Source organism: Stenotrophomonas sp. Steno-Z1 (genome assembly GCF_056393175.1).
Genome location: NZ_JBWJPB010000005.1, coordinates 113,405 through 227,420 on the forward strand (window position 1 = coordinate 113,405; position 114,016 = coordinate 227,420).

Annotated in this window: 100 protein-coding genes, 2 tRNA genes and 2 pseudogenes (2 of these 104 cut by a window edge); 55 read left to right on the forward strand and 49 right to left on the reverse strand. The window is 69.3% G+C overall.

The genetic code is table 11. From position 1 onward, the window contains the following. The 10 genes from AC06FD_RS14420 to AC06FD_RS14465 form a co-directional block, all read left to right on the forward strand. Positions 1-2,287, forward strand: partial view of an MMPL family transporter gene (locus AC06FD_RS14420; RefSeq protein ID WP_478078180.1) — the 3' portion only. It extends 83 nt beyond the left edge of the window; only the last 2,287 of its 2,370 coding nucleotides appear in the window; its start codon lies beyond the left edge, outside the window; its stop codon occupies positions 2,285-2,287. Between the two features lie 51 nt (positions 2,288-2,338). Further along, entirely contained in the window at positions 2,339-3,580 is a 1,242-nt protein-coding gene (locus AC06FD_RS14425; protein WP_259209508.1) for an NAD(P)/FAD-dependent oxidoreductase, read from the forward strand. Next, positions 3,568-4,119: a DUF3261 domain-containing protein gene (locus AC06FD_RS14430; RefSeq protein ID WP_259209510.1), complete on the forward strand. Its 552-nt coding sequence runs from the start codon at positions 3,568-3,570 to the stop codon at positions 4,117-4,119. The genes AC06FD_RS14425 and AC06FD_RS14430 overlap by 13 nt, the downstream gene beginning before the upstream one ends. Continuing rightward, positions 4,116-5,309: a beta-ketoacyl-[acyl-carrier-protein] synthase family protein gene (locus tag AC06FD_RS14435; protein ID WP_259209512.1), complete on the forward strand. Its 1,194-nt coding sequence runs from the start codon at positions 4,116-4,118 to the stop codon at positions 5,307-5,309. The genes AC06FD_RS14430 and AC06FD_RS14435 overlap by 4 nt, the downstream gene beginning before the upstream one ends. Positions 5,310-5,311: 2 nt before the next feature. After that, positions 5,312-5,767 (forward strand): hotdog family protein, encoded by a 456-nt coding sequence (locus tag AC06FD_RS14440; RefSeq protein WP_259209514.1) that lies wholly within the window; start codon positions 5,312-5,314, stop codon positions 5,765-5,767. Continuing rightward, positions 5,764-6,495, forward strand: coding sequence for a 3-oxoacyl-ACP reductase FabG (gene fabG / locus AC06FD_RS14445; RefSeq protein WP_259209515.1), 732 nt, complete (start codon positions 5,764-5,766; stop codon positions 6,493-6,495). Before AC06FD_RS14440 ends, fabG begins: the two co-directional genes overlap by 4 nt. After that, entirely contained in the window at positions 6,495-7,736 is a 1,242-nt protein-coding gene (locus AC06FD_RS14450) for a beta-ketoacyl-ACP synthase (protein ID WP_259209517.1), read from the forward strand. Before fabG ends, AC06FD_RS14450 begins: the two co-directional genes overlap by 1 nt. A gap of 70 nt (positions 7,737-7,806) precedes the next feature. Continuing rightward, positions 7,807-8,244, forward strand: a complete 438-nt coding sequence (locus AC06FD_RS14455; protein ID WP_259209519.1) for an excinuclease ATPase subunit — start codon at positions 7,807-7,809, stop codon at positions 8,242-8,244. Between the two features lie 338 nt (positions 8,245-8,582). After that, positions 8,583-8,852 (forward strand): YcgL domain-containing protein, encoded by a 270-nt coding sequence (locus AC06FD_RS14460; RefSeq protein WP_478078248.1) that lies wholly within the window; start codon positions 8,583-8,585, stop codon positions 8,850-8,852. Continuing rightward, on the forward strand, positions 8,845-12,183 hold the full coding sequence (locus tag AC06FD_RS14465; protein ID WP_259209521.1) for an ankyrin repeat domain-containing protein: 3,339 nt from the start codon (positions 8,845-8,847) through the stop codon (positions 12,181-12,183). Before AC06FD_RS14460 ends, AC06FD_RS14465 begins: the two co-directional genes overlap by 8 nt. 129 nt (positions 12,184-12,312) lie before the next feature. On the opposite strand, the gene AC06FD_RS14470 is transcribed toward AC06FD_RS14465, so the two are convergent. Next, positions 12,313-14,118, reverse strand: a complete 1,806-nt coding sequence (locus AC06FD_RS14470) for a monovalent cation:proton antiporter-2 (CPA2) family protein (protein ID WP_259209525.1) — start codon at positions 14,116-14,118, stop codon at positions 12,313-12,315. 289 nt (positions 14,119-14,407) lie between these two features. Between AC06FD_RS14470 and mgtE the strand changes: the two genes are divergently transcribed. Then, entirely contained in the window at positions 14,408-15,778 is a 1,371-nt protein-coding gene (mgtE, locus tag AC06FD_RS14475; RefSeq protein ID WP_259209527.1) for a magnesium transporter, read from the forward strand. A 380-nt stretch (positions 15,779-16,158) separates the two neighbouring features. Next, positions 16,159-18,876 carry a bifunctional acetate--CoA ligase family protein/GNAT family N-acetyltransferase gene (locus AC06FD_RS14480; protein WP_478078181.1) on the forward strand — a complete coding sequence of 906 codons (2,718 nt, stop codon included), beginning with the start codon at positions 16,159-16,161 and terminating at the stop codon, positions 18,874-18,876. Positions 18,877-18,907: 31 nt separating this feature from the next. On the opposite strand, the gene AC06FD_RS14485 is transcribed toward AC06FD_RS14480, so the two are convergent. The 3 genes from AC06FD_RS14485 to AC06FD_RS14495 all read right to left on the reverse strand — a co-directional run bounded on the left by AC06FD_RS14485 (position 18,908) and on the right by AC06FD_RS14495 (position 20,274). Continuing rightward, positions 18,908-19,267, reverse strand: a complete 360-nt coding sequence (locus AC06FD_RS14485; RefSeq protein WP_478078182.1) for a hypothetical protein — start codon at positions 19,265-19,267, stop codon at positions 18,908-18,910. 92 nt (positions 19,268-19,359) lie between these two features. Further along, on the reverse strand, positions 19,360-19,776 hold the full coding sequence (locus AC06FD_RS14490; protein WP_478078183.1) for a hypothetical protein: 417 nt from the start codon (positions 19,774-19,776) through the stop codon (positions 19,360-19,362). A 327-nt stretch (positions 19,777-20,103) separates the two neighbouring features. Continuing rightward, positions 20,104-20,274, reverse strand: a complete 171-nt coding sequence (locus AC06FD_RS14495; protein ID WP_478078184.1) for a hypothetical protein — start codon at positions 20,272-20,274, stop codon at positions 20,104-20,106. 355 nt (positions 20,275-20,629) lie between these two features. Between AC06FD_RS14495 and AC06FD_RS14500 the strand changes: the two genes are divergently transcribed. Then, complete coding sequence (locus tag AC06FD_RS14500) at positions 20,630-21,328, forward strand: alpha/beta fold hydrolase (RefSeq protein WP_478078185.1); 699 nt, start codon at positions 20,630-20,632, stop codon at positions 21,326-21,328. A 291-nt stretch (positions 21,329-21,619) separates the two neighbouring features. Here the strand turns inward: AC06FD_RS14500 and dkgB are convergent, their stop codons facing one another. Continuing rightward, positions 21,620-22,423, reverse strand: a complete 804-nt coding sequence (gene dkgB / locus AC06FD_RS14505; protein ID WP_478078186.1) for a 2,5-didehydrogluconate reductase DkgB — start codon at positions 22,421-22,423, stop codon at positions 21,620-21,622. Between the two features lie 179 nt (positions 22,424-22,602). Then, positions 22,603-23,817: an MFS transporter gene (locus tag AC06FD_RS14510; RefSeq protein WP_478078187.1), complete on the reverse strand. Its 1,215-nt coding sequence runs from the start codon at positions 23,815-23,817 to the stop codon at positions 22,603-22,605. 128 nt (positions 23,818-23,945) lie between these two features. On the opposite strand from AC06FD_RS14510, the gene AC06FD_RS14515 reads away from it, so the two are divergent. The 3 genes from AC06FD_RS14515 (at position 23,946) to AC06FD_RS14525 (ending at position 26,291) form a co-directional block, all read left to right on the forward strand. Beyond that, positions 23,946-24,848: a LysR substrate-binding domain-containing protein gene (locus tag AC06FD_RS14515; protein WP_259209540.1), complete on the forward strand. Its 903-nt coding sequence runs from the start codon at positions 23,946-23,948 to the stop codon at positions 24,846-24,848. 95 nt (positions 24,849-24,943) lie between these two features. Beyond that, positions 24,944-25,396 carry an Rrf2 family transcriptional regulator gene (locus AC06FD_RS14520; RefSeq protein ID WP_259209542.1) on the forward strand — a complete coding sequence of 151 codons (453 nt, stop codon included), beginning with the start codon at positions 24,944-24,946 and terminating at the stop codon, positions 25,394-25,396. Continuing rightward, positions 25,386-26,291, forward strand: a complete 906-nt coding sequence (locus AC06FD_RS14525) for an NAD(P)/FAD-dependent oxidoreductase (RefSeq protein WP_394163176.1) — start codon at positions 25,386-25,388, stop codon at positions 26,289-26,291. Before AC06FD_RS14520 ends, AC06FD_RS14525 begins: the two co-directional genes overlap by 11 nt. A gap of 51 nt (positions 26,292-26,342) precedes the next feature. Here the strand turns inward: AC06FD_RS14525 and AC06FD_RS14530 are convergent, their stop codons facing one another. The 4 genes from AC06FD_RS14530 to AC06FD_RS14545 all read right to left on the reverse strand — a co-directional run bounded on the left by AC06FD_RS14530 (position 26,343) and on the right by AC06FD_RS14545 (position 30,797). Next, entirely contained in the window at positions 26,343-27,563 is a 1,221-nt protein-coding gene (locus tag AC06FD_RS14530; RefSeq protein WP_478078188.1) for an RtcB family protein, read from the reverse strand. A 54-nt stretch (positions 27,564-27,617) separates the two neighbouring features. Continuing rightward, complete coding sequence (locus AC06FD_RS14535; RefSeq protein ID WP_478078189.1) at positions 27,618-28,742, reverse strand: slipin family protein; 1,125 nt, start codon at positions 28,740-28,742, stop codon at positions 27,618-27,620. Between the two features lie 316 nt (positions 28,743-29,058). Next, positions 29,059-29,133 (reverse strand) — tRNA-Arg (locus tag AC06FD_RS14540). A gap of 704 nt (positions 29,134-29,837) precedes the next feature. Then, on the reverse strand, positions 29,838-30,797 hold the full coding sequence (locus AC06FD_RS14545; RefSeq protein ID WP_478078190.1) for an aldo/keto reductase: 960 nt from the start codon (positions 30,795-30,797) through the stop codon (positions 29,838-29,840). Positions 30,798-30,971: 174 nt separating this feature from the next. Between AC06FD_RS14545 and AC06FD_RS14550 the strand changes: the two genes are divergently transcribed. Further along, on the forward strand, positions 30,972-31,832 hold the full coding sequence (locus tag AC06FD_RS14550) for a class I SAM-dependent methyltransferase (protein WP_478078191.1): 861 nt from the start codon (positions 30,972-30,974) through the stop codon (positions 31,830-31,832). Positions 31,833-31,881: 49 nt separating this feature from the next. Further along, on the forward strand, positions 31,882-32,421 hold the full coding sequence (locus AC06FD_RS14555) for a pseudouridine synthase (RefSeq protein WP_259209563.1): 540 nt from the start codon (positions 31,882-31,884) through the stop codon (positions 32,419-32,421). A gap of 66 nt (positions 32,422-32,487) precedes the next feature. Here the strand turns inward: AC06FD_RS14555 and AC06FD_RS14560 are convergent, their stop codons facing one another. Beyond that, on the reverse strand, positions 32,488-32,877 hold the full coding sequence (locus AC06FD_RS14560; RefSeq protein WP_259209551.1) for a hypothetical protein: 390 nt from the start codon (positions 32,875-32,877) through the stop codon (positions 32,488-32,490). Positions 32,878-33,038: 161 nt separating this feature from the next. After that, positions 33,039-35,543, reverse strand: a complete 2,505-nt coding sequence (hrpB, locus tag AC06FD_RS14565; RefSeq protein ID WP_478078192.1) for an ATP-dependent helicase HrpB — start codon at positions 35,541-35,543, stop codon at positions 33,039-33,041. A 102-nt stretch (positions 35,544-35,645) separates the two neighbouring features. Here hrpB and AC06FD_RS14570 point away from each other — a divergent pair, with 102 nt between their 5' ends. Further along, complete coding sequence (locus AC06FD_RS14570) at positions 35,646-36,461, forward strand: TatD family hydrolase (RefSeq protein ID WP_478048242.1); 816 nt, start codon at positions 35,646-35,648, stop codon at positions 36,459-36,461. A 496-nt stretch (positions 36,462-36,957) separates the two neighbouring features. Here AC06FD_RS14570 and AC06FD_RS14575 read toward each other — a convergent pair whose 3' ends face one another. The 4 genes from AC06FD_RS14575 to AC06FD_RS14590 form a co-directional block, all read right to left on the reverse strand. Continuing rightward, positions 36,958-37,860, reverse strand: coding sequence for an NAD-dependent epimerase/dehydratase family protein (locus AC06FD_RS14575; RefSeq protein ID WP_478078193.1), 903 nt, complete (start codon positions 37,858-37,860; stop codon positions 36,958-36,960). Positions 37,861-37,862: 2 nt separating this feature from the next. Further along, the gene (gene panE / locus AC06FD_RS14580; RefSeq protein ID WP_478078194.1) at positions 37,863-38,801 is read right to left on the reverse strand and encodes a 2-dehydropantoate 2-reductase; all 939 of its coding nucleotides are present in this window, start codon (positions 38,799-38,801) and stop codon (positions 37,863-37,865) included. A 186-nt stretch (positions 38,802-38,987) separates the two neighbouring features. After that, positions 38,988-39,788, reverse strand: a complete 801-nt coding sequence (locus tag AC06FD_RS14585; protein WP_259208631.1) for an ABC transporter permease — start codon at positions 39,786-39,788, stop codon at positions 38,988-38,990. After that, entirely contained in the window at positions 39,785-40,744 is a 960-nt protein-coding gene (locus tag AC06FD_RS14590) for an ABC transporter ATP-binding protein (protein WP_478078195.1), read from the reverse strand. Before AC06FD_RS14590 ends, AC06FD_RS14585 begins: the two co-directional genes overlap by 4 nt. Positions 40,745-40,848: 104 nt before the next feature. Here AC06FD_RS14590 and AC06FD_RS14595 point away from each other — a divergent pair, with 104 nt between their 5' ends. Beyond that, on the forward strand, positions 40,849-41,610 hold the full coding sequence (locus AC06FD_RS14595) for a ferredoxin--NADP reductase (RefSeq protein WP_478078196.1): 762 nt from the start codon (positions 40,849-40,851) through the stop codon (positions 41,608-41,610). A 1,398-nt stretch (positions 41,611-43,008) separates the two neighbouring features. Here AC06FD_RS14595 and AC06FD_RS14600 read toward each other — a convergent pair. Both AC06FD_RS14600 and AC06FD_RS14605 read right to left on the reverse strand, forming a co-directional pair. Next, the gene (locus AC06FD_RS14600) at positions 43,009-43,317 is read right to left on the reverse strand and encodes a hypothetical protein (protein ID WP_478078197.1); all 309 of its coding nucleotides are present in this window, start codon (positions 43,315-43,317) and stop codon (positions 43,009-43,011) included. Between the two features lie 573 nt (positions 43,318-43,890). Next, a complete protein-coding gene (locus tag AC06FD_RS14605) occupies positions 43,891-44,520 on the reverse strand; it encodes a hypothetical protein (protein WP_478078198.1) in 630 nt (209 codons plus the stop codon). A 121-nt stretch (positions 44,521-44,641) separates the two neighbouring features. On the opposite strand from AC06FD_RS14605, the gene AC06FD_RS14610 reads away from it, so the two are divergent. From AC06FD_RS14610 to AC06FD_RS14625, 4 genes are all read left to right on the forward strand, one after another. Next, entirely contained in the window at positions 44,642-45,811 is a 1,170-nt protein-coding gene (locus AC06FD_RS14610) for a GGDEF domain-containing protein (protein WP_478078199.1), read from the forward strand. A 102-nt stretch (positions 45,812-45,913) separates the two neighbouring features. Beyond that, positions 45,914-47,425, forward strand: coding sequence for an alpha/beta hydrolase (locus tag AC06FD_RS14615; protein ID WP_478078200.1), 1,512 nt, complete (start codon positions 45,914-45,916; stop codon positions 47,423-47,425). Next, positions 47,422-48,168: an ABC transporter ATP-binding protein gene (locus AC06FD_RS14620; protein ID WP_259208642.1), complete on the forward strand. Its 747-nt coding sequence runs from the start codon at positions 47,422-47,424 to the stop codon at positions 48,166-48,168. The genes AC06FD_RS14615 and AC06FD_RS14620 overlap by 4 nt, the downstream gene beginning before the upstream one ends. Next, complete coding sequence (locus AC06FD_RS14625) at positions 48,165-49,349, forward strand: ABC transporter permease (protein WP_259208645.1); 1,185 nt, start codon at positions 48,165-48,167, stop codon at positions 49,347-49,349. The genes AC06FD_RS14620 and AC06FD_RS14625 overlap by 4 nt, the downstream gene beginning before the upstream one ends. 115 nt (positions 49,350-49,464) lie before the next feature. On the opposite strand, the gene AC06FD_RS14630 is transcribed toward AC06FD_RS14625, so the two are convergent. Continuing rightward, on the reverse strand, positions 49,465-50,268 hold the full coding sequence (locus AC06FD_RS14630; RefSeq protein WP_478078201.1) for an AraC family transcriptional regulator: 804 nt from the start codon (positions 50,266-50,268) through the stop codon (positions 49,465-49,467). A gap of 79 nt (positions 50,269-50,347) precedes the next feature. Between AC06FD_RS14630 and AC06FD_RS14635 the strand changes: the two genes are divergently transcribed. After that, positions 50,348-50,602, forward strand: coding sequence for a hypothetical protein (locus AC06FD_RS14635; protein WP_478078202.1), 255 nt, complete (start codon positions 50,348-50,350; stop codon positions 50,600-50,602). A 54-nt stretch (positions 50,603-50,656) separates the two neighbouring features. Here the strand turns inward: AC06FD_RS14635 and AC06FD_RS14640 are convergent, their stop codons facing one another. Together AC06FD_RS14640 and AC06FD_RS14645 are read right to left on the reverse strand one after the other, a co-directional pair. After that, positions 50,657-51,673, reverse strand: a complete 1,017-nt coding sequence (locus tag AC06FD_RS14640) for an energy transducer TonB (RefSeq protein WP_259208650.1) — start codon at positions 51,671-51,673, stop codon at positions 50,657-50,659. Between the two features lie 187 nt (positions 51,674-51,860). Then, positions 51,861-52,496, reverse strand: coding sequence for a TIGR00645 family protein (locus tag AC06FD_RS14645; protein WP_259208653.1), 636 nt, complete (start codon positions 52,494-52,496; stop codon positions 51,861-51,863). A 108-nt stretch (positions 52,497-52,604) separates the two neighbouring features. On the opposite strand from AC06FD_RS14645, the gene AC06FD_RS14650 reads away from it, so the two are divergent. The 5 genes from AC06FD_RS14650 to AC06FD_RS14670 all read left to right on the forward strand — a co-directional run bounded on the left by AC06FD_RS14650 (position 52,605) and on the right by AC06FD_RS14670 (position 59,135). Further along, the gene (locus AC06FD_RS14650) at positions 52,605-53,294 is read left to right on the forward strand and encodes a glutathione S-transferase N-terminal domain-containing protein (protein ID WP_478078203.1); all 690 of its coding nucleotides are present in this window, start codon (positions 52,605-52,607) and stop codon (positions 53,292-53,294) included. A gap of 157 nt (positions 53,295-53,451) precedes the next feature. Next, positions 53,452-55,680 carry a S9 family peptidase gene (locus AC06FD_RS14655; protein ID WP_478078204.1) on the forward strand — a complete coding sequence of 743 codons (2,229 nt, stop codon included), beginning with the start codon at positions 53,452-53,454 and terminating at the stop codon, positions 55,678-55,680. A gap of 45 nt (positions 55,681-55,725) precedes the next feature. After that, on the forward strand, positions 55,726-56,241 hold the full coding sequence (locus AC06FD_RS14660) for a cytochrome c oxidase assembly factor Coa1 family protein (protein ID WP_478078205.1): 516 nt from the start codon (positions 55,726-55,728) through the stop codon (positions 56,239-56,241). Positions 56,242-56,323: 82 nt separating this feature from the next. Then, positions 56,324-58,138 (forward strand): DUF885 domain-containing protein, encoded by a 1,815-nt coding sequence (locus AC06FD_RS14665; RefSeq protein WP_259208660.1) that lies wholly within the window; start codon positions 56,324-56,326, stop codon positions 58,136-58,138. A gap of 328 nt (positions 58,139-58,466) precedes the next feature. Further along, positions 58,467-59,135, forward strand: a complete 669-nt coding sequence (locus AC06FD_RS14670; protein ID WP_478078206.1) for a hypothetical protein — start codon at positions 58,467-58,469, stop codon at positions 59,133-59,135. Between the two features lie 78 nt (positions 59,136-59,213). Here AC06FD_RS14670 and AC06FD_RS14675 read toward each other — a convergent pair whose 3' ends face one another. After that, positions 59,214-59,672 carry a hypothetical protein gene (locus tag AC06FD_RS14675; RefSeq protein ID WP_259208661.1) on the reverse strand — a complete coding sequence of 153 codons (459 nt, stop codon included), beginning with the start codon at positions 59,670-59,672 and terminating at the stop codon, positions 59,214-59,216. Positions 59,673-59,884: 212 nt separating this feature from the next. Between AC06FD_RS14675 and AC06FD_RS14680 the strand changes: the two genes are divergently transcribed. The 4 genes from AC06FD_RS14680 to AC06FD_RS14695 all read left to right on the forward strand — a co-directional run bounded on the left by AC06FD_RS14680 (position 59,885) and on the right by AC06FD_RS14695 (position 62,544). Next, positions 59,885-60,133 (forward strand): hypothetical protein, encoded by a 249-nt coding sequence (locus tag AC06FD_RS14680; RefSeq protein WP_259208663.1) that lies wholly within the window; start codon positions 59,885-59,887, stop codon positions 60,131-60,133. Between the two features lie 138 nt (positions 60,134-60,271). Then, entirely contained in the window at positions 60,272-61,189 is a 918-nt protein-coding gene (locus AC06FD_RS14685; RefSeq protein WP_259208665.1) for a bestrophin family protein, read from the forward strand. 40 nt (positions 61,190-61,229) lie between these two features. Next, positions 61,230-62,219, forward strand: coding sequence for a porphobilinogen synthase (hemB, locus tag AC06FD_RS14690; RefSeq protein WP_394163217.1), 990 nt, complete (start codon positions 61,230-61,232; stop codon positions 62,217-62,219). 34 nt (positions 62,220-62,253) lie between these two features. After that, complete coding sequence (locus tag AC06FD_RS14695; protein WP_259208670.1) at positions 62,254-62,544, forward strand: SHOCT domain-containing protein; 291 nt, start codon at positions 62,254-62,256, stop codon at positions 62,542-62,544. A 41-nt stretch (positions 62,545-62,585) separates the two neighbouring features. Here the strand turns inward: AC06FD_RS14695 and AC06FD_RS14700 are convergent, their stop codons facing one another. After that, positions 62,586-63,464, reverse strand: a complete 879-nt coding sequence (locus AC06FD_RS14700) for a TolB family protein (RefSeq protein ID WP_478078207.1) — start codon at positions 63,462-63,464, stop codon at positions 62,586-62,588. Positions 63,465-63,518: 54 nt separating this feature from the next. Between AC06FD_RS14700 and aroE the strand changes: the two genes are divergently transcribed. Together aroE and AC06FD_RS14710 are read left to right on the forward strand one after the other, a co-directional pair. After that, positions 63,519-64,364, forward strand: a complete 846-nt coding sequence (gene aroE, locus AC06FD_RS14705; protein WP_259208676.1) for a shikimate dehydrogenase — start codon at positions 63,519-63,521, stop codon at positions 64,362-64,364. Between the two features lie 5 nt (positions 64,365-64,369). Continuing rightward, complete coding sequence (locus tag AC06FD_RS14710) at positions 64,370-64,723, forward strand: hypothetical protein (RefSeq protein WP_259208678.1); 354 nt, start codon at positions 64,370-64,372, stop codon at positions 64,721-64,723. A 24-nt stretch (positions 64,724-64,747) separates the two neighbouring features. On the opposite strand, the gene AC06FD_RS14715 is transcribed toward AC06FD_RS14710, so the two are convergent. Next, a complete protein-coding gene (locus tag AC06FD_RS14715) occupies positions 64,748-65,173 on the reverse strand; it encodes a hypothetical protein (protein WP_478078208.1) in 426 nt (141 codons plus the stop codon). 274 nt (positions 65,174-65,447) lie between these two features. On the opposite strand from AC06FD_RS14715, the gene dinG reads away from it, so the two are divergent. Continuing rightward, the gene (gene dinG / locus AC06FD_RS14720) at positions 65,448-67,508 is read left to right on the forward strand and encodes an ATP-dependent DNA helicase DinG (RefSeq protein WP_478078249.1); all 2,061 of its coding nucleotides are present in this window, start codon (positions 65,448-65,450) and stop codon (positions 67,506-67,508) included. Here the strand turns inward: dinG and AC06FD_RS14725 are convergent. Both AC06FD_RS14725 and ilvD read right to left on the reverse strand, forming a co-directional pair. After that, on the reverse strand, positions 67,489-67,659 hold the full coding sequence (locus tag AC06FD_RS14725; RefSeq protein WP_478078209.1) for a hypothetical protein: 171 nt from the start codon (positions 67,657-67,659) through the stop codon (positions 67,489-67,491). The two genes, dinG and AC06FD_RS14725, sit on opposite strands and share 20 nt — an antisense overlap. Before the next feature lie 72 nt (positions 67,660-67,731). Next, positions 67,732-69,570: a dihydroxy-acid dehydratase gene (gene ilvD / locus AC06FD_RS14730; protein WP_259208682.1), complete on the reverse strand. Its 1,839-nt coding sequence runs from the start codon at positions 69,568-69,570 to the stop codon at positions 67,732-67,734. Between the two features lie 204 nt (positions 69,571-69,774). Here ilvD and AC06FD_RS14735 point away from each other — a divergent pair, with 204 nt between their 5' ends. From AC06FD_RS14735 to AC06FD_RS14745, 3 genes are all read left to right on the forward strand, one after another. Beyond that, positions 69,775-70,338: a DUF1190 domain-containing protein gene (locus AC06FD_RS14735; RefSeq protein WP_394163228.1), complete on the forward strand. Its 564-nt coding sequence runs from the start codon at positions 69,775-69,777 to the stop codon at positions 70,336-70,338. A 3-nt stretch (positions 70,339-70,341) separates the two neighbouring features. After that, the gene (locus AC06FD_RS14740) at positions 70,342-71,520 is read left to right on the forward strand and encodes a glutathionylspermidine synthase family protein (protein WP_394163230.1); all 1,179 of its coding nucleotides are present in this window, start codon (positions 70,342-70,344) and stop codon (positions 71,518-71,520) included. A 334-nt stretch (positions 71,521-71,854) separates the two neighbouring features. After that, positions 71,855-72,244: a hypothetical protein gene (locus AC06FD_RS14745; protein ID WP_478078210.1), complete on the forward strand. Its 390-nt coding sequence runs from the start codon at positions 71,855-71,857 to the stop codon at positions 72,242-72,244. Here AC06FD_RS14745 and AC06FD_RS14750 read toward each other — a convergent pair. The 10 genes from AC06FD_RS14750 to AC06FD_RS14795 form a co-directional block, all read right to left on the reverse strand. After that, a complete protein-coding gene (locus AC06FD_RS14750) occupies positions 72,222-73,520 on the reverse strand; it encodes a DUF58 domain-containing protein (protein ID WP_394163234.1) in 1,299 nt (432 codons plus the stop codon). The genes AC06FD_RS14745 and AC06FD_RS14750 overlap by 23 nt on opposite strands. Positions 73,521-73,557: 37 nt before the next feature. Beyond that, entirely contained in the window at positions 73,558-74,580 is a 1,023-nt protein-coding gene (locus AC06FD_RS14755) for an AAA family ATPase (RefSeq protein ID WP_259208691.1), read from the reverse strand. After that, positions 74,577-75,785 carry a DUF4350 domain-containing protein gene (locus AC06FD_RS14760; RefSeq protein WP_478078211.1) on the reverse strand — a complete coding sequence of 403 codons (1,209 nt, stop codon included), beginning with the start codon at positions 75,783-75,785 and terminating at the stop codon, positions 74,577-74,579. Before AC06FD_RS14760 ends, AC06FD_RS14755 begins: the two co-directional genes overlap by 4 nt. Then, positions 75,782-77,467, reverse strand: a complete 1,686-nt coding sequence (locus tag AC06FD_RS14765; protein WP_478078212.1) for a DUF4129 domain-containing protein — start codon at positions 77,465-77,467, stop codon at positions 75,782-75,784. The genes AC06FD_RS14760 and AC06FD_RS14765 overlap by 4 nt, the downstream gene beginning before the upstream one ends. After that, positions 77,457-78,449, reverse strand: coding sequence for a stage II sporulation protein M (locus AC06FD_RS14770; protein WP_394163238.1), 993 nt, complete (start codon positions 78,447-78,449; stop codon positions 77,457-77,459). The genes AC06FD_RS14765 and AC06FD_RS14770 overlap by 11 nt, the downstream gene beginning before the upstream one ends. Beyond that, positions 78,446-79,132, reverse strand: coding sequence for an RDD family protein (locus AC06FD_RS14775; RefSeq protein WP_259208698.1), 687 nt, complete (start codon positions 79,130-79,132; stop codon positions 78,446-78,448). Before AC06FD_RS14775 ends, AC06FD_RS14770 begins: the two co-directional genes overlap by 4 nt. Positions 79,133-79,304: 172 nt before the next feature. Continuing rightward, positions 79,305-79,835, reverse strand: coding sequence for a gamma carbonic anhydrase family protein (locus AC06FD_RS14780; protein WP_259208700.1), 531 nt, complete (start codon positions 79,833-79,835; stop codon positions 79,305-79,307). Positions 79,836-80,049: 214 nt separating this feature from the next. Then, on the reverse strand, positions 80,050-80,868 hold the full coding sequence (locus AC06FD_RS14785) for a nucleotidyltransferase domain-containing protein (RefSeq protein ID WP_478078213.1): 819 nt from the start codon (positions 80,866-80,868) through the stop codon (positions 80,050-80,052). A gap of 87 nt (positions 80,869-80,955) precedes the next feature. Further along, positions 80,956-82,845, reverse strand: a complete 1,890-nt coding sequence (mnmG, locus tag AC06FD_RS14790) for a tRNA uridine-5-carboxymethylaminomethyl(34) synthesis enzyme MnmG (RefSeq protein ID WP_394163244.1) — start codon at positions 82,843-82,845, stop codon at positions 80,956-80,958. Between the two features lie 481 nt (positions 82,846-83,326). Further along, positions 83,327-83,842 (reverse strand): hypothetical protein, encoded by a 516-nt coding sequence (locus AC06FD_RS14795; RefSeq protein WP_478078214.1) that lies wholly within the window; start codon positions 83,840-83,842, stop codon positions 83,327-83,329. A 146-nt stretch (positions 83,843-83,988) separates the two neighbouring features. Here AC06FD_RS14795 and AC06FD_RS14800 point away from each other — a divergent pair, with 146 nt between their 5' ends. Both AC06FD_RS14800 and AC06FD_RS14805 read left to right on the forward strand, forming a co-directional pair. After that, the gene (locus tag AC06FD_RS14800; RefSeq protein ID WP_394163248.1) at positions 83,989-84,948 is read left to right on the forward strand and encodes a pyridoxal-phosphate dependent enzyme; all 960 of its coding nucleotides are present in this window, start codon (positions 83,989-83,991) and stop codon (positions 84,946-84,948) included. Continuing rightward, a complete protein-coding gene (locus AC06FD_RS14805) occupies positions 84,933-85,544 on the forward strand; it encodes a YdcF family protein (RefSeq protein ID WP_394163250.1) in 612 nt (203 codons plus the stop codon). The genes AC06FD_RS14800 and AC06FD_RS14805 overlap by 16 nt, the downstream gene beginning before the upstream one ends. Before the next feature lie 535 nt (positions 85,545-86,079). Here the strand turns inward: AC06FD_RS14805 and bioC are convergent. The 5 genes from bioC to bioB form a co-directional block, all read right to left on the reverse strand. Beyond that, entirely contained in the window at positions 86,080-86,964 is an 885-nt protein-coding gene (bioC, locus tag AC06FD_RS14810) for a malonyl-ACP O-methyltransferase BioC (protein WP_259208711.1), read from the reverse strand. A 34-nt stretch (positions 86,965-86,998) separates the two neighbouring features. Next, a complete protein-coding gene (locus AC06FD_RS14815; protein WP_259208713.1) occupies positions 86,999-87,781 on the reverse strand; it encodes an SDR family oxidoreductase in 783 nt (260 codons plus the stop codon). A gap of 57 nt (positions 87,782-87,838) precedes the next feature. Then, positions 87,839-88,600, reverse strand: coding sequence for a pimeloyl-ACP methyl ester esterase BioH (bioH, locus tag AC06FD_RS14820; RefSeq protein WP_478078250.1), 762 nt, complete (start codon positions 88,598-88,600; stop codon positions 87,839-87,841). Between the two features lie 16 nt (positions 88,601-88,616). Continuing rightward, positions 88,617-89,828 carry an 8-amino-7-oxononanoate synthase gene (gene bioF, locus AC06FD_RS14825; RefSeq protein ID WP_259208715.1) on the reverse strand — a complete coding sequence of 404 codons (1,212 nt, stop codon included), beginning with the start codon at positions 89,826-89,828 and terminating at the stop codon, positions 88,617-88,619. 85 nt (positions 89,829-89,913) lie between these two features. Next, entirely contained in the window at positions 89,914-90,948 is a 1,035-nt protein-coding gene (gene bioB, locus AC06FD_RS14830; RefSeq protein WP_478078215.1) for a biotin synthase BioB, read from the reverse strand. A 179-nt stretch (positions 90,949-91,127) separates the two neighbouring features. On the opposite strand from bioB, the gene AC06FD_RS14835 reads away from it, so the two are divergent. The 6 genes from AC06FD_RS14835 (at position 91,128) to AC06FD_RS14860 (ending at position 95,177) form a co-directional block, all read left to right on the forward strand. Next, positions 91,128-91,670 (forward strand): CbrC family protein, encoded by a 543-nt coding sequence (locus tag AC06FD_RS14835; protein ID WP_478078216.1) that lies wholly within the window; start codon positions 91,128-91,130, stop codon positions 91,668-91,670. A gap of 112 nt (positions 91,671-91,782) precedes the next feature. Next, on the forward strand, positions 91,783-92,481 hold the full coding sequence (locus tag AC06FD_RS14840) for a ComF family protein (protein WP_478078217.1): 699 nt from the start codon (positions 91,783-91,785) through the stop codon (positions 92,479-92,481). Positions 92,482-92,526: 45 nt separating this feature from the next. Further along, positions 92,527-93,543: an SMI1/KNR4 family protein gene (locus tag AC06FD_RS14845; protein WP_478078218.1), complete on the forward strand. Its 1,017-nt coding sequence runs from the start codon at positions 92,527-92,529 to the stop codon at positions 93,541-93,543. 98 nt (positions 93,544-93,641) lie between these two features. Beyond that, entirely contained in the window at positions 93,642-93,797 is a 156-nt protein-coding gene (locus tag AC06FD_RS14850; RefSeq protein WP_478078219.1) for a hypothetical protein, read from the forward strand. A gap of 96 nt (positions 93,798-93,893) precedes the next feature. Then, positions 93,894-94,334, forward strand: coding sequence for a SecDF P1 head subdomain-containing protein (locus tag AC06FD_RS14855; RefSeq protein WP_259208726.1), 441 nt, complete (start codon positions 93,894-93,896; stop codon positions 94,332-94,334). Between the two features lie 48 nt (positions 94,335-94,382). After that, entirely contained in the window at positions 94,383-95,177 is a 795-nt protein-coding gene (locus AC06FD_RS14860) for a hypothetical protein (protein ID WP_478078220.1), read from the forward strand. An 18-nt stretch (positions 95,178-95,195) separates the two neighbouring features. Here AC06FD_RS14860 and AC06FD_RS14865 read toward each other — a convergent pair whose 3' ends face one another. Genes AC06FD_RS14865 through AC06FD_RS14890 form a run of 6 tightly spaced genes read right to left on the reverse strand, consistent with a single transcriptional unit; the run spans position 95,196 to position 102,429 of the window. Beyond that, positions 95,196-97,001 carry a sugar porter family MFS transporter gene (locus AC06FD_RS14865; protein WP_259208728.1) on the reverse strand — a complete coding sequence of 602 codons (1,806 nt, stop codon included), beginning with the start codon at positions 96,999-97,001 and terminating at the stop codon, positions 95,196-95,198. A gap of 53 nt (positions 97,002-97,054) precedes the next feature. After that, positions 97,055-98,170, reverse strand: a complete 1,116-nt coding sequence (locus AC06FD_RS14870; RefSeq protein ID WP_478078221.1) for an N-acetylglucosamine-6-phosphate deacetylase — start codon at positions 98,168-98,170, stop codon at positions 97,055-97,057. Further along, positions 98,167-98,943, reverse strand: coding sequence for a DeoR family transcriptional regulator (locus tag AC06FD_RS14875; protein ID WP_259208732.1), 777 nt, complete (start codon positions 98,941-98,943; stop codon positions 98,167-98,169). Before AC06FD_RS14875 ends, AC06FD_RS14870 begins: the two co-directional genes overlap by 4 nt. 33 nt (positions 98,944-98,976) lie before the next feature. Continuing rightward, entirely contained in the window at positions 98,977-100,305 is a 1,329-nt protein-coding gene (locus AC06FD_RS14880; RefSeq protein WP_478078222.1) for a D-tagatose-bisphosphate aldolase, class II, non-catalytic subunit, read from the reverse strand. Positions 100,306-100,331: 26 nt separating this feature from the next. Further along, a complete protein-coding gene (locus tag AC06FD_RS14885) occupies positions 100,332-101,258 on the reverse strand; it encodes an ROK family protein (RefSeq protein WP_478078223.1) in 927 nt (308 codons plus the stop codon). Between the two features lie 13 nt (positions 101,259-101,271). Then, entirely contained in the window at positions 101,272-102,429 is a 1,158-nt protein-coding gene (locus AC06FD_RS14890) for an SIS domain-containing protein (RefSeq protein WP_478078224.1), read from the reverse strand. Between the two features lie 323 nt (positions 102,430-102,752). Here AC06FD_RS14890 and AC06FD_RS14895 point away from each other — a divergent pair, with 323 nt between their 5' ends. The 5 genes and pseudogenes from AC06FD_RS14895 to AC06FD_RS14915 all read left to right on the forward strand — a co-directional run. Further along, positions 102,753-106,112, forward strand: coding sequence for a TIM-barrel domain-containing protein (locus AC06FD_RS14895; RefSeq protein ID WP_478078225.1), 3,360 nt, complete (start codon positions 102,753-102,755; stop codon positions 106,110-106,112). Positions 106,113-106,245: 133 nt separating this feature from the next. Next, positions 106,246-109,218 (forward strand): TonB-dependent receptor domain-containing protein, encoded by a 2,973-nt coding sequence (locus AC06FD_RS14900; protein WP_449335740.1) that lies wholly within the window; start codon positions 106,246-106,248, stop codon positions 109,216-109,218. A gap of 53 nt (positions 109,219-109,271) precedes the next feature. Further along, positions 109,272-110,627, forward strand: coding sequence for a Gfo/Idh/MocA family protein (locus tag AC06FD_RS14905; protein WP_478078227.1), 1,356 nt, complete (start codon positions 109,272-109,274; stop codon positions 110,625-110,627). A 230-nt stretch (positions 110,628-110,857) separates the two neighbouring features. Beyond that, positions 110,858-111,004: pseudogene (locus tag AC06FD_RS14910) on the forward strand (gfo/Idh/MocA family oxidoreductase); the annotation flags it as partial. A 573-nt stretch (positions 111,005-111,577) separates the two neighbouring features. Continuing rightward, positions 111,578-111,724: pseudogene (locus AC06FD_RS14915) on the forward strand (gfo/Idh/MocA family oxidoreductase); the annotation flags it as partial. 226 nt (positions 111,725-111,950) lie between these two features. Here AC06FD_RS14915 and AC06FD_RS14920 read toward each other — a convergent pair. Then, positions 111,951-112,397: a hypothetical protein gene (locus AC06FD_RS14920; RefSeq protein WP_259208757.1), complete on the reverse strand. Its 447-nt coding sequence runs from the start codon at positions 112,395-112,397 to the stop codon at positions 111,951-111,953. Between the two features lie 70 nt (positions 112,398-112,467). Here AC06FD_RS14920 and AC06FD_RS14925 point away from each other — a divergent pair, with 70 nt between their 5' ends. Further along, complete coding sequence (locus AC06FD_RS14925) at positions 112,468-113,010, forward strand: hypothetical protein (protein WP_449336198.1); 543 nt, start codon at positions 112,468-112,470, stop codon at positions 113,008-113,010. A 378-nt stretch (positions 113,011-113,388) separates the two neighbouring features. Here the strand turns inward: AC06FD_RS14925 and AC06FD_RS14930 are convergent. After that, positions 113,389-113,465: transfer RNA gene (locus AC06FD_RS14930), tRNA-Arg, on the reverse strand. Positions 113,466-113,620: 155 nt separating this feature from the next. Here AC06FD_RS14930 and ubiA point away from each other — a divergent pair. Continuing rightward, positions 113,621-114,016: the beginning of a 4-hydroxybenzoate octaprenyltransferase gene (gene ubiA / locus AC06FD_RS14935; protein WP_259208760.1), read on the forward strand. Its footprint extends 498 nt past the window's final position; 396 of the gene's 894 nt are visible here — the first part of the coding sequence; the start codon lies at positions 113,621-113,623; its stop codon lies off the right edge, out of view.

The following is a 114,016-nucleotide window of genomic DNA, read 5'->3' on the forward strand; positions in this document are numbered from 1 at the left end:
CCTCTGGCTGCTGGTGCTGATCGGCCTGGGCGCGCAGCAATGGCACCTGTGGAAAAGCCAGTCGCGGATCGACACCGACATCCTGGCGCTGTTGCCGCAGGATGCGCACGACCGCCTGCTGTCCGATGTCACCCGGCGCATCGCCGATGCCAATGCGCGCCAGATCGTGGTGCTGCTGGGCAGTGCCGACGCGGCGCGGACCAAGGCGGCCGAGCAGGCCTTCCGCCGCGCGCTGCGTGACAGCGCCGAAGGCAAGGCGTTGCTGGTGGACAGTGGTTCGATCGAAGGCTGGTTCGAGCAGGCGCGCGCGTTCTATGCACCGTACCGCGACCGCCTGCTGACCAGCGACCAGCGCCAGCGCCTGCAGGCCGAGCCGGTCGATGGCCTGGCCGCGTCGGCACTGGCCGCGCTGTATGGCCCGATGGGCGCGCCGCGGCTGACCGAATGGCGGCAGGACCCGCTGTCGCTGTGGCCGCAGTGGTGGCAGGAGCGCGCGCTGGGGTCCGGGCTGCGCGTGGGCGATGACGGCCTGCTCGAGGCCGAGGGCAAGCATTGGTCGATCGTGCAGTACGACACGGTCGGCTCGGCGTTCCAGCTCGACGGCGAGCGCCATATCGATCTGCTGCTCGATGCGGCCACCGCCGCCGCGGCCAAACAGGCGCCGGGGCTGGAGGTGCTGCGCGCCGGCGTGCCGCTGCATGCCGAAGCCGCGGCGGTGCAGGCCAATCGCGAGATCAACACGATCGGCTGGGGCTCGCTGGCCGCGGTGTTGCTGCTGGTCTGGCTGGCGTTCCGTTCGTTGCGCCCGATCCTGCTGGTGGCGGCCTCGCTGCTGATCGGCTGCGGCGTGGCGCTGGCGGTGACGGTGCTGGTGTTCGGCAAGGTGCATGTGCTCACGCTGGTGTTCGGTGCCTCGTTGGTCGGCGTGGCCGAGGACTACGGCATCCACTGGTTCGCTTCGCGCCAGGCCGAGCCGGCCGACCGCCGCTGGCGCTTGCTGCGGCACCTGCTGCCCGGCCTGTGGCTGGCCCTGCTGACCAGCGCACTGGCCTACCTGGCGCTGGGCCTGGCACCGTTCCCCGGCCTGCGCCAGATGGCGCTGTTCTCGGTGGTCGGGCTGGCCGCCGCGTTCCTGACGGTGATCTTCTGGTTCCCGTGGCTGGACGGCGGCGAGATCCGCAGCACGCGGTTCGCGCGCTGGCTGGGGGGCACCCTGGAGCGCTGGCCCCGCCTGCAGGGCCGCCGTACCGTCCTGTTCCTGGGCGTGGCGGCGGTGTTCTCGGCAGTCGGCATCGCCCGCCTCGGCAGCAACGACGACCTGCGCAGCCTGCAGTCCTCGCCCAAGACCCTGATCGACCAGCAGATCCGCATCAGCCAGATGCTGGGCATGCCCAGCCCGGCGCAGTTCTACCTGGTGCAGGGCGATGACGCCGAGCAGGTACTGCAGCGCGAAGAGGCGCTGATCGAGCGCCTGCGCGTGCTGTCCGCCAAAAAGCAGATCGGCGGCTATCGCGCGATCAGCGACTGGTTGCCCTCCCGCCAGCGCCAGCACGCCGATGCCGCGCTCACCGCCCGGGTCGAACCGCAGGTGCTCGGCAAGGTGGGCGAGGCGGTCGGCGAACCGCTGGCACGCCCGGACTACGCGGCCAGCGACCTGGACGCCGATGCGTTCCTGGCCTCGCCGGCGGCGATGCCGTTCCGGCACCTGTGGCTGGGCAAGGTGGGCGGCGGCCTGGCGTCGGTGGTGATGGTCGATGACCTGTCGCGTGCCGATGCCCTGACCCTGCTTGAAGCGCAGGCCCAGGGCATCCCGGGCGTGCGCTGGGTCGATCGCACCGCCGACTTCTCCAAGCTGCTCAAGCATTACCGCAAGCTGATGAGCGGGCTGCTGCTGGTTGGCATCGTGCTGGTGTTCGCGGTGCTGTACTGGCGCTACCGCGCGCAGGCCTGGCGCGTGTTCGCCCCGACCCTGGTGGCCGGCGCCCTCACCCTGGCCCTGCTCGGCCTGTTCGGCCAGCCGCTGCAGTTGTTCAACGTGCTGGCGCTGATGCTGCTGCTGGGCATGGGCATCGACTACGGCATCTTCCTGATCGAGCACCGCGGCGATGCCAGCGCATGGCTGGCGGTGTGCGTGGGCGCGGCCAGTACCTGGCTGTCGTTTGGGCTGCTCGGCCTGTCGGCCACGCCGGCGCTGCGCGCCTTCGGCCTGACCCTGTTGTTCGGCATCGGCCTGGTCTGGATCATCTCGCCGTTGTTCCGCCCACCGCCGCACGACGCACCGCACTGAGCGACGCGTCCGCCTTTTCCTCTCCCACGTTTTCTGATCAAGGATGTATCGATGAACCCGCAAGTCGAACGCACGGAAATCCTGGTGATCGGCGCCGGCCCCGCCGGCTCGGTCGCCGCGGCGATGCTGCGCAAGCAAGGCCGCCAGGTGCTGATGCTGGAGCGCCAGCAGTTCCCGCGGTTCTCCATTGGTGAGAGCCTGCTGCCGCAGAGCATGGAGTACATCGAAGCGGCCGGGCTGCTGCAGGACGTGGTCCAGGCCGGGTTCCAGTACAAGAACGGCGCGGCCTTCGTGCGTGGCGAGGCCAGCACCGAGTTCGACTTCCGCGACAAGTTCTCGCCGGGCTGGGGCACCACCTACCAGGTGCAGCGCGCCGACTTCGACGACGTGCTGGCGCGCGGTGCAGAGCGCATGGGCACCACCCTGCGCTTCGGCGACGAAGTGCTGTCGGTGCAGCCGGGCCGCCCCGCACGGGTGCAGGTGCGCCGCCCCGATGGCAGCGAGTACACCATCGAGGCCGGCTTCATCCTGGATGCCAGCGGCTTTGCACGCCTGCTGCCGCGACTGTTGGACCTGGAATCGCCGTCCAACTTCCCGGTGCGTGGGGCGATCTTCTGCCACGTGCGCGACCACATCCCGGCCGGCGCCGGTTTCGACCGCAACAAGATCCTGATCACCACCCATCCCGAACACGTGGACGTGTGGTACTGGACGATCCCGTTCTCCAACGGCTGCTGCTCGCTGGGCGTGGTCGCCGAGCCGAGTTTCTTCGAGAAATACCCGGGCAGCGACCTGGAGAAGCTGCAGGCCATCGTCGGCGAAGATCCCAACCTGACCCGCCTGCTCAAGAACGCCGAGTGGGCCGTGCTGCCGGTGCGCACCATCACCGGCTACTCGGCCAACGTCAGCTCGCTGTGGGGCGAGGGCTACGCGCTGCTCGGCAACGCCGGCGAGTTCCTCGACCCGGTGTTCTCCTCCGGCGTCACCATCGCCTTCAAGTCGGCGCAGCTGGCCAGCGAGTGCCTGGCGCGCGAACACGCCGGCGAAACCGTGGATTGGGAGCAGGACTTCTCCATTCCGCTGCGCGCCGGGGTGAAGACCTTCCGCCGCTTCGTCGAGGCCTGGTATGCCGGTGGCTTCCAGAAAATCATCTACCACCCCGCCCAGCAGCCCGACGTGCGCCGCATGATCTCCTCGATCCTGGCCGGCTATGCGTGGGACACCAATAATCCGTACGTGGCCGATGCGACCGGTCGCCGCCTGCGGGTGCTGGAGGAACTGTGCACCGTCTGATCGTCTCCCTGCTGCTGTGCCTGCTGCTGGCCGCCTGTGCCAGCACGCGCATGCCCGCGCCCCTGGTGCAGCTGCCGACCCTGCGGTTGCCGCCGTCGGCGCTGCCGCAGCCGTTGCAGCTGCAGCAGCGCCTGCAGTTCCGCTTCGGCAGCCACGAGCGCGAGCTGGATGCATTGCTCGAAGCCGATGGCAGCGAGGTGCGGCTGGCGGTGCAGGCCATGGGCCAGACCGGCGTGCGCATGGTCTGGGACGGCGCCACCCTGCAGCAGACGCGCGCGCCCTGGCTGCCGCCGCAGGTGCGCGGTGAGCGCGTGCTGGATGACCTGCAGTTCGCGCTGTGGCCCGTGGCGGCGATCCGTGCCGCGCTGCCCGCCGGGTGGACCCTGGTCGAGACGGGCGGGCAGCGCCGCCTCGAGCAGGACGGCAAGGCCTGGCTCCTGCTGGAGCCGCTGCCCGATGGCCGGGTGCGCCTGCGCAACTTGGCCGAGGGCTATGAACTGGTGATCGAATCGTTGGACATGGAACAGGCACCGCCGTGAGCAGTAGCAGCAGCGCGATCTATCTGAATGACCTGGGCGTGGTCTGCGCGCTCGGCGGTGACCGCGTGCAGGTGCGCGACGGCCTGTTCGCCGGGCAGCCCGGCGGCCTGCGCGACAACGACCAGCTGATCGCTGGCCGCCGCCTGGCGCTGGGCGAGGTGGGCACCCCGCTGCCGGACCTGTCCGCGTTGCCGGTGGCCTTGCGTGGGCGCAACAACGCGCTGCTGGAGGCGGCACTGGTGCAGATCCGCCCGGCGGTGGATGCGGCGATCGCGCGGCACGGCGCCGACCGCGTCGCGGTGATCATCGGGACCAGCACGTCGGGCATCGGCGAATCGGAGAACGCGCTGCGCCAGCATCGCGACACGGGCCAGTGGCCGGTCGATTTCGATTACGCGCAGCAGGAAATGGGCACCTCCGCGCGCTTCGTGCGCGAGCGTATCGGCAGCAACGGCCCGGCGTGGACGATCTCCACCGCCTGTTCCTCCAGCGCCAAGGCGTTGATGACGGCCGCCCGCCTGCTGCGCGCCGGCCTGGTCGATGCCGTCGTGGCTGGCGGCGCCGATTCGCTGTGCCGCTTCACCGTGGCCGGGTTCAGCGCGTTGGAGTCGGTTTCGGCGGCGCGCTGCAATCCATTCTCGGCCAACCGCAACGGCATCAACATCGGCGAAGGTGCCGCGCTGTTCCTGATGACCACCACGCCCGGCCCGGTGCGGCTGTCCGGATGGGGCGAGTCGTCCGACGCCCACCATATGTCCGCGCCGGACCCGCAGGCGCGCGGTGCGATCGACGCCATGCAGCAGGCGCTGGACCGCGCCGGGCTGGCGGCCGCGCAGGTGGATTACGTGAACCTGCACGGCACCGCCACCGGCCACAACGACGCCATGGAAAGCCAGGCGGTTGCGGCGGTGCTGGGCACCGCGGTGCCGGCCAGCTCGACCAAGCCACTGACCGGGCACACGCTGGGCGCGTCGGGGGCGATCGAGGCCGCGCTGTGCTGGATGGTGCTGGCCGACAACCCCGACCAGCAGCTGCCCACGCACTGGTGGGACGGGCAGGGCGATGCCGCATTGCCGGCATTGGCCCTGGTCGCGCCGGGCACGCGCGCGGCGCACCCGCCGCAGCACGTCCTCAGCCATTCGTTCGCCTTCGGCGGCAGCAATGCCGTGCTGGCCCTGTCCCGGGAGTGAGCATGCAGCTGCCGCATGACATCGATGACGTGCTGCCGCATCGCGACAGCATGCGCCTGATCGACCGGCTGCTGGACTGGCAGCCCGAATCGATCGTGGTCGAAGTGGACGTGCCCGCGCAGGGGCTGTTCACCACGCCCGAGGGCGTCCCGGCCTGGGTCGGGGTGGAATACATGGCCCAGGCGATCGCCGCCTGGGCGGGGTGCAAGGCGCGCCAGGCCGGGCGGGAGCCGTCCATCGGCTTCCTGCTGGGCACCCGCCGCTACACCGCGCACCAGCCGTACTTCGCCGCCGGTACCTGCCTGCGGGTAGAGGCACAGTGCGAGCTGATGGGCGAAAATGGCCTGGGCATGTTCGCCTGCCGGATCCTGGCAGGCGCTACCGAATTGGCGGTCGCCAACGTTTCCGTGTTCGAACCACGCGATGCGATGGCCTATCTGGAGAGTGGAGAGGCATGACAGGGAATCTGACGGTGCTGGTGACCGGCGCCAGCCGCGGCATCGGCCGCGCCATCGCGCTGCGGATCGCGCGTGATGGCTTCGACGTGGTGGTGCATTGCCGCAGCCGCATCGAGGAGGCACAGGAGGTGGTCGCCCAGATCCAGGCGCTGGGGCGGCAGGCCCGCGTGCTGATGTTCGACGTGGCCGATCGCGAGGCCGCGCGCGCCGCGCTGGAGGCCGACGTGGAGGCGCACGGCGCCTATTACGGGGTGGTCTGCAATGCCGGCATCGCCCGCGACGGCGCCTTCCCGGCGATGCCCGCCGAAGACTGGGACGCGGTGGTGCATACCAACCTGGACAGCTTCTACAACGTGCTGCACCCGCTGGTGATGCCGATGGTGCGGCGGCGCAAGCCCGGCCGCATCGTCACCCTGTCCTCGGTGTCGGGGCTGGTCGGCAACCGCGGCCAGACCAACTACAGCGCGGCCAAGGCCGGCATCATCGGCGCCACCAAGGCGCTGGCGCTGGAACTGGCCAGCCGCGCGATCACCGTCAACTGCGTGGCCCCGGGCCTGATCGAGACCGAGATGGTCAACCAGGAGGTGCTCGACCACGCGCTCAAACTGATTCCCGCCGGTCGCATGGGCCAGCCGGACGAGGTCGCCCACGCGGTGTCCTTCCTGCTGTCCGAGTCGGCCGGCTACATCACCCGCCAGGTGATCTCGGTCAACGGAGGCATGGTCTGATGAGCAGAACCGAACGTCGCGTCGTGGTCACCGGCGCGGCCGCGCTGAGCCCGCTGGGCCATGACTGGCCGAGCATCCGCGAACGCCTGCACGCGCGCGTCAACGCGGTGCGTTACATCCCCGAGTGGGAAGTCTTCGACGGCCTCAACACGCGCCTGGCCGCGCCGGTGCAGGACTACGCGCTGCCGCCGCACTACAACCGCAAGACCACCCGCAGCATGGGCAAGGTGGCGGTGATGTCGGTGCGCGCCACCGAGCTGGCGCTGGAGGCGGCCGGCCTGCTCGGCCATCCGGTGCTGCGCAGCGGCATGGCCGGGGTTGCCTACGGGTCGTCGTCGGGCAGCCACGAGGCCACCGCCGAGTTCGGTCGCATGCTCCACGAGCACACCACCGAAGGCATCAGCGCCACCACCTACCTGAAAATGATGAGCCACACCTCGCCGGTCAACATCGGGGTGTTCTTCGGCCTGTCCGGGCGCGTTTACACCACCTCCAGCGCCTGCACCTCCGGCAGCCAGGGCGTGGGCGCCGGCTACGAGGCGATCCGCAGCGGCAAGCAACAGGTGATGGTCACCGGCGGCGCCGAGCAGCTCGATGCCACGGCCGCGGCGGTGTTCGACACGTTGTTTGCCACCAGCGTGCGCAACGATGCGCCGCAGACCACGCCCAGCCCGTTCGATGCCAACCGCGATGGACTGGTCCTGGGCGAGGGCGCCGGCACGCTGATCCTGGAGGAACTGGAACATGCGCAGGCGCGCGGGGCCACGATCCTGGCCGAGGTGGTCGGCTACGGCACCAACAGCGACGGCCAGCATGTCACCCAGCCCACCGCCGACACCATGGCCCAGGCCATGCGCCTGGCGCTGGAAGATGCCGGCCTGGAACCGTCCCGGATCGGCTACGTCAACGCCCACGGCACCGCCACCGAGCATGGGGACATCGCCGAGACCCAGGCCACCGCGCAGGTGTTCGGGCCGGGCATGCCGATCAGTTCGTTGAAGAGCTACGTCGGCCACATGCTCGGCGCGTGCGGCGCGTTCGAGGCCTGGCTCACCATCGAAATGATGCGCGAAGGCTGGTTCGCACCGACCCTGAACCTGCACACGGTCGACCCCCGCTGCGGGGCGCTGGATTTCATCCAGGGCGAGGGCCGCGCGCTGCAGACCGACTACGTCATGAGCAACAACTTCGCCTTTGGCGGGATCAACACCTCGTTGATCTTCCGTCGCTGGCAAGACTGATGTACCCGGCCCCCGCGCGGGCCGGTTTCCAACGCAGCACCCAGCACCCCACCAACAAGGAGAAAGTTGAATGCGTCGTTTTGCCCTGATTGCCGCCACCGCGCTGCTCGCCGTCGCCAGCACCGCCCAGGCCCGTGACACCCGCGTGGAACAGTCGCTGCGTGAGCTGGTCAGCTCCCAGGCCGCCCGTGATGCCGGTATCGACGGCAGCGTGCGTTTCTACCTGGCCGGCGAAAAGGTCAACGTCCAGCAGCGCCTCGGCGAGGACGTGACCAACAAGAAGACCAACGCCGCCAACAAGAGCGACGAGGAGGCCTGCCGCTGGGTGGCGCTGTCGGCGCTGCGCGCGCTGCAGGACGGCGCCAAGTCGCGCAACGCCAATGCGGTGGTGGATATCGTCAGCTACTACAAGAAGAACGAGTTCAAGAGCGCGACCAATTACGAGTGCTACGCCGGCACGATCATGGCCGGCGTCGCCCTGAAGGGCACCTACGCCAAGGTCAAGTAAGCCCGGTCGGCCACCGCTCTTCGCGAGCGGTGGCCATCGAGCACCGGTTGCCCTGCGGGTGTCGCTGGCAGGGCAGGCGTGGGTGGGTTGACGGGGCACGCTGTGAATCCCGCTCGCGGCCCGGCCCAGCCCGCCGAAAGACAAATACCGTTGCGGCCCTGGCGCCGGACGATCGTGGCCAGAGCAGCCCGCGCCACCTGAACGCCATCGCGACATTGATGAACCTGAATCTGCCGCGCGCTAGTAAACCGGCCTCTGGACGCGATCGCGGCTTTCCCCCCCGCGTGGTTTCCGACACAATCATCGCCATCACTTCCCAGGGCCACGCCCCGCGGGCAATGCAAGCCTACGTCTACAAAAGCCAACGCAAGCAGGACACCTACGTCTACCTCGCCGTCCGCGATGACTTCAACGCTGTTCCAGAAGCGTTGCAGGCCACGCTGGCGCCGTTCGCATTCGTGCTGGAAGTTGCCCTGACCCCCGACCGTTGCCTGGCCCTGGCCGACGTCGCGCAAGTGCGCGCCAACCTGGCCGAGCGCGGATTCCACCTGCAGATGCCCCCGCCGCCGGTCGCCCCGGTCCGGGTCCCGCGTCGCCGCGATGACTGACACCCTGCGCAGCCGCGCCCTGGCCAGCGCGTTCGCCGCCGGCGTCCTGCTGGCCCTGGCGGCCGCGCTCGGTGGCGTGCCTGCCGCACTCGGCGTCGCGCTGGCGCAACCGGCCTTCGCCCTGGGCATCTCGTGGTGGCGTCGCACCCGCCCGGTGCAGCCGCCGGCCAAGGTGCTGCGCCAGGACCTGCCCGCGCTGCTGATCCCCTGGTTGGCCGGCCCCGTCTTGCTCGCCGCGCTGGTGGCCTGGCCGCTAAGCGCCCTGCACGACAGCGGCAGCCTGGCCGCCGTGCTCGGGCTCAGCGTGGCGGTCAGCGCCGCCCTGCTCGGGGTCTGGCGCACCTGGCCGTTGTGGAATGAAGTCGAACGCACCGCCGGCAGCCTCAACAGCCATTGGCAGGCCCTGTCCGGGCGCGATCTCAGCGCCTGGCGCGGCCTGGCCGTGGCCGCGCTGGTGGTGCTGGTGTGCGCGCTGGTAGTGCTGCCGGCCTGGCCCGGCCTGGTGTCCGACGCGCTGCGCTGGCCGCTCACCGCCGCCGTCGTGGTGCTTTCGCCGCTGGCCCATCTGGCGCTGCAGAAGATCGCGCCGGCCGCCAGCCTGGCCGCCCGCGCCGCGGTCGACATGGACGACGACCGCCTTGATGCGTTCGCCGGCCACGCCGCCGAACCGCAGCCGCTGGAACCGCTCGGCCAGCACGAACACCTGCCGGCCCTGTATGACGCCGCGCGCAGCGGTCGCGTCGACCGTGCCCTGCAACTGCTTGCCGCCGGTGCCGATCCGCAGGGGTTGCCCGACCCGGCCTGGCGCGATCAGCGCAACCTGCCGGTGCTGGCCGCGGTGCTGCCGGACCTGCGCCTGCTGCGCGAGTTGATCGCGCGCGGCGTCAACATCAATGCCCCGCACCGTGGCATGACCCCCTTGCTGGCCGCCACCCGCGACAGTTGGCACGGCCGCCCCGAAGCGGTGATGACCCTGCTGGCCAACGGCGCCGATTCGCGCGCGGTCGACAGCGAGGGCAACACGCCCCTGCACCACGCCGCGCGCAGTTCGGACCCGGGCGTGGCCGCGCTGCTGCGCGACGCCGCCGCTGAAGTGGACGCGCTCAACAACGACGGCTGGTCACCGCTGGCGGTGGCCTGCCAGGTCGGCAACTGGCGGCTGGCGCGGTTCCTGCTCGAGCGCGGCGCCAAGACCGAGCCGGCCGATGGCACCCCCGTGCTGCTGGCGGCTGCCGGCACCGAAGAGGATGATCCGGCCGGCGTGCAGTTGCTGCTCAAGCACAAGGCCCGCGCCGACGCGCGCGACCGCCAGCGCCGCAGCGCCCTGCATGAAGCCGCCCTGGCCGGCCATGTCGACATCATCGACGTGCTGCTGGGGGCCGGTGCCAACCTCGAGTCGCGCGATGCGCTGTCGCGTACGCCGTGGCTGGAGGCTGCCCGCGGCGGTCGCGCCGCGGTGATCGAACACCTGCTGCCGCACCATCCCGACCTCAACGCGGTCGACGTGGAAGGGCGCAACGCGGTCCTGCTGGCGTGCATGGCCGATAACGTCTCCCCGTTGCTGGTGCGCCGCCTGCTGGAACTGGGCATCGCCGCCGACGCCGTCGACCCGCAGGGCCGCCGCGCCGTGGACATCGCCGCCAGCGCCGGTCGCTGGGCCATCGTCTCGCTGCTGGACCGCAGCTACCCCCTGCCGGCCTCGGTCACCGACGGGCTTGCCGCGGTCGATGCCGACGCCGACCCGGCCACCCCCTCGCTGCCCGACCGCCCGCCATTGGACCTGCTGCGCGAAGCCTTGGGCTTCGGCAACTTCGACGGCATGGCCGCACTGGCGCGGCTGTGCGATCCGCAGGAACTGGGCGCCCTGTTGCACGACGCCGAACTGGCGCTGGACCCGCAGGCAGTCGATTGGCTGCTTGCCAACGGTGCCGCCCCGGAAGTACTCGATGCCTGCGGGGACACACCGATGTTCGCGCTGCTGGCACGCGGCATCGATGCCGTGCCTGCGCTGCAGGTCCTGTTGCGTCGTGGCCTGTCCCCGGCCGGCCGCGGCGGCCTTGCCCGCCTGCTCAGCGCCTGCGCGCAGCACGACCACGCCTCGCGCGGGCTGGAACAGCTCGCCCTGGAACTGCTGGAACGTGGCGCCGACCCCTTCGCGCCGTCGCCGGCCGGTGATCCACCGTTGTCGCTGGCGGTGCGGCTGGGCTGGCTGCGCCTGCAGCAGGCATTGCTGCTGCTCGGGGTGGACCGCGAAGCGCGCGACAGCCATGGGATGACCGCGCTGCACCTGGCCACCGCACTGGCCCGCGAAGGCTCGCTGAAGCTGCTGGTGCAGCAGGGCGCCTCGCCGGAAGCGCGCGCCGCCGACGGCCAGACCCCGCTGGGCGTGGCGCTGTCGATCGGTCGTCGCGACCTGGCCGACTGGCTGGACTGGCGGGTGTGGCCGTTGCCGCGCCGCGCCCTGCGCGACGGCGACCTGCCGGCGGCGGCGATGTCCGGCGATGCCGACGCGGTCCGTCGCCTGATCGACCTGGGCTTTGCCGTGGACGTGGTCGACGCGCAGGGCTGCACCGCGCTGCTGCGCGCCGCCGGCGGTGGCCACCTGGCCGTGGTCGACCTGCTGCTGGCGCGTGGCGCCAACCCGCAGCACGCCGCGGCCAGTGGCGCCACGCCGCTGTCGGCGGCGGTCAGCATGCGCCAGATCGACATCGTCTCGGCCCTGCTCGATGCCGGTGCCGAACTCGAATACCGCCTGCCTGGCGGCGTGACCGTGCTGATGCTGGCCTCGGCGCTGGGCCTGCCCGATATCGTCGCGCGGCTGCTCACCGCGGGTGCCAACGTGCATGCCGGCGACGCGCAGCAGCTGGGCCCGCTGCACTGCGCCGCGCTCTACGGCTTCAGCGCCCGCGATCGCTCGCGCCTGTTGGCCCTGCTCGACACCCTGTTGCTGGCCGGCGCCGAACCGGACCAGGCTGCCGCCGGCTCGGTGACGCCGCTGCTGCTGCTGCTGGGCGCCCGCGCCGAACCGGGCACCGCCTGCGACGAGCAGGTGGTGCTGGCCGCCGTCGAGCGCCTGCTGGACGAGGATGTCTCGCTGGAGGTGCGCGATCCGCGCGGTTTCGGCCCGCTCCACCTCGCCGCCCTTCACGGCCTGCCGCTGCTGGTGCAGCGCCTGCTGCGCGCCGGCGCCGACCCGGACGTACGCGACGCGCTCAACCGCAGCCCGCGCGAAATCGCGGTGATGCGTGGCTTCATCGACGTCGCCGGTGAGTTCGAACCGCGCGTGCCGGGCGTGTCCTCGATGGCCCGCTTCCTGCGCGACAACGGCTGATCCCATCCCACCCCGACGTAGCGCCGACCGTTGGTCGGCGGCCGCCCGCCCCGGGCCATTCCCGGCGGCGGCGAGGGTCCCGCCCCGGCCTCTGGCGGCGCGCGGTTGCCGGCGAAAGGAGGTGGGAGGTCAGCCGCCCCGGTCGGATGCGTCTGGCTTCCCATCCCGCTCCGCATCCGCCTCGAACAGATGCATCAGGTCCGCCCTGGCATCGCGCGAGGTCTGGATCACCGCCGCCTCGTCGTCATACACCAGGTACTGGTCGCGCAGCAGCTTCTCGTCGTGCTCGCGGAAGCGCTGCACGTGGCTGCGCGCGGTGTCGGCGGGAATGCCGAGCGCGATCAGCATGCGTTCGCTCAGCTCCAGGCTGGTGCCGAACACCTCGCGGAACGGTTCGGCGGACATGTCCATCAGGCGCCAGGCGTGCTGGCGGTTGCGCGCGCGCACCAGCACCACCGCATCCGGGTACATGCGCCGGATCAACCGGGTGGCGCGCATGTTGGCGTCCGGGTCGTCCAGGGTCACCACGTACACGCGGATCTGTTCGCCGCCGGCCGCACGCAGCATCTCCGGCCGGGTCGGGTCGCCGTAGTAGAGCTTGTTGCCGAAGCGGCGCAGGTCCGAGACCGTGTCCGGGTTGGACTCCAGCGCCACGAACGGAATCTTCTGCGCGGTCAGCAGCCGTGCCACCACCTGCCCGAAGCGGCCCATGCCGGCGATCATCACCTGCGGCTGGATGCCGCCGGTGTCGACCGTGTCGGCCGGCTGGGCACTGGCCTTGGGTGCATCCTCGCGGCCCAGCAGCCGTAGCAGGGCGATCATCAGCAGCGGCGTGATCGCCATCGACAGGCCCACGATCGCCACCAGCCGGTCATGGTTGGCACTGCCCAGCAACTGGGCGCGCTGCGCCTCGTTGAACACCACGAAGGCGAATTCGCCGCCCAGCCACAGCACGCTGCCCAGCATCACCGCATGCCGGGTGCGCAGCTTGGCCAGCTTGCCGATCCCGAACAGCAGCCCGAACTTGACCACCAGCAGGATGGTCACCCCCGCGGCGATCATCGCCGGCTCGGCGATGATCCGGTCCAGGTCGATGCCCATGCCCACCGCGATGAAGAACAGGCCCAGCAGCAGCCCCTTGAACGGTTCGATCTGCGATTCCAGCTCGTGCCGGAACTCCGAATCGGAGAGCAGCACGCCGGCCAGGAACGCCCCCAGGCTGGGGCTCAGCCCGGCCTCCTGCATGAACCACGCCGTGCCCAGCACCACCAGCAACGCCATCGCGGTGAACACTTCGGGGCTGCGGGTACGCGCGATGATATTGAACAAACGGCGCAGCACCGGCCGCCCGCACAGGATCACCACGGCCAGCGCGCCCAACGCCACGGCCACATCGCTCCATTGCAGGGTGTCGTTCCTGGCCCCGCCCAGCAGTGGAATCGCGGCCAGCAACGGAATGGCGATCAGGTCCTGGAACAGCAGGATGGCAAAGCCCAGGCGCCCGTAGTCGCTGTTGATCGCCTTGTGCTCGGACAGCAGCTGCAGCCCCACCGCGGTGGACGACAGCGCCAGGGCCAGGCCCACGATCAACGCGCTCTTCCACTGGAAGTGGTCCAGCAGCAACAGGCTGCCCAGCACGATCGCGCTCAGCGCCACCTGCAGCGCGCCCGCCCCGAACACCGAGCGCCGCATCACCTTCAGGCGTGCCGGCGACAGTTCCAGCCCGATCACGAACAACAGCATCACCACGCCGATCTCGGCCGCGCCGAGGATGCGGTCGGCGTCCTGCACGAAGCCCAGCCCATCCGGCCCCAACACCACCCCGGCGGCCAGGTAGCCCAGCACCGCGCCGAAGCCCAGCTTCTTGAACACCGGCACGGCGATCACCGCGGCCAGCAGCAGGACCAGGGCCAGTTCGAGGGCGCCGCTATGCATGGAAGGCCCAGCTCATGGAAATGTCCGCCCATTATGCGGCGCACGCGTTCTGCCAACGTCAATCGCAGCCCAACGCGGCAACCGCGCCCGGGTTGACCGGTCCCGCGCCCGGGTCCAGACTGCCCGCCGCTGCCGGCGTGTCCGGCAGTACACCCCTTGCGGAGTCCCCAAACCCATGTCCAGCGACAGTAGAAGTCGACCTTGCTCGACGCCAGTGATGGCCACCGCCTGACGAGGGACGGTTCGCCACCGCTGGCGTCGCGCACGGCGATCCCCACAGGCGAATCCGATGAACCAGAAAGACCTGCTGCGCCCGGTGGCCGATGCCGCCGCGTTGAGCGCACCGCTTGACCACTACAACACCGCCGACGCGGTGGAATTCCTCAATACCCTGGAGCTGTCGCACGCCGCCGACACCTTGGCCGCGCTGCCGTTGCCGCGCGCGGTCAAGATGCTCGAACAGCCCGAGCTCAACCGCAGCGGCGAGCTGGTCGGCCTGCTGCCGGTGGCCCGCGCCGCCGCCCTGCTCGGGCTGATGGCCGACGACCGTGCCACCGACATCGTCCATGAACTGGACGAAGAGGAACGCGCGCGGTTGATCCCGCTGCTCAGCCCGGAGGCGCGGCAGTCGATCCAGCAGCTGCTCAGCTACCCCGCGCATACCGCCGGCGCGCTGATGACCACCGAGTTCGTCAGCGTCCCCGCCGACTGGACCGTGGGCCGCACCCTGCAGCACATCCGCGAGGTCGAACGCACCCGCGAAACCGTCTACGCCATCTACGTGCTCGACCCGCACACCCGCACCCTGGTGCAGGTGGTGACCATGCGCCGGTTGATCACCGGCCTGCCCGACGAGCCCATCCTCGAGGTGGCCCAGGTCAACCCGCCGGTCACCGTGGATGCCCAGCTCGACCAGGAAGAGGTGGCCCAGCTGATCCGTCGCCACGACCTGCTCGCCATCCCGGTGGTGGACGCCCAGCAGCACGTGCTGGGCATCGTCACCGTCGACGACATCCTCGATGCGCTCATCGAGGAATCGACCGAAGACGCGCACAAGTTCGGCGGCATGGAAGCGCTGGACAAGCCGTACATGCAGATCGGCTTCTTCGGCATGATCCGCAAGCGCGCCGGCTGGCTCAGCGTGCTGTTCCTGGGCGAGATGCTCACGGCCAGCGCCATGCAGCACTACGAGGACGAACTGTCGCGCGCCGTCGTGCTCACCCTGTTCATTCCGCTGATCATGAGCTCGGGCGGCAACTCCGGCTCGCAGGCCACCTCGCTGCTGATCCGCAGCCTGGCGCTGCGCGAACTGCGCCTGCGCGACTGGTGGAAAGTCGCCCTGCGCGAAGTCCCCACCGGCCTCACCCTCGGCGCCATCCTCGGCGTGCTGGCGATGATCCGCATCGTCTCCTGGCAGCTGCTGGGCCTGCACGACTACGGCGAGCACTGGCAGCTGCTGGCGCTCACCATCGGCGCGGCGCTGGTCGGCATCGTCACCTTCGGCTCGCTGTCCGGCTCGATGCTGCCCTTCATCCTCAAGCGCCTCGGTTTCGACCCGGCCAGCGCCTCGGCGCCGTTCGTGGCCACCCTGGTGGACGTCACCGGACTGGTCATTTATTTCAGCATCGCCGCGATGATTCTCAGCGGCACGTTGTTGTAGTCGAGCGCGGTGGGCCACCGCCACGCATGGCGTGGCTCTACCGGGATGCGCCGCTGTCCTGGCGCGCGGCGGCATTCCCGCCGGGCATGGATGCCCCACGGTAGTGCCGCGCCATGCTCGGCAGCGTGACGCGGGACCCGCCAAACCACACGAGCGCGCGGCCATGTGCCGGACACAACGGCGCCCGGTTCGTACGGCGGCGCAGGTTCAAACCGTATCCGGGCCTGGCAGGGCGGCCCTGTCCCACACGGGGAAAGGACCTACCGGTGGATGCGTCGTTGATCTGCCTTGAATCTCGATCCTGCACCTGCGCCAGATCATCCCACCCACCCCTCCACGCGTGTACCGTGTCATCCCATGACCCGGCGACTGTGCGGCCCATGAGCACCTACCATCTGCAATCCGTCTTCCGTCCGCAATCGGTCGCCGTCATCGGCGGCAGCCCGCGCGAACGCTCCGCCGGCCGTGCCGTCATGCGCAACCTGCGCAGCACCGGCTTTCCCGGCAAGGTGGCCTGGATCAATCCCCGCTACAGCGACATCGACGGCATCCGCACGGTCAAACGCCTGAAAGACCTGGACTGGGTGCCCGAGCTGGTCATCATCACCGCGCCGGCCAGCATCGTCCCCCAGGTCGTGGCCACCGCCGCCGAACGCGGCGTGGCCGCCGCCATCATCCTCACCGCCAACCTCGGCCAGGGCCCCGGCTCGCTTGCCGAACAGGTGGAAACCGCCGCCCGCGCCAAGGGCCTGCGCATCCTCGGCCCGCACTGCCTGGGCGTCATTGCCCCGCACGCACGCTTGAATGCCAGCATCGCCGCGCACTTCCCGCAGGCCGGTGACCTGGCGCTGATCTCCGAATCCAGCGCCATCGCCGCCGCCCTGGTCGAATGGGGCGTCGCGCGCTCGGTCGGCTTCTCCGCGGTCGTCTCGCTCGGCGACACCCTGGACGTGGACTTCGGCGACCTGCTCGACTACTTCGCCACCGATTACCGCACCCGCGCGATCCTGCTCTACGTCGAGCACATCGGCGATGCGCGCAAGTTCATGTCCGCCGCACGTGCCGCCGCGCGCGCCAAGCCGGTGGTGGTGGTCAAGTCCGGTCGCCACATCCGCATCAACCCGGACGCCGATACCCACGTGCAGGCGCTGGCCAGCGCCGATGCCGTGTACGGCGCCGCCTTCAACCGCGCCGGCCTGCTGCGCGTGGGCGCACTGGACGAACTGTTCACCGCCGCCGAAACGCTCGGCCGCCTCGGTACCTTCCCCGGCCGCCGGCTGGCCATCCTCAGCAACGGCGGCGGGGTAGGGCGCCTGGCCGTGGACCAGCTGCTGGCCCTGCGCGGCAGCCTGGCCGAATTGTCGCCGGCCACCGTGGCGCAGCTGGACAGCGTGCTGCCGCAGGGCTGGTCGCGCAGCAACCCGGTCGACATCGTCGTCGACGCCGATGGCGAGCGCTATGCCGCGGCCATCGACGCGCTGATGTCCGACAGCGAAAACGATGCCGTGCTGGTGGTCAACGTGCCCACCGCGTTCACCTCATCGGCCGACGCCGCCCAGGCACTCACCCGCACCCTGGGCCTGCGCCCGCGCCACCACCGCGACAAACCCGTGTTCGCGGTCTGGCTCGGCAACGATGACCGGGCCACCGCCACGCTCAACGCCGCGCGCGTGCCCACCTATCCCACCGAAGCCGAGGCGGTACGCGGCTTCCAGCATCTGGTGCGCTACCGCGATGCGCAGGCCGCGCTGATGGAAACCCCGCCCAGCCTGCCCGAAGATTTCGTTGTCGACACCACGACGGCGCGCGCGCTGGTCGAGGCGGCGCTGGCGGCCGGGCAGCAGTGGCTCGACCCCATCGCCACCCACCAGCTGCTCACCGCCTATGGCATTCCGTCGGCGCCGGTGATGCAGGCCCGCGACGCGCGCGAGGCCATGGAGCTGGCCCAGCCGCTGCTGGAGCAGGGCGCCACCGTGGCGGTGAAGGTGTTTTCCGCCGACATCCCGCACAAGTCCGACGTGGACGGCGTGCGCCTCAACCTCGGCTCGCTGCAGGCGGTGCATGCGGCGGCCACCTCGATCATCGCGCGCGCGCACGAGAAGCGCCCCGATGCCCGCATCGACGGCGTGCTGGTGCAGCCCACCATCGTGCGCCCCAAGGCGCGCGAACTGATCGCCGGCATCGCCGACGACCCCACCTTCGGACCGGTGATCGTGTTCGGCCGTGGCGGCACCGCCGTCGAGGTGATCGACGACAAGGCGCTCGCACTGCCCCCGCTGGACCTGCGCCTGTCGCACGAGCTGATCGGCCGCACCCGCGTCTCGCGCATCCTCAAGGCCTACCGCGACGTGCCGGCGGCCGACGAGCGTGCCGTGGCGCTGATCCTGGTCAAGCTGGCGCAGCTGGCCGCCGACATTCCCGAGATCCGCAGCCTGGACATCAACCCGCTGCTCGCCGACCGTGAAGGAGTGATCGCGCTCGACGCACGCGTGGCCATCGCGCCCTCGCGCAAACTGCACAAGGGCCGCGGCCATCCGCGCTTTGCCGTGTTCCCGTATCCCAAGGAATGGGAGCGCACCATCACCCTGTCCGACGGTGCGCCGGCCTTCGTGCGCCCGGTACGGCCGGAAGACGACGCGCTGTTCCGCGCGTTCTTCGCCCGCGTCACCGACGACGACCTGCGCCTGCGCTTCTTCCAGTCGGTGAAGCATTTCAGCCACGAGTTCATCGCGCGACTGACCCAGCTCGACTACGCCCGTTCGATTGCGCTGGTGGCCATCGACCCGCGCAGCGGCGACATGCTCGGCGCGGTGCGCCTGCATGCCGATGCCGACTACGACCGCGGCGAGTACGGCATCCTGATCCGCTCGGACCTGAAAGGCCACGGCATCGGCTGGCGACTGATGGCGATCATGATCGAGTACGCCAAGTGGCTGGGCCTGAACATCGTCGAAGGCCAGGTGCTGCGCGAGAACAGCACGATGCTGGCGATGTGCCAGAGCCTGGGCTTCAAGACCAGGCTGGACCAGGACGACTCCACGGTGATGGTGGTGACCCTGCCGGTGCAGGAGGTAGAGGTGCCCGAGGCGCCGGTGTGACCTGCGCCTGGTTCACGCCACCCGGCGGCGTTTACTGAAACTGGAGCTCCTCGGTCACCTTGCTGCAGGATGGATCCAGCTCCACATGGAACGACTTTCGTTCGCCCAGGTACAGCGGATCTGCAAGTTCATCCACATGCAACACGGCAAATCCGCGGCCAGCGGCCACAGAGTGGGATACAGCGACGAAGTACGTCCTGGCCTTCCAGGACCTGGTGCGCAAGACGTAGGCGTCCACGACGCGCACGCAGTCGGGTTGCTCCTTCGCAGCCAGGATATGGGCTCTTGTCAGCGCGGGCAGGGCGGCCAGCCGTTCCTCATCGGACGGGCCGCATGCAGAGAGTGCGCAGGCCAGGCAAAGGCAGCATGCCATCATGGACGTTCTGGACATTCGTCAGCTCCGGTCAGGTACTGCCTCATTTGTTCGTGGGGTCGCAGCCGGCCCGCCTCTCCACGGAGCGGACACGGCGACGGCACACCGTGTCAGTCCGCGTACCAGAACCGCTGGAAGTCATCGGTCCTGCGGTCATAGACCAGCAGTGATCCCGCACTGGCCATCCGGAAGTACTCCACCGACGCGTTTGGCGTGCAGACGGTGCTGTCGGTGACAGCGTCATGTGTATTGCCGGTGTACGCGTGGCAGCCGGGCGCACGCCTGTCCACGCCCATCGCGGACGCATCGCCCTCCTCGGCGGCGGCAATGTAGCACCGTGCTGCCGTCGCGCCTGGCCGGGTGCCCAGGCAGATCCTGACCGCCGTGCGTCGCCTGTCCCGGCTCTCCACCAGGTAGGCCTCGTCCATCACCCCGTCCCCATTGGCATCCAGCCACGTTGCCGCGTATCGCGCATGGTCGGCAGGCCGCCAGCCATGCGCCTTCAAGGCGGCATCGGCGACGCGCACCCAGTCGTCCTCGGCAGCCGCCGCTACGCCGGGCCAGAGCAGGCAAAGCCACAGCAAGCGTGCCGGTGGACATGCCGGTGGAACCTCGCAACTGCAGACGCTCGATCCTGTGCATCGTGCTGCTCCCTGTCTGAAAGGTCATCCCGCCCCGGTCCTTGCCGGACCCTTCTGCCGAAGGGGTATCGGCGTGCATGCCACGTTGGCCATGGGGTGCCATGGCCGATTTACTGCTCACCCTCGACCAACTGCGCCAACAAAATGAAAGCACGACCTTGAATCAACGCATGCCGATATACAGCCATCGGACCGCAATGCGCCTCGCTTTCATCACCGCCGGGCCAAGCGCAGTGCCTGAAATAAGCCGTCCTTGGACGCTGTCAGGACGCGATAGGCCACCTCGAACTCACTCAGCATGACGCGCTGCCGGGCCTGGTTCCATGCCTCTGGGTTCCCGGCCTTGAGGACGCGCTTTAACGCGCTGAGCTCCATGAAGTACATGGGGTAGGACACCAACATCGGAGGCAAGAACACAAGGAGTAGCCATTCCCCAGCTCTTTTCTCCCAACCCGGGCCAAGCGGCGGTTTGAATATCGCGTGTGCGCCAATGCCGCCACGCATCACGGGTTCATCCCTTCCGCGCCATGCTCGTTCATCCGGGTGGAAAGTCCAAGCGAACGCGCGATCCAGCTCAGGAGAGCGAAGGGGCAGGGCACAGCGAACCTTTGACGTGAATACCTTCCTCGGTTCGGGCGCCTGTTTCAAGACGTGAACACCCTCGAAGGACGATTGCCGTAGAACGGATAGGCCCATCCCAGGCATGGCCTCCCTGCACAGCGGGCGAGACAATAAGCGCATGACCGACCGCCTTCCCCTGTTGCTGCTCCCCGGCCTGCTCAACGACGCTGACCTCTGGCGCGCGCAGATCGCCGACCTGTCCGACATCGCCGACTGCACCGTGGGCGACCAGACCCGGGGCGAGACGATGCAGGCCGTGGTCGACGACGTGCTGGCGCAGGCGCCGCCGCGTTTCGCGTTGGCAGGCTTTTCGCTCGGCGGCTTCGTGGCCCAGCAGATCCTGCGCACGGCGCCGGAACGGGTGCTGCGGCTGGCGTTGATCGACACCTCGATCCATGCGGACTCCCCCGAGCGTGCCGCCCAGCGTCAGTCGCAACTGGCCAGCGTGCGCCTGCCCGGCAGGTTCCATGGGTTTGGCGACACACTGATGCGCAGCTACATCGATGCGTCGCGGCTGGATGATGACGTGCTGGTGCAGCGCGTGCGCGACATGACCGCGCGGCTGGGTGCCGAGGTATTCCTGCGCCAGAGCGCGCTGGAACGTGGCGATGGCCACGACGTCCTGGCCGGCTACCGTGATCCGCTGTTGATCGTGTGTGGCGCCAACGACCGCATCACCCCGCTGGCGATCAGCGAAGAAATGCATGCGCTCGTGCCGGGGTCAACGCTGGTGGTGCTGCCCGATTGCGGCCATTTGGCGCCGATGGAGAAACCGGAAGGCGTCAGCGCCGCGATGCGCGCGTGGTTGCAGGCCTGATCGGGCAGGACCGTCGCGCGCGCTACTCCCGGTAGGGTCGGGTCCCGATCCGCCGCCGATCCACGCGCACGTGCGGCGATGGCATGACCCCGAATCGAGCCAGACGCGTCGGCCAACGTCATGCGTCCGCCGCGCCGATCCACGCGGTCGGCGGTCGATCGGGATCCGCCCCTACCGCGCGTTGGATCTGCAGGGTGCGACCAGCGCCGGAAACGCGACGCTACCGCCGGGGCACCCGGAAGGCCGTCCGCAGGCGCGGACGGCCGACGCGAATGCCAGCCGTGCCCTGCCTCAATCCCAGTCGGGCGCAATCGCCGCCGGGTTGGCCAGCCGCTGCCCACGGTCCAGCGTGGCGATCTGCGCCATGTCCTCCTCGCTCAAGCGCAGGTCGGCGGCGAGCAGGTTGCTGGCCAGGTTCTCGCGCTTGGTGGAGGAGGGGATGACCGCATAGCCCTGCTGCAGCGCCCAGGCCAGTGCGACCTGGGCCGGGGTGGCCTGGTGGCGGTCGGCGATGGCCTGGATCACCGGGTCCTTGAGCACCTCGCCGTAGGCCAGGCTCATGTAGGCGGTGACGTGGATGCCCTGGTCCTTCAGGAACGCGATCAACGCGCGGTTCTGCAGGTACGGGTGCACCTCGATCTGGTTGGTGGCGATGGTATCGGCACCGAGGATGTCGATGGCCTGGCGGGTCTGGGCGATGGTGAAGTTGGAGATGCCGATCTGCCGGGTCAGGCCCTGCGACTTCGCTTCCGCCAACGCGCCCAGGTACTCGGCCATCGGCACGGCGTCCTTGGGCGAGGGCCAGTGGATCAGGGTCAGCTCGACGTGGTCGGTGCGCAGCTTGCGCAGGCTCTCGCGCAGGCTGTCCAGCAGCGCGTCGTGGCTGAAGTTGGCGATCCACACCTTGGTGGTCACGAACAGATCGTCGCGGGCCACGCCGGCGTCTGCGATGGCCTGGCCAACCTCGGCCTCGTTGTCGTAGATCTGCGCGGTGTCGATGGCGCGGTAGCCCACGTCCAATGCGTTGCGGACCGAGTCGATGACGGTCTGGCCCTTCAGGCGGAACGTGCCGAGGCCGAATGCGGGAATGCTCATGGAAACTCCTTCATGGGGGTGAGATGCAGGCTACGCCGCGCACCGTAAAGCGACGTAGAGCCGACCGTTGGTCGGCTGCCGTTGGCTGGGCCGACAGCTGGTCGGCTGCCGTTGAATTGGGCCGACCGTAGGTCGGCTGCTGTTGCGTAACGCGAACCATCGGTCCGCCACGCCGTCCATCAATGCGCACCCACGGCGATGCCTTCGGCCCGGTCGGCCACGCCATCGCGGCGATCCAGGCGGCCACTCAGCACGGTCAGGCCGAAGGCGCCCATCACCACCAGCGCGCCCAGCCACGGGGTGTGCATCAGGCCGAGGTGGTCCACCACCAGCCCGCCCAGCGAGGCACCGAAGGCGATGCCCACGTTGAACGCGGCGATGTTCAGCCCCGAGGCGACATCGGCGGCCTGCGGAGCAAAACGCCGCGCCTGCTTGACCACGTACACCTGCAGCCCCGGCACGTTGCCGAAGGCCACCGCACCCAGCGCGAGCACGGTCAGCAGCACCAGCCAGGTGTTGTAGGCGGTGAAGGTGAGCACGAACAGCACGGCGGCCAGCAGGGCGAAGATCAGCTTCAGCGCCGGAATCGGGCCGCGGCGATCGGCCAGGCGGCCGCCCCACAGGTTGCCGATCGCCACGGACACGCCGTAGACCAGCAGCACGCCGCTGACCGCATTGGCCGAGAAGCCGCTGACGTCCTGCAGGATCGAGGCCAGGTAGGTGAAGGACAGGAAGGTGCCGCCGTAGCCCAGTGCGGTGATCGCATACACCAGCAGCAGGCGCGGCTGGGCCAGCACAGACAGCTGCTGGCCGAACGTCGCCGGCGCGCTGCGCTGCAGGTTGCGCGGCACGAACAGCAGGCTGCCGATCAGCGCGATCACCCCCAGCGCGGCCACGGCCAGGAAGGTCGCGCGCCAGCCCAGGTGCTGGCCGATGAAGGTGCCCAGTGGCACGCCGGTGACCAGCGCCACGGTGAGGCCGGTGAACATGATCGCGATCGCACTGGCAGCCTTCTCCTTGGGCACCACCGACGTGGCGATGATCGAGCCGATCGAGAAGAACACGCCGTGCGCCAGGCCGGTGAGCACGCGCGCCACGATCAGCGAGCCGTAGCCCGGTGCCATCCAGGCAATCACGTTGCCCAGGGTGAACAGCACCATCAGCGCCACCAGCAGGGTCTTGCGCGGCACGCGGCCGGTGAGGGCGGTCAGCACCGGCGCGCCGACCGCCACGCCCAGGGCGTACAGCGAGACCAGCAGGCCGGCCGAGGGCAGGGACACGCCGAGGTCGGCGGCGATGGTCGGGATCAGGCCGACGATGACGAATTCGGTGGTGCCGATGGCGTACGCACCGAGGGTGAGCGCCAGCAGGGCCAAAGGGATGCCACGGGACATGGTGGGTTACCGGTGGGAGGTGAGGCTGCGCAGTCTGCGCGCCGCACTCTTGCCGAAAAAGCGGCCTTCACGCCAATCACTCTTGCGCCGTGGTCAATAATGGGCGTCCCATCCCGGTGCCATCCGCCATGAAAACCACCCTCGACGAGATGCAGGCCTTCATCGCGGTGATCGACAGCGGCTCGATCACCGCCGCCGCCGAAACCCTGGGCCAGACCACCTCCGGGGTGAGCCGGGCGCTGGGGCGGCTGGAGGAAAAGCTCGGCACCACCCTGCTGACCCGCACCACGCGGCGGCTGCAACTGACCGAAGAAGGCGATGCGTTCCTGGGCCAGGCCCGGGCGATCGTGGCCTCGGTGGAGGCCGCCGAGGAACAGATCGCCGCCCGCCGCGACCGCCCGGCCGGGCGGCTGCGCGTGGATGCGGCGATGCCGTTCGTGCTGCACGTGATCGCCCCGCTGGTGGCGGGCTATCGCGCGCGCTACCCGGACGTGGCGCTGGAACTCAACAGCAGCGAGCGCTACATCGACCTGCTGGAGCGGCGCACCGACGTGGCGATCCGGATCGGGCCACTGGCCGATTCCACCCTGCATGCCCGGCCGCTGGCACACAGCCGCCTGCGGGTGATGGCCAGCCCGGCGTACCTGCAGCAGCACGGCACCCCGGCCAGCGTCGCCGACCTGCGCGGCCACACCCTGCTGGGCTTCAACGAACCGGACTCGCTCAACCACTGGCCGCTGCCGGGCGATACCGATGCGCTGCTGCACGTGCGCCCGGCGCTGGCCGTGTCCAGCGGCGAAACCCTGCGTGCGCTGGCCCTGGCCGGCGTGGGCATCGTCTGCCTGTCCGATTTCATGACCCACCGCGACCGCGAGGCCGGTCACCTGGTGCAGCTGCTGCCCGCGCTCACCGTGGACGTGCGCCAGCCCATCCATGCCGTGTACTACCGCAACACCGCCGTATCGGCGCGGATCAGCTCGTTCCTGGACCACCTGGCGGCCGCGATGGTGGGCCCGCCCTACATCCGCTGAGACGGGGCAGGGCCGACCCACGGCCGGCCGCCTCCTCGGGCCACCGCCGCGCTGCCCGACTGGACACCGGGTTAATTTGTAACTACCGTTGTTACATGAAATCCAGCAACCAGTTTTCCGACGCCCTGCACATCGCCGCCCATCTGGTCGGGCAGGACGGCCCTCGCACCTCCGAGCAGCTGGCCGCCTGCCTGCCGACCCACCCGGTGGTGATCCGGCGCCTGCTGGCCGCGCTGCACAAGGGCGGGGTGGTGCGCAACGCGCGCGGCCACGGTGGCGGCAGCCAGCTCGCGCGCGACCCGGCCACGATCACCCTGCACGACGTGTACGTGGCGATCGGCGCGCCCCCGCTGCTGCACACCGGCGCGCGCGACACCGGGCGCGGCTGCCCGGTGCAGCAGGTGGTCAACGATGCATTGGACGACAGCTACCGCCAGGCCCAGGCCCTGCTCGAACAGCGCCTGCGTGGCACCACCCTGGCCAGCCTCGGCGAGGCGTTCGCCCGCCACCTGGCCCACCATGCAGCAGGAGTTCCCCATGACGTTTGATGCCGTGATCGTCGGCGGCAGTTTTGCCGGCCTGTCCGCCGCGTTGATGCTGGCGCGCGCGCGCCGCGAGGTCCTGGTGATCGACAGTGGCCTGCCACGCAACCGCTTCTCCGCGCATTCGCACGGGGTGCTGGGCATGGATGGCATCGCCGGCGGCGACCTGCTCCGCCAGGCCAAGGCACAACTGCTGGCCTACCCGACCGTGCGCTGGGTCAGCGACACCGCCATCGACGCGCAGCCCACCGTCGACGGTTTCGCGCTCACCACCGCCGCCGGCGACACCTGGGCCGCGCGCAAGCTGCTGCTGGCCACCGGCATCCGCGATGAACTGCCCGACCTGCCCGGCGTGGCCGAGCGCTGGGGCCACAGCGTGCTGCACTGTCCGTACTGCCATGGCTACGAAGTGGGCGGCGGCGCGATCGGCCTGCTGGGCGGGCATGCGATGTCGGTGAAGATGGCGGGGCTGCTGGCCGACTGGGGCCAGGTCACCCTGTTCGCCCACGGCATGCAGATCGAGGACGACGAGCGCGCCATGCTGGACCGGCGCGGCGTTCGAATCGAAACCGGGCAGGTGGTCGGCCTGGAGGGCGAGGCGCCGCAGTTGAGCGGTGCGCTGCTTGCCGATGGTCGCCGCATCGACCTGCGCGCGCTGTTCGTTGCCGCCCGCCAGCACATGGGCTCGGCGCTGGTGGAACAACTGGGCTGCGCGCTGGAGGAGAGCCCGATCGGCGTACTGGTGCGGGTGGACGCGCAGAAGCAGACCTCGGTGCCGGGCGTGTATGCCGCTGGCGATGCCAGCGTGGTCGGCAACATCACCCTGGCCAATGCCGAGGGCGTGCGTGCCGGGATCAGCCTGCACCACGCACTGGTGGCCGAGGACAGCGCGGCGGCCTGAACGAAAACGGCCACCCGAAGGTGGCCGCAGGATCGTGTGTCCGTGGCCTGCTCAGCCCTTGATGCACACCACCTGGCGCAGGGTGTGCACCACCTCCACCAGGTCGCTCTGCGCGGCCATCACCGCATCGATCGACTTGTAGGCCGCCGGTGATTCATCGATCACCGCCGCATCCTTGCGGCATTCCACGTGCGCGGTCGCCTCGCGGTGCTGCGCCAAGGTGATCTGCTGGCGCGCGGCGCTGCGGCTCATCACCCGCCCGGCGCCATGGCTGCAGCTGTGGAAGCTCTCGGCATTGCCCTTGCCACGCACGATGTAGCTGCGCGTACCCATGCTGCCGGGGATGATGCCCAGCTCGCCGGCGCGTGCGCTGACCGCACCCTTGCGGGTCACCAGCAGCGCCTCGCCCCCGTGCGTTTCGGCCTGCACGTAGTTGTGGTGGCAGTTCACCGCCAGCTTCTCCAGCTGGAACTTCGGCAGCCGCACGCGCATCTCGGCCAGCACCCGCGCCATCATCGCCTCGCGGTTTTCGCGGGCATAGTCCTGCGCCCACGACACGGCCTGTACGTAGTCGTCGAACAACGGCTCGCCCTGCATGAAGAAGGCCAGGTCCTTGTCCGGCAGGTGGAAACCAAGCACGCGCCGGGCCAGCTGCTCGCGCGCCTGCTCGATGAAGTAGGTGCCGATCAGGTTGCCGGTACCGCGCGAGCCGCTGTGCAGCATCACCCACACCGCCCCGGTTTCATCCAGGCAGATCTCGATGAAGTGGTTGCCGCCGCCAAGCGTGCCGATCTGGCACGCCAGCTTGTCGGTGCGCACGCGCCGGTGGCGCTGCTTGATGGCGTCCAGCCGCTCGACCAGCCCGGAGCGCACGATCCGGCTGTGGATGCTGTCCGGCAGCTGCCGGTGCTCGCCGCCGCGGCCGTTGCCCACCGGCACGCTGCGCTCGATGTCGCTGCGCAGTCGGGCCAGGTTGTCGGGCAGGTCCTCGGCGCGCAGCGTGGTGCGGACCGCCGCCATGCCGCAGCCGATATCCACGCCGACCGCGGCCGGGATGATCGCGCCGCGCGTGGGGATCACCGACCCAACGGTGGCGCCCTTGCCCACGTGCACGTCCGGCATCACCGCCACCCAGGGGCCGACGAACGGCACCGCGGCGATGTTGGCCAGCTGCTCGCGGGCCAGGCTGTCGACCGGCACGCCGCGCACCCAGGCCTTGATCGGGGTAGCGCCTTCGGCGTGAAGAAATTCAACGTGTGTTTGCGTATTCATCGGGTCATTCCCTTGAGCGCCGGCAGATGGATTCCCTTCCCCCTGCCGGGCATGTCATGGCTTCATCGTCACCAGCTGCTTCAGCACGCCATCCAGGCCGCCGAACACGGTGAGCTTGTCGATCTTCTCGGTGACCTTTTCCAGTGCCTCCAGCTCCTTGAGCCGCATCAGCACCGGGTTGTCCTCGATCAGCTTCGCGGTGTTGAGCAGCGAGCGCGTGGCATTGGCCTCCTCGCGACGCCGCACCACGTTGGCCTGCGCCTGCTTCTCGGCCTGTACGACGGCATTGAAGATCTCGCGCATTTCACCGGGCAGGATCACGTCCTTGACGCCAACGCCGAGCACCTCGGTGCCCAGGCCGGCCACGCGCGCGCGGACACTGCCCAGGATCTCGGCATCCAGCGCGGCCTTGTCGCCGAGCAGCTCATCCAGCGAGCGCGCCGACACCGCCTGGCGCAGCGCGAACTGCAGCTCGCGGTAGACCTGCTCGCCCACCTTGGCCACGCCGGTACGCGCCGCCACCGGATCGACCACGCGGGTGCTGGCCGACAGGTTCACCCGCAGCGATACCTTGTCGCGGGTCAACAGCTCCTGGCCGCCCACCTCCACGCTGTGCAGGCGCAGGTCCACCACGTCCACCACCACGTTGTTCTGCAGGTTCCAGAACGACGCCGGGCCGGGGCCGAGCGTGCATGCCAACTGGCCATCGATGAACACCAGTGCCGCGTGCTGCTCCGGCACATGGGTGGTCACCGTGTAGCGCGACAGCAGACCGATCTGGCGCAGGCGCAGCACCACCTCGGCCGGCACCTGCGGCACCGCCTCCAGGGGCAGCGTCTCTACCCGCACCGGCACCAGCCCACGCCAGTACAACTGGCGCGCGGCCGGGGCCAGCACATCGCACAGGCGGTCCTGGTAGTACACCAGGCCGATCTGGCGTGGCCCGATATCGGCCAGCAGGAAGGCCTGCTGCAACGACGCATCGTGGCGCGCCATCAGCAACCCGGCATCGGCGCCGTCGTAGCGCGGCGTGCGGATGTCGTGCAGCACGATCGTGCGCTCGCCGCGTGGATCGAACCAGCGGTGGGTGCCGGGGCCGAGCACGGCCTCGAATTGACGATTTCGATACACCAGGCCGCGCTCGCCGTCGCCGATCACGACCTTCCTGGTCCAGAACATGTGCATTCTCCTGTGGGCTCTGGTGGTGGCATCCGGTAGATCGATCGCGCGCCAGCCGGATACCGACCTGACGCGCGGGGTGCTCCGGTGGGGGCGGAAGAAGGTGGGAGCCCCGCGACGCCATCGCAGCGACGCCGTGGCGCTGTCGGCGTCGTACCCGCGAACGCTGCCACCTCGGCAGGCGTGGCAGGGTTGGAGCCGGTGCGCGTCCAGGGCCAGGGCCCGGCGGCGGTAGCGTTGCCCGGCACGCGCTCGCGATGGATTGCGATGCGGCGGCAGGGCGGGGGATCCCGGGTGGGCTTTCGCCCGGGTACAGCGGCGTGGAGCGGGAATCGAACCCGCGACGACAGGACGTGCCTGCCGCGCTACCAGAGCTGCGCAGTGACATGCCGGAATCGAACCGACCTCCACGGCTCGCGCCGTTGCCTGCACCAGCAGGCGGATGTCGCGTCGGATCCGAGCATCCCGGCATACGCCACGACAACGTCGCGCGCACCAGGCAGGCGGAAAAGCCTGCGCCGTTGAGATAATCGAATTGACGACGCATCAATATCGGGTGACCGATATCAATATGTCATGCACATAATCCCCCGTCGCCCGTGCCCCACACCAGGGCACAGCGCTTGCGCGCCTCGAAACGACACGTCCTTGTGGTCAGGCAGTCCTTGCCCGGGTGTGGACGATGGGGAGATACGGCATGGTGATCCTGGGGTGAGGCGACGCCAACGCAAACGAAAACGCCCCCGGATGCAGCATCCGAGGGCGTTGGCGTGCCTCGGAGATCGGTGACCGATCTCCGTGCAGGAAAGATCAGTCGGTGGTCAGTGCATCTGCTTTCCCCGCGCTGTCGCACGGACGCAGCGCGCTGTGCGCAGCGTGCAGTCGGTTGGCGATGGCGGAGAAACAACGGTGCATGACGGGCTCGGTTGGGTGGATGGGTGCCGCACACTGCGGCGATGGGCGCGAACATTACCGGGGTTTGTTTCAGTCCGCAAGCAGAAAATGAAACTTTTTTATTATCTCGTCGTTTCGCCCGCATCGAAAACGATGCAGCCGCCCTGCGGCGGCTGCGTGTCATCGGCGATGGACGGCGACTCAGTCCTGCTCGGCGCTCGCTGCATCCAGTTGCGCCACGTCCTCGTCCGACAGCCGCACCTGCGCGGCGGCCAGCACGTCCTTCAGCTGCTCGACGCTCGTGGCACTCACGATCGGCGCGGTGATGCCGGGGCGTGCGATCAACCAGGCCAACGCGACCTGGGATGCGCTCGCGCCGTGTTTGCCGGCGATGTCATCCAGTGCAGTGAGGATGCGCAGGCCACGCGGGTTGAGGTACTTGTCCACCACGCTGCGCCCGCGTGCGCTGCTCTTGGCCGCATCCTCGGCATGCCGGTACTTGCCGCTGAGGAAGCCGCTGGCCAGCGAGTAATAGCTGATCACGCCCAGGCCCTGCTCGCGGACCAGCGGCTCCAGGCCGGCCTCGTAGCCGCTGCGGTCGTACAGGTTGTACTCCGGCTGCAGCGTCTCGTAGCGGGGCAGCTTGTAGTCGGCCGATACCTTCAGCGCATCGTGCAGGCGGCTGGCGCTGTAGTTGGAGGCACCGATGGCGCGTACCTTACCCTGTTCGATCAGGCGCCCGAACGCGGCCAGGGTGGTCTCCAGCGGGGTGGACTCGTCGTCCTCGTGCGCCTGGTACAGGTCGATCACGTCGGTCTGCAGGCGGCGCAGCGAATCCTCCACGGCCGCGGCGATGTTGTCGGCCGACAGGCCCGGGCGCTCGGCCCATTTGGCCACTTTGGTCGCCAGCACCACCTTGTCGCGCTTGCCGCTGTGCTTGAACCACCGGCCCAGGATGGTTTCCGATTCGCCACCGGCATTGCCCGGCACCCATGCCGAGTACGCATCGGCGGTATCCACCAGGTTGAAGCCGGCATCGACGAATGCATCCAGCAGGGCGAACGAGGTCTTTTCGTCTGCGCTCCAGCCGAACACGTTGCCACCGAAGGCGATGGGGGCGACCTGGAGGCCGGAACGACCGAGTTCACGCGTAACAGTCATGGGTGATGTTCTCCCTGGGAATCGTTTCCACAGGATACGGCCGACGTGGTGACAGCGTTGCGGCAACAGGCACAAAACAGTGTTCCGGATTGCTGCGTCGCACTAACGTTTTGTGAACACCTGTACACGGTTGGCTGCTAGTCTCGCGCCATCCCGCTACCGGAAGCCCCGCCGATGAAAGCCCGTTCGTTGACCTGTGCCTGCCTGTTCACCGTCTCCACCCTGATGCTTGCCGCGCCGGCGATGGCGATCAAACCGGCCGGGCCGAACGCGCAGGTCGCGATCACGCCGGCCGTGCAGAAGGCGGTGCAGGACAGTCGCCGCGATCCGGCCAACGTCAAGCGCGATGCGTACCGCCACCCCGCGCAGACGCTGTCGTTCTTCGGCGTCGCGCCGGGCCAGACCGTCATCGAGGTCACCCCGGGCAACGGCTGGTATTCGGAAATCCTGGCCCCGCTGCTGCACGACTCGGGCCGCTACGTGGCCGCCGTGGTCGACCCGATGGCCGTGGCCGAAGGGCGCGGCCGCGACTACCAGCAGCGCAGCCGCGACGGCCTGGAGAAGAAGTTAGCCGGCACCGCCACGCTGTATGACAAGAGCACGATCGTGGCCTACGACCCGAAGGCGCCGACGTTCGGCCCGGCCAATTCCGCCGACGTGGTGCTGACCTTCCGCAACGTGCACAACTGGCGCAGCGCCAACCAGGCCGAGGGCATGTTCAAGGGCTTCTACAGCGTGCTCAAGCCGGGCGGCGTGCTCGGCGTGGTCGAACACCGCGCCAAGGCCGACGTGCCGGCCGATGACAAGACCGGTTATGTCGGTCAGCAGCAGGTGATCGCCATGGCCAAGGCGGCCGGTTTCGAACTGGCTGGCAGCAGCGAGATCAATGCCAATCCGCGCGATACCAAGGACCATCCCAATGGCGTGTGGACGCTGCCGCCGACCAACCAGCACGACAAGGCCGACGAGGCCAAGTACCAGGCCATCGGCGAAAGCGACCGCATGACCCTGCGTTTCGTGAAGCCGGCGCGCTGAGTTCGCCGGGGGATGGGACAATGGCCCATCCCCCGCGTTGTCCCGCCCGATGCTGATCGCCTTCAACAAACCCTTCAACGTGCTGTGCCAGTTCACCGACCGCAGCCAGCCGCCGCGGGCCACGCTGGCCGGTTTCGGCCTGCCGCCGGCGGTGTACGCGGCCGGGCGGCTGGACTACGACAGCGAAGGCCTGCTGCTGCTCACCGATGATGGTGGCCTGGCCCACCAGCTGACCGACCCACGGCACAAGGCCGACAAGACCTACTGGGTGCAGGTGGAAGGCAGCGTCGGGGATGACCAGCTGCAGGCGCTGCGGCGCGGCGTGGAGCTCAATGACGGGCCAACCCTGCCGGCGAAGATCGAGCGCCTCGATCCCGCGCCTGCGCTCTGGGCCCGCGATCCACCGGTGCGTTTCCGCAAGACCGTGCCCGACGCATGGCTGGCGATCACCCTGCGCGAAGGCCGCAACCGCCAGGTGCGGCGGATGACGGCGGCCGTTGGTCTACCCACGCTGCGGCTGGTGCGGGTGTCGATGGGCGCGCACGCGCTCGATGACCTGCAGCCCGGCCAATGGCGCGAGATCCGGTAGCGCAGCCAAAAAAAAACCGCCGGGCGTTGCCGGCGGTTTCGATGCGTCAACGCTGACCCGCAAGGATCAGGCGTCGCTGCCGATGTCGCTGTGTTCGTCCACCACGGTGCTGGCGCGACGGTTGCGGGCGCTGATGCGCTGCGCCTGGCCGTCCACCACCTCGCCGTTGGCGAGCTTCTTCTTCTGCTGCTTGCGGTACAGCGCGTAGCCGAGCAGGCCCACGCCCACCGCGGCGGCGGCGATGGTCACGGCCGGATTGCGGCGGACCACTTTCGCGGCGACCTTGCTGCCGGTCTTCACCGCGCCGAGGGCGGCGCCGGTCTTGATCCAGTCGGTGGCCTGCGGGCCGAAGTGGCGCAGGCTGCCGCCGGCATGCTTGAGGCCGTCGCCGGCGCTGCTTGCCAGATCCAGGGCGCGCTCGAGGGCGCGGTCGGTAATCACAGTCAGTCTGCTCATGGGGGGTCCTTTGCTTGGTTCCGATCCAGTGTGGGGCGTGGGCCGTGTAGGGCGTGTTAGCCGCCTGCCACGACCGGATCACGACTGTAGCCGCTTGCCCGGGCACCTGCCGTGGGACCGGACGACGCGGTCAGCCGGCAGCCATGAATGCGACGTTCGCGTTAGGTACCGCGGGGCTTGGCGCGGTGGGTGGCCGTGGCCGTCCACGGATCGTCCGGCCACGGGTGCTTGGGATAGCGGCCCTTCATTTCCTTTTTCACTTCGGCGTAGGTGTTGGCCCAGAAGTTGCGCAGGTCCTGGGTGACCTGCAACGGGCGGCCTCCCGGCGAGAGCAGGTGCAGGGTGAGGGCCACGCGGCCGTCGGCGATGCGCGGGGTGTCGGCCAGGCCGAACAGCTCCTGCAGCTTCACCGCCAGCACCGGGGCCTGCGGGCTGTGGCCGTCGGCGTCGAGCGCGTAGTGGATCGGGCGCTCCATGCCGGAGGGCACGCTGATGCGCACCGGCGCATGCCGGTCCACCGATTGGCGCTGCGCCCACGGCAGGGACGACTTCAGCGCCTCGCCCAGGCTCGCCTCGTCCAGTGCATCCAGGCGCGTCTTGCCGCTGAAGGCCGGCGTCAGCCAGCTGCGCAGGCTGTCCATCAGCGCCGTATCGGAGACGTCCGGCAGGTCGAGCTCGGGCATCCAGGCGCGCAGCGCCAGTGTGCGCGCCTGCCACTGGCGCAGGCCCTCGGTCCACGGCAGCGCATCGATGCCCAGTTCGGCCACGGCCTCGGTCAGCGCCTGCGCGGCGTGCGCCGGATCCACGCGTCCGGCCGAGCGGCTGTCCAGCACGATGCGGTCGAAGCGGGATTCGCGGCGCGCCACCAGGGCACGCTTGTCGGCATCCCAGCGCACCACGTCTTCCCGTTTGAAGCGGGCGGGAAAGTCGCGGCGCAGCCGGTTCTCATCGACCGGTGCGGCCCGCAGCAGCAAGGCATCGCGCGCTTCGTCGCGCAGCTCCACCGCCACCAGCCACGGCTCACCGCGCAGGTCGCTGGGATCGAACAGGCGCGCGCTGCGTCCGTTGGCCAGCAGGTACCGCAGGGGGTCGGTGGGATGGCGTGCGGCGATGCGGTCGGGGAAGGCGTGGGCGAGCAGGTCGCCGAGCCGATGTGCTTCCACCGAGGTCGGTGGCGCCGCCTCGCAGCGCAGGCGGCGGCGCCACTGTTTGCTGGCCGCGTCGATGGTGGCCAGCCCGCCCCGATTGGCCGTGTGCGGTGCACGGCCCTGGCGGAAGGCGGCCAGGGCGCGCCAGCGGGCGGCCAGCGCATCGCCGCCCTGGCGCAGCGGGTCGCGCGCTTCCACCAGTGCGGCCAGGTCGCAGGCCAGCGCCTGCTCCTCGCCGGCGCTGGCGGCCAGCAGCATCGCCGCCAGCCGCGGATGCGTGCCCAGGGTCAGCATGCGGCGCCCCACTGCGGTAAGCCCGCCGCCGTCGCTCAAGGCGCCGAGTCGTTGCAGCAGTTCGCGCGCGGCGGCCAGCGCACCGCTCGGTGGCGGATCGACGAAGCGCAGGTCGTCGCTGCCCCAGGCGGCCAGTTCCAGCGCCAACGAGGCCAGCTCGACCTGGGCGATCTCCGGCCGGCGCTGCGCCTCCAGGCGCTGCGACTGCGGCCACAGCCGCCACGCCCAGCCCTCGGCGACGCGGCCGGCACGACCGGCGCGCTGGTCGGCCGAGGCCTGTGCGATGTTCACCACGTCCAGCCGCGCGAAGCCGCTGTTGGGGTCGTAACGCGGCTCGCGCGCCAGCCCGGCATCGATCACCACGCGCACGCCGGGCAGGGTGACCGACGATTCGGCCACGTTGGTGGCCAGCACCACCCGGCGCTGGCCCTCGGGATCGGGCTGCAGCACGCGCGACTGCTGCTCCACCGGCAGCTCGCCATGCAGCGGCAGCACCTGCACGGTGGCCGGCAATGCCTGCTCCAGCGCGGCCTGGGTGCGCGCGATCTCGCGCTGGCCGGGCAGGAACACCAGCACGTCGCCGGGATGCTCGGCCAATGCCTGCTCCACCGCGCGGCGCGCCTGCGCCTCCAGCGCTTCCTCGCGGCGTGCAGGGAAATGGCTGATCGCCACCGGAAAGCCGCGGCCTTCGCTGCTCAGGCGCGGCGCGTCCAGGAACCGGGCCAGGCGCTCGCCATCCAGCGTGGCCGACATCACCACGATGCGCAGGTCCTCGCGCAGCTGCGCCTGCACATCCAGCGCCAATGCCAGGCCCAGGTCGGCGGCCAGGTGGCGCTCATGGAATTCATCGAACAGCAGCGCCCCCACGCCCTCCAGCATCGGGTCGTCCTGCAGCATCCGGGTCAGGATGCCTTCGGTCACCACTTCCACGCGGGTGCGCGCGGAGACCTTGTTTTCGAAGCGGATGCGGTAGCCGACCGTGCCGCCGACCTCGTCGCCCAGCTGGCGCGCCATGAACTGCGCAGCGCTGCGCGCGGCGACCCGGCGCGGTTCGAGCATGAGGATCTTGCGGCCCTGCAGCCACGGGGCGTCCAGCAGCGCCAGCGGCACCTGGGTGGTCTTGCCCGCGCCGGGTGGCGCTTCCAGGACCAACCGCGAGTGGGTGGCCAGTTGCGCGAGGATCTGCGGCAGCAGCGGGGAGATCGGGAAAATCGGCGTGCTCATCGGCCAAGGATACGGGCCGTGGGCGAGGGCGGCGAGACGCGTACGCCGGGGCCGTGCAGGCGGCACGGTAGAATGGGCGGGTTCACTGTCCTGTAGCCCCCCATGCACCTGATCGATATCGGCGCCAACCTCACCCATGATTCCTTCGATCGCGACCGCGATGCCGTGCTGGCGCGCGCGCGCGATGCCGGCGTGGTGCAGATGGTGATCACCGGCGCCAGCCGCGAGCACTCGCCGATGGCACTGGAGCTGGCGCGTCAGCACCCGGGGTTCCTCTACGCCACCGCCGGCGTGCATCCGCACCATGCGGTGGAATACACCGACGAGTGCGATGCGGAGATGCGTGCGCTGCATGCCCATGCCGAGGTGGTGGCGGTGGGTGAGTGCGGGCTGGATTACTTCCGTGATTTCGCCCCGCGCCCGGCCCAGCACCGCGCGTTCGAACGCCAGTTGCAGCTGGCCAGCGACGTGCGGGCTGCCGACGGCGCGCGCAAGCCGCTGTTCCTGCACCAGCGCGACGCGCACGCCGATTTCATGGCGCAGATGAAGAACTTCGATGGCCGGCTCGGCGCGGCGGTGGTGCATTGCTTCACCGGCGAGCGCCAGGAACTGTTCGATTACCTGGACCAGGACTGGTACATCGGCATCACCGGCTGGCTGTGCGACGAGCGCCGCGGCGCCCACCTGCGCGAGCTGGTCCGGCATATCCCGGCCAACCGGCTCATGATCGAGACCGACGCGCCGTACCTGCTGCCGCGCTCGCTCAAGCCGATGCCCAAGGACCGCCGCAACGAGCCGATGTTCCTGTCGCATATCGTCGAGGAACTGGCGCGTGACCGTGGCGAGGATGTCGACGTCACCGCGGCCAACGCGACGGCGGCCACGCGCGCGTTCTTCCGCCTGCCCGACGCAGCCTGATCCCCGTGTGCCGGGCCATGCCCGGCAACCGCGCAACGCACCACAGTGCCGGACCCGGTAGTGCCGAGCCATGCTCGGCAACCGCGCAACGCGCGGCCCACACCGTGCGTATTCAATGCCGGACCCGGTAATGCCGAGTCATGCCCGGCAACCGAGCAACGCGCGACAGTGCCTGATCTGGTAGTGCCGAGCCATGCTCGGCAACCGCGCAACGCGCGGCCCACACCGTGCGTATTCAATGCCGGACCCGGTAACGCCGAGTCATGCCCGGCAACCGCGCAACGCGCGACAGTGCCTGATCTGGTAACGCCGAGTCATGCCCGGCAACCGAGCAACGCGCGACAGTGCCTGATCTGGTAGTGCCGAGCCATGCTCGGCAACCGCGCAACGCGCGGCCCACACCGGGCGTATTCAGTGCAGCGCCCATACTGAAACAGCGGCTACGAAGCCCGCCACCCGGACACCGCACCGAAAAGCCGCCGAGCATGGCCCGGCGTTACGCGGGGGCGGTGACGACCCCGTCGCCAGCTGCCCACGCATCGGCCAGCCCTTCGCGGTAGGTCGAGAATCGCGGCTGCCACTGCAACGCCTCGCGCGTGCCACGGCTGTCGATGCGCTTGTTGCTGCCGTAGAAGCGCCGCAGCGAGGCAGGGACGGCCGGGTCATCCCAGGCCAGCGCGGCAGGCAACGGCAGGCCACTCAGCGCCGCTGCGTACGCCAGCACGTCCTGCGGCGGCGCCGGCTCATCGTCGGCCGGCAGATGCAGCGCGTTGCCCTGCGGTCGGCGCATCGCGGCCAGTACCGCAGTGGCGAGGTCTTCCACGTGCAGCCGGTTGAATACCTGGCCCGGACGCACGACCTGCCGCGCCTTGCCCTGCGCCAACTGCACCAGCGCGTTGCGTCCGCGTCCGTACAGCGCCGGCAGCCGGAACACCGCCGAGGCCAGGCCGCGCGCCCGCGCCAAGGCCTGCCACTGATGTTCGGCACGCAGGCGCTTCAGTGCGGTGTCGTCGGTGGCATCTGCCGTCGAGTGCGTGTCGATCCAGCCGCCATCGCGGTCGGCATACACGGCGGTCGAAGAGAGATAGCCCACCCAGCGCAGCGACGGTGCATCGTGCAGCGCCTCGCCGAGCAGCCGTAGCGCAGGATCGCCCTCGGCATCGGGTGGGACACTGCACAGGATCGCGTCGGCCGTTCGGATCGCCTCACGCACGTCCGCATCGATGGCGCATCCCTCGGCCAGGCGATGGCGTGGCACGCCGTCGGCCGGCGCGGTGGCCGGATCGCGCACGGTGCCGCTGCACGCAATGCCATGTGCGTGCAGCAGCGCGGCCAGATGCCGCCCGCTGTAGCCCAGGCCCAGCACCAGCACGCGTGCCGGCGCGGCGTCGGCGGCCATGCTCAGCCCTTGCGCTGCTGCTGGTAGGCCTGCAGGTGCGCATAGGCCACGGCCAGCAGTGGCGCCGCCTGCCCGGCGGCACGCGCGCGGACCAGCATGTCGCCGACGATATGCTCGGCCTCGACCTGCTGGCCGCCCTCCAGGTCGCGCAGCATCGAGGCTTTCAGCGCCGAACCGGCCTGCGTGGTCGCGGTCAGGGCGATCTCGCGCGCCTTGGCGGGAATCGGCTCGCCGGCCGCCTCGGCCACGGCCAGGCATTCGTCGTACAGCCCGCGCACGATCGCCGCGCCGTCATCGGTGGCCACGATCGTGCCCACATCGGCGCGCATCAGGCAGGTCGCCGCCGCCAGCGTGGTCAGGAAGGTGTACTTGATCCACTGCTCCTGGCCGATCGCATCGGTGGCCACGTGGTCCACGCCGGCCTGCACGCAGGCCGCCGCCAGCGCCAGCACCCGTGCGCTGCTGCCGGTGCCGTCGCGTTCGCCGAAGGTCAGCTTGGCCGCAGGCGCCAGATGCACCACCGCGCCATCGGCGGCCTTGGTCGCGCTGATGAAGCACAGCCCGCCCAATACCGCGTCGCGGCCGAAGCGCGCATCCAGATCGGTGTAATGGCGCAGCCCGTTGAGGATCGGCAGCACCGTGGTCCGCGGCCCCATCGCCGGCGCAATGGCCTCGATGGAACTGGCGAGGTCGTAGGCCTTGCAGCTCAGGATCACCAGGTCGAACGGCTGCGCCGCGGCCAGCGCCGGCAGCGCCTCGGCGGTGACGTACTGCACCGGGACGCTCGCATCGCCGAGCGGGCTGCGGATCACCAGCCCTTCGCTGGCCAGCTGCGCCGCGCGTGCCGGGCGGACGAGGAAGGTGACGTCCACGCCGGCTTGGGCCAGGCGGCCACCGAAATAACCGCCGGTACCGCCGGCGCCCAGGATCAGTATGCGCATTGGAATCTCACTGCTGTTGAACGCTCGTTGAGGCCATTGTGCCCCTATTCCCGCTGGCCTTGTGGCCAGGCAGGCCCGGATGGACCCGCCGGTGCGGCACTGCGGAAAGCAAAAGGCCCCGGCGAATCCGCCGAGGCCCCCTCCCGACCGGGCATCCCCGATCCACGATCAGGTGACGCTGTGGTGTCAGCTGCGCATGCCCACACCACGCTTCAGCAGCCACAGCGCCAGCGCGGTCAGCACCACCACGAAACCGAGCATCAGCGCGTAGGCCACCCACAGCGGCACGTCGCTGGTGCCCAGCAGGCCGTAGCGGAAGGCGTTGACCATGTAGAAGATCGGGTTGGCGTGGGTGGCGGCCTCGGCCCAGGTGGGCAGCAGCTTCACCGAATAGAACACGCCGCCCAGGTAGGTCAGCGGGGTCAGGATGAAGGTCGGCACGATCGCCACGTCATCGAACTTCTTGGCGTACACCGCGTTGATGAAGCCGGCCAGCGAGAAGATCGTCGCGCCCAGCAGCACCGTGGTCAGCGTCACCAGCGGGTGCGGGATGCGCACCGGGGTGAAGAACATGGCGATGATCAGCACGATCACGCCCACCATCAGGCCGCGCAGCACCGCACCGGACACATAGCCCCACAGGATCACCCAGTTCGGCATCGGGCTCACCAGCAGCTCTTCCACGTGGCGGCCGAACTTGGCGCCGAAGAACGAGGAGCTGATGTTGCCGTAGCTGTTCTGGATCACGCTCATCATCACCAGGCCCGGCACGATGAACTGCATGTAGCTGTAGCCGCCCATTTCACCCACGCGCGAGCCGATCAGGCCGCCGAAGATCAGGAAGTACAGGGTCATGGTGATGGCCGGCGGCACCAGGGTCTGGCCCCAGATGCGCAGGATGCGCGCCACTTCGCGGCGCACGATGGTCATCAGGGCGATGCGGTTGCGCTGGCCGTCGGTGAGGACGGGGGTCGGGGTAGTGCTCATGCCGCGTTCTCCTGGTTGCCGGTGAGGCGCACGAACAGCTCCTCCAGGCGGTTGCTCTTGGTCCGCATCGAACGCACCCGGATGCCCGCCGCGTTCAACGCGTCAAACACGCGGTTGAGGTCCATCGCGCGCGGCATGTCCACGTCCAGCGTGTGACCGTCGGTGGCGATCAGCGTGGCCCCCTCGATCTCCGGCAGCTGGGCCGGCACGCTGCCGTCGATGTCGAACAGGAAGCCTTCCACGTCCAGCTTGGCCAGCAGTTCGCGCATCGGGCCCTGGGTGACGATCTGGCCGTGGTTGATGATGGCCAGGTTGCGGCACAGGTGCTCGGCTTCTTCCAGGTAGTGCGTGGTCAGGATGATCGTGGTGCCGGCGGCATTGATCTCCTTGAGCACGCGCCACATGTCGCGGCGGATCTCGATGTCCACGCCGGCGGTGGGTTCGTCCAGGATCAGCAGGCGCGGGCGGGTCATCATCGCCCGGGCGATCATCAGCCGGCGCTTCATGCCGCCGGACAGGGTGCGGCTCATCACCTGGGCCTTTTCCCACAGGTGGGCGCGCTTGAGCTCCTCTTCGGCCATCTTCTCGGCCTCGGCGCGGGCCACGCCGTAGAAACCGGCGTAGTTGACCAGGATGTCGAAGGGCTTTTCGAACAGGTTGAAGTTGATTTCCTGGGGCACCAGGCCGATCAGGCGCATGGTGGCGCTGCGGTTGCGCACCAGGTCGCTGCCGAATACCTCGACCTGGCCCTCGCTGAGGTTCACCAGCGAGCTGATGATGCCGATCAGGGTGGACTTGCCGGCGCCGTTGGGGCCCAGCAGGGCGAAGAAGTCGCCCGGGGCCACGTCCAGCGAGACGCCCTTCAGCGCCTGGGTGCCGTTGTCGTAGGTCTTGCGGAGGTCACGCACCCGCAGGGCGGGGGCGGCGGAGGGCGCGGGAGTGTTCTGGGAAGCCAAGCTCTTGCCTTCGCGCCCATGGGCTGGCGCTGGATAGGGGCGGGGAGGGGCTATTATAGAAGACCCCGAGGGCTTGCCCCGGCTACACACTGTCCCGAAAAGTCGTGCCTGCCCAATTCCCCCTCAAACTGGTCGACCGGCGCATGCTGGCCCCGACCGTCGGCCACTACCAGTTCCTGCGTGATGACGGCCAGCCGCTGGATTTCCAGCCCGGCCAGTTCATCCAGGTCCATTTCGAGTACGCCGACGGCACCGCCACCAAGCGCAGTTACTCGCTGGCCACCATTCACAACCACGCCCTCGGCGCGGGCGAAGCGGTCGATATCGCGGTCAGTTTCGTCCCCGGCGGCGCCGCCACGGCCCTGTTCGAGGGCCTGGACATCGGCGGCCACGTCACCGCCAGCGGCCCGTTCGGCCGGTTCTGCCTGCAGCCGGGCGACCACAATGGCCGCTACCTGCTGATCGCCACCGGCACCGGGGTCACCCCGTACCGGTCGATGCTGCCCCTGCTGGCGACCGCCATGGCCGAGCGTGGCGTCGAGGTGGTCCTGCTGCAGGGCGCCCGCACCCCGGCCGAGCTGCTCTACAGCGACGACTTCCGCGCCTTCGCCGACGCCCACCCGGGCTTCCGCTACGTGCCGTGCCTGTCGCGCGAGCTGCCCGACAACCCGCACCCGGACGTGCGCCATGGCTACGTGCAGCAGCACCTGGCCGAGTTCGCGCCCAACCCGGCCACCGACATCGCCTACCTGTGCGGCAACCCGGACATGGTGGATGCCACCTTCGAGGCGTTGAAGGACGCCGGGCTGCCGACGCCGCAGGTGCGGCGGGAGAAGTACGTCAGCTCAACCCCGAAAAAATCCTGAGCGCGCCCTGCTTGGCAGGGCCGATCGCAAGCGTATGCTGCGGCCCAGGTTCAAGCGGGATGCTTGGCCATGCGTCAGGGAGTACCCCCGGAAGGAGTGTTTGCTGGTGCGCTGAAGCACCCGTACGTTCCCATCCTCATACAGGATGACGGCTCGTACCCGGTTGAAGCCATCGCCATCTGGATGCGCGCTGTAATGACGACTGGCTTCTTCCTGGATCGGACCAGACAGATCCGGTCGTGCCTGCGCTCACGTCGCGGCGCAATAGTGCGTCTCGATGGGCACTTCTTCTCAACGGGGGCACGACGGGTCAGTCTGACTGGCATCAAGCTCACCCATGACGATGACCTCGTTTGTGGCTGGCAGGCCGGACGTGTGACAGGTAAGACGCTGATCGTCTCATTCAGTTTGTCGGCCGGGTCCGAGAGTCACTTGGGCCAACCAGCCGTGTGCCTGCTGCTTTCTGGACACGCGCGACGAAGGGCAGGTAACTTGAAACCCTTCCTCATTTCGAGCGGTGGAGTGTTGGATGAGCACCATCAAGGTCATGGCGTCCACCGCTCTTTTGTCCTTCACCTTCTCAACGTTGGCTCAAAACGTTGACACAGGCCGAGGACGTTTCCAATGACCTGGGGGGGCGTCGATCTGAATGACGGAATCTCCAGGAAGCAGGCGAATGTGATGGCAAATTACTACTGCCATCTGTATGTGCCGGGATGTGGCGCTGTTTCCGAGGCCAAGAGTGTGCATGCCCGCTGGGAGGTCTCCGTTGAAACGGGCGTTGCGGCACGCCTTCATGCTGATGCCATTTACATCGAAAAGCATACCGGGAGGGCATCCTGGGGGAGTGGCCCTTCAATTTTCCTTCGGGATGTTATGGGCTCCCCACGACCTGCACCCAAGCCACTCAATGCAACGTTGAAGGCCCTCAGTGGTGATGATGCGGCGTCCGCCATGAAGATTCAATTTTCCGTATTGCCCTCCGGGTCGACCGCAAACCACCATTTCCTGCGCTCCTCTGCAGATGTGAAATGTGATCTCTCGGCAAGGCGAAGCGTGGAAAGCGGGAGGTTTCCGCCCAGAGAAGCGCAGGTCACACTCGTGGCGAGTTCAAAAAGATGCATGGCCGATGGCGCCGGACGGAGTCACCCTCGATAACGCCGTCGCGACCAGGCGACCGACTCACCATAAGAGCGCGCACCTCAGCGAAGTGATGCGCGTGCTGCTTCCGGAAACGCAGAAAGGGTTGCGCCTCCGAGCCACGTGACACGGGCAGGGCCGCCTAGCCCGGAGGCGCGCTGGCATCAAAACAGCTGCGTGCCGCCCTTCGCACAACCATTGGCGAGTAGCGGTGACGCATACCCGCCGCGACCCGCGAGGCCGCGGCGGGCGCAAGCCTCAACAGTCGGTGCCCAACCGACCCGAGCAGTTCTTCAATTTGCCCAGTTCCCACTTGTCGTGGACGGTCATCCCACTGGTGACCCAACCCCCGTTGTAAGGGCAGTTGGCCGTGACGGTGCAACCGTCGGGACCGAAGGGGCTGATGGTCTGGACCACGCAGCGCTGGCTGGAGGCGGCGGGGGAGATGTTCCAATAGGCGCGGCATTCCTGCACGGTGGCGCGGGGCGCCTCCGGTGGGCTGGCCGGTGCGGCGGGGCTGGCCGACGCGGTCAGCAGCAGTGAGAGTGCAAGGATCGTCTTGTTCATCGTCGTCCTCTTGGTGTGGAGTGCGTTGTCTCCGCCGCGGGGCCGCCATGCCCGCGGGCGCGGTACGGCCAAACGGTGGAGCGGGGACTATCGAACCGGCCCGGTGGGCGATCAAGGTGATCCGTTCCCAAAAAGCGGTGCCATGGAGCGAACTGTGATGGCACCAGATCCGCGACTGGATGGCCGCTCACATTTCCGCACCGCAGGCAGGGCCGTCCGGTGTCCGGGGCGATCAAGGATCCGGGCTGAAGACGACATGCTGCGCAGCGCGGCGATGGACAGTACCTGAGTCACATCCGCCGCAGGGCACCGTCATGGCAAGCTGAACCCTACAACCCAGGATGCGATCGAACATGCGAGCGTCGTGCCGTCCCCTGGCGGCCGGTGCAGGCGCAATGCCGCATGGCTGCCTTTGCAAAAGCCTCGCCATGCATCATTCCCACAGGGACTGGCCTCGCTATCGGCGCTGGACAGGGCCCGTTCCAGCGGTGGCATGTCTTCATGCCTGATCCTGCGCGGGCAGAGGCGATCCTGGATCGCGTGATCCACGCACCGCCACGCGCGGGGACAGGCTCAGCCGTCGAAGCCTTCCAGGTCCTGCGCGCCATCGGCGTAGTCGCCTTCCCACGCGGCGGCCTCGGCCAGCGCATCGGCGTCCAGCGCGCCCACGCGGCGGCGCACATCGGCGGCGCGTTCGGCCAGCCACTGCTGGAACGTGCCCACTTCCTCCGTTACCACGCCGCCTTCCAGCAGCCACACCACCGGCTCGGCGTCGTCCTCGGCTTCCGGATCAACCCCGAACGCCCAGCCATCGCCATCGGCGAAGTTCCAGCCGGCGAACATCACGTACCGCCAGGTGTACTGGCCGGCGCGCCGCGCCGCGCGCACCTCGGCGAAGTCGCGTTCCTCATCGGCGATCAGCGTGCTCACCTGGCGTGCGGCCAGCGGCGGCAGGAAGGCGAAGCCATAGTGCAGTTCGGCGGGCACGGCGAGCAGGGGATAGCCGTGCGCTGCCACGAAGGTGCGGTAGGCCTGCGGCAGCAGCGCCTCGAACTGCGCTGCGGAGGGGGCATCGTCGGGCAGCGCGCCATCCCGGCGCCAACTGGCATCGGCCGGCGAACTGCACACCTGGTCCGCCAGTCCGCTGGCGGTCAGGGCCTGGACCAGTTCTGTCCACGGCGAGGGATCTGCGGCAGGCTGCATGACGATTCCTTTCGCGCATTGAGGTAGCCACCGAGCGTACGTCAGGGGCTGGCTTCCCCGCCCGGGCATCGCGCCTTGCCGCACAGTAAACTGCGGCCGCCCCTCCGGCGCCCGAGGCGACATGTCATTGGATTTCCCCACCGTTGCCGTGCTCGGCTACCTGCTGTGCCTGGGCATCGCACTGGGCTTTTCGCTGCTGCTGCTGGTGCTGCGCGGGCAGCCGGCACTGCGCCTGTGGACGGCCAGCCTGTGGCTGCTTGCGCTGAGCCTGACCTCGGTCGCGCTGCGCGCGCAGTTGCCCGTCGTGCCCCTGGTCATCTTCGGCAACGCCGTGCTCGCCCTGTCGGCCGTGTTGATGCTCTATGGCGTGGCCCGCCACCTGGAGCGGCGGCTGCCACCGTGGCAGCCCGCCCTGCTGGCCGGTGTGTATGTCGCCGGTATCGTGGTGTTCGTGGTCCCCTTCCCGAACCTGGCGATCCGCTTGAACGTGGCCAGCCTGTTCGCGGTCCTGGTCAACGGCTGGATGGCCTGGCTGCTGGTCCGCCATGCACCGCCGGCGCAGCGCACCAGCTGCCGGCTTGCCGCTGCCATCTTCGCCGCCGAAGCCGGGGTGTACCTGGTGCGGCTGTGGCTGCCGGTGGCACCGGGTGCCGGGCAGGACATCTTCCGGGCCGGCGCGCCGATGTTCGCCACCTACCTGGCGGGGATCTTCCTGGAACTGGCGCGCTGCTTCGCCCTGGTCCTGCTGCTGGTCGAGCGGATGCTGGTGGACCTGCGCCGCGCCGCGCGCACCGATGGCCTGACCGGGCTGCTCAATCGCAGCGCGGTGCTGGCCGATGGCCAGGCGCACCTGCAGCACGGCCTCCGCGCGCAGCAACCGATGGCGCTGTTGCTGCTGGACGTGGATCACTTCAAGCAGATCAACGATCGCTGGGGCCACCAGTGTGGCGACCGCGTCCTGCAGCAGGTCGCGCAGGTGCTGGTGAGCTGCATGTCCAGCCCGCAGCACCTGCTCGGTCGCTACGGGGGCGAAGAGTTCGTCGTCCTGCTGCCGGGCGCCGGGCATGCCCGGGCGGTCGAGCTTGCCGCGACGATCCACGCCCAGCTGCGCCGGCATCCGGCGCAGGTGGGCACGGCGCAGGTGCAGGTCACCACCAGCATCGGGCTGGCGGTGGGATCGGGGCAGCACGATCTCGCGGCGCTACTGGCCGCCGCCGATGCCGCGCTTTACCAGGCCAAGGCCGACGGCCGCGACCGCACCGTCAGTGCCGCGCCAGTGGCCGCCGCCTGATCGCTGCGCCGCCCGCCGACGCCGCGGCATGGCATCGGTCACATCCAGCCTGCCCTGTCGTCATGGCATGCTGAACCCCTTCAATCCAGGATGCGATCGAACATGCGAGTTTCCTGCCGTCCCCTGGCGACCGGTGCAGCCTTGCTGCTGCTGGCCGCCTGCCAGGCTACCCCGGAGGCCGCGCCGGATGCGGCGCAACGCCAGTACGGACGCCTGACGTTCAAGCCGTGCACGCTGACCAGCACCCAGGCCAGCGACAACGTCGAAGCCCAGTGCACCACCCTGCAGGTGGCCGAGAACCCGGCCGCCCCGGACGGTCGCAAGATCGGCTTGAACATCGCGTGGCTGGAAACCAGCAATGAAGGCGAGGGCAAGCACGACCCGGTGTTCTTCCTGGCCGGCGGGCCGGGGCAGGCGGCCACCGAGGTGGCCGCGGTGATCAACCTGGCCCTGCGCGAAGTGCGCAAGCAGCGCGACATCATCCTGGTGGACCAGCGCGGCACGGGTAAATCCAATCCGCTGACCTGCGTGGGTGCCGACGGCAAGGAAATGACGCTGGACGACACCGCCACGCCCTCCACCCAGCTGATCGCCGACTTCGCGCGGCAGTGCGCCGCATCGCTGGCCGATCGCGCCGACACGCGCTTCTACACCACCACCCAGGCCATCGCCGACATCGACACGGTCCGTGCGGCACTGGGCGTGGACAAGATCAACCTGATCGGCGGCTCCTACGGCACGCGCGTGGCCCAGCAGTACGCCGCGCACTACCCGCAGCACACCCGCGCGGTGGTGATCGATGGCGTGGCCCCGAACGACGTGGTGGTCGGCGGTGATTTCGCCAATACCTTCGAGGCGGCCATCGACCTGCAGGCCGAACAGTGCCGCAAGGATCCGGTCTGCGCCAAGCGCTTCCCGGTGGACACGCGCACCCAGCTCAAGAACGTGATGACCGCGCTGGCCAAGGCTCCGGTCGAGGTGGAGTACCGCGACCCGGGCACCGCCGAGGCCAAGCGCGACGTGCTCACTGCCGATTCGGTCACCGGCCTGGCCTTCATGTTCTCGTACATGCCCGAGCTGTCCTCGCTGCTGCCGGTGGTGCTCGATGAAGCCGCGCACGGCCGCTACGCCTCGCTTGCGTCGCTGAGCAAAATGGCCGGCCGCTCGCTGGGCGTGCAGATGAATCGTGGCATGCAGTGGTCGGTGATCTGCGCCGAGGATGCCGACCGGTACCAGGAGCCGGCCACCAGTGACCGCCTGCTTGGGCCGGAAGTGGCGCGCATGTTCTTCGCCGCGTGCCCGGGCTGGAACGTCGGCACGCGCCCGAAAGACTTCACCGCGCCGCTGAAGAGCGACCTGCCGGTACTGCTGCTGTCCGGCCAGTTCGACCCGGTCACTCCGCCGCGCTACGCCGAGCAGGTGCTCAAGACCCTGCCCAACGGCCGTCACCTGGTCGCCAAGGGCCAGGGCCACGGCACCCTCAACGCCGGTTGCATGCCGCGCCTGCTCGGCCAGTTCATGGACAAGGCAGACGCCAAGTCGCTCGACGCCACCTGCCTGGACTCACTGAGCCCGGTGCCGGCCTTCACTTCGTTCAACGGATGGGCACCATGATCGTCGCCGAGAACCTGCATAAAGCCTTCAAGACCAAGACCGGCCTGATCAAGGCGGTGGAGAACGTGGGCTTCCATGCCGAGGATGGCCAGATCACCGGCCTGCTCGGCCCCAACGGCGCCGGCAAGACCACCACCATGCGCATGCTGTACACGCTGATGACGCCGGACCAGGGCAAGGTGCTGGTGGATGGCATCGATGCAGCCGCCGACGCGGTCGCCGTACGCCGCCGCCTCGGCGTGCTGCCCGACGCGCGTGGCGTGTACAAGCGCCTGACCGCGCGCGAGAACATCGCCTACTTCGGCCAGCTGCACGGCATGAGCGCGGCGCAGATCCGCGAGCGCACCCGGGTGCTGTCCAAGGCGCTGGACATGGACGACATCCTGGACCGGCAGACCGATGGCTTCTCGCAGGGCCAGCGCACCAAGACCGCGATCGCCCGCGCACTGGTGCACGACCCGCGCAACGTCATCCTCGACGAGCCGACCAACGGGCTGGACGTGATGACCACGCGCGCGCTGCGTGGCTTCCTGCGCGGCCTGCGCGACGAGGGCCGCTGCGTGATCTTCTCCAGCCACATCATGCAGGAGGTGGCCGCGCTCTGCGATCGCATCGTGATCATCGCGCACGGCACGGTGATGGCCGCCGGCAGCGCCGATGAGCTGCGCGCGCAGACCGGGGAAGACAATCTCGAGGATGCCTTCGTCAAGGTGATCGGTTCGGAAGAAGGATTGCACGCATGAGTTCGTTCGCCACGTTGTTGACTGTCATGCGCAAGGAACTGCGCGACCTTTCCCGCGACCGCCGCACCCTCGCGCTGACCCTGCTGCTGGGCCCGCTGCTGTACCCGATCCTGATCCTGGGCATGGGCAAGCTGGCCGAGAGCCGGGTCAAGACCCAGATCGACAAGCCGTTGGAGATCGCCACCATCGGCCGTGAAAACGCCCCCAACCTGGTGCGCTTCCTGGCCGCGCAGGGGCTCAACGCGGTGGATGCGCCCAAGGACCTGACCGCGGCGATCCGCGACCAGCAGATCGACGTCGCGCTGCGGATCAGCCCGGACTTCGGCAAGGACTGGGCGGAAGGCCGCCCGGCGCTGGTGGAGATCGTCAAGGACAGCACCCGCCGCGCTGCCGATATCCCCAGCATGCGCCTGCAGACCGCCCTGGCCGGCTACAACCAGCAGGTGGGCGCGCTGCGCCTGCTCGCCCGTGGCGTGGACGCCCAGGTCGCGCGGCCGCTGGACCTGGCCACGCAGGACCTGGCCACCGCCGAAGCCAAGCGTGGCCAGGTGTTGTCCTTCCTGCTGCCGGTGCTGCTCACCATCACCTCCTTCCTCGGCGGTGCCTACCTGGTCATGGATACCACCGCCGGTGAGCGCGAGCGGCAGTCGCTGGAACCGTTGCTGGCCACCCCGGCACCGCGCAGCGCGATCGTCAGCGGCAAGATCGTGGCCGCCTGCGTGGTCGGCATGGCCTCGCTGCTGCTCACCCTGCTGGCCTTCAAGCTGAGCGCGCAGCTCTCCAGCAGCGGGGCCGGGCGGCAACTCAACATGGGCTTCCTGCCGATGGCGCAGATGCTGTTGATCATGCTGCCGATGCTGTTCATCGGCACCTCCCTGCTGACCTTCCTGTCGGCGGCGGCCAAGAGCATGAAGGAAGCCCAGAGCCACATGACCTGGCTGATGCTGCTGCCGATGCTGCCCGGCTATGCGCTGATGGTGTACCCGCTGAAGAGCGAGCTGTGGCAGTTTGCGGTGCCGTTCCTGGCGCAGAACCAGATGCTGCTGAAGATCATCCGCCACGAGGCGATCAGCGCGCAGATGTGGGGCGTGTACCTGGCGGCAGGCTTCGGCCTGGCAGCGGTGCTGTGGTACGCGGCGGTGCGCCGTTACCACCAGGAGCGCCTGGCGATCTCCGGTTGAGCGAACGGGGCGATGGCAACAGTGCCATCGCCCCGAGCGGATCCGCCACGCGTTGTCGACCCGTCAGCGACCTGCGGTCGACGTTGCAGCCACGCATCGCCTGGCTGCCCCCACATCACGCCGTCGCGCCCCGGCTGCGCACGTACCGCGCCGGTGTCGTCCCCATCTCGCGCTTGAACACGGCAATGAACGCACTCGTCGTGTCGTAGCCCAAGCCCAGCGCGGTGCGCGTCACCGAGTCGCCGGCCAGCAGCTGTGGCAGCGCATGCAGCACGCGCAGGCGCTGCCGCCACTGCGCCAGCCCCATGCCCGTCTCGGCCTGCCAGCGCCGCGCCAGCGTACGGGCGGAGACACCGATCCGTGCGGCCCACGCCTCCACTTCGCGCCCGTCATGCGGCTGCTGCGCCAATGCCCGTGCCACCTGTCGCAGGCGGCGGTCACGGGGCTGGGCCAGTGCCAGCGGCAAGGGCGCGCTGGCGACAAGCTCATCCACGATCACCTCGGCCAGGCGCTGCTGGGCAGCATCCAGCGCTGCAGGCCGCCAGGCCAGCGCGCGGGTTATCGCCGCCTGCAGCAACGCGTCGGGAAACAGGACGCGGGGATCGGCCGGCAGGCGCGCGCTGGCCGCAGCACTGAAGTACAGGCTCCAGCCATCGAAGCCCTGCGGGGCGAGCAACGCGTGCGGCAGGCCGGGCGGGATCCAGGCCAGGTGGCCGGCCGGGAGCAGCCAGTGCGCACTGCCGGCCTCGATCTGCAACAGGCCCTGGCGCGCACCGATCAACTGGCCACGCGCGTGCTGGTGGCGCGGTATGCGCCGTGGGCCCACCGCCGGGTGGTTGCTGGCAGCGAACAGCAGCGGGCCGTGGGCGGCGTCGGCCAGCGTGGGGTCGATCAGGGCGGAGGATGTCTGATTTGCCATATCAATTGGCAGTTATACGACAGAACGGCCGGCGCCAGGATCGGACACTGGAGCGCCTCCCAATGAAAGGTCGCCCACCATGCGCCCCGAAGACCTGCTCCCCGACCACCAGGACCACGTGCACCGCGACGGCATCATCGTGCGCAAAGGCAGCGTGGGTGCGTTCCTTGCCAATGCCCGGGTGCTGCAGGACCCCGCTGCCAGCGCGGCCGCGCGCGCCAGCGCCGCGTCCGACCTGCGCGCATTGCTGCCGGGGCTGCATGCGCTGGGCCTGTTCGAGATCCTCGTCCCGCGCGATCCCGCCCTGCGCGACCTGGTCGACGCCGACCGCTGAAAAGAAAAGGCCCGGATCGCTCCGGGCCTTCCCATGACGGCAATGCTGCGGCGATCAACCGCCCGGCGCGAAGGCCAGGGTGCGGCGGGTGGTCACCGGGGCGCCAACCGGTTCGAACTTCCAGCGCTTGACCGCGTTGAGCGCCTCGCGGTCGAACACGCGCGACGGCGTCGCGCGCAGCACGCGGGCGTTGGTGACCGAGCCGTCGGTGCCGACGGTGATCTCCACCAGCACTTCGCCGGAGGTGCCCGAACGCAGCGCTTCGGCCGGGTAGCGCGGGGCCGGGGTGCTGACCGGGCGCAGGCTCGGCGCCGCGGCCGCCGGTGCGGCGGCCTGGCGTGCGGCGGCAGCCTGCTGGGCAGCGGCGGCCTGCTGGCGCTGTTCGGCCTCGCGACGGGTCGCGGCCTGGCGTTCGGCATCCTGGCGCTCGCCATCCCGGCGGGCGGCATCCTGCTGGGCGGCGATGGCGCGTGCCGCTTCGGCTTCGGTGGCCTGCTGCTGGGCCTGGCGCTGCTGGTCGGCCAGCTGCTTGGTGCGGTTCTCGGCGTCCTTCTTGACCTTGTCGGTCTCTTCCTGGGTGCGCTTGAGGGCGGTCTGCATGCCGCCGGTGATGCCCTGCTTCAGGCGCGGCAGCGCCGGCGCGGTGGCGTCCACCTTCTCGATCAGCGCGACCAGGCGCTGCGACTCGGCGAAGTCCTCGCGGCTCAGGCTCTGCTCGGCGGCGATCAGGGTGTAGGGCAGCAGGTCGGTGAGCGCGCTCTTGACCGAGGCGTCATCGGGGGTCTTGTCGCGCAGCGCCAGGTAGTACTCGATGGCGTTGTCGCCGGCCGGGGCGTACATGCGGTTCTCGCGCAGCGCCTTGCTGGCCAGGTCGCGCAGTTCCTCGGTGCCCATCGACTGGACCTTGGCCGACACCGCCGGTGCGGCGACCGGTGCGGCGGCGGGCGTTGCGGCCGGTGTGGCGGGTGCGGCCGGAGCCGTTTCGTCCTTGCCCGAGCAGGCGGCCAGGGCCACCAGCAAGGTCAGCGGCGCAAGCAGGCGCGCCTTGGCGATCGTGTTGACGTGCGACATCCAACTCCCCTTTGAAGACGACGATACGTAAGGCCCGATGCGGTCAGGCTGGCCGAGGCCCATGGACGTTTCCCGGCGTCCACGGCAGTACTGCAGGTGTGCAATCTAGCACCACCGCGCCCGGCCTGGGGCCGGGCGGCGAGGGCAGGCCGGCATCGTGACCGATGCCGGCGCCGCCGGGCAAGCGTCAGTGCGACAGCGTCTTGCTGGGCGTACCGCTCATCAGCTTGTCGGTGTAGGCGATGCCGATCGCCGACAGGATGAAGGCGGCATGGATGATGGTCTGCCACATCACCCCGGTGGAGGTGAAGGCGGTGCACTTGAAGGCAGCGGCGGCGGTCGGGCCGGCGGCCGCGACAGCGGTCGCCACGGCCTGGATGTAGACATCGCTGTTGCAGGAGGGAAGGCTGTCCAGGCTGCCGGCGGCGATGAACGTCTTCAGCAGGTGGATCGAGGAGATGCCGATGATCGACAGCGCCAGCTTCACCTTGAGCACGCTGGCATTGACGTGGCTGAGCCACTCCGGCTGGTCGGGGTGGTTTTCCAGGCGCAGGCGCGAAACGAAGGTCTCATAGCCGCCCACGATCACCATCACCAGCAGATTGGAGATCATCACCACGTCGATCAGCCCCAGCACCAGCAGCATGATTTCCTGCTCGCCCATGCTGTTGGCCTTGTGCAGCAGGTGCCACAGCTCTTTGCCGAACAGGAACACATACACGCACTGCGCCAGGATCAGGCCCAGGTACAGCGGCAGCTGCAGCCAGCGCGAGGCGAAGATCAGGGACGACAGGGGGCTGATGGGCTTCTCGGTGGCGCTCATGCTGGAATGCTGCGTTGCGGGGGACGCGGCAGGTTAACGGGTCCGCGATGACGCCGCCACCCAACCGACGCACTAGACTCCAGCTTCCCTATCCGCGAGTGCGTCGCCATGATCGATCTGTACTACTGGCCCACCCCCAACGGCCACAAAGTCACGCTGCTGCTGGAAGAGCTGGGCCTGCCGTACCAGATCAAGCCGGTCAACATCGGCGCCGGCGACCAGTTCAAGCCCGAATTCCTGGCGATCTCGCCCAACAACAAGATGCCGGCCCTGGTCGACCACCAGCCCGCCGACGGCGGCGCCCCGCAGAGCGTGTTCGAGTCCGGCGCGATCCTGCTGTATCTGGCCGAGAAGACCGGCCGCTTCCTGCCATCCGATGCCCGCGGCCGGGTGGCGGTGCTGGAGTGGCTGTTCTGGCAGATGGCCGGGCTGGGCCCGATGAGCGGGCAGATGGGCCACTTCAACGTCTACGCGCCCGAGCAGATCCCCTACGCCATCGAGCGCTACAACAACGAGGTGCGCCGCCTGCACGGGGTGATGGACAAGCGCCTGGCCGGCAGCGCCTTCCTCGGCGGGGACGACTACAGCATCGCCGACATGGCCAGTTACCCGTGGATCGGCGCCTACGACAAGCTGCCCGTGGATTTTGCCGCCTTCCCGCACCTCAAGCGCTGGCGCGAGGCCATCGCCGCGCGCCCGGCCACCCAGCGTGCCTACGCGCTGCGCCAGCAGGTCAACCCGGATGCCGGCAAGCCGCTCAGCGAAGAAGAGCGCAAGCACCTGTTCGGTCAGCGCTGAGCCCGGGAAGTGCCGGCCGTTGGCCAGCGCCCGGCAATGCATGGCGCGGCCGGGGCACCGGCCACCCCGGCACGACCGCAAGGCTTTTGGTTAGGATGAACTGCTCCCCGTCCGCCCCAGGCGGGCGGGGAACGTCCAGACGCTGCCGGAATCCTTCATGCGCCACCTGTTTGCTTCACTTGCCCTCATGCTCGCTTCGACCACGCTCGCCCACGCTGAAAAGCTGACCCTGGACGCCATCACCGGCCCGTTGCCGTTGTCCGGCCCGACCCTGATGAAACCCAAGGTCGCCCCGGACGGCTCGCAGGTCAGCTTCCTGCGCGGCAAGGACGCCGACCGCAACCAGCTGGACCTGTGGGCGTACGACATCGCCAGCGGCAAGACCCACCTGCTGGTCGACTCCAAGGTGGTGCTGCCGGGCGAAGAAACCCTGAGCGACGCCGAGAAGGCCCGCCGCGAGCGCCAGCGCATCGCCGCGATGACCGGCATCGTCGATTACCAGTGGTCGCCCGACGCACGCACGCTGCTGTTTCCGCTCGGCGGCGAGCTGTACCTGTACGACCTGGGCAAGCAGGGCAAGGCGGCGGTACGCCAGCTCACCCACGGCGAAGGTTTCGCCACCGATGCCAAGCTCTCGCCCAAGGGCGGCTTTGTCAGCTTCGTGCGGGCGCGCAACCTGTGGGTGATCGACCTGGCCAGCGGCCAGCAGATCCAGCTCACCCGCGATGGCAGCGACACCATCGGCAATGGCGTGGCCGAGTTTGTCGCCGATGAAGAGATGGACCGCCACACCGGGTACTGGTGGGCGCCGGACGATTCGGCGATCGCTTTCGCCCGCATCGATGAAAGCCCGGTGCCGGTGCAGAAGCGCTATGAGATGTACGCCGACCGCACCGAGATGATCGAGCAGCGCTACCCGGCTGCCGGCGACCACAACGTCACCGTCAAGCTGGCCGTGATCGCGCCCAAGGCCGATGCCGCGCCGCGCTGGATCGACCTCGGCCGCAACCCGGACATCTACCTGGCGCGCGTGGACTGGCGCGATCCGCAACGGCTCACCTTCCAGCGCCAGTCGCGCGACCAGAAGCGCCTGGACCTGGTCCAGGCCGACCTGGCCAGTGGCGCGCAGCACACGCTGGTCAGCGAAACCTCGCCGACCTGGGTGCCGCTGCACAACAGCCTGCGCTTCCTCAAGCAGGGCGGCTTCCTGTGGTCCTCCGAGCGCACCGGCTACGAGCACCTGTACCGCGTGTCCGAGGACGGCAAGACTGTCACCGCGCTGACCGCCGGCGCCTGGCCGGTGGATGAACTGCTGGCCGTGGACGAAGCGGCCGGCACGGTCTACTTCCGTGCCGGCGTGGACTCCCCGCGCGAGAGCCAGATCTATGCGGTGCCGCTGCAGGGCGGCACGCCGCGGCGCCTCTCGCAGGCGCCGGGCATGCACAGCGCCAGCTTCGCCAAAAATGCCAGCGTCTACGTGGACAGCTGGTCCAACACCACCACGCCGCCGCAGATCGCGCTGTACCGCGCCAACGGCGAGAAGATCGCCACGCTGGTCGAGAACAACCTGCAGGATCCGCAGCACCCGTATGCGCGCTACCTGGACGCGCAGCGCCCGGTGGAGTTCGGTACCCTCAAGGCGGCCGACAACACGACCGACCTGCATTACAGCGTGATCAAGCCGGCCGGTTTCGATCCGGCCAAGCGCTACCCGGTGGTGGTGTACGTCTACGGTGGCCCGGCCAGCCAGACCGTCACCGACAGCTGGCCCGGCCGCGGCGACCATCTGTTCAACCAGTACCTGGCCCAGCACGGCTATGTGGTGTTCTCGCTGGACAACCGCGGCACCCCGCGCCGCGGCCGTGACTTCGGTGGCGCGCTGTACGGCGTGCAGGGCACGGTGGAAGTGGCCGACCAGCTGCGTGGCGTGGCCTGGCTCAAGCAGCAGGCCTGGGTGGACCCGGCGCGCATCGGCGTGCAGGGCTGGTCCAACGGCGGCTACATGACCCTGATGCTGCTGGCCAAGGCCTCCGATACCTACGCCTGCGGCGTGGCCGGCGCGCCGGTCACCGATTGGGGGCTGTACGACAGTCACTACACCGAGCGCTACATGAACCTGCCGGCCAACAACCCGAAGGGCTATGAAGCGGCGCGCGTGCTGGCCCACATCGACGGGCTGCGCTCGCGCCTGCTGTTGATCCATGGCATGGCCGACGACAACGTGCTGTTCACCAATTCCACCTCGCTGATGAGCGCACTGCAGAAGCGCGGGCAGCCGTTCGAACTGATGACCTACCCGGGCGCCAAGCACGGTCTGTCGGGCAGCAATGCGCTGCACCGCTACCGCCTGGCCGAGGACTTCCTGGGGCGCTGCCTGGCACCGTAAGCGCAGCCCGCACACCGCACCACCGGCACGACAAGGAGGACGCCGATGACCCTGCCACCCCCGCTTCCCACCCACCCCCGGGGTTGGTGGGCACGCCACTGGCGCTGGGCAGTGCCGCTGGCCGCACTGCTGACGATCACGGCCGCGGCCGGCGCCGGCTGGTTCGGGCTGCAGCAGGTGTCGAGGATGGCCCGTGGCAGCGAGCCCTACCAGGAAGCCATGCGGCGCGCGCGCTGCAGCGTGGACCTGGTGGCGCACCTGGGCGAGCCGATCCAGGACGGGCTCCTGCCGATGGGTGGCATCCAAACCGACAGCAGCGGTACCGGCTCCAGCCAGTTCGTGGTCCACCTCAGCGGCCCGCGCGGCAAGGGCCGGCTGTTCCTGCAGGCCGACCGCGCGCAGGGCCGGTGGGACTATCCGATGCTCTACGTGCTGGTCAAGGACGCCGAACCGATCGACCTGACCGCGCTGGACGACGCCGAAGCGGCCACCCAATGCGCGCTGGAGGCCTGTCGCGCGCAGGGCGACTGCCCGGGGCTGGCACCGCCGCTGGAGGTTTGAGCCCGGCGCATGACCTCCGGCCGATTGCCGCCCGTGCGCCGAGTGCGTAGGGTCACGGGCATCCGTCATCCGGGAGTCCTGCATGAAGCCGCTAGTCCTTGCCGTCGCGTTGGCCCTTTCCGTTCCCGCCGCGCTGAGTGCGCCGCCGGCCCTGGCTGCCAAGGCGGCCGCCAGCAAGACGCCGGAAAGCCCGGCCTGGGTCACCCGCAGCAACCAGCTGGCGCAGATCCTGCTGGACGCGCAGGGCCCGTTCCAGCCGGAAGAAACCGGCTTCTTCGGCGTGCCCGGCTACGACGACAAGGTGGCCGACTTCGGCCCCGACAACGGCGCCCGCTACCGCGCCGCCATGGCCAAGGCGCGCAGCGAGCTGCAGTCCAGGCTGGCCACCGAGCGCGACCCCAACGTGCGCCAAGACCTGGCGATCATGATCGCGGCCGCCGACCAGAACATCGAAGGCAGCGAGCTCAACGAGAAGTACCTGCTGCCGTGGAGCGATACCCCGCAGACCGTGTTCAGCGGCATCAACATGCTGCTCTCCGATCAGGTCTCGGCCGAGCGCCGCGCCAAGGCGCTGGACCGCCTGAAGGCCTACGCCGGCCTGGCGCCCGGCACCCAGCCGGTGACCACGCTGTCGCGCCAGCGCTATGCAGAGCGCCTGGGTGACAAGACCCTGCTGCAGCCGACGAAGATCGAGGTCGAGCAGTCGCTGGCCAACGTGGACACCTACATCACGGGTATCGAGCAGCTGTTCGGCAAGTACAAGGTGGCCGGCGCCGACGAGGCGCTGAAGACCATCGCCACCCAGTTGCGCGAGTACCGCGACTGGACCCGCAAGGACGTGCTGCCCAAGGCGCGCACCGATGCCCGCCTGCCCGAGCCGCTGTATGCCTACCAGCTCAAGCGCGTGGGCATCGACATCGCCCCGGCGGTGCTGATGCAGCGTGCGCAGCTGGAGTTCATGGAAACCCGTTCGGCGATGCGCCAGCTGTCGCCGTTGGTGGCCCAGGCCAAGGGCCTCAAGGTCGCCGATCCGACCGATCCGGTCGCGGTGGTGCGCGCGCTGAAGGGCGACAAGATCGCCGACGACCAGCTCGAGCACCACTACCGGGGCGTGATCGATGCCATCGACCCGATCATCCGCAAGGAAAAGATCGTGGACGTGCCGCAGCGCCCGATGCAGATGCGCCTGGGCTCGGCTGCCGAAAGCGCCGCGTCGCCGGCCCCGCACTTCCTGCCGGCCCCGCTGGTCGGCAACACCGGCCAGCAGGGCACCTTCGTGCTGCCGCTGGGCAACCCGGCCGCCGGCGACAAGGCCGCGCAGTACGACGACTTCAATTTCGGCTCGGCCGCGTGGACGCTGAGCGCGCATGAAGGGCGCCCCGGTCACGAACTGCAGTTCACCGCGATGGTCGAGCGCGGCATCTCGCTGGCGCGCACCATGTTCGCGTTCAACTCGGTCAACGTCGAAGGCTGGGCGTTGTATGCCGAGGCGGAGATGGTGCCCTACGAACCGCTGGACGGGCAGCTGATCGCGCTGCAGTTCCGCCTGCTGCGCGCCGCACGCGCCATGCTCGACCCGATGCTCAACCTGGGCCTGATCGACCGCGCCAGCGCCGAGCGCGTGCTGATCGACGAGGTCGGCCTGTCCAAGGCGATGGCCACCCAGGAACTGGACCGCTACATGGTGCGCATGCCCGGCCAGGCCGGCAGCTACTTCTACGGTTACACCCGCATCCTGGAACTGCGCATGCAGACCGAGCTGGCGCTGGGCGATCGCTTCGACCGCCTGGCCTTCAACAACTTCCTGCTCGACCAGGGCCTGTTGCCGCCGGACCAGTTGGCCAAGGCGGTCAATGACGTCTTCGTGCCGACCTACAAAAACGCCACCAAGCGCTGACGCCTCGCCGGCAGGCGCCGACCGTGCGCCGGTGCGCCGTCACGCACGCCACGACCCAGGGTCGTGGCGTGTCTCCTTGCGGCATTCCTTTGTACGCAGCAGCCATGAACATGCGTGCTGCGCAACGGCGCAGGCGAGGCGCAAGGCGTCGGCAATGCACTCGGCGCCCGCTGATGATTCCACTGATAGTGTGATGCGCCACCCCGCCTCGCTCTGCCCCCAGAGCCAGTCTCGGCCCTGCACCTTCTTCTCAGGCAGGCGCAGTGGCTGACGTCACGACCACATGCGCGGCTGATCCAGTGATGGGTTTTCAGCGGAGGATCGTCGCATGGCATCCAGGACGGCCTGGCGTACAGGCGTCGGGGTTGGGCTGTTTTTGCTTACGATGCTTTCTACTTCCGCGGCAGAGCCCTTTATCGAGATACCGACGTCAGGCATCGACGTCGATGACATGCAGCGCCAGCGTCACCGCGACGCCGAAGTGGACTGGGTTCGCCGGGTCCACCTCAATCCGACTGCGCTGCAGGCACAGGACATCAGCGTCGATCTTTACGATATGACGTTGCTGCTGATACGGGAGACACCCGATCCTTCCGCGCGATCCGCTGGCGAGTGGGTGTACGAAACCGATGCGCGCGGCCGCCCGAAACGGGAGATGCGGGCGCCGAGAGGTTTGCTCTGGTCAGGGACCGTGCACGCACGGGAGGGAGCGGCTGCGGCGGCAGGTGTACAGGGCGCCAGGGTGGAAATATGGGAATCTCCGCGCGGGTTCAGCGCCGCATTCCGGGTCGGAAAGCTGCGCTACGAACTCATTGGCGATGTCCTGGTCAAGCGCGATATGCGGCGCTTCCGCGTCAATGAAAACAACGACATTCGTGATACCCGGCCGGATCGACCCAGACCGCCGCTTGGTGCCCATGCGGATGCAGAGCCGGGGCGCTGGCAGCCATCTCACCGCCAAGGCCGAAGGCGAGCCAGCGCGGCAACGCCGGCCTGACTCCGTCGAGCTGGCCGGCCGCGATGGCGCGCAGGCCCTGGCGCCAGGCCCCAGGGTCGTGGCCCACCGCGGCGCTGGTTACCGCGTCGGCGTGATCGTCTGCGTCGGCAGGCGCGGCGCCGGCGGCGGGTTCGGGACCCAGATGGCCACGCCGGCCGCGCGCTTCTGCGTGGTCGGGATGCCGATGCCGACGCCACCGCCCACGTGCGAGCCGTAGCTGCCGGCGCCGACGGACATGCCCACCGGCGAACCGCTGGAGCCCACGCCCATCAGGATCACGCCATTGGCGCCGAGGGCGGCGGCCTCGCGCTTGAGCCGCATGACGGCCGCATCGGTCTGGCCCTGCGTGCCGAAACCGACCGCGCTGGACGACTCCAGTTGCGCGATTTCCACCGAGCCGGCCGGCGGCGTGGAATAGATCTGCACGCTGGCCGGGTCCACCGGCGCCCGCGCCTGGCCCAGCATCACCTTGGAGGTACTGGCACAGCCGGCGACGGCCAGCAGCGCGCCCAGTACGGCAGTCATTCGGATGTTCATGCATCACCCCTGTTCGGTAGGGACCATCGGCCCGTGGCGCGATCATCGGTGGCGACCACTGAATCGGTGCCAACCTCGTGATCTTCACGCTAGCACTGTCCAGGTGAGCGGCGTGCCGTGGTCCGGCTGGCCGGCGCCGGGCGCCGATGAACGCGTCAGCCATGCCCCGGATTTAGGCTATGGTGGCGCCAACATCACCGAAGGAGCCTGGCATGGGGTTGATCAGTCTGTTGTGGGGCATCCTGGCGCTGCTGTGGATGGTCCTGGCCCTGATCCCGTTGCTGGGCTGGGGCAACTGGTTCCTGATCCCGTTCGCGGCGGTGGGCGCGGTGATCGCCGCCCTCGGCATCCTGTTCACCCACCCGAGCAAGCGTGGCCGGGCCTGGGCCGGCCTGGTGCTCAACGGCATCGTGGTGGTGGTGGGCATCGTCCGGCTCAGCCTGGGTGGCGGCATCGTCTGAGCCGGTCCGCCTGTCGTACCCGGGATGCGACCATCGGTCGCAGTGGCCGGGCACCGGCGCGCAGGGGCGTACAATCTTCGGCTGTCGGGGCGCGTCCGCCACTGGCCCACGCCCGTCCGGGCGCCACATCCGCTTTCGATGATCATTCGTCCTCGTCCCCACGGCTGGCAACTGCTGTACATCCTGCGCGGCTCCATCGTCCCGGCGGTGGCCCCCAAGGTGCTGGCGATCCTGCTGCTGGCCATCGCCGTGGCCGCCTTCGCCGAGGTCTGGCACCCGCCGGGCATCGAGCGCGTCTCGGTTGCGCCGTTCACCCTGCTGGGCCTGGTGCTGTCGATCTTCCTCAGTTTCCGCAACAACGCCTGCTTCGAGCGCTGGTGGGAAGGGCGCAAGCTGTGGGGCCAACTGGTGTACGAATCGCGCAGCCTGGCACGGCTGTGCACGGCGCTGCTGGCCGACGACGCGCCGCGCCGCACGCGCATCTGCCGGCTCGGGATCGGCTTCGCCCATGCGCTGGCGGCCAAGCTGCGCGGCCGCGATGCCGTGCTCGCCGCGCTGCCGTGGGTGGGCGATGAGGACCACGCGCGTTTCGGCGCACGCCTCAACGCCCCGGACCAGTTGCTGGCGATGATCGCCGCCGACCTGGCCGAGCCGCTGCGCGCCGGGCGCCTGGACCCGATCCTGTACAGCCAGTTCGAAACGCGCCTGCATGCGATGTCCAGCATCCAGGCCGGCTGCGAACGCATTCTTTCCACGCCGCTGCCGTTCGCCTACACCCTGCTGCTGCACCGCTGCGCGTGGATGTTCTGCGTGCTGCTGCCGTTCGGCCTGGCCAGTTCGCTGGGCTGGGCCACCCCGGTGGTGTCGGCGGTGCTGGCCTATGCCTTCTTCGGCCTGGACCAGTTGGGCGAAGAGATGGAAGAGCCGTTCGGCCTGGAGCCCAACGACCTGCCGCTGGATGCGCTGGTGCGCACCATCGAAATCGACCTGCTCGACAGCCTCGGCGTGGCGCCCCTGCCCGCGCCGCTGCAGCCGCATCGCTACCTGCTGCAGTAACACCTGCCGCGCCCCCCGCATACCGTTACGGAGCATTCCCATGGCCCACCCCGACTATCGCCCCCGCCGCATGCGCCACGATGAGTTTTCGCGCCGCCTGATGCGCGAAAACACGCTCACCACCGATGACCTGATCTATCCGGTATTCGTGCACGACCTGGCCGGCCGCGCGCCGGTGGCCTCGATGCCGGGCGTGGAGCGGCTCTCCATCGACGAACTGCTCAAGGTGGCCGAAGAGGCGCTGGAACTGGGCATCCCGGTGATCGACCTGTTCCCGGTGATCGACCCGGCCGGCAAGTCGCTGGATGCGGCCGCGGCCTGGGACGAGAACGGCCTGGCGCAGCGCGCGATCCGCGCGCTGAAGTCGCGCTTCCCCGAGCTGGGGGTGATGACCGACGTGGCGCTGGACCCGTACACCACCCATGGCCAGGACGGGATCATCGACGACAAGGGCTACGTGCTCAACGACATCACCGTCGCCGCGCTGGTCAAGCAGTCGCTGTCGCATGCGCAGGCCGGCGTGGACATCATCTCGCCGTCGGACATGATGGATGGACGCATCGGCGCGATCCGCCGCGCGCTGGATGCCGACGAGCACGTCAACGTGCGCATCATGGCCTACTCGGCCAAGTACGCCTCGGCCTTCTATGGCCCGTTCCGCGATGCGGTGGGCAGCTCGGCCAGCCTCGGCAAGGCCGACAAGAAGACCTACCAGATGGACCCGGCCAACGGCGACGAGGCGATGCGCGAGATCGCGCTGGACCTGGAAGAGGGCGCGGACATGGTGATGGTCAAGCCGGGCATGCCCTACCTGGACCTGGTGCGCCGGGTGAAACAGCAGTTCGGGGTGCCCACCTTCGCCTATCAGGTCAGTGGCGAGTACGCGATGATGAAGGCCGCCTTCGCCAACGGCTGGCTGGACGAACGCGCCTGCGTGCTGGAATCGCTGATCGGCTTCAAGCGTGCCGGCGCCGATGGCGTGCTGACCTATTTCGCCCCGCAGGTGGCGCGTTGGCTGCGCGAGCGCTGACAATACGCGCCCACACGCACACAGGACGACGACGATGCAGACAATGGGATGGGTGCAGTGGCTGACCTGGGGCACCGGGGTGCTGGCCTTCGCGGTGGTGATCGGGCTGGTCATCCGCGGCGTGCTGCGCGCGGCCAAGCGACCGCCGGAGCAGCCGTCCGCGGCCGCGCGGGTGGCGCGTGACAGCCAGTTGGCCCCTGCACTGCAGGCGCAGCTGGCCGCGTTGAACCAGCGCAAGGACAACGGCGAGATCAGCGAAGCGCAGTACGAACAGCAGCGTGCCGCGCTGCTGCGCCCCGGCCAGGGCACCGCAACCGGCGCGTAGCGCCAGGCCACGCATGACTGCGCCGGCAACCGGCCAGGTCCTCAGCGGCAGGCCCCGTCTGGCGCCGCGGGCGCCTTCATCCGGTACAGGTCCAGCCCGCCGGCACGCGGTGCGCGGGCCACGCCTGCCAGCACCAGTTCGGACGGCTTGGACGCGTCCACCACCGGCGCGCCGGTCTGCCCGTCGGCCGTGTTGAAGGACAGCACCAGCGGCGTGGCCGGCTGCCGGTAGTCGCAGCCCACCCGCCACACCTGTGTGCGGGCGCCCGCGCCCCGGGTGATGACCAGTGCCCCGTCGTTGCCCAGCCACTCGCCGCCCAGTTCGTCGGCCGCGCTGTTGAGCGGCGCCGGCAGCGCCGTTGGCGGGTTGAAGCCCCGGCCCTGCGCGGTTGCCACGTACAGGTCGAAACCACCGTGGGTGGCCTTGCCCGTGCCGTTGCGGGCGAACAGCAGCGCCTGGCCATCCGGGCGCACGGCCGGGTACCGCTCGTCGGCGGCAGTGTTGATGGTCACCGGCATCGACATCACCGGCCCCACGCTGCCGTCCTCGTGCAGCATCACGCTGTACAGGTCGAAGCCGCCGCGCCCGCCGCTGCGGTTGGAGGCGAAGTACAGCCAGGCACCGTCATGGCTGAAGTACGGATCGAGGTCATCGGCGGCGCTGTTGAACGCCAGCGGCGTGGGGTCCTGCCAGCGGCCGTCACGCTGCACCGCCTGCCACAGGTCCCAGCCACCGGCGCCGCCGGCGCGGTCGGAGGCCCAGACGATGCGCTGGCCGTCGGGCGAGATCGTGGCCTGGCCCTCGTTGGCCTTGGTCGAGACCACGCCCATGCCCTCGATGCCGAACTCGGAAAGCGCCATCGCCTGCGGTGTGGAGAGTAAACTGACGCTCAGCGCGAGCAGTGACAATGGAGTGCGCATAGCCGCTTCCGTTGGGGGTTTGCGTTCCATTCTAGGCCCGGAGCAGACACACCCATGACCGCCGACCATTACGCCGTATTTGGCCAGCCCATCGCGCACTCGCAGTCGCCGCGCATCCACGCCGCGTTCGGCCGCCAGGAAGGCATCGCGGTGGAGTACCGCGCCATAGAGGCCAGCCCGGCCGAGTTCGCCGCAGCGCTGGAGGCCTTTGCCGCCGAGGGCGGTGTCGGCGCCAACGTCACCGCCCCGCACAAGGAGGCCGCCTTCGCGCTGTGCACCACGCTGACCTCGCGCGCGCGCCGCGCCGGCGCGGTCAACACGCTGCTGCGCAAGGGCGAGCGCTGGCACGGTGATACCACCGATGGCATCGGCCTGGTCCGCGACCTCACCGATCGCCACGGCCTGGACCTGCGCGGCCGCCGCACGCTGCTGATCGGGGCCGGCGGTTCGGCGCGCAGCGTGGCCCCGGCACTGCTGGATGCCGGCATCCTGGAGCTGGTGGTGGTCAACCGCACGCCCGAGCGTGCCGACGCGCTGATCGACGCCATGGGCGAGCCGGGCCGCGCGATCACCCGCTACTGGGAAGACATCCGCGAGCTGGGCGACTTCGAGCTGATCATCAACGCCACCTCGGCCGGCCGCGACCGCGCCAATGAATTCACGCTGCCGCTGGGCCTGGTCAACAGCATGACCACCGCGGTGGACCTCAACTACGGCGAGGCGGCGATCGCCTTCAGCGCCTGGGCGCGCTCGGCCGGCTGCCGCAACGTGGTCGACGGGCTGGGGATGCTGGTCGAGCAGGCGGCCGAGAGCTTCCTGCAGTGGCATGCGGTGCGCCCGCAGACCGACGCGGTGTACGCCGAGCTGCGCGCCGAACACGCGCTGGCCGGCGAGGACTGAGCGCGATGAACCTGGAATTGCTGATGGCGGTGCTGGGCACGGTGGCCATGCGCCTGCCGATCCTGATCGCGCTGGCGGTATCGGTGGTGTGGGTGGCCGACAGCCCGCGTGGGGCGGTACGCAGCGTGGCGCTGTGGGCGCTGGGCCTGCTGGCCCTGACCACGCTGGCCGGGCTGCTGGTGAACATCGTGCCGCAGTGGCTGGTGCAGCAGGGCGATTACGCGTCCATGCAGGGCATGGTGATGTGGCTGGGCGGCGCGCGCTTCGTGCTCGGCCTGGTGGATGCGCTGGCGATCGTGCTGCTGGTGTGGGCGATGACCCGCGCGCTGCGCGGCCGCGCCCCGGCGCCGGCGGGCTGAGCGACAGCGCACGGGCTGCCGCGCTCACTGTCCGGGCGACGGTCGCCACACGAAGGGCTGCCTGTCGTTGGTGGAGATGATGGCGGCCCGATCGGCCAGTGCCTGCAGCAAAGGCAACGGAAACGCCTGCCATGCACCGGTCGGGAGGATCCACGCATGCCCGGGGGTGTCGGGGGCACCGAGCTGGAAGGCAATGATGATCGGTCGTCCGTCGATCAGCAGCAGGTACTCGTAGGCGCCATCGCGCATGGCCGCCGACGTGCTGATGAGCTGGGTAAACACCACGCGGTGGTCCGGGCTTGCCGCCACCACCCAATCGGGTGACGTGGGCAGCGTGCCGGGGTGCCCGATCAGGCGCAGGACGTTTGCAGCGATGGACACTTGGTGCAGCGGTGCGCGCAACAGCGCGATGGCTGCCAGGTCCAGGGGCAGCGCAGCGGGCGTATCCATGACGATCTCTCCTTGATGGGGTGCAGGCGGGCGGGGGCGGTAGCGTGATCGCCCGCCCTTCCCGAATGGGGCCATGCCGGCGGGATGATAGCGCCGGCCGCTGTCCGGCGCGTGGGCAGCGCCGTGCAGACCGGGACTATCGCGGATCTGAACCGGCGCGGAAATCCGCGCCGGTTCCCGCCTCCCGCTCGTGAGAAAATACCCGCCGTGATCCAGGCAGGTAGCTCTTGGCGTGACCGAAAAAGTTGAAGCCCCGCGGGCGCTGAACGACGACATGAAGGCCGCCATCCGCGATGCCTACGCCAAGCTGCAGGCCAATACCCCCGGCTTCAGTACCCGGCGTTCGCAGAGCCAGATGATCGGCGTGGTCTCGCGTGCGCTCTCGCACAGCGGGGGCGTGGGCGTGGTCGAGGCGCCTACCGGGGTGGGCAAGTCGCTGGGCTACCTCACCGCCGGCGTGCCGATCGCGCTGGCCACGAAGAAGAAGCTGGTGATCAGCACCGGCACCGTGGCATTGCAGTCGCAGCTGGTCGAGCGCGATATCCCCAATTTCCTCAAGGCCACCGGCATCGAGGCCACCGTGGCGCTGGCCAAGGGCCGCACCCGCTACCTGTGCACCCGCAACGCCGCCGAAGCGCATGGCGACGGTGCCCAGGAAGGCATGTTCGACGACGAGCAGCCGCTGTTCGACCGGCCACTGGCGCCGATCGAGATGGACCAGGCGCAGACGCTGAGCAAGGCGTTCCTGGAGGGGCGCTGGAACGGCGACCTCGACAACGCCCCGGAAACCATCAGCAACACGCTGCGCTCGCGCATCACCACGCCCGCCTCCGGCTGTGCCGGGCGCAAGTGCGCCTACTCGGCGCAGTGCGCGGTACTGCGCTCGCGCAACACCGTGCGCGAGGCGCAGATCGTGGTCACCAACCATGCGCTGCTGCTGTCGGCGCTGTCCATCGGCGAAAGCGACAATGGCCAGCCGTTGATCGCTCCGCCCTCGGACATGCTGCTGGTGCTCGACGAAGGCCACCACATCGGCAGCGTGGCCATCGACCAGGGGGCGGCCAGCCTGGCCCTGGACGAGATGGCCAAGCGCACCGGCCGCCTGCAGGTGCTGATCGCCGCGTCCTACCGCGCGGTGGACAAGGACAAGCTGGGCAACCTGCTGCCCAACGAGGCCATCGAGGCGGCGGCCAAGGTCAGCAAGCAGCTCAAGGCCTTCCGCGATGTCATCGACCGCAGCTGGCGCCCGGACCCGGCCGCGCAGGAGCCGATGTGGCGCGCGCCCAACGGCCGCCTGCCGGAGATCTGGATGGCCGACATCGAGGCCATCGCCGATGACACCCGCAGCCTGTTCAACTGGGCCCATGCCGCGCTGGGCCAGGTGGCCAAGGGCAAGCCCGAGGACGCCGCGCGCGAGCGCCTGCAGCGCAACCTGGGCATGGCGCTGGAGATGATCGAGCAGCAGCACAACCTGTGGACGGCCTGGCGCCGCGAAGACAAGGAAGGCCAGCCGCCGATGGCGCGCTGGGTCACGATGTCGCGCGAGGGGGATTTCATCCTGCACGGCTCGCCGGTCTCGGCCGCGCACGTGCTGCGCAAGCTGCTGTGGGACGAAGTGGATTCGGTGGTGATGACCTCGGCCACGCTCACCGGCGGCGGCGATTTCCAGTCGCTGGCGATCGACAACGGCATTCCCGCCGAGGCCGAGATGGTCTCGCTGGCCTCGCCGTTCGACCTGCCCAACCAGGCCCAGCTGATCGTGCCGGCGTTCCCGGTCACGCCGGACGACAAGGAAGGGCATCCCAGGGAAGTGGCCAAGTACCTGGTCAAGGAACTGGACTGGGACAAGGGCAGCATCGTGCTGTTCACCTCGCGCTGGAAGATGGAAAAAGTGGCCGGGCTGATGCCGGCCGAACAGCGCAAGCGGATGCTGGTGCAGGGCGAGGGCGCCAAGCAGAAAATGGTGGACGAACACCTGCGCCGTACCGCCGCCGGCGAGGGCTCGGTGCTGTTCGGGCTCAATTCGTTCGGCGAAGGCCTGGACCTGCCTGGCGAGGCCTGCACCACGGTGGTGATCACCCAGGTGCCGTTCGCGGTGCCGACCGACCCGCAGACCTCCACGTTGAGCGAGTGGTTCGAAAGCCGTCGGTTGAACGCCTTCAACCTGATCGCGATCCCGCACGCGCTGCGCACGCTGACCCAGTTCTCCGGTCGCCTGATCCGCACCTCCACCGACACCGGTCGGGTGATCATCCTCGACTCGCGCCTGCTGACGCGTCGTTACGGCAAGCGCATCATCGATGCACTACCGCCGTTCAAGCGGGTGATCGGCTGACGCGCAGGACCGTCGACGACGCCGGCCACGCGCGGGCAACCAGCGTGCGCCAGCTGCCGTCCAGGTCCTGGTCGAACGCATCGACCGGCACGGCCAGCATCGCCGTCGCCGCGTTCACTGCCACCGCCAACAGCAGCGAAAACGCGGCCATCGCAAGCGCTGTGTCCGTACGCCACCGGCACCTTGGCGCAGGTGGCACGCGGCTGCATGCAGGGCGGCCGCGTCACCCTTCCAGCTTGGAGAGGTCGCGCACCGCGCCCTTGTCGGCACTGGTGGCCAGCAGCGCATAGGCCTTCAACGCACCGGTGACCTTGCGCGGGCGTGCCTCGCGCGGCTTCCAGCCCAGTGCATCCTGTTCGGCGCGGCGTGCCGCCAGCGTGGCGTCGTCCAGCAGCAGATCGATGCGGCGTGCGGGAATGTCGATGCGGATGCGGTCGCCGTCGCGGACCAGACCGATCATCCCGCCCGCGGCCGCTTCCGGCGAGGCGTGGCCGATCGACAGCCCCGAGGTGCCGCCAGAGAAACGGCCATCGGTGAGCAGCGCGCACTGCTTGCCCAGGCCCTTGGATTTCAGGTAGCTGGTGGGATACAGCATCTCCTGCATGCCCGGGCCACCACGCGGGCCTTCGTAGCGGATCACCACCACGTCACCGGCCACCACCGTGTCGGCGAGGATGCCGGCCACGGCCGCGTCCTGGCTTTCGAACACGCGCGCGTTGCCCTCGAACACGTGGATGGATTCATCCACGCCGGCGGTCTTCACCACGCAGCCATCCGGTGCGAGGTTGCCGCGCAGCACCGCCAGCCCGCCTTCGGCCGAGTAGGCATGGGCGACCGCGCGGATGCAGCCTTCCGCACGATCCACGTCCAGCGTCGGCCAGCGCGTGGCCTGGCTGAAGGCGACCTGGGTGGGGATGCCGGCCGGGCCGGCGCGGAAGAAGTCGTGCACCGTGGCATCGTTGCTCACCGCCACGTCCCAGCGCGCCAGGGCATCGGCCAGCGTGCGGCTGTGCACGGTCGGCACGTCGGTGTGCAGCAGCCCACCGCGTGCCAGCTCGCCAAGGATGCCGAACACGCCGCCGGCGCGGTGCACGTCTTCCATGTGGTACTTGGGCGTGTTGGGGGCGACCTTGCACAACTGCGGTACGCGCCGCGACAACGCGTCGATGGCGTGCAGGTCGAAGTCCACACCCGCCTCCTGCGCAGCGGCGAGCAGGTGCAGGATGGTGTTGGTCGAACCGCCCATCGCGATGTCCAGGGTCATCGCATTCTCGAACGCGGCGTGGGTGGCGATGCCGCGCGGCAGCGCACTGGCATCCTCCCCGCCATACCAGCGATGGCACAGCTCCACCACCACGCGCCCGGCGCGGCGGAACAGCTGCTCGCGGTCGGCATGGGTGGCCAGGGTCGAGCCGTTGCCGGGCAGCGACAGGCCCAGCGCTTCGGTCAGGCAGTTCATCGAGTTGGCGGTGAACATGCCCGAGCACGAACCGCAGGTAGGACAGGCGCTGCGTTCGTATTCGGCGACCTTCTCGTCGCTGGCGCTTTCATCGGCGGCGATCACCATCGCATCCACCAGGTCCAGCTTGTGCTCGGACAGCCGTGTCTTGCCGGCCTCCATCGGCCCGCCGGAGACGAACACCACCGGGATGTTCAGGCGCAGCGCGGCCATCAGCATGCCGGGGGTGATCTTGTCGCAGTTGGAGATGCACACCAGCGCATCGGCGCAGTGCGCGTTGACCATGTACTCCACCGAGTCGGCGATGATCTCGCGGCTCGGCAGCGAATACAGCATGCCGTCGTGGCCCATGGCGATGCCGTCATCCACCGCGATGGTGTTGAACTCCTTGGCGACCCCGCCCACCTGCTCGATCTCGCGCGCCACCAGCTGGCCGAGGTCCTTGAGGTGGACGTGGCCGGGCACGAACTGGGTGAACGAATTGGCGATGGCGATGATCGGCTTGTGGAAGTCGCCATCGGTCATGCCGGTGGCGCGCCACAGGGCGCGGGCACCGGCCATGTTGCGGCCGGCGGTGGAGGTGCGGGAGCGGTATTCAGGCATGGTGGCTGGCAGGATCGGGCGGGCCGTGGGGGCGCGTTTCGCCTTGATTCTGCCGAAAAATTGCGGTTGCGTTTGCAACCAAGCGGGCGCCGCCGGTCGTCCGGAATGCTGAAACGCCGTTCATCTTCTTGGCTGTGCCGGTTTTGGTTGTTCGCGGCGATGAGGCATGATTGAGGGGATAACCGCATTAGGGGGCATGACGCCATGAAACGTTCCAGGACCACCGCGCTGCTGTTGATGAGCGCCGCGCCGCTGTTGTTCACCGCCTGCCAGAAGGAAGAAGCCGTCCGGGTGCAGGAAGGGTTGTACACCTCGGTGCAGGCCTGTACCGAGGCCACCGGCGATCCGTCCAGCTGCCGCACCGCCTTTGCAGAGGCGCAGAAGCAGTCGGCCGATGCCGCCCCCAAGTACGCCTCGCGCGAGGCCTGCCAGGCCGATTACAGCGCCGAGCAGTGCGTGGAGCAGAAGACCTCGACCGGCCACTCGTTCATCGGGCCGATGATGATGGGCTTCTTCATGTCGCAGATGCTCAGCAACCGCGGCGCGGGCCTGGCGCAGGCGCCGGCCGCCAGCCCGGCGTACCAGGACAAGGCCAACGGCTGGGCGCGTCCGACCCCGGGCGGCAGCGGCGGCCTGAACACCGCCAGCGGGATCGGCGCGGGCAAGGCCGGGCTGGCCCCGGTCAACGCCACCCCGAACCGTGCGGTCACCGCCAGCCGCGGTGGCTTCGGCAGCTCCAGCAGCGGCCGCAGCAGCGTGGGCGGTTGATCGATGCAGCGCGTGCGGATCGCCGAGCGCAGCCAGTGGCGCGCCCGGGCAGAGGAGTCGGGATTCCGTTTCCACACCATCGATGGCCTGCCGTACTGGGATGAGACCGCGTACTACGCGTTCACCCTGCGCCAGATCGAGCAGGACATCGAAGACCCCAGCGCCGAGCTGCATGCGATGGCCATGGACCTGGTCGAGGAGGTGGTGGGCAGCCAGCAGTTGATGGACCAGTTGGCGATCCCGCCGCAGTTCCGCGACTGGATCGCCGACAGCTGGCGCCGTCGCGAGCCGCACCTGTATGGGCGGCTGGATTTCGCCTACGACGGCAACGGCCCGGCCAAGCTCTACGAGCTCAATTACGACACCCCGACCTCGCTGTTCGAGGCGTCGTTCTTCCAGTGGCAATGGCTGGAAGACCAGCGCAACCAGAACCGCCTGCCGGCACACGCCGACCAGTTCAACGCGATCCATGAAGCGCTGGTCGAGCGCTTCGCGCAGCTGTCGGCGCAGTTGCCGCCGCCGCTGTATTTCAGTGCGGTGGGCAACTCGGAGGAAGACCAGGGCACGGTGGCCTACCTGCGCGACTGCGCGGCCCAGGCCGGCCTGCGCGGCGAGGCGATCGCCATCGAAGACATCGGCCTGTCCGAGGACGGGCGGTTCACCGCGCTGGACGACACCGTGATCGGCAGCCTGTTCAAGCTGTACCCGCTGGAAGACCTGATGACCGAGTCCTTCGGCCAGGCCTTGCCGGGCTCGGGCGTGCAGCTGCTGGAACCGGCGTGGAAGGCGATCCTCAGCAACAAGGGCGTGTTGCCCCTGCTGTGGCAGCGCCACCGCGGCCACCCGAACCTGTTGGCGGCCGAGTTCGACGATGGCAGCGAACTGCCGCGCGGTTGGGTACGCAAGCCGCTGTTCTCCCGCGAGGGCGCCAACGTGGCCATGCACCTGGCCGACGGCAGCTGGCAGGAAAGCGAGGGCCCGTACACCGGGCCGGCCATCCGCCAGGCCGCGCACCCGCTCACCGCGTTCGATGGCGGCTACCCGCTGGTCGGCAGCTGGGTGGTGGGCGACCAGGCGTGTGGCATGGGCATCCGCGAAGACAACAGCCGGATCACCCGCGACAGCGCCCGCTTCGTGCCACACGCGATCATCGATCAGGCGCCCACCCGCATCTACGTCTGAGATGGCGATGCAGCGCAACCGCAGCCTGCGTCCCGCGCCGGTGGCCGGACGCCACCTGGATGATGGGCATGGCCTGTGGCGGTACGCCGATCGCATCGCGGTGCGCTGCCATCGCTGTGCTGCGCCGGGCTGGGTGGTCAGGTCCTCCAGGACGGCACGCTTCCGCTGCCTGTCGTGCAGCGTCGCGTTGCAGGACGGAAACAACTGCGGGTGCGCGGCGTGCGGTCCCGGCACGTGGGTGGGGCCGGTGCGCTACAGCGGGCAGCGGCCCTGCGGGTACTGCGGGCACCAGTGGGTGCGCGCGCAGGCGCATCGCGCAGCGGCATCGCCGCCGTTGACGACACTCGCCGCCCACTGCGCGCAGTGCGGCCGCAGCAGCGAGGTCAGCGTGAGCGGGTCGCCGCTGCGCGATGCCGAATCCAACGACCCGTACTTCGGCCTGCCGCTGCTGCTGGTCACGCGTACCCGGGCCGGTCTGCTGTGGGCCTACAACCAGGCACACCTGCAGGCGCTGCACGACTACGCCGCCGCACCGCTGCGCGAACGCGCCGGCGTGGCCAATGGCTCGATGTTCTCGCGCCTGCCGCAGTGGATGAAGCTCGCGCGCAACCGCGCGCTGCTGCAGAAGGCCACCGCGCGCCTGATCGCCCAGGCCAACGCCGTCCGCCAGGTGCCGACCGTCGGCCGGCAGGCCTCGCCCCCTACAGCAACCCGTCCCGCTTGACCGCCAGATACCGCTCCACCAGCGCACCGGGCAACGCATCGGCGGTGACGTCCAGCACCATCACCCGATGGCTGCGCAACGCGTCGTGCGCGTCGCTGCGCTGCTGCAGGTAACGGGCGATCGCGCCGGCCTGGGTGGCGTCCTGCAGGGTCTCCACCTCCTTGCCCAGGGCCTCGTCCAGTTCCCGTTCGCGCAGGCTGGCCACGCAGACCAGGTGCTGGCGCTGCAGCAGGCGCACCGCGGCCAGCAGGTCTTCGATGTCTTCATCGCGCACGTTGGTGACCAGCATCACCAGCGAGCGCCGGCGCTGGCGCAGGCTCAGTTCGGTGGCGGCGGCCAGGTAGTCGGTGGCCACCGGCTGCGCCTGCAGGTCGTAGCTGGCGCGCAGCAACCCGTCGATGGCGCCCATGCCGCGTTGCGGCGCCACCCAGCGGCTGTCGCCGCCGCTGGCGAACAGGCCCACGCCATCGCCCTGGCGCAGGGCCAGGTAGGACACCACCAGGGCGGCGTTGAGCACATGATCGAAGTGCGACAGGCCGTCTTCGCTGGCCATCATCCGCCGGCCGGTGTCGATCATCAGCAGCAGCTGCTGGTTCTTTTCGTCCTGGTACTCGCGCGAGATCAACTTGCGCGCGCGCGAGGTGGCCTTCCAGTCGATCTGGCGCAGGCTGTCGCCGATGCGGTACTCGCGCATCTGGTGGAAATCGGTGCCTTCGCCGCGCCGGCGCTTGAGGTGCGCGCCCACCAGCCGCGAGGCCTGTTCGGCACTGAACAACGCAAACCGGGTGAGCGGGGCGAAGTTCGGGTACACGCGCACGGTCAACGCCGGCGGCAGGGTGCGGCGCTGCCGCCACAGCCGCCACGGCGCATGCACGCGCAGGTGCACGCCCTCGAAGGTGAAGCGCCCGCGAGCGGTCGGGGTTAGCCGGTACTGTACGCTGCTGGCCACCATCGGCTTGAGCGCCAGCAGCCGCGGCAGGCCCTGCAGCGACCACTCACCCGGGACCAGGTCGAACACCTCCACACGCTGGCGCAGGCTGGATTCCAGGCGCAGCGTCACCGGCCGTTCCACGTTCAGGGCCAGGGCTTCGGGCAGCTCGCGCTGGATGCTCGGCGAGGGTTGCCGCCACAGCCGCAGCAGGTCCACCAGCGCCAGCAGCGCGATCGCCGCAGCGCAGGCGGCCCACGTCCAGCGTGGCCACGCCCCGAACACCACCGGCAGCCCGAGCAGGCCCCAGGCCACGATCAGTGCCAGCAGCAGCGGGGCCGGCCTCATGCGCGCGGCCCGGCGTGGTCAGCAGTACGCCGCAGGCTCATTTGCGCGGTGCTTCCACCTTGGCCAGCAGGGCGTCCAGCGCGTCGTCGGCGCTCTGCCCCTCGATCTGCAGTTCCGGGGCCAGCGCGATACGGTGGCGCAGTGCCGGCTTGGCGATGTCGCGAATGTCATCGGGGGTGACGAAGTCGCGCCCGGACAGCACCGCCTGCGCACGCGCGGCACGCACCAGCGCGATGCTGCCACGCGGGCCGGCCCCGAGGGCGATGCCCGGCCAGCGACGGGTGGCGGCCACGATCCGCACCGCATAGTCGATCACTTCCGGGTCGACCGCGATCGCGGCGGTGGCCTGCTGCAGCGCCACCACCTCGGCGGCGGTCAGCACGCGCGGCACCTGCGACAGGTCGAAGTCGGCCGCGCTGCGGCCGGTGGTGATCGCATCGACCATGCGCTTCTCGTCGTCCAGTTGCGGGTAGTCGATCAGCACCTTGAGCAGGAAACGGTCCAACTGCGCTTCGGGCAGCGGGTACGTACCTTCCTGTTCCACCGGGTTCTGCGTGGCCAGCGCCAGGAACGGCGGGGTCAGCGCGAACGCCTTGCCCTCGATGGTGACCTGGCCTTCCTGCATCACTTCCAGCAGGGCCGACTGGGTCTTGGCCGGGGCGCGGTTGATTTCGTCGGCCAGCAGCAGGTTGGTGAACACCGGGCCGCGGCGGATCTTGAAGCTCTCCGACTTGGGGTCGTACACCGCATGCCCGCTGACATCGCTGGGCATCAGGTCCGGGGTGAACTGCACGCGGCCGTAGTCCAGCTCCAGCGCCTGGGCGAGGGCGCGCACCAGCAGGGTCTTGCCCAGCCCGGGCACGCCTTCGATCAGCACGTGGCCGCCGGCCAGCAGCGCGATCAGGATCTGGTCGAGCACCTCGGGCTGGCCGATGAAGGCACGCCCGACCGCTTCGCGCACGGCATCCACGCGGTCGACCAGGCTGGGACCGGCGACGGCCGGGGACGGGGCCGGTGCAGGTTCGAAGGAGGGCAGCGGCGGCAGGGTCGGCTCGGTCATAGCAGGTTTCTCATCTGGATCAGCAGGCGGATGCGCTCGCGCAGACCGGGCAGGTCGTGCGAGGCCGGAGCGGTCAGGGCGGTGTGGACACGGGCGTGCGGCCATTGCAGCAGGGCGGCGACGGCCTGCACCTGCGCGTCGCCGACGAGCACGGCCGCGGTGGGCGCGCGTCGCCGCAGGCGGCCGAGGAAGGCCCGTCGCACCGCGTCGTACAACAGGGGCGCCTTGCCATAGCGCAGCAGGTGCTCGCCGCTGGCACGCACGTGTTCGAGCAGCGAGCGCCGCTCCACGGCCGGCGAAGGCAGCAGGCTGCCCATGCGCTGCGTGCGGTGCCACAACCAGCCCAGCAGGGCCAGCAGCAGCGGCACCCACACCGGCCAGCCCTGGTAGAACAGCCGGTTCCACAACGACGGTGGGCGCGACCCGTACACCAGCCACATGCTGCCCTCGCCATAGCGCGGCGCCAGCAGGTAGCGGGTGAGGTCGCGGTGCGCCTTGTCGTGCAGGCCGTCGATGTAGTCGCCCGGCTTGGCGTTGGGGGCGTCGTCAGGGACGGGGCGGCCGAGGCCCTTCATGAACTCCAGGTCGGCCAGCACGTCCACGCTGCCCTGGCCATGACGCAGGCGCGCGAACACCTGCCCGTACTCGTCGCTGTCCTCGCCCCAGCTGCGCTCCAGGCGCATGCCCTGCGGCGGTACCACGGCGAAACGGCGGCCCCCGCAGAACTCCACGTGCTGCGGGTCATCACGTACATGGAACGGTTGGCAGCCAGTGCCGTAACCGATGCTGTCCACGCCCAACGCGTCCAGCAGGGGTCCATTGCGCGAGATCTCGGCCGGCTCCACCTCGGCCTGTTCGGCCGGCGGCGTACGCATCACCAGATGACCGCCGCGTGCGACCCAGGCCAGCAGCTCGCGTGCGGTGGACGCCGGCAGCGTCGCGCTGTCCTGCAGCAGCACCAGCGTGTCGCGTGGCTGCAGCGGCATCGTCGCCAGGTCCACGCGTGGGCGCGCATGCACCGTGATGCCATCGGCACGCAACGCCTGGCCCAGCACGTACAGCGGGTTGTAGCTTGCCTCGCCCTGCGGCGGCAGCTGCTCGGTGCGGGTCACCCGTTCGTGGGTGCGCAGGAAGGCGATCGTCAGCGGCACGCCCAAGGCGAGCACGCCCAGCACCACCAGCAGCCAGCGCAGGCGCGTACTCATGCGCGCCACCGGAACTGCTGCTGCAGCGTGCTGGCCAAGGCATCGAACTCGGCATCGTCGGGCAGCCGCCCCGCATAGGCGGCGTACTGCCAGACCCGGACGATCCGCGCGAACAGGGTGCGGTCGGCCTCGTCGGGCATGCGTCGCGACGCGCGCAGGCACTGCGCTTCGGTGGCGCCTGGCGGCAACGCGGTCTGGGTGCGCTCGGTCATCGACTCCACGCTGGCCCGGTACAGCAGCGCCAGCGCCTGCCGTGGGCGCCCCTGCTGCCACAGCGTGCGCGCGCGCGCGGCGGCATCCGGGGGTACCTCGTCGGGTACGCGGATGTCATCTTCCACCACCGCCGTGGGCGGGGCGCGGCGTCGCGTGCCGGTGCCACGCAGCCAGCGCAGCCAACGTGGCGCCGTCGCCACCAATGCCAGCAACAGCAGGCCGACCAGGCCCCACAACACCCATTCGGCGATCTGCGCCGGCAGCACCGGCCCCTTGGGCCGGGCATTGCCCTTGTCGGCGTCCGCGTCGCCCGCCTTCTTCTTGTCCTTGTCGGCCGCGTCCTTCCGCGACGGTTCCCAGCGCACCACGGTACGCGTCGGGCTCTGCAGCGGGTCCTCGTAGGCGCGCTGCACGGCCTGGCGGAAGCCGGCAGTATCCACGCTGGCGGTGCCGAACACGCTCTCCGGCCGATTGGCTGGATCGTTGTCGTAGGTCAGCGCGGGTTCGTCTGCCGCGTCCTCGTCCTCGGCACCCTCGTCCTCCGCATCCGCATCCGCATCCGCATCCGCATCCGCATTGGCATCGGTATTGGGATCAGTATCGGCATGCGCATCCTGCGCGGCCAGCTCGTCCACGCCGTGCGCCTGCTGCGCGTGCAGGGTGCCGCCGGGCCAGCCCAGGACCAGCGCCAGCACCAGCAGCGGTGCCGCCTGCTGCAGGCGATCGCGCAGGCGGCGGAACGCGATTTCCACGTCCCACGCTTCCATCTCGGTGCGCCGGTTGAGGTACAGGCCGAACCCGGCGCCGACATGGAACGGGCCGATCAGTGCCGCTGCCAGCCAGCACGCCAGGTTGAAGCCGAGCTTGGCCCACGCCGGGGTATCGGTGCGGACCATCGCCCATGCCGCTCGCCAGGAATCGGACAGCAGCTCGAACGGGATGAACATGAAGATCGTCGCGATGCAGCCAACCACCAGCACCAGCTCGAACATCATGCAGGTCAGGGTGAGCAGGACGGCATGGCCGAAGGCACCGCCAGCGATCGCGCGCCGGCGCGCGCCACGCAGTTCGGGCGAGCTGCCTTCCAGCAGGTTCACCGGCAGCATCAGCGCGCGCAGGGGGCTGAACCGGCGCCAGCCCAGGTAGCCCCAGAAGCCGCTCCAGCCCCAGTGGCGCTGCGCGCGCAGCGCCTGCCAGGGCGTGGGTGCATCGCCGAAGACCCCGCGCGAGATCACGTACAGGGCCAGCCGTTCGAAGAGCGGCTTGAGCCACCACATCAGCAGCCAGGCCAGCCCGAAGGCGTCCGCCCACCATGCAAGCGCATTGACCACGGCGAACACCGGCAGCCCCAGCAGCACCCAGGGCAGCCAGATCGCACGCGCGTGCCGGCGGACCAGCGCGGTGCCCAGCTCCACGGCTTCCCAGCCGCTGCGCGCACGCAGCACCACATCGAGCTGGTCAATCCGCATGCGTGCTCCCGCGTCCACCGCGCCACAGCCACAGCAGCACCACGCTCCACAGCACCCCGGCCACGCTGAACTTGCCCCATGCCGGGACCTCGGCGATCGAGGACCAGAATGCTTCGATGAACGCCGCCACCAGCAGCATCGCGGCCACGCCCAGGCACAACCGTGCTCCGATCACCCCGCCGTCCACCAGCGCATCGATGCGCCGTCGGCGACCCGGCGCCAGCAGCTTCATGCCCAGTTGCAGACCCGCGCCACCGGCGATGACGATCGCGGTCAGCTCGAACGCGCCATGCCCGGCCACGAACTGCCAGAACGGAGCGCCATGGCCGATATGCTGCAGATGGCCGGCCACCGCACCGATGGTGAGCCCGTTGAACAGCAGCACCAGCACCGTACCTACCCCGGCCAGCAGGCCGCTGGCGAAGGTGCGCAGGCCGATGCTGATGTTGTTCATGATGTAGTGGCCGAACATCATCCAGTCGGTGCCGCTGTCACGGCCCAGGTGCGGCGAGGAGGGGTCGTACATGCTTTCCATCGCCGCGATCTCGCGGTTGTCCATCAACAGGTGGATGAAATCGGGGTACCACTGCACCAGCAGGAAGCTGCCCAGCAGCGGCACCGCGAACAGCGCGGTGGCGGCCCACATGCTGCGGGCCTGGCTGCGCACCAGTTGCGGGAAGTCGGCGAACAGGAACTCCAGCGCGCGCTGCCAGTGCGGCGACGGGGTGCGGTAGAGCAGGCCGTGGCCCTGTTGCATCAGCACCTGCAGGCGCGCCACCAGCTGCGGGCTGTAGCCGCGCTTGCGCGCCAGCGCCAGCTGCTGGCACAGACGGCGATAGTGCTGCGGGATGTCTTCGTCGTTGAGGGCGTTGTCGGCCACCTGGCGACGCGCGCGGCGCGCACTTTCCCCGCGCAGCGCCAGCCAGCGTTCCAGGGCCTGCCATTCGTGCTGGTAACGGGCGACGAACTGTTCCTGCCTCATCGACGCCCCAGCAGCCAGTTGGCCATGGCATACAGGCGCAGCACGCCGACCTGGCCGCCGCCACTGAGCGGGGCGACGATCGTGGCCAGTTCCTGCTGGCGCGGTGAGGACAGCCGCGGTGCGCGTTCGGCGAAGGCCACCACCGCCGCCTGCTCGGCCGGCTGCAACGGCTGCGGCGGCGCCATCACGGTGTCGATGGCCAGGCTGCCCGGGGGGGGCTGCAGGCTGTCGTGGATCACCACGGTGCCGGCGACCAGGTCGCCGAGGCGGCGCCCGTGCGCATCGAACAGGCTCGACAGCAGGCCCAGTGCGTAGGCGAACGGCAGCATGTCCACCGTGCGCAACAGGTTGCGGGTGATCGCGGCCATCCAGCCGATCGGCGCACCGTCGTGCGCGACCACGCGCAGGCCCAGCGCGCGCTTGCCCACGGTGCGCCCCCACAGGGCTTCCTGCACGATGGTGTAGGCCCACATCAACAGGAACATCAGCGCCAGGTACAGGCCCTGCCCGAACCCGCCGAGGAAGGTGAGCGGTATGCCCAGCAGCATCAGCGAGCCCACGCGGATGACGAAGTCGATCAGCCAGGCCAGCGCACGCGGCACCGGGCCGGCGGCCGGCAGGTGCAGCGGCACGCCTTCGGGCGTGATCACTTCACGGTAGGTGTCCAGCATCGTCGCGCTCATGCGCGCACGCGGCGGGAAAGGGATGGCCGGAATCCTCTCCGGTCTGCTGCCAGCGGGGGCATGCGGTTCTCGACTGCTTCCTGGTCGGCTGTGGACTTTACCGTGCAGCCGCGCCGATGCCCAGCGCCGGTGCGCGGGCCGGGGCCGGGGCAGGCGACCGCGGTTACGGCGATCAGCCCAGGTACTTGTCCTTGAGCCGCACGTAGTGGTCGGCCGAGTAATGCAGTGATTCGATCTGCTTGTCGGTCAGGGTGCGCACCCTCCGCGCCGGGTTGCCGACCCACAGCTCGCCTTCGCCGACCACCTTGCCCGGACCGACCACTGCGCCGGCCCCGACGAAGCCATGCCGCTCCACCCGCGCCCCGTCGAGGATGCACGCGCCCATCCCGATCAGGCTGTAATCGCCGATGGTGCAGGCATGGATGATGGTGCCGTGGCCGACCGTGACCCCCTCGCCGATCAGCGTGGGGAAGCCTTCCAGGTTGTACGGGCTGTGGTGGCTGACATGGATGATGGTGCCGTCCTGGATATTGCTGCGCGCGCCGATCCGCACGTGGTTGACGTCGCCGCGGATCACCGTGCCCGGCCACACCGACACGTCATCGCCCAGCACCACGTCACCGATGAGGGTGCAGGCCGGATCGATGTAGCAGCGCTGGCCCAGGACGGGAAGCTTGTCGAGGAAGGGACGGATCGGGGACATGTGGCACTCCGGCAACGCAGGGGCAGGGACGCCGCCTGCAGCGTTGTCCCGGCCCCCGATGATAACGCGGGGGCGCCGACGCCCGCCGATGGCGTGCATGCCCCCCGGTAGAGCCGACCGTTGGTCGGCTGCCCGTCCCCCGACTGCGAATGTTGCGCAGCCGGCCAATGGTCGGCTTCACCGGGAATGTTGCGCAGCCGACCAATGATCGGCTCTACCGGGGGGCGTGCGTGGCCAGCATCTGGCGGAACAGCGCGTCCAACGCCCCGCTGTCGCCACTGCCCGACGCGAGCGGCGGCGCGGCATGCTCCATCGCCGCCAGTTCGGCCTCGATGTACGCGCTGATCACCCCAATCCGTGGGCCATCGGCAACCTCGGCGCTGGCCCGCTTGACCACCAGCAGCTGGTCGATCGCCGCGCGCACCGGGCCGTGGGGCAGCAGGCGATCCAGCAGCAGCTCGAAGGCCATCGGCGGCGGATCGGGCTCGCACTCGATCCAGCGGCAGGCCAGCAGCGGGCGAAGCACATACAGGTACTTCTTGGTGCGCACCCGCTCGCCGCGCAGATAGCCGCGGAAGTTGGTGCGGGCCATGTTGAGGTAATGCCACCAGCTGCCCAACGGCGAATGGAACTGCTGCACTGCATCCAGCAGCGCGGCCACCGCCGCGTCGTCCTGCCGGTACACGATCGGCGAGCGCAGCCATTCGGACAGGGTCGGGTTGGATTTGGACACCAGCCGCAGTGCCTTGCGCAGGTCCCAGCCGCTCACGTCCAGTTCGTCGTCGATCGGCAATTCGATGACGTCCCGCTGCGCCTGGCCGGGCCCGGTGGCCTCGTTGACGCTGAGGTACCACGGTTGGCGATGCACGTAGATGAAGCGCGCATCGTAATCGCTGTCGGGCGAGGAAAAGCCCCAGCCGCGACTGCCCGACTCGCAGGCCATCAGCACGCGCACGTCATGTACGCGTTCGATGCGCTCCAGTTCGACCATGATGGCGGCGCGCTTGTCCGGCGCGATCGGGTGGATATCCATGTCTGCTCTCCTGCGTCCTGCAGCGCTGCGGGGGCGGTGGAACCTATGGGCCGACCGAGGGTCGGCGCTGGCGGGGTGGGGGTCGCCTCACGCGGCGCGGATGCGGCGTGCGCGTTCCAGGTGCACCAGCAGCAGCGAGATCGCCGCCGGGGTCATGCCGGGGATGCGCTGGGCCTGGCCGATGGTCTGCGGGCGCACGCGTTCGAGTTTCTGCTGCACTTCGGCCGACAGGCCGCGCACGCTGGCATAGTCGAAATCGCTGGCGATGGCGGTGTTCTCGTGGCGCTGCTGGCGCTCGATTTCCTCACGCTGGCGGTCCAGGTAGCCGGCGTACTTCACCCCGATCTCGACCTGTTCGGCCACCTTCGGGTCGGCCACGGCCGGGCCCAGCGACGGCACCTGCATGAGCTGGGCGTAGTCCAGCTCGGGGCGCTTGATCAGATCCAGCACGTTGGTTTCGCGGCTCACCGCTACGCCCAGGGTGGCTTCCACTTCGCGGCCGAGCGCATTGCCCGGGGTGGCCCACAACGCGCGCAGGCGTGCCGATTCGCGCGCGACCGCCTCCTGCTTGGTCTGGAAGGCCGCCCAGCGGCGCTCGTCGACCAGGCCCAGCGCGCGGCCCAGTCCGGTCAGGCGCACGTCGGCATTGTCTTCGCGCAGCTGCAGCCGGTACTCGGCGCGGCTGGTGAACATGCGGTACGGCTCGGTGGTGCCGTGGGTGATCAGGTCATCGACCAGCACGCCCAGGTACGCCTCGTCGCGCCGCGGGCACCAGCCAGCGTCCCCGCGCACGTGGCGCGCGGCGTTGAGGCCGGCCAGCAGCCCCTGCGCGGCGGCTTCTTCATAGCCGGTGGTGCCGTTGATCTGGCCGGCGAAGAACAGGCCGGCCACGCTCTTGGTCTGCAGGGTGTTGTCCAGCCCGCGCGGATCGAAGAAGTCGTACTCGATCGCGTAGCCGGGGCGGGTGATGTGGGCGTTCTCGAAGCCGCCGATGCTGCGCACCAGGGCCAGCTGCACGTCGAACGGCAACGAGGTGGAGATGCCGTTGGGATAGATCTCCACCACGTCCAGCCCTTCGGGCTCCACGAAGATCTGGTGGCTGGCCTTCTCGGCGAAGCGCACCACCTTGTCTTCGATCGACGGGCAGTAGCGCGGGCCGATGCCCTCGATCTGGCCGCTGTACAGCGGCGAGCGGTGCAGCGCGGCACGGATGATCTCGTGGGTGCGCTCGCTGGTGTGGGTGATCCAGCAGCTGACCTGGGCCGGATGCTCGGACACATCGCCCAGGTAGGACATCACCGGGCGCGGATCGTCGCCGGGCTGCTCGTCCATCACGCTGTAATTCAGCGAGCGGCCATCGATACGCGGCGGGGTGCCGGTTTTCAGGCGGTCGATCACGAACGGGCGCTCGCGCAGGCGTGCGGCCAGCGTGGTGGCCGGCGGGTCGCCCATGCGCCCGGCGGCGTACTGGGTCTGGCCGACGTGGATCTTGCCGGCCAGGAAGGTGCCGGCGGTCAGCACCACCGCCGGTGCGTGGAAGGTCAGCCCGGTCTGGGTCACCGCGCCGCGCACGGTGTCGCCGTCGATCAGCAGGTCGTCCACCGCCGCCTGGAACACGGTCAGGTTGGGCTGGGCCTCCACGATCTGGCGGATGGCCATGCGGTAGAGATTGCGGTCGGCCTGGCAACGGGTGGCGCGCACGGCCGGGCCCTTGGAGGCATTGAGGGTGCGCCACTGGATGCCGGCGCGGTCGGCGGCATGCGCCATCGCCCCGCCCAGGGCGTCGATCTCCTTGACCAGGTGGCCCTTGCCGATGCCGCCGATGGCCGGGTTGCAGCTCATCGCGCCGATGGTTTCGACGTTGTGGGTCAGCAGCAGGGTGCGCGCGCCGCTGCGCGCGGACGCCAGCGCGGCTTCGGTGCCGGCGTGGCCGCCGCCGATGACGATGACGTCGTAACGGTAGAAGGAGTCGGTCATTGGCTTGGGGCTCGGGGGGCGCGCGTGGCCCAGGATCGGCCCTGGAACCAGGCCGCGGGTGGTGATTTTAGCGCCAAACGGGGCGATAGCCGAAAACAGCCCTCAAGTTGGCACGTTTTCTGCAGATAACCCAATAGCACCCAGGATGGCAGGCGCCCATGGCGCTACGGACCGGAATTGGAACAGGGGCCGGTCCATGCGCATCCCGGGGAAGCAGAAGGGCCGACAGTCGGGGGACTGTCGGCCCTGTTTTTTTGCGTGCTCCGCCGCGACCCGAAAACAGAAGGCCCCGCCATGGCGGGGCCTTCTGCGTTGTAGGTGCCGACATCCGTCGGGGCCGGAACAGGGGGGATCCAGAGTTTCCCGGCGGATATCGACATAGAACTGGATGTGACGCGCTGTGTCGTTTTTGTCACTTTACGACCGAGCCCGTCACCACCCGCCTAGATTGAACCGGGTGGGTGGTGAAAATCAAGATGGATCAGGGCTCAACTGTGCGCTGGTTCAACTTGTTCATAGTCCGCCAGGGTGAACCGCTAGAGCGCTGGGCCGGGCGCGGAGCCTGGGCCGGACGCGCCTGCGGCTGCGGCGGGCGTTGCTGCTGCTGCGGTGGCCGCGCCAGCGAGTCCATGTTCCGCCACGGCGAGCCGCCATTGTTGGGCGGACGCGGGCGGTCCGGACGCACCGGCGGGTTGCCGCCGTTGCCCGGGCGCGGCGGCGGACGATGGTTGTGGTTGTGCTGCGGCGGGCGATAGTTGGGATACGGGCGGTAGTTGGGGTAGCCGTAGCCACCCCCGTAGTAACCGCCACCGTAATAGCCACTGCCGTACCCGTAGCCATTGCCGTAGCCATAGGGGTAACCGTAGGGGTAGCGGTATTCCACCGACGGGGCGCCGTGGTAGTAGCCGCTGCCACCGCCGCCGCCGACATAGTCGTACGTGGCGCAGCCGGACAGGGCCAACAGCAGGCCACCGGCGAAGATCAGGCGCAATTTCATGATGGGGTCCCCCCGAGGGTATGGAGCCAGCTTCAGCCCGCCGCGTTGAATCGGCCCTTAACTCAGCCCCGATCCGATGAATGATTGCCATGGTGTCACGCCCGGGCGGCGCGTTGCGAACCGTGGCCATACGTTAATCTTGCGTCATGAGCGATTCACCCTTGCCCTGTGTCGACGACCTCCTGGCGGCCGCCGCACGTATCGCCCCGCATGCCAGCGTGACCCCGGTGCTGCAGTCGCACGTACTCGACGGGCTGGCGGGCGCTGCGCTGGCGTTCAAGGCCGAGCACCTGCAACGCGGCGGCGCGTTCAAGTTCCGGGGCGCGTGCAACGCCGTCTGGTCGCTGGACCCGGACCAGGCCGCGCGCGGCGTGGTCACCCACTCCTCGGGCAACCATGGCGCCGCCCTGGCGCTGGCGGCCCGCACCCGGGGCATTGCCTGCAACGTGGTGGTGCCCGAGGGCGCGGTGGCGGCCAAGCTGGCCAACATCGTCCGCCATGGCGCCACCATCTGGCGCTGTGCGCCCAGCATCCAGGCGCGTGAAGCGATGTGCGCGCAGGTCCAGGCGCAGACCGGCGCCGCCCTGGTGCATCCCTATGCCGACCCGCGGGTGATCGCCGGGCAGGGCACCGCGGCGCTGGAGCTGTTGCACAGCCACGGCCCGCTGGACGTGCTGGTGGTGCCGGTGGGGGGCGGCGGGCTGGCCGCGGGAACCCGGCTGGCGCTGCAGGCGCTGGCACCGCAGGCGCGGCTGGTGCTGGCCGAGCCGGAGGGAGCCGCCGACACCGCACGCTCGCTGGCCGCTGGCGAACGTCGCATCGATTTCACCCCGGACACGGTCTGCGACGGCCTGCGCACCACGCTGGGCGCGCCCAATTTCACGCTGCTGCTGGGCAAGGCCGAGGTGGTCACCGTGCCCGATGCCGCCACCGTGGCGGCGATGCGCCTGCTCTGGCAGGTGCTCAAGCAGGTGGTGGAACCGTCCTCGGCGATCGCCCTGGCGGCCATCCTGTCCGACCCGGCGCGGTTTGCCGGGCAACGGGTCGGGGTGGTGCTGTCCGGCGGCAACGTCGACCTGGACGCACTGCCGTGGGCGCGCGCATGAGCCGGCGCGCGCGGGTGGGCGTGCTGGGCTGGCTGTGGCGGCTGTGCATCGTGCTGGCGGCCTGGCTGCTGGGCGTGACCGCCTGGATCGTGTGGGTGGGTGAACGCGATCAGGCGGCCAAGGCCGACGCGATCATCGTGCTGGGCGCGGCCGCCTACGATGCCAAGCCGTCACCGGTGTTCGAAGAGCGCATCCGCCACGGGCTGGACCTGTACGAGCAGGGCTATGCGCCGCTGTTGATCTTCACCGGTGGCTACGGCGGCAGCGGTGCACGCTTTTCCGAATCGCAGGTGGCGCGCCGTTATGCGCTCAAACAAGGCATTCCCGATGACGCGATCCTGATCGAGACCGCCTCGCGCACCACCCGCCAGAACCTGATCGAGGCACGGCGGCTGATGCAGCAGCGCAAGCTGCACCGGGTGATCATCGTCAGCGATCCGCTGCACATGGCGCGCGCGCTGCGGTTGGCGCGCGAGCTGGGCATCGACGCGTTGGCGTCCTCCACGCCGAGCACGCGCTTCCGCAGCTTCCACACCAGCTGGAAGTTCCTGGTGCAGGAAATCTATTTCTTCCACCGCGACCTGTTCCCGGCATAGGCCGCGTAAAGCCGACCGTTGGACGGCTGGGCCACCGACCAGGCATACAGGTAGCCAGCCACGTAGAGCCGACCGTTGGTCGGCTGCACCGCCGACCAGGCGTACGGGTAGCCGACCAACGGTCGGCTCTACGATCAGCGCGGTTGGCTCAGGGCGTCCTGCGCCGGATCGGGATCGCCGATTCCACACCAGTTGGACGTTCTTGGCGCAGGAAATCTATTTTCCACCGCGACCTCTTCCCGGCGTAGCCCGCGTAGAGCCGACCGTTGGTCGGCTGGGCCACCGACCTGGCGTCCGGGTAGCCGACCAACGGTCGGCTCTACGCGATGTGCGCTTTTGGCTCAGGGCGTTCTGCACCGGATCGGGATCGCCGATTCCACACCAGTTGGACGTTCATGGTGCAGGAAACCTATTTCTTCCACCGCGACCTGTTCCCGGCGTAGCCCGCGTAGAGCCGACCGTTGGTCGGCTGGGGCCACCGACCTGGCATCCGGGTAGCCGACCAACGGTCGGCTCTACGATCAGCGCTTTTGGCTCAGGGCGTCCTGCGCCGGATCGGGATCGCCGAGACCGGTACGCTGGCGACGTCGTGGCCGTGTTCGCGGATCGGTGCGCCCGCCTCGGGCGCCCAGGCGTGGGCGTAGATGACCTCCCAGCTGCTGGGCAGCCGGCCATCGTCGCGCCGCAGTGGCTCGTAGGCCGCGCGCGCGGCGGCGAAGCGGCCGCGTCCGGTCAGCGTGTGGCGGCGGTCGTGGCGGGCGTTGGTGGCACCGATGGCCTGCAGTTCGCGCATCAGTGCGGTCAGGTCGTCGTAGGTGAGGGTGAACAGGTCGCGGTCCAGCACCGGGTCGCGGAAGCCGGACATCATCAATGCATCGCCAAACTGGGCGATGGGCGCGAAGCGGCTGACATGCGGCACCGCGTCGGCCTGAGCGAAGGCCTCGCGCAGTTCGATCAGCGTATCCGGGCCGAACGTGGAGCACAGCAGCAGGCCGCCAGGCTTGAGCGCGCGCCGAAAACCGGCGAACACCGCCGGGAGGTCGTCCACCCACTGCAGGCACAGGTTGCTGTAGATCACATCCACGCTCTGGTCCAGCAGCGGCAGGGCCTGTGCATCGGCGCAGACACGCGAGAACGGCTTCCACCAGCCGGCCTGCTTCTTCGCTTCGCGCAGCATCGGCTCGGCCAGGTCGAGCGCGATCACCTGCGCCTTGGGCCAGCGCTTCTTCATCGCCGCACTGGCATGGCCGGTGCCGCTGCCGATGTCCAGCACCACCTGCGGCTGCCGGTCTTCCAGGTAGTCCAGCGATTCCAGCAGGCGCTTTTCCACCTCGCGCTGCAGCGCGGCGGCGGCATCGTAGCTGCTGGCGGCGCGCGAGAACGCGCGGCGGACGTGGCGGGGGTCGAAGCTGGACGTCATGGAAGGCTCACTGCGGAAAACAAGGGTGCAAGGATCAGAACGTACCCGGGTAGGCGCCGCCGTCGATCAGCAGGTTCTGCCCGGTGATGTAGCCGGCGTGCGCGCTGCACAGGAACGCGCAGGCGGCGCCGAACTCGTCGGCGGTGCCGAAGCGGCCGGCCGGGATGTGGGTGCGCTTGCGCTCGGCGAGCTGGCCGGCGTCGATGCCCTGCTGCTGGGCCAGATAGGCGAAGTTGCCGCGCAGGCGGTCGGTATCGAACTGCCCGGGCAACAGGTTGTTGAGGGTGACGTTGTGCGCGACGGTCTTGCGCGCCAGGCCGGCGACGAAGCCGGTCAGCCCCGAGCGCGCACCATTGGACAGGCCGAGGATGTCGATCGGCGCCTTCACCGAGGAGGAGGTGATGTTGACCACGCGGCCGAAGCCGCGCTCGATCATGCCGTCCACGGTGGCGCGGATCAGCTCGATCGGGGCCAGCATGTTGGCGTCCAGTGCGGCGATCCAGTCGTCACGGGTGAACTGGCGGAAGTCGCCGGCCGGCGGGCCGCCGGCGTTGTTGACCAGGATGTCGACCTGCGGGCATGCCGCCAACGCGGCTTGCCGGCCGTCGACGGTGGTGATGTCGGCGACCACGCCGATGACCTTGCGCGCGCCCGGCAGCGCCTGCAGTTCGCGTACGGCGCGGTCCAGCGCGTCTTCGCCGCGCGCGGCGATGACCACGTTGACGCCTTCGCGCACCAGCGCACGCGCGCAGCCCAGGCCGAGGCCTTTGCTGGCGGCGCAGACCAGGGCCCAGCGCCCGGCGATTCCAAGGTCCATGGGTCAATCCTGTGGTGAGAGACGGGCGTACATGATCGGCGATGCGCGGTGATGGGGTCAGGACAGGCCGGCAACGAAGTGTTGCAGCTGCGTGGCGACCTGGTCGGCGTGGCCCAGGAACGGGGCGTGGCCGCCGTGGGCAACCACGTGCGCGTGCGCCGCCGGTGCCAGCGCGGCGGCCGCCTGCATGCCCGTTGCCGACACCAGCCGGTCGCGCTGGCCGGCCAGCCACAGGCTGGGTTTGCCCAGCCCGGGCAGGGCGCCACGCAGATCGGTGGTCTCCAGCAGCCGCAGACCTTCCTGCAGCGCGCGTGGGGCCGGCTCGCCGCGCGCCACGAGCATCTCGCGCAGGCTGCGCAGTTCCTGCCGGGCATGTTCGGAGCCCATCGCATCCAGCGCCAGGAAGCGCTCCAGGGTGCCGCGGTAGTCCTGCGCCAGGTCCTGCCCGAACTGCTCGAACACCGCCGGCTCGACCGCATGCGGCCAGTCGTCGGCGCGCACGAAGCGCGGGGTCGCGGCGATCATCGCCAGCGCGCGGACCTGCGGCAGCGTGGCGGCGGCATGCAGCGCGAACAGGCCGCCCAGTGACCAGCCGCACCACACCGCCGGCGGCGTGGCGGCGGCGATGGCGTTGACCACGTGCGGCAGGCGCAGCGGGGTGGTGTCTTCGCGGCTGTGACCATGCCCGGGCAGGTCGACCAGATGCAGCTGGTACTGCGCGGACAGGCGGTCGACCAGCGGCGCGAACACCCCGCCGTGCAGGGCCCAGCCATGGATCAGGACCAGCGCCGGCCCCTGGCCGAGCACCTCGATATGCAGGCTCACAGCGACCGGCTCACGCGCTCAATGCATCCAGCGACTGCTGGCGCAGCACGGTGTCGCGGGCATGCCCGATCGCATCGGTCAGTGCACGCACCTGCGCCGGGGTATGCAGTGCCGACAGGGTCACGCGCAGGCGCGCCTTGCCTTCGGGCACGGTCGGCGGGCGGATTGCGCTGACCAGGAAGCCGGACGCTTCCAGCGCGGCCGACAGCGCCATCACGGTCGATTCGGCACCGCACAGCAGCGGCTGGATGGGCGTATCGGAGGGCATCAGTTCCAGCCCGTGCTGGCGCGCACCGGCACGGAACACGGCAATCAGCTCGCCCAGTTTTTCGCGGCGCCAGTCGTCGCGCCGGGCCAGCTTGACCGCGGCCAACGACGCGGCGGCCTGCGCCGGCGACACCGCCGTGGTGTAGATGTAGGGGCGGGCGGTTTCGGCCAGGTGCTGGATGAGGGCGTCATCGCCCACCACCACCGCACCACTGCCACCGAGCGCCTTGCCCAGCGTGGCCAGTTGCAGTGGCACGTCGGCCACGCCCAGGCCGGCATCGGCCACGCAGCCGCGGCCGTGTTCGCCGACCACGCCGATACCGTGCGCGTCGTCCACGTACAGCAGGGCTTCCTGCATGCGCGCCACCAGCGACAGCGAACGCAGCGGGGCGATGTCGCCGTCCATGCTGAAGACGCCATCGGTGGCCAGCATCGCCGCGCCGTCCGGCGCGTGCTTCAACTGGCGCAGCGCGCCTTCGGTATCCAGGTGCGGGTAGCGGCGCAGGCGGCAGCCGGCCAGGCGGGTGGCATCGAGCAGGCTGGCGTGGTTGAGCCGGTCCTGCACGCACACGTCGTCTTCTTCGCTGAGCAGTGCCTGCTGCACGGCCAGGTTGGCGGCAAAGCCGCTGCCGAACAGCAGCGCGCGCGGATAGCCCAGCCAGTCGGCCATTTCGCGCTCCAGCGCGTCATGCAGGGCATGGTGGCCGCAGATCAGGTGCGAGGCGGTGGCGCCGGCGCCTTCGCGCGCGGCCGCGTCCTGCAGCGCGCTGACCACGCCGAACTGCTGCGACAGGCCCAGGTAGTCGTTGCTGCAGAAGCCGGTGAGCCATTGGCCGTCGATCTCCAGCCGCACGCCATCGCGACGGGTCACCGTGCGGCGCACGCGAAGACGCCCCTGCGCGTCGCGGAGCTTGCGCTGGGCCTGGATGCGGTCGTGCAGGTCGGGGCGGGCCATGGTCGTCGGCTGGCATGGATGGGCAGTTAGCGTACCCGGTTGGCGGGCGCCGCGCTGCCCCGGCCGGGCGGCCGGGGCGCCGGCCTCAGGCCGCCCGGCCACAGCCGTGGCCGGCGGTGATGTCCGCGTGCACGGTGCCCGGGTGGTCGTGGTCGGCCGCGTCCACCTGGACCGCCATCGGGCGCAGCCCCAGCCGCTCGAACAGGGCCCGGTCGTGAGCGGTGTCCGGGTTGCCGGTGGTCAGCAGCTTTTCGCCATGGAAGATCGAGTTGGCCCCGGCCAGGAAGCACAGCGCCTGCAGCTCATCGCTCATCGCCTCGCGCCCGGCCGACAGCCGCACCATCGACCGCGGCATCACGATGCGGGCCACCGCGATCATCCGCACGAACTCGAACGGGTCCAGCGCGGTGGTGCCATGCAGGGGGGTGCCGGCCACCTGCACCAGCCGGTTGATCGGCACCGAGTCGGGATGGGCGGGCAGGGTGGCCAGGGCCAGCAGCAGGCCGGCGCGCTGCTCGCGGGTCTCGCCCATGCCGACGATACCGCCGCAGCAGGTCTTCAGCCCGGCGTCGCGGACGTGGGCGAGCGTGTCCAGCCGGTCCTGGTACTGGCGGGTGTGGATGATCGCGTCGTAGTAGTCCGGCGCGGTGTCCAGGTTGTGGTTGTAGTAGTCCAGCCCGGCTTCGCGCAGCGCCTCGGCCTGCGATCCGCTGAGCATGCCCAGCGTGGCGCAGGTTTCCAGGCCGAGCGCCTTCACCTCGCGGATCATCGCCGCCACCTTGGGGATGTCGCGATCCTTGGGCGAGCGCCAGGCCGCGCCCATGCAGAACCGCGAGGCGCCGGCCGCCTTGGCCTGGCGGGCCTTGGCCACCACCGCGTCGGTGTCCATCAACTTCTGCGCCGCCACCCCGGTGCTGTAACGCTGGGCCTGCGGGCAATACGCGCAGTCCTCGGGGCAACCGCCGGTCTTGACCGACAAGAGGGTGGAGACCTGCACTTCCGCCGGATCGAAGTGCTCGCGGTGGATGCCGGCGGCGCGGTGCAGCAGGTCCGGGAACGGCAGCGCGAACAGCGCCAGCAATTCGTCGCGGTGCCAGTCGTGGCGGAGGGCGCTTGTCATGGGAATGGCCTCGGCGGGCAGTCGAGCGGGCCGGGAGTGTCGTGTGGCAAGTACTGGCCTGTCAACCATAACATGTATTAAAAGGTTTACATGGCGGACAGGCAACGCCAGCCACTGGCCGACACCGAGAACCGCCGCAATCCTCTACAGTCCTTGGTCCCCATCAAGAACGAAACCGCATGACCCTGCCCCGTTTCACTTACCACCCGGACCCGCTGGCCACCGGCAGCGTCATTGCCGACGACACCGTCTGCGTCTGCTGTGACCAGGCGCGCGGTTACGTCTACACCGGGCCTGTGTATGCCGTAGAAGAGTACGAGGCGGAGATCTGCCCTTGGTGCATCGCTGATGGGTCGGCCAACGCGCGGTTGGGAGCCAGCTTCACCGACGATGAAAGCCTATTCGGCGATGGGTCGGGCGAGGTTCCCCAAGCGGTGGTCGACGAAGTGAGCCGCCGCACCCCGGGGTTCAGTGGCTGGCAGCAAGAGCAGTGGTGGACCCACTGCGGCGACGCCGCGCAATTCCTCGGCCGCATCGGCCATGCGGAACTGGTCGCCGCTGGCGCACAGGCGATCGCCGCGATCCAGGACAGCGCCGGTTTGGACGACGGTCCGGAGTGGGCGCATTTCTTCACCGCGCTGGACAAGGACGGCTCGCCCAGCGCGTACCTGTTCCGCTGCGCGCACTGTGGCGAACTGGGCGGTTACCAGGACCGCGACTGAAGGATGCGCCCGTCACCGGGCGGAGGGCTGACCGGCGACAACGGCATCAACCGACAGACACGTATCGGCAAGGTGGTCACGCTGTAGGCACGCCCTCCCCATTGGTGATTGCGTGTTCGCCCGAATATCTGCCGCGCTGACATGGCTGGGCCACCAGGCCCTGCCGTTGCGTTGCCTTGTCTGCCAGGAGCCCGGCAGCGACGGGCGCGACCTGTGCCTGGCCTGCCATGCCGCACTGCCATGGAATGACCACGCCTGCCCGCTGTGTGCGCTGCCACTGCCAGCCCACGAACCTGCCGAGCGCTGCGGCAGCTGCCTGCACGAACCACCCCGCCAATCCGCCGCCGCTGCGGTGTTCCTGTATGCCGCGCCGGTGGACCAGTTGCTGATCCGTTTCAAGTTCCACCAGGACCTGGCCGCCGGACGCCTGCTGTCCCAGCTCATGCTGCAGCGCGTGCCCACGTTCGTCGCCGGGCCACTGGCGCCAGTGCCGCTGCACTGGCGGCGGCTGCGTTCGCGCGGCTACGACCAGGCGCTGGAACTGACCCGGCCGCTGGCGCGCGCGCTGCGGCAACCGCTGTGGCGCGGGTTGCAGCGTGATCGCCTGACCGCGGCGCAGTCACGCCTGGATGCCGACGCGCGGCGCGACAACCTGCGCGATGCGTTCGCGGTGACTGCGCCGCCACCGGCGCGGCTGACCGTGGTCGATGATGTGATGACCACCGGCGCCACGCTGGATGCGGTGGTGCATGCCGTGCAGCGTGCCGGCCTGCCCGATGTCGCGTTGTGGGTGTGCGCGCGGGTGCCATGACGGCGGCGCTATACTCCCGTGTTGTCCCCACCAGGACCGCACCCGATGGATCCGTTCGCCACCTTCGACTTCGACGACTTCTGGGACGACTGCGACTACGCGCAGCAGAACTACCAGGAGCCACCCCCCGGCGACGCGGTGATCGCCGAACTGCAGGCCGAGCTGGGCTACCGCATCCCCGATGCGTATGTCGCCCTCGCACGGCGCCACAACGGCGGCCTGCTGCGGCGCAGCTGCCACCCGATGGACGAGGCCACCAGCTGGGCCGAGGACCACGTCCAGGTCTGCGGCCTGTATGCGCTGGGGCGGCAGAAGCCGTACTCGCTGGGGGGCGAGTTCGGCTCGCGTTTCATGCAGGAGCAGTGGGGCTATCCGGACATCGGCATCGTGTTCGCCGACTGCCCCAGCGCCGGACATGACGTGCTCATGCTCGACTATCGCCACTGCGGGCCGCAGGGCGAACCGCAGGTCGTGCACGTGGACCAGGAGGCGGACTACGCGATCACCGTGGTCGCGCCGGACTTCGCTGCGTTCATCCATGGGTTGGTGGACGAGGAGGCCTTCGATGACGCCGCCGAAACGCTGGAGATCGATCTGGTCACGGTGGACCGGGGCACCTTGTCACCGATCGTTCGGCGCGCGCTGGATGCCTCGGCCACCGTGCTCCCCCACGGCGAGCGCCACCTGCGCGCGCTGGCCAGGAAGATCACCGAAGAGAAGGGCTTCTTCGCCCTGCATGCCGACGCAGACTCGCATCGCATGTACGACTGGATGTTCTGGCTGTACTCGCAGTTGGCCACGGCCACCTCGTTCACGCATTTCGTGAAGCTGCCCGCCGAGCAGAACGACTACGCAACACCGTGCTACGAACTGATGCTGCCCTTCGACCTCGTCGCGGCGCCGTTCGGCTTCAAGACCGGCGGCTTCGCGCCCGGGTTCGTCGAGGAGTGGTGGAACGCGCGCGTGGCCGAAGGTGCCATCGTGCCGGTGGACGGCGGCTATCGTTTCAGCGCCGAGGCCGAGCAGCGGCTGCTGCATACCGCCGCCACCGAACCGACCTGAGCCACGGCGTAGCTCCGCGCACCATGGCCGGGCGTTGGCATGGGCCCACCCGCGCCCCGCGCCCGTGTCTCTTCCCTGATGGGCTGCAGCGGGCGCGGATGCCCAGCGGCCTGCTGGCCATCGCGCCCGGCGCGATGATGGTGGCCGACCCATTGCCGGACATTGCCGTCCCCACCTTGTGGATCGGCATCGGCAACCTCATCTTTGGATTGCTGCAGGTGCCGGTGGCATCCCGCCTCCGCCGCCTGCGCTGAACGGCGCCGGGCGATGCACGGTGCCACCGACATGGAGGAGGGCGTATGCGCAGGTATCTTCTTGCAGCACTGTTGTTGGCAAGCACGGCGGGCTTGATGGGATGCAAGCCGGCAACACGGCTGTTCAACCCGGACACCTCGGCCGCCCCCCTTGCACAGTCGCGCATCCTCATGCGCGAGGTGGACGAGCAGGGCAGCGCCGGCGCCACAGTGCTCAAGGATGCGGACGGCAGGCCGCTGGCGGTCCTGGAGCCGGCCTTCATCACCACCGCCGATATCGCATCGATCACCCTGGCCCAGGCGGCACAGGGGCAGGAGCCGGTGCTCAACGTGACCATGACCGACGCGGCCGCGCCGCGGATCCAGGCCGCCACCGAAGCACGCATCGGCCGCCGCGTGGCCTTCAGCATCGGTGACAAGGTGCTCTCGGTGGCCACCATCAGCGGGCCGTTCGGCAAGGCGATGCAGGTGGCAGGAGTGGGTGACCAGGCCGAGGCTGCGCGCATCTTCACCGAAATCACCGGCAAGCAACCCTGAGCCCTTCCGGCATGCGGGGCCAACCACCAGGACAGGAGTCTGTGCGGCATGACCCAGGGATGGATGACGGGGTTGATGATGCTGGGCCTGGCGCTGGCAGGCACCAGCGGTGCACGCGAACGCTGCACCTGGCCGGAGGCGATGCCGATACGCCCACTGGTATTGGTGGGCGAACTGCACGGCACCGTGGAAACGCCGGCACTGGTCGGCGAGCTGGCCTGCGCCGCCGCCGCGGACGCCGCCACGCCGGTGACGGTGGCGCTGGAGATGGACCCGACCGAGCAGGCGCGGATCGATGCGTACCTGGCGTCGGCCGGTACGGCGGCGGACCGCAGCGCATTGCTGGCAGGACGGTTCTGGACCCGCACGATGCAGGACGGGCGCTCCAGTGTGGCGATGGCGGCGCTGATCGAGCGCCTGCGCAGTCTGCGTAGCGAGGGCCGTGCCATCCAGGTGGTGGCGGTGGACACCCTGCGCCATGCGGATCGCGATGCGGAGATGGCCGCCAACATCCGGCGCGAGACACGGCGTGAGGGCGCGCGCGTGATTGCCCTGTTGGGCAACCGCCATGCGAGCGGGCACAAGGGCGTCCAGGATGATCCCGGGTACGTGCCGGCCGGCTACCTGCTGGCGGACCTGCAACCGCTCAGCGTGCGGGTGGACGCACCGCGTGGCAGCGCGTGGGTGTGTGCACCGACCTGTGGCGTGCTGGCGTTCGGCGCGCGTTCCAGCGCCGCGGCACCGGTGGCCGCGGGCTACGCACCCATCGCCACGCGCCCCGGTTACGACGGCGTCTACATGCTCCCGGCCTTGACCGCCTCGCCACCGGTGCAGACGCCCTGAGCGCCACGTGCCGCCGGCTCAGCGGAAGTTGGCCTCGATCTGCTCCAGCGACTTGCCCTTGGTCTCCGGCAGCCAGAACGCGGCGATCAGGAAGTACAGCAAGGTGCAGCCGGCCCAGAAGAAGAACATGCTGGCATAGCCGTGGTGGCCGACGGTGGGCAGGAAGATCGCCGCGATCACGGTGGAGACGAACTGGTTGATCAGCAGTGCGATGCTCATCCCGTTGGAGCGGATCCGGGTGGGCATCAGTTCGGACAGCGCCAGCCACACGCACACGCCCGGGCCCACGGCGAAGAACGCAACGAACAGCAGGATGCAGCCGGCCACCAGCCAGCCATGGGTGGGCGAGGGCACCGGGCCGATCATCGCGCGTTCGATCACCAGCGGCGCCTGCGCGGCGTGGGCGGGATCGGGGAAGGGGTTGAGGTGCAATCGGCGGAAGAACGCGCCGATCACGCTGTCGGCCGACACCGCGTCCTCGCGGCGGATCTCCAGCGTCGCGTCGATGGGGTTGTCGCTGCGCAGCGCGCGCACGTTGCTGAAGCCGCCATACGCGTAGGACACCGTGAGCTGCTGCGCGGCCTCGCCGGCGTTGCGGTCCAGCCGCTGCCACTGCGCCGCATCCAGCGGCAACGACAGCGTGCTGCCGGCCACCTGCTGCTGCAGTTGGGCGTGCACGTCCAGGCGGCCGTGCTCGCTTTTGACGAACAGCAGCGCGGCCGCCAGAAGCGCCACGGTAATGCCGCCGCTGCCCAGCATCAGCAGGAACTTGCGGCCCTTGCGGTCCACCAGCACTAGCGCCACCACCGTCATCACCGCGTTGAGCAGCTTGATCGCCACGTCCGCGCCATTGGCGACCGAGCCGGGCAGCCCGGCCTGGTTGAGGATGTTGACCGCATAGGCCAGCACCGAGTTGATGCCGGTGGCCTGGGTGAAGGCCAGCACCAGGCAGGCCAGCACGAACGGCCACACGTAGCGGCGGCTCAACAGCGGGTCGCGCTTGCCGCCGGCATGGGACGGCACGTCATCGGGCGCCTGCATGCGCTGCAGGGTCGGCTCCACCTCGCTGGCGGCGACGGTGCGCTGCAGGGCGGCGCGGGCGGTGTCGATGCGACCACGCCGTACCAGCCAGCGTGGCGATTCACTGATCAACATCACCCCGGCGGTGAACACCAGGCCGGGAAGCAGGCAGCTCCAGAAGATCGTGCGCCACGCATGGTCCTTGACCGCGAACAACAGGCGCTGCTGGTCGGCGGCCGGCAGGTGGCGCACCGCCTCGGTGGCGGCATCCACCGCATGCGCGTGGTACAGCCCGATCAGCGCGGCCAGCACCAGGCCGATGGTGAGCAGCAGCTGGAACATCGCCGCGCCCCGGCCCCGGCGCTCGGGGCTGAGCACTTCGGCCAGGTACAGCGGCACCACCACGCCGATCAGGCCGCCGCTGATGCCCTGCAGCAGCCGCCCCATCAGCAGCGCGGCGTAGCCGTTGGACAGCGCCATCACCGGGATGCTGGCGGTGAACAGCACCCCGGCCAGCAGCATCGCGCCCCGCCGACCGATCAGGTCGGCGACCATGCCGGCGAACAACGAGGACAGCACGCTGCCCAGCAGCACTGCCGCCACCACGAAGCCGAGCTGCTGGCTGGTGAGGTGCCAGCTGGCGGTGGCCGTGGCCTCCAGGTAGGGCAGGGCGCCGGCGATGATGCCGATGTCGATGCCGTAGAGCAGGCCGCCCATGCCGCCGATGAACAACAGATAGCGCACCGGCCAGCGCGGGGCGTCGGCGTGGGCATGCATGGGCGTAGCGGCGGAAACCTGATTCATCGAGCCGGTCCTGTCTGCAACTGCATGCGCCGCATCGGCGCGGGATTCAACGCTTAATCGAGCGCGATGTCGTCGCCTTCCACCACCACGCCGCGCACGCGCAGCTCGGCATCCAGCACCACCAGGTCGGCCCAGGCATCCACGGCGATGCGGCCGCGGTCGTCGATGCCGAGGTAGTCGGCGGGGTAGCGCGACAGCCGGTTGGAGGCATCGGCCACGTCCAGGCCCAGCGACACCAGGTTGCGCAGCGCCTGGTCCATGGTCAGTGCGCTGCCGGCCAACGAGCCGGTGGCCAGGCGCACGCAGCCCAGGCACTTGTGCACGCGCTGCACGCCGAGCGCGTACTCGCCATCGGGCATGCCGGTGGCGGCAGTGGCATCGGTGACGCAGTAGAGCTTCGGAATCGCACGCAGCGCGGTGCGGATCGCACCGGCATGCACGTGCTGCAGGTCGGGAATCAGCTCGGCGTACTCGGCATGGGCCAGGGCAGCGGTGGCGATGCCGGGGTGGTAGTGGTCCACGCCGGTCATGCCGTTGAACAGGTGGGTGAAGCCAGCCGCACCGGCCTGCAGCGCAGCCACGCCGTCCGCGTAGCTGCCGGCGCTGTGGCCGAGCTGTACGCGGATGCCGAGGGCACTCAGCGCGGGAATCAGCGCCTGGTGCTGGCCGATTTCCGGGGCGAGGGTCAGCACTTTGATCGGGGCGATGGCATGCAGCCGACGCACGTCCTCCACGGTGGCTTCCACCACCAGCGGCGGTTGCGCGCCCAGCCGTTCGATGCTGATGAACGGTCCCTCCAGGTGCACGCCCAGCACCCGCGCCATGCCGGGGCCGCGCGTGCCGATCGCGCCGGCCAGGCCCTGCAGCGCGCGCACGATGTCGTCCTCGTGCGCGGTCATCGTGGTGCCCAGCAGCGCGGTGGTGCCATGCCGGGCATGGGTGCGCGCCACGGTCGCGGCCGCATCGCCGCCCTGCATGATGTCCACCCCGGCGCCGCCATGCACGTGCAGGTCGATGAAGCCCGGCAGGATCAGCGGCACCTCATGGTCTTCGCGCGGGTCATCGTGCGCGGTGTCGATGTCGGTGATGCGCCGGTCGAAGTGGATGTCGCCGCGCACCCAACCGGTAGCGGTGAGAAGGCGGCCATGCAGGGAGCGGGGCGGGGTCATGGTGGGGTCTCGGCGATGATCACTTCGATCCCCAGCCGCTGCAGCCCTTCCAGATACTCGGCATCGATGCTGGCATCGGTGATGACCGTATGCACCTGCTCCAGCCGGGCGATGCGGTGCAGGCTGACCCGGCCGAACTTGGAGGCATCGGTCAGCACCACGATCCGGCGCGCGCGCTCGACCATGCGGTGGTTGAGGCTGGCTTCGGCCTCGTGGTGGGTGGTCAGGCCGAACTGCAGGTCCAGGCCGTCCACGCCCAGGAACAGGGTGTCGAAGCTGTAGGTGTTGAGGCTGGCCTCGGCCTGGCTGCCCTGCAACGACAGCGACTGCTTGCGCAGCAGCCCGCCGGTGAGCAGCAGCTCCACGCCGGGCGCGTTGGCCAGCTCCCAGGCGATGTTCAGGCCGTTGGTCATCACCGTCACCTCGCGATGCCGGCGCAGGTGGCGCGCCAGGGTCATCGTGGTCGAGCCGGAGTCGATGATGATGTTGTCGCCGGGCTTGACCAGGCTGGCCGCATACGCGCCGATGCTGTCCTTGATCGGCAGGTTCAGCGCGTCTTTCTCGTGGATGTCCTGTTCCTGCGGCGGGGTGCGCACCAGCGTGGCGCCGCCATGGGTCCGCGTGGCCATGCCCTGCGACTCGATGTGGGTCAGGTCGGCACGGATGGTCACTGCCGAGACGCCAAAGCGTTCGACCAGTTCGCTGACCTGCACGTTGCCGTGGTCCACCAGCAGTTGCAGGATCTGCTGGCGGCGCTGCCGTGTATTGCGCATGGGGGCGATTCCGTTCGGAAGGAAAGCCAAAGCTTACCGTTCCGAAAGCTCCGTGGGCCGGTAAGTTTCGATATCGGCACGTGCACGGTTGCGATTGCAGGCACGGGCGTACTCCCCCAGGCGCTCGGCCACCTTGTGCTGGATCAGCGCCAGCGGCTCTGCGGCGAGTTGGCCGGCCTCGATTGCCCGCTGCTGGTGGGGCAGGAACTGGCTGAGCAGGATCTGCGGCGGCACGTGCGTGCGCAGGTTGGCCACCAGGGTGTCCAGCGCGGCCTGCACCGCCGGTTCGCCCCAGTAGTAGCGGCTGCGGTCGCTCAGCGAATACGCGCGCAGCAGGCGCAGTTCGTGGGCGTCGCCGTGGTAGTAGCTTTGCCAGTTGGCCGGTTTTTGCACCATGCAGCGGTCCAGCACCTCGATCACGTTCGAGCATTGCGCGGCCGGCAGCAGCGCGGCTTCGATCATGGCCAGGGCGAACACGGCTTCGCGGAAGGCGTAGGTCGCCGCAGGGCCGACCTTGAGGATGGCGAAGTGGTCGCGGACCAGGGCGTGCAGGCCGGCTTCGGTCTGGTAATCGGTGGAGTGTGCTTCGAACACGATGCGCGGCTGCTGCTCGACGAAGGCCGAGAGGTCCGCGGCGGCGGCGGGGTCGTAGTAGTGCACGCTGCTGTGGTCGAAATCCACGCCGGGCTGCACCACCATCGCGACCACGCGTTCCCAGGCCGGCAGCAGGTCCGGCGCGGAGAAGGCCTCGCGGTGGATCGCCAGCGTGGTGGCTGCCGCCGCCGGCGTGGTCACCTGCAGGCCACCGGCCAGCGAGGCCTCGCCACCGGGAATCGGCACTTCGGTGCCGATCACGTACACCGGCGGCGGCAGCCCGTTGGCAGCGGCGGTACGCTCGGCGATACGGGCCAGTTCGGCCGAGCGCGCGGCCACGACGGCATCGGGAAGCGGGGTGGGATCGTCGGCGCAGGACATGCTGCAATCCAGGTGGATCTTGTGGAAGCCGGCGGCCACGTAGGCCTCGATCAGCACGCGCGCATTGGCCATCGCCACCTCGGCCGGGCCCTTTTGCCACGCGTTGGGGCCCAGGTGGTCGCCCCCCAGCACCAGCCGCTCGACCGGGAAACCGGCATCGCGCGCCAGTTGCAGCACGTAGTCGCGGTACTGCGGCGGGGTCATGCCGGTGTAGCCGCCAAACTGGTCCACCTGGTTGGAGGTGGCCTCGATCAGCAGCAGCGTGTCGTAGCGCAGGGCCACCTGCATCGCCGCCAGCAGCACCTGTTCGTTGCTGCAGCACACGCTGTACAGGCCGACGGGCTGGCCTTGGCGATGGGCGGCGATCAGCGATTGGATGGCGGACATGGATGGCACTCCGTAACAGCGGGGAATCAGCGGGAAGGGTGGTGCTGGCGGGCCAGCAGCGCCGCGCCGCGTGCGCCGCCGGCGTCGCCGAAGGCAGGCGGCAGGATCGGCGGCACGCGCACGCCCTGGAACAGGTAGGGGGCGATCGCGGCGGGCAGGTCGCGGTAGAGCTGTTCCAGCTTGGACAGGCCGCCGCCCAGCACGATCACGTGCGGGTCCACGGCCAGGATCAGGTTGGCGAAGCTGTAGCCCAGCAAGTCGCGATGGATGGCCAGCGCCTGCTCGGCGAGCGCATCGCCGGCCTGGGCCAGGGCCACCACCGCGCCAGCATCGAGCGCATCGCCGCCGCGGCCTTCGTGGATCAGCGCCAGGCCGTTGCCGGAGACGTAGCGCTCCAGGCAACCGCGCAGGCCGCATGCGCAGCCCAGCACCGGCAGCGCGTGGCGCTGCAGCAGCGTGGCCGGGATGCTCCAGTGGCCCCACTCGCCGGCAATGCCGTTGGCACCGGCCACCAGCTGCCCGTCCACGCAGAAGCCGCCGCCGGCACCGGTGCCGAGGATGGCGCCGAACATGCTCGGGTAGCCCGCGCCGGCACCGCCCTGGGCTTCGCTCAGGGCGAAACACTGCAGGTCGTTGCCGAACGCCAGCGGCCGTTGCAACCGGGCCTGCAGGTCCTCCGCGACCAGACGGCCGGTCAGGCTGGGCACGTTCGCGCTGAGTTGGCGGCCGCTGCGGCGGTCACGCACCCCGGGCAGGCCGATGCCGATCGCATGGGCGCTCGAACCGAGCGCGGCGTCGGCATCGCGCACCAGCCCGCCGATCGCCTCCAGGAACGCATCGTAGTCCTGGGTGGGCGTGGTCACCCGCTGGCGATGCTGCTCGACCAGGGTGGCGTCGTAGGCCACCAGCTCGATCTTGGTCCCACCGATATCGATGCCGTACCAGCACTGCATGGGAAGGCCCTGCTCAGCCATGGGGATGGATGATGACGCCCTGCACGACCCGGTTGACGGTGCCGTCGGGGAAGGGGTTGTCCGGGGTCATGCCGAGCGCGGCCGAGCGTTGCAGCGCGTAGCACTGCGGCATCAGCAGCCACAGCGGCGCCAGCCACGGGTCGGCCAGGTCAGGGGCGGCGCTGACGAAGTCGCCGTCGCTGCGGTCATCACCGTCCGGGCCGACCGAAATCACCCGGGCGGCGATCCCGTCCCCGCGCAGTTCGTCCAGCAGGTCCTGCTCGTAACGGCGCGACAGCGGCTGCGCGCTGCGCAGCATCACCACCAGCGTGTCGTTGTCGAGCGTGGACTTGGGCCCGTGGCGGAAGCCAAGCGGCGTGTTGGCCAGCGCCAGCACGCGCCCGCCGGTGAGCTCGAGCACCTTCAGCGCGGCCTCGCGCGCCAGCGCCTCCAGCGGGCCGCTGCCCAGGTAGATCACCCGCGAATAGGCGGCCTGGGCCAACGCCCCCACTGCCGCGTCCCATGCCTGCAGGGCACGGTCGGCATGCGCGGCCAGGTCGTGCAGGCGCTGCACGCGCTGCGGCCACGGCGCGGTGTCGAACACGCTCAACGCCGCCAGCAGCATGCTGCTCAGGCTGCTGGTCATGGCGAAGGCACGGTCGCAGCTGGCCGGCGGCATCAGCAGCGACAGGGTGTCGCTGCGGCCCTGGCCACGCCGGGCCAGTTCGCCGTCGGCATTGCAGGTGATGTCCAGGAAGCGCGCGTGGTCCACCTGCGCTCGCACCAGGTCCACTGCGGCCACGCTTTCCGGACTGGAGCCGCTGCGGCCGAACGACACCAGCAGGGTCGGGCGGTCGCGCTGCAGGTACAGCGCGGGGTGGGTCAGCAGGCTGGTGGTGTGGATGGCGCGCACCTCGGCCGGCCACTGCGCATTGATCTGGTCGGCCACCATCTCGGCGATGAACCCCGAGCTGCCGGCACCGCTGAAGATCACCCGCTGGCCGGGCTGGCGCAGCGCCTCGCCGAGGAAAGCGTCGATGCGCGCCTGGGCAGCGTCCAGCCCCTGCGCCAGCGCGGTCCACATGCGCGGCTGCTGGGCGATTTCTTCGGCGGTATAGGCGCCGCCGAGGCGCTGCCACGTGGGCAAATCAGGGAGCAGAGAAGCGTCCATTCGCAATTCCTGTTGGGCGACCGCACCTTCTTCGTTTTCTTTCGAAATGTCAAATATCGAAAGATAAAGAAAAGCTGGATCGATCACAGTTTTTGCTCTCTGTCGTTTGCTTTGATCCGCGGTCGCCGCAGTGCAGCAAGGTTTCACGGCGTACCAAAGCGCGCATTCAGCCGCCATATAGAAAGTGCTGCGTCAGTACATCTTTCGTTTATAAGAAAATATCCTTCCTTTTTCTTTGCAATTTATTGACATCTTTCGAGACCGTGCCCTAGAGTCGGCCGCACTGGTTTCAGATACCCGCCAACCGCGGGCTTGGGGGCAAGGTGGAATCCCGGTTTCGACGCACTGGTCTGACGATCGCACTGCTGTCCGCGCTGGCCCTGGCCGCGCCCGCCGTCGCCGAGCCGGTGGGCAACCTGCGCAGCATCAGCGCCGCCCCCGGCAAGGATGGCCGCCCCGGTTGGGAGCTCCGCACCGACAGCGGCGCACGTCTGCGCGTGGACCTGCTGCGCGCCGACCTGCTGCGCGTGCAGGCCGGCCGCAAGGGCACGCTCACCCCCGCCGGCGACAAGGCCGCGCCGATCGTGCTGCCGCAGCCGGCGGCCACGGTCGCCTTCCAGCTGGAAGAAGATGCCAGGGAAGTGCGCATCCGCACCGATGCGCTGGTCCTGCATATCCAGCGCCAACCGCTGCGGCTGGCACTGGACCGCCGCCAGGACGGCGCCGATGTCGCGCTGTGGCGCGAACTGCAGCCGCTGGACCTGGACACGCAGCAGAGCCTGCAGGTGCTGTCCAGCGATAGCGACGAGCACTTCTTCGGCGGTGGCCAGCAGAACGGCCGCTTCGCGTTCAAGGGCCGCGAACTGGAGGTGTCCTACTCCGGTGGCTGGGAAGAGGGCGACCGCCCCAACCCGGCGCCGATGCTGCTCAGCTCGCGCGGCTGGGGCATGCTGCGCAACACCTGGAGCGATGGCACCTACGACCTGCGCCAGGCCGACCAGGCCACCCTGCTGCATCGCGAAGACCGCTTCGATGCGTACTACTTCGTCGGCCCGGACCTGCACGCCTTGCTGGACCGCTACACCGCCCTGACCGGGCGCGCCGGCCTGTTGCCGCGCTGGGCGTTCTCCTACGGTGATGCCGACTGCTACAACGACGGCGACAACATCAAGAAGCCCGGCGGCGTGCCCGAGGGCTGGAGCGATGGCCCTACCGGCACCACCTTGGACGTGGTCGACAGCGTGGCCAGGCAGTACCGCGCGCATGACATGCCCGGCGGCTGGATCCTGCCCAACGACGGCTACGGCTGCGGTTACAGGACGCTGCCCGAGACCGTGCAGGGCTTGGCGAAATACGGCTTCAAGACCGGGCTCTGGACCGAGAACGGCGTGGACAAGATCGCCTGGGAAGTGGGCACCGCCGGCAGCCGCGTGCAGAAGCTGGACGTGGCCTGGACGGGCAAGGGTTACCAGTTCGCGATGGACGCCAACCAGTCCGCGTTCAACGGCATCCTGCACAACGCCGACTCGCGCCCGTTCCTGTGGACGGTGATGGGCTGGGCCGGCATCCAGCGCTACGCGGTGGCCTGGACCGGCGACCAGAGCAGCAGCTGGGATTACATCCGCTGGCACATTCCCACCCTGGTCGGCTCGGGGCTGTCGGGCATGGCCTATGCCAGCGGCGACGTGGATGCGATCTTCGGCGGCAGCGCCGAGACCTTCACCCGCGACCTGCAATGGAAGAGCTTCACCCCGGTGCTGATGGGCATGTCCGGCTGGTCGGCCAACGCGCGCAAGCACCCCTGGTGGTTCGACGAGCCCTACCGCAGCGTCAATCGCGACTACCTCAAGCTGAAGATGCGCATGACCCCGTACATGTACGGGCTGGCGCACGAGGCGGCCACCACCGGCGCGCCGCTGCTGCGCGCGCTGATGTGGGACTACCCGCAGGACCCGCAGGCCTACACCGAAGCGCACAAGTACCAGTTCCTCCTCGGCCGCGACCTGCTGATCGCGCCGGTGTACCGCAGCCAGGCCGCCAGCCGCGGGTGGCGCCGCGACATCCACCTGCCGCAGGGGCGCTGGATCGACTATTGGGATGGCCGCCAGCTGCAGGCCGGCGCGACCGGGCGTGACCTCGACCGCGCCGTGGACCTGGCCACGATCCCGGTGTTCGTGCGCGCCGGCGCCATCATCCCGATGTACCCGGACATGCTCTACGACGGCGAGAAGCCGTTGGATGAAGTGACCTTCGATCTCTACCCGCAGGGCGAGTCGAACTACACCCTGTACGAGGACGACGGCGCCACTCGCCGCTACGAGAAGGGCGAATCCAGCACGCAGCAGATCCACGTGCAGGCACCGGCGCAGGGCAGTGGCCCGGTGCAGGTGCGCATCGATGCGGTGCAGGGCCAGTACGCCGGCCAGCTCGCACAGCGTCGCTATGCGCTGCGCGTGCTCAGCCGCCAGCGCCCGAGCGCGGTGACGCTCGGCGAACGCACGCTGCCGATGCTCGCCGACAAGGCGGCCTGGCAGGCGGCCAGCGAAGGCTGGTACTTCGACGCCGGCGAACGCCGCGGCACCGTGCACGTGCGCAGCGCACCCACCGACATCCGCCAGCCGCTCAGCGTCACCCTGGCCGTGCCGGTGGCTGCCGCAGCCGCCGACGATGCCTACCCGGCCGCACCGGAACTCGGTCGCGCGCTGCCGTCGGACAGCCTGCTGGTGGTCAACCGCCCGGCCCAGGAGCAGGGCTACGAACTGGAAAAAGCCTTCGATGACGACCCGGCCACCTGGTTCCGCACCGTGCGCAACCAGGCGGTCAAGACCGGCGCCCACGAGTGGGTGATCGGCTTCGGCGAGCGCAAGCTCATCGACGGCATTGAACTGGCCCCGCGCAACGACGCGCACTGGAAGAACGGCCAGATCCGCGACTACGAAATCTACCTGGCCGACAGCAACGGCGAGTGGGGCGAACCGGTCAAGCGCGGCCGCCTCACCCTCCAGCAGGGCATGCAGCAGATCGACTTCCCCGCCCACGCCGGCCGCCTGCTGCGCTTCCGCGTGCTCAGCACGCAGAACCCCGAGGGCGATGGTGCCAGCGCCGCCGACCCGATGGTCAGCGCCGCCCAGGGCAGCGTGGCGCGCGCGGTGGATGCGCTGCAGCCGCGCGACGTCGGCCCGATCGTGCTGTCCAGCTTCCACGTGCTGGAACACCAGCCGCCTGAAAAACCGGCGCAGCAGCTGTACCTCTCCGCATTGCCGCTGCCGGCCTCGTTGCAGGCCCGCGTGGCCAGCGACCACGCCTTCGGCGGCCAGGCGGAGCTGCGCATGAACGGCCTGCATTTCCGTCGCGGCCTCGGCGTCAACGCCAGCAGCCGCATCGACCTGCAGTTGGGCGGCAACTGGCACCTGCTGCGCGCCGACCTCGGTATCGACGACCAGTGTCGCGCCGCGGGCGGCATGCAGTTCCAGGTCTGGGGCGACGACCGCATGCTGTACGACAGCGGCCTGGTCAAGGCCCCGGGCGTGGTCAAGCCGGAACTGGACGTACGCGGCCTGCGGCGCCTCAGCCTGCGCACCCTCGGCGCGCAGGGCGACCGCCCCGCGCAGGTCTGCGGCAACTGGGCCAACGCCGCGCTGATCGGACGGGAGGGCGATACCGCCAGCATCGTGTCGCCGTAACCGCACCACCGCTTCCAGAAAAACAGCTCTCCGTTTCCCGTCTGCGGCCTTTGGGCCGCGGCACGGGGGACGTTTGCCCGAAAACACCCATCCACCGCCAGCCCCACGCTGCGGATCGAACAAGGAGACAAAGATGTTGACCGAACGCCATCGCCATCGCCGCATCACCGCTACCCCCTTGTCCATCGCACTCGGCCTGGCCGTTGCCGTGGTCGGCAGTGCCAGCGCGCAGGACGCCACCCCCGATGCCAAGGCCACCGAGCTGTCGCGCATCGAAGTGACCGGCTCCAACATCCGCCGCACCGACGTGGAAACCGCCTCGCCGGTGCAGGTGATCAGCAAGCAGGACATCGAAAACATGGGCGCGCGCACCCTGCTGCAGGTGCTCGACAACCTGCCCGCGGCACGGCCGGGCCAGCAGGATTCGCGTTCGCTGTTCACCGGCTCCGACGGCGCCTCGCAGGCCAACCTGCGCGGCCTCGGCGCACAGGGCACGCTGGTGCTGCTCAATGGCCGCCGCCTGTCGTACTACGGCGCGCCCGCCGGCTTCCAGACCCAGTTCGTCAACATCGATGCGATCCCGGCCGCGGCCATCGAACGCATGGAAGTGCTCACCGACGGCGCCTCGGCGGTGTACGGCACCGATGCGGTGGCCGGCGTGATCAACGTGATCACCAAGCGTTCCTACCAGGGCGCCGAGATCAGCCTCACCACCGATAAATCCTCGCGGATCAGCTCCTACGGCGAGCACCAGGGCAGCATCACCGCCGGCTTCGGCGACCTGGATGAAGACCGCTACAACGTCTATGCCTCGGTCAACCTGTACCGGCGCGATGCGATTCCGCTGAGCGATTTCTACGACAAGCGCCCCAGCCAGTACTACGTCAACAACCCCAACTACCTGCCCAACCTGCGCCTGGGCACCGGCAGCAAGCCGGGTGAGTTCAACCCCGGCAGCTACTTCGCCTTCGACCCGGTCACCGGTCGCCGCGTGCAGGAGGCCGCACCGGGCTGCAACAACGTGCTCACCACGGAAGCGGCCGGCCCGCGCTGTATCTGGGAGACGTGGATGAACAACGAGATCGATGCCGGCGCCAAGTCCGAGCGCAACACCGCCTACGTCAACGCGCATTTCCTGATCGGCGACAGCACCGAAGCCTTCGCCGAGGCCACGTATACCGACATCGATCTCACCGCCAACGGCGGCACCCCGCGTGCCTACGGCACCACCACCGGCAACCCGACCAGCTGGTTCTCGCGCAACACCGGCACCACGGTCAACCAGTTCCTGTACCCGTACCTGGGCCCCAACAACGCGTACAACCACGCCTCGCCCGAACTGCGCGCCCTGATGGGGGGCGTGGTCGGCCTGCAGTACCTGCTCCAGGACGTGGGCGCCAACCACTTCGGCCAGCGCAACACCGACCAGAGCTACCGCGTGGTGGCCGGCCTGCGCGGCGACGTGGGCGACTGGAATTGGGAAACCGCCTTCGCCACCGCCGGCAGCCACTCGGTCACCTACCAGACCACCAACGTCAACCTGGCCGGCTTCGAGAAGGCCTTCGGGCCGTACACCATCGACCCGGGCACCGGGCGGGTGATCATCTCCGACCATCCGGCGTACACGTTCGGCGAGCTCAGCGAAGCCAACGCCGCGCTGATCCGCGAGGCCTTCCCGACCTTCGACATTCAGTCCTGGACGCGCCTGCACACCCTGGACGGCAAGATCGAAGGCCCGCTGTTCAACCTGCCCGCCGGTGAAGTACGCGCGGCGTTCGGCTTCAACGCCAGCCGCGAAACGTTCTACACCCCCGGCAATCCGGACGCGGCCAATGGCCTGATCACCCAGCAGGGTGGGTCGTGGTTCGACGGCAAGCGCAACACCTATGCGCTGTTCGCCGAGACCGTCGCCCCGATCACCGAAAAGCTGGAACTGGACGCGGCGCTGCGCGTGGACAAGTACCCCGACTTCAGCGCCAACCTGGCCCCGAAGATTGGCCTGAAGTACCAGATGTTCGACCAGCTGATGCTGCGCGGCACCTATTCCACCGGCTTCCGCGCGCCCAGCCTGGCCGAGTCCGGCAACGGCGGCGTGTTCGCCCAGCTCGGTGGCTACCGCGACGACGTGCGCTGCAACGAGACCAACGCGATTGCCAACCTGCTGCTGAAATCCGGCCGTGGCGGCGATGTGGACCTGGGCAAGACCCTGCTCAACAGCGACTGCAGCCGCACCGTGGCGCGCATGACCCAGCCCAACCCGGACCTGAAGCCGGAAAAGGCCAAGATCACCACGCTGGGCTTCGTCTACGAGCCCACCCAGTGGCTGTCGGTGTCGGCCGATTACTGGTTCATCTACCGCAGCAACGAGATCGTCGCCCCGGACTTCACCCGCGATGAAGACATCATCGCCTCCACCCGCTCGCCGATCACCGACAGCGACCGCGCCAACCTGGCCGCATTGGCGGCGATGTGCGCCGACCCGGCCAGCGGCGTCGCCTGCCCGGGCACGCTGCCCGGCTACAGCGTGGGCAACGTGGCCAGCGTGGTGGGCCAGTACAAGAACCGCGGCAAGACCCTGATCGACGGCTTCGACATCGACGCGCGCAGCCGCTTCACGCTGGGCGACTGGGGCAACCTCAACATCGGCCTGGCCGCCACCATCGCCAACCGCAACCGCTCCTACACCGATGCGGAAAGTGGCTGGTACTACGGCGACCTGGTCGGCTACTACAACAACCCGCGCCTGCGTGCCACGCTCAATGCCGACTGGAACTACAAGCAGGTCACCACCAGCTTCTTCATCAACTACGTAGGCGGCACCAAGTGGGCGCTGCAGCAGATCGACGAGCAGGACAACAACCCGCAGACCTGCACCGCCGGTTATCTGCCGCTGGAGCAGAGCAAGTGCGACGGCGCCCCCTCGTGGTGGACGGCCAACCTCAGCGTGGGCTGGCGCCCGGATGAGCACTGGAACGTCGGCTTCACCATCAAGAACCTGTTCGACCGCCTGCCGTTCTACGATCCGAACAGCTTCCTGGGCGATTCCAGCGATTACGCCACCATCTACGGTCGTGGGTACAGTCTGACCGTCGGTTACAAGTTCTGATGCCTATCCCGCGCCGGTCCCGGCTGGCGCGATCTTCAAACGAGGTACTGTCCATGAAACGTAGGGAATTCATCGCCGCCAGCGCGGCCGTTGCCGCCAGCAGCCTGCTGCCGCAGACGCCGGCCTGGGCGCGCGGGCGCAAGGTACGGCTGGGCCTGATCGGCACCGGCATGCGCGGCCAGGTGCTGCTGACCGAACTGGTGCGCCGCGACGACGTCGAGGTGGTGGCGCTGTGCGACATCGAACCGATCATGCTGGGCCGCGCCCTGGAAAAAGTGGCCAAGGCCGGCAAGCCGGCGCCGACGACCTACGGCCAGGACCGCGACGTCAATGCCTGGAAGCGTCTGCTGGAGCAGCGCGGCCTGGATGGCGTGGTCATTGCCACGCCGTGGGAGTACCACGCGCCGATGGCGATCGCCGCCATGCAGGCCAAGGTCGCGGTCGGCTGTGAAGTCGTCGCCGGCATCACCCTGCAGGACCATTGGGATGTGCTCAAGACCCAGCTGAGCACCGGCACCCCTTACATGCTGCTGGAAAACGTCTGCTACCGCCGCGATGTGATGGCCGCGTTGCAGATGGTGCGCCAGGGCCTGTTCGGCGAGCTGGTGCACCTGCAGGCCGGCTACCAGCACGACCTGCGCGGGGTGAAGTTCAACTCCGGCGACCCCAACCAGCCTTACGACAGCGGCGTGGAGTTCGGCCCCAAGGGCTGGTCCGAAGCGCGCTGGCGCACCGAGCACTCGGTCAAGCGCAACGGCGAGCTGTACCCCAGCCACGGCATCGGCCCCTGCGCCATGTACACCGGCGTCAACCGCGGCAACCGTTTCACCCACATCAACGCGTTCGCCAGCAAGGCGCGTGGCCTGCACGACTACACCGTGGCCAAGAGCGGGGGCACCACGCACCCCAGCACCAAGGTGGCGTTCAAGCTGGGCGACGTGGTGACCACCACGCTGGCCTGCGAGAACGGCGAGACCATCCTGCTGCAGCACGACACCTCGCTGCCGCGCCCGTATTCGATGGGCTTCCGCGTGCAGGGCACCAAGGGCCTGTGGATGGACGTCAACCAGTCCATCCACATCGAAGGGCGTAGCCCGCCGCACAAGTGGGAAGACTTCAAGGCCTATCAGGACCAGTACGAGCACCCGCTGTGGAAGCAGCACGCCGACACCGCCGCCAGCGCCGGCCACGGCGGCATGGACTGGTTCGTCATCCATGCCTTCGTCGAGGCCCTGAAGGCGCGCGCGCCCATGCCGATCGACATCTACGACGCCATTACCTGGAGCGCGATCACCCCGTTGTCGGAGCAATCCATCGCCAACCGCTTCCAGACCTTGGAATTCCCGGACTTCACCGCGGGGCTGTGGAAGCAGCGCAAGCCGATTTTCGCGTTCGACGGGACGTACTGAGGACGAACGCACCGGCCACGGCCGGTGCTTGCGGGGGCAGGCCACCACCCTTGGTCGTGACTGCCCCCCCGATCCTCGTAGAGCCGACCGTTGGTCGGCTGCGCCTGGCACTGCGGCCGACCAACCGTCGGCTCTGGCTCGGACTGCAGCCGGCCAACGCTCGGCTCTGGCTCGCACTGCAGCCGACCAACGCTCGACTCTGGCTCGCACTGCAGCCGACCAACGGTCGGCTCTACGGCGCCATTACGTGGAGCGCGATCACCCCGTTGTCGGAGCAATCCATCGCCAACAGCTTCCAGACCCTGGAATTCCCGGACTTCACCGCCGGGCTGTGGAGGCAGCGCAAGCCGATTTTTGCGTTCGACGGGAGGTACTGAGCACGAACGCACCGGCCCACGGCCGGTGCTTGCGGGGGCGGGTCACCACCCTTGGTCGTCACTGCCCCCCAATCCTCGTAGAGCCGACCGTTGGTCGGCTGCGCCTGGCACTGCAGCCGGCCAACGTCGGCTCTGGCTCGCACTGCAGCCGACCAGCCGTGGGCTCTGGCTCGCACTGCAGCCGACCAACGGTCGGCTCTACGGCGCCATTACCTGGAGCGCGATCACCCCGTTGTCGGCGCAATCCATCGGCAACAGCTTTCAGACCTTGGAATTCCCGGACTTCAGCGTCGGGCTGTGGACGCAGCGCAAGCCGATTTTCGCGTTCGACGGGACGTACTGAGGACGAACGCACCGGCCACGGCCGGTGCTTGCAGGGGCAGGCCACCACCCTTGGTCGTGCCTGCCATCCCGATCCTCGTAGAGCCGACCGTTGGTCGGCTGCGCCTGGCACTGCAGCCGACCAACCGTCGGCTCTGGCTCGGACTACAGCCGACCAACCGTCGGCTCTGGCTCGGACTACAGCCGACCAACGCTCGGCTCTGGCTCGCACTGCAGCCGACCAACGGTCGGCTCTACGGCGCCACTACCTGGAGCGCGATCACCCCGTTGTCGGAGCAATCCATCGCCAACAGCTTCCAGACCGTGGAATTCCCGGACTTCACCGCCGGGCTGTGGACGCAGCGCAAGCCGATGTTCGCGTTCGACGGGACGTACTGAGGACGAACGCACCGGCCCACGGCCGCTGCTTGCGGGGGCGTGTCACCACCATGGGGCGTGACTGCCACCCCGATCCTCGTAGAGCCGACCGTTGGTCGGCTGCGCCTGGCACTGCGGCCGACCAACCGTCGGCGCTGGCTCGGACTGCAGCCGACCAACGCTCGACTCTGGCTCGCACTGCAGCCGACCAACGGTCGGCTGTACGGGGTGCCGCTCCGCGCCTGGGCTACCGCTGCGCGTTCCACCACCAGAACCACAGTGCCTCCATGCCATGGCCCAGGCTGTAATCGCCCTGCCCGGCAGCGATATCCAGCACGCCCTGGCGCAGGCCGGCGAGGGCCGACACGCCCAATCGCAGTACCTGCCGCTCGCCGTCCGGCTGCCACTGCCATGCACCGCTGTCCTCATCGAGGATCAGCTGCATCGTCTGCGGCGCGACCCAGCGCGCATCGCGGTTGTTCGGCACCGCCAGCTGCGCGGGGCCGGGCGCGGACAGCCGCAGCGTCCGGCTCGCCCCGGCTCCCTCGGTGTGCAACGCGTCCAGCCGTGTCAGCAGCGACGCGCACCCCTCTGCATCGGCGGTCAGCTGCCAACCCGGGAAATTGCGCGCGTTGTCGCGATAGCGCCAGAGCGACACCGTGCCGTGCTGCTGCCATGCGTGTGAAGGCTTCATGCCCCAAGTCTGCGACCGCCCCTGTGGCCCTGCAAGCGGAGGGAGTATCGAACCGACCAGTGAATCGGCGATGATGGCCGTGACCTACGTTCGCAACGGACTGCGCCACATGTCATTCAAATCGATTCGTCGTCTGAACCCGCTGGGTTTCATCATCCTGCTTGCCTTGGCCATTGCCGTGGTAGCGATGGTGGCAACGCAACGTAACGAGGGGCTGGCGCCACGCGCCGCCTTGGCAGAGGCCAGCGGGCGCGTGCAATCGGTGCGCGTGAATGATGAAGGGATCGACTTCAGCCTCGAGGGCAGCGACGTTGCCTTCCGCTACCCGCTCAACGCCGATGACCGCATGGAGCGCGTGCATCGCGCCCTGCGCAGCGCCGGCACGCGCACGGTCACGGTGTTGTACCTGCCCGCCGGCGGCAGCGATCAGCAGCTGCACCGGCCGGTCAACCAGCTTGCCGTTGGCGACCTGATGGTGCGCTCGTACGCCCAGGTCAAGGAATCGTGGGACAGGAGACGGATCGCGGGCCGATGGGTGGCCGGTGCAATGCTGGTGAGCGCGCTGGGATTGGCCTGGGTCGGCCTGTTCGGCCTCTACCCGCGTCAGCGCTGAAGCCCCCCGGCCGGCACGTCGCCGGCCCTTGCGGAAGTGGTGGGCATTCGAGCCTCGACCGTTGGCGTCGAGTGTCGCGTCTCCATCCCCTGCGTCTCTGTGCGCCGGCACCACCGTTGCGCCTGCTGAAGCCTTTCAACCCGCGACGCAGCTCTGCGAGGCGGCCACCAATGAAGCGTGCAGCATCGGTATCAGCGGAATACAGGCCCAGACCGAAGGTGTGCCGTGCTGGCAAGGCGATGCCCATGGCGCGGGTCCACTCAATGCCAACAAGGCAGGGAGGTCGGCGAATTGATCCTGTGGCACCGGGATCGCAATGACTGCGATGCAGGTGAGATTTCCGGCAGAAAAGGCGGCTGAATACCGCGAAGGCAAGGATGGTGCGCCCGGAGGGATTCGAACCCCCGACCAATGGCTTCGGAAGCCACTACTCTATCCGGCTGAGCTACGAGCGCGTTGTCCTGCAATCCCGGGTGCCTGTGTGGGCCACCACTTCGCCTTGGCGGCGCGGGGACGAGCATTCTAGCCGCAAACGCGGCGCAGGTCTGCCCCCCTTCCAATTCCCCGCCAGGGCAACGCCGGTCGCCGGCCGGGGCGGTATCCTTTGCAGATGGCTTACGAACGTTTTGAAGTCCCCGCCGGCGGTGCACCATCGCGCTGGGGCCAGTACTGGAAACTGATGCGCGCCGATCGCCCGATCGGCACCCTGCTGCTGCTGTGGCCCACCTGGTGGGCGTTGTGGCTGGCCGCCGGCGGCCTGCCGTCGCTGTGGATCCTGTTCGTGTTCAGCGCCGGGGTCTGGCTGACGCGTTCGGCTGGCTGCGTCATCAACGACTACGCCGACCGCTGGCTGGACCCGCACGTCAAGCGCACCAAGGACCGCCCCCTGGCCAGCGGCCGGGTCAAGGGCCGCGAGGCGCTGGTGCTGTTTGCGGTGCTGATGCTGGTCGCCTTCGCGCTGGTGCTCACCCTGAACGCGTTGACCATCGGCATGAGCTTCATCGGC

Bases quoted from the DNA above. Each gene is read 5' to 3' on its own strand.
- AC06FD_RS14775 (WP_259208698.1), bottom strand. From the start codon at position 79,132: ATGAGCGCGACGATGCTGGACACCTACCGTGAAGTGATCACGCCCGAA.
- AC06FD_RS14570 (WP_478048242.1), top strand. From the start codon at position 35,646: ATGCACCTGATCGATATCGGCGCCAACCTCACCCATGATTCCTTCGAT.
- AC06FD_RS14440 (WP_259209514.1), top strand. From the start codon at position 5,312: ATGCAGCTGCCGCATGACATCGATGACGTGCTGCCGCATCGCGACAGC.
- bioF (WP_259208715.1), bottom strand. From the start codon at position 89,828: ATGGCCCGCCCCGACCTGCACGACCGCATCCAGGCCCAGCGCAAGCTC.
- AC06FD_RS14655 (WP_478078204.1), top strand. From the start codon at position 53,452: ATGCGCCACCTGTTTGCTTCACTTGCCCTCATGCTCGCTTCGACCACG.
- AC06FD_RS14495 (WP_478078184.1), bottom strand. From the start codon at position 20,274: ATGTACTTCATGGAGCTCAGCGCGTTAAAGCGCGTCCTCAAGGCCGGG.
- AC06FD_RS14575 (WP_478078193.1), bottom strand. From the start codon at position 37,860: ATGGCCGCCGACGCCGCGCCGGCACGCGTGCTGGTGCTGGGCCTGGGC.
- AC06FD_RS14470 (WP_259209525.1), bottom strand. From the start codon at position 14,118: ATGCATAGCGGCGCCCTCGAACTGGCCCTGGTCCTGCTGCTGGCCGCG.
- AC06FD_RS14450 (WP_259209517.1), top strand. From the start codon at position 6,495: ATGAGCAGAACCGAACGTCGCGTCGTGGTCACCGGCGCGGCCGCGCTG.
- AC06FD_RS14870 (WP_478078221.1), bottom strand. From the start codon at position 98,170: ATGACCCCGCCCCGCTCCCTGCATGGCCGCCTTCTCACCGCTACCGGT.
- AC06FD_RS14530 (WP_478078188.1), bottom strand. From the start codon at position 27,563: ATGAATACGCAAACACACGTTGAATTTCTTCACGCCGAAGGCGCTACC.
- AC06FD_RS14860 (WP_478078220.1), top strand. From the start codon at position 94,383: ATGACCCAGGGATGGATGACGGGGTTGATGATGCTGGGCCTGGCGCTG.
- ilvD (WP_259208682.1), bottom strand. From the start codon at position 69,570: ATGCCTGAATACCGCTCCCGCACCTCCACCGCCGGCCGCAACATGGCC.
- AC06FD_RS14460 (WP_478078248.1), top strand. From the start codon at position 8,583: ATGCAAGCCTACGTCTACAAAAGCCAACGCAAGCAGGACACCTACGTC.
- AC06FD_RS14765 (WP_478078212.1), bottom strand. From the start codon at position 77,467: ATGCGGATTGACCAGCTCGATGTGGTGCTGCGTGCGCGCAGCGGCTGG.
- AC06FD_RS14560 (WP_259209551.1), bottom strand. From the start codon at position 32,877: ATGAGCAGACTGACTGTGATTACCGACCGCGCCCTCGAGCGCGCCCTG.
- AC06FD_RS14920 (WP_259208757.1), bottom strand. From the start codon at position 112,397: ATGAAGCCTTCACACGCATGGCAGCAGCACGGCACGGTGTCGCTCTGG.
- dkgB (WP_478078186.1), bottom strand. From the start codon at position 22,423: ATGAGCATTCCCGCATTCGGCCTCGGCACGTTCCGCCTGAAGGGCCAG.
- AC06FD_RS14855 (WP_259208726.1), top strand. From the start codon at position 93,894: ATGGGATGCAAGCCGGCAACACGGCTGTTCAACCCGGACACCTCGGCC.
- AC06FD_RS14905 (WP_478078227.1), top strand. From the start codon at position 109,272: ATGAAACGTAGGGAATTCATCGCCGCCAGCGCGGCCGTTGCCGCCAGC.
- AC06FD_RS14640 (WP_259208650.1), bottom strand. From the start codon at position 51,673: ATGTCGCACGTCAACACGATCGCCAAGGCGCGCCTGCTTGCGCCGCTG.
- dinG (WP_478078249.1), top strand. From the start codon at position 65,448: ATGAAGGCCGCCATCCGCGATGCCTACGCCAAGCTGCAGGCCAATACC.
- AC06FD_RS14880 (WP_478078222.1), bottom strand. From the start codon at position 100,305: ATGTCCGCCATCCAATCGCTGATCGCCGCCCATCGCCAAGGCCAGCCC.
- AC06FD_RS14780 (WP_259208700.1), bottom strand. From the start codon at position 79,835: ATGTCCCCGATCCGTCCCTTCCTCGACAAGCTTCCCGTCCTGGGCCAG.
- AC06FD_RS14850 (WP_478078219.1), top strand. From the start codon at position 93,642: ATGCCCAGCGGCCTGCTGGCCATCGCGCCCGGCGCGATGATGGTGGCC.
- AC06FD_RS14785 (WP_478078213.1), bottom strand. From the start codon at position 80,868: ATGGATATCCACCCGATCGCGCCGGACAAGCGCGCCGCCATCATGGTC.
- AC06FD_RS14525 (WP_394163176.1), top strand. From the start codon at position 25,386: ATGACGTTTGATGCCGTGATCGTCGGCGGCAGTTTTGCCGGCCTGTCC.
- AC06FD_RS14455 (WP_259209519.1), top strand. From the start codon at position 7,807: ATGCGTCGTTTTGCCCTGATTGCCGCCACCGCGCTGCTCGCCGTCGCC.
- AC06FD_RS14555 (WP_259209563.1), top strand. From the start codon at position 31,882: ATGCTGATCGCCTTCAACAAACCCTTCAACGTGCTGTGCCAGTTCACC.
- AC06FD_RS14585 (WP_259208631.1), bottom strand. From the start codon at position 39,788: ATGAGCACTACCCCGACCCCCGTCCTCACCGACGGCCAGCGCAACCGC.
- AC06FD_RS14835 (WP_478078216.1), top strand. From the start codon at position 91,128: ATGACCCTGCCCCGTTTCACTTACCACCCGGACCCGCTGGCCACCGGC.
- AC06FD_RS14800 (WP_394163248.1), top strand. From the start codon at position 83,989: ATGAGCGATTCACCCTTGCCCTGTGTCGACGACCTCCTGGCGGCCGCC.
- AC06FD_RS14615 (WP_478078200.1), top strand. From the start codon at position 45,914: ATGCGAGTTTCCTGCCGTCCCCTGGCGACCGGTGCAGCCTTGCTGCTG.
- AC06FD_RS14620 (WP_259208642.1), top strand. From the start codon at position 47,422: ATGATCGTCGCCGAGAACCTGCATAAAGCCTTCAAGACCAAGACCGGC.
- mgtE (WP_259209527.1), top strand. From the start codon at position 14,408: ATGAACCAGAAAGACCTGCTGCGCCCGGTGGCCGATGCCGCCGCGTTG.
- AC06FD_RS14680 (WP_259208663.1), top strand. From the start codon at position 59,885: ATGGGGTTGATCAGTCTGTTGTGGGGCATCCTGGCGCTGCTGTGGATG.
- AC06FD_RS14545 (WP_478078190.1), bottom strand. From the start codon at position 30,797: ATGACTGTTACGCGTGAACTCGGTCGTTCCGGCCTCCAGGTCGCCCCC.
- AC06FD_RS14750 (WP_394163234.1), bottom strand. From the start codon at position 73,520: ATGAGGCCGGCCCCGCTGCTGCTGGCACTGATCGTGGCCTGGGGCCTG.
- AC06FD_RS14425 (WP_259209508.1), top strand. From the start codon at position 2,339: ATGAACCCGCAAGTCGAACGCACGGAAATCCTGGTGATCGGCGCCGGC.
- AC06FD_RS14635 (WP_478078202.1), top strand. From the start codon at position 50,348: ATGCGCCCCGAAGACCTGCTCCCCGACCACCAGGACCACGTGCACCGC.
- AC06FD_RS14520 (WP_259209542.1), top strand. From the start codon at position 24,944: ATGAAATCCAGCAACCAGTTTTCCGACGCCCTGCACATCGCCGCCCAT.
- AC06FD_RS14815 (WP_259208713.1), bottom strand. From the start codon at position 87,781: ATGGACCTTGGAATCGCCGGGCGCTGGGCCCTGGTCTGCGCCGCCAGC.
- bioC (WP_259208711.1), bottom strand. From the start codon at position 86,964: ATGACGTCCAGCTTCGACCCCCGCCACGTCCGCCGCGCGTTCTCGCGC.
- AC06FD_RS14500 (WP_478078185.1), top strand. From the start codon at position 20,630: ATGACCGACCGCCTTCCCCTGTTGCTGCTCCCCGGCCTGCTCAACGAC.
- AC06FD_RS14755 (WP_259208691.1), bottom strand. From the start codon at position 74,580: ATGACCGAGCCGACCCTGCCGCCGCTGCCCTCCTTCGAACCTGCACCG.
- AC06FD_RS14660 (WP_478078205.1), top strand. From the start codon at position 55,726: ATGACCCTGCCACCCCCGCTTCCCACCCACCCCCGGGGTTGGTGGGCA.
- AC06FD_RS14665 (WP_259208660.1), top strand. From the start codon at position 56,324: ATGAAGCCGCTAGTCCTTGCCGTCGCGTTGGCCCTTTCCGTTCCCGCC.
- AC06FD_RS14510 (WP_478078187.1), bottom strand. From the start codon at position 23,817: ATGTCCCGTGGCATCCCTTTGGCCCTGCTGGCGCTCACCCTCGGTGCG.
- hrpB (WP_478078192.1), bottom strand. From the start codon at position 35,543: ATGAGCACGCCGATTTTCCCGATCTCCCCGCTGCTGCCGCAGATCCTC.
- AC06FD_RS14515 (WP_259209540.1), top strand. From the start codon at position 23,946: ATGAAAACCACCCTCGACGAGATGCAGGCCTTCATCGCGGTGATCGAC.
- AC06FD_RS14875 (WP_259208732.1), bottom strand. From the start codon at position 98,943: ATGCGCAATACACGGCAGCGCCGCCAGCAGATCCTGCAACTGCTGGTG.
- AC06FD_RS14795 (WP_478078214.1), bottom strand. From the start codon at position 83,842: ATGAAATTGCGCCTGATCTTCGCCGGTGGCCTGCTGTTGGCCCTGTCC.
- AC06FD_RS14675 (WP_259208661.1), bottom strand. From the start codon at position 59,672: ATGAACATCCGAATGACTGCCGTACTGGGCGCGCTGCTGGCCGTCGCC.
- AC06FD_RS14625 (WP_259208645.1), top strand. From the start codon at position 48,165: ATGAGTTCGTTCGCCACGTTGTTGACTGTCATGCGCAAGGAACTGCGC.
- AC06FD_RS14610 (WP_478078199.1), top strand. From the start codon at position 44,642: ATGTCATTGGATTTCCCCACCGTTGCCGTGCTCGGCTACCTGCTGTGC.
- bioB (WP_478078215.1), bottom strand. From the start codon at position 90,948: ATGACAAGCGCCCTCCGCCACGACTGGCACCGCGACGAATTGCTGGCG.
- AC06FD_RS14600 (WP_478078197.1), bottom strand. From the start codon at position 43,317: ATGAACAAGACGATCCTTGCACTCTCACTGCTGCTGACCGCGTCGGCC.
- AC06FD_RS14735 (WP_394163228.1), top strand. From the start codon at position 69,775: ATGAAACGTTCCAGGACCACCGCGCTGCTGTTGATGAGCGCCGCGCCG.
- AC06FD_RS14650 (WP_478078203.1), top strand. From the start codon at position 52,605: ATGATCGATCTGTACTACTGGCCCACCCCCAACGGCCACAAAGTCACG.
- AC06FD_RS14900 (WP_449335740.1), top strand. From the start codon at position 106,246: ATGTTGACCGAACGCCATCGCCATCGCCGCATCACCGCTACCCCCTTG.
- AC06FD_RS14485 (WP_478078182.1), bottom strand. From the start codon at position 19,267: ATGTCCAGAACGTCCATGATGGCATGCTGCCTTTGCCTGGCCTGCGCA.
- AC06FD_RS14885 (WP_478078223.1), bottom strand. From the start codon at position 101,258: ATGCAGTGCTGGTACGGCATCGATATCGGTGGGACCAAGATCGAGCTG.
- AC06FD_RS14890 (WP_478078224.1), bottom strand. From the start codon at position 102,429: ATGGACGCTTCTCTGCTCCCTGATTTGCCCACGTGGCAGCGCCTCGGC.
- panE (WP_478078194.1), bottom strand. From the start codon at position 38,801: ATGCGCATACTGATCCTGGGCGCCGGCGGTACCGGCGGTTATTTCGGT.
- AC06FD_RS14465 (WP_259209521.1), top strand. From the start codon at position 8,845: ATGACTGACACCCTGCGCAGCCGCGCCCTGGCCAGCGCGTTCGCCGCC.
- AC06FD_RS14770 (WP_394163238.1), bottom strand. From the start codon at position 78,449: ATGAGGCAGGAACAGTTCGTCGCCCGTTACCAGCACGAATGGCAGGCC.
- hemB (WP_394163217.1), top strand. From the start codon at position 61,230: ATGGCCCACCCCGACTATCGCCCCCGCCGCATGCGCCACGATGAGTTT.
- AC06FD_RS14670 (WP_478078206.1), top strand. From the start codon at position 58,467: ATGGCATCCAGGACGGCCTGGCGTACAGGCGTCGGGGTTGGGCTGTTT.
- AC06FD_RS14550 (WP_478078191.1), top strand. From the start codon at position 30,972: ATGAAAGCCCGTTCGTTGACCTGTGCCTGCCTGTTCACCGTCTCCACC.
- AC06FD_RS14700 (WP_478078207.1), bottom strand. From the start codon at position 63,464: ATGCGCACTCCATTGTCACTGCTCGCGCTGAGCGTCAGTTTACTCTCC.
- AC06FD_RS14845 (WP_478078218.1), top strand. From the start codon at position 92,527: ATGGATCCGTTCGCCACCTTCGACTTCGACGACTTCTGGGACGACTGC.
- AC06FD_RS14925 (WP_449336198.1), top strand. From the start codon at position 112,468: ATGATGGCCGTGACCTACGTTCGCAACGGACTGCGCCACATGTCATTC.
- AC06FD_RS14685 (WP_259208665.1), top strand. From the start codon at position 60,272: ATGATCATTCGTCCTCGTCCCCACGGCTGGCAACTGCTGTACATCCTG.
- mnmG (WP_394163244.1), bottom strand. From the start codon at position 82,845: ATGACCGACTCCTTCTACCGTTACGACGTCATCGTCATCGGCGGCGGC.
- AC06FD_RS14715 (WP_478078208.1), bottom strand. From the start codon at position 65,173: ATGGATACGCCCGCTGCGCTGCCCCTGGACCTGGCAGCCATCGCGCTG.
- AC06FD_RS14865 (WP_259208728.1), bottom strand. From the start codon at position 97,001: ATGAATCAGGTTTCCGCCGCTACGCCCATGCATGCCCACGCCGACGCC.
- AC06FD_RS14725 (WP_478078209.1), bottom strand. From the start codon at position 67,659: ATGGCCGCGTTTTCGCTGCTGTTGGCGGTGGCAGTGAACGCGGCGACG.
- AC06FD_RS14535 (WP_478078189.1), bottom strand. From the start codon at position 28,742: ATGTTCTGGACCAGGAAGGTCGTGATCGGCGACGGCGAGCGCGGCCTG.
- AC06FD_RS14740 (WP_394163230.1), top strand. From the start codon at position 70,342: ATGCAGCGCGTGCGGATCGCCGAGCGCAGCCAGTGGCGCGCCCGGGCA.
- AC06FD_RS14695 (WP_259208670.1), top strand. From the start codon at position 62,254: ATGCAGACAATGGGATGGGTGCAGTGGCTGACCTGGGGCACCGGGGTG.
- AC06FD_RS14710 (WP_259208678.1), top strand. From the start codon at position 64,370: ATGAACCTGGAATTGCTGATGGCGGTGCTGGGCACGGTGGCCATGCGC.
- fabG (WP_259209515.1), top strand. From the start codon at position 5,764: ATGACAGGGAATCTGACGGTGCTGGTGACCGGCGCCAGCCGCGGCATC.
- AC06FD_RS14760 (WP_478078211.1), bottom strand. From the start codon at position 75,785: ATGAGTACGCGCCTGCGCTGGCTGCTGGTGGTGCTGGGCGTGCTCGCC.
- AC06FD_RS14645 (WP_259208653.1), bottom strand. From the start codon at position 52,496: ATGAGCGCCACCGAGAAGCCCATCAGCCCCCTGTCGTCCCTGATCTTC.
- AC06FD_RS14630 (WP_478078201.1), bottom strand. From the start codon at position 50,268: ATGGCAAATCAGACATCCTCCGCCCTGATCGACCCCACGCTGGCCGAC.
- AC06FD_RS14480 (WP_478078181.1), top strand. From the start codon at position 16,159: ATGAGCACCTACCATCTGCAATCCGTCTTCCGTCCGCAATCGGTCGCC.
- aroE (WP_259208676.1), top strand. From the start codon at position 63,519: ATGACCGCCGACCATTACGCCGTATTTGGCCAGCCCATCGCGCACTCG.
- AC06FD_RS14605 (WP_478078198.1), bottom strand. From the start codon at position 44,520: ATGCAGCCTGCCGCAGATCCCTCGCCGTGGACAGAACTGGTCCAGGCC.